96 protein-coding genes and 2 pseudogenes (1 of these 98 running past the window's edge) are annotated in these 115,343 nt (G+C 73.0%); 65 read left to right on the forward strand and 33 right to left on the reverse strand.

Annotated elements, in window-relative coordinates; genetic code table 11:
• Nucleotides 1–950, reverse strand: a 950-nt coding sequence (locus ACIF80_RS21515) for a maltotransferase domain-containing protein (protein WP_399806901.1), incomplete at its 3' end; no start/stop codon positions are given.
• A 74-nt stretch (nt 951–1,024) separates the two neighbouring features.
• A complete protein-coding gene (locus ACIF80_RS21520) occupies nt 1,025–1,324 on the reverse strand; it encodes a DUF5133 domain-containing protein (RefSeq protein WP_399806903.1) in 300 nt (99 codons plus the stop codon).
• A 365-nt stretch (nt 1,325–1,689) separates the two neighbouring features.
• Between ACIF80_RS21520 and ACIF80_RS21525 the strand changes: the two genes are divergently transcribed.
• Both ACIF80_RS21525 and glgX read left to right on the forward strand, forming a co-directional pair.
• Complete coding sequence (locus tag ACIF80_RS21525; RefSeq protein ID WP_399806906.1) at nt 1,690–2,202, forward strand: pep a2; 513 nt, start codon at nt 1,690–1,692, stop codon at nt 2,200–2,202.
• Nucleotides 2,199–4,343 (forward strand): glycogen debranching protein GlgX, encoded by a 2,145-nt coding sequence (gene glgX, locus ACIF80_RS21530; protein WP_399806909.1) that lies wholly within the window; start codon nt 2,199–2,201, stop codon nt 4,341–4,343. Before ACIF80_RS21525 ends, glgX begins: the two co-directional genes overlap by 4 nt.
• A 57-nt stretch (nt 4,344–4,400) precedes the next feature.
• On the opposite strand, the gene ACIF80_RS21535 is transcribed toward glgX, so the two are convergent.
• A complete protein-coding gene (locus ACIF80_RS21535) occupies nt 4,401–5,204 on the reverse strand; it encodes a VOC family protein (protein WP_399806910.1) in 804 nt (267 codons plus the stop codon).
• 248 nt (nt 5,205–5,452) lie between these two features.
• Between ACIF80_RS21535 and ACIF80_RS21540 the strand changes: the two genes are divergently transcribed.
• The gene (locus ACIF80_RS21540; protein ID WP_399806913.1) at nt 5,453–5,839 is read left to right on the forward strand and encodes an ANTAR domain-containing protein; all 387 of its coding nucleotides are present in this window, start codon (nt 5,453–5,455) and stop codon (nt 5,837–5,839) included.
• Nucleotides 5,840–5,859: 20 nt separating this feature from the next.
• Here ACIF80_RS21540 and ACIF80_RS21545 read toward each other — a convergent pair whose 3' ends face one another.
• Nucleotides 5,860–6,654, reverse strand: a complete 795-nt coding sequence (locus tag ACIF80_RS21545) for a SigB/SigF/SigG family RNA polymerase sigma factor (protein ID WP_399806915.1) — start codon at nt 6,652–6,654, stop codon at nt 5,860–5,862.
• 537 nt (nt 6,655–7,191) lie between these two features.
• On the opposite strand from ACIF80_RS21545, the gene ACIF80_RS21550 reads away from it, so the two are divergent.
• Nucleotides 7,192–7,713 carry a hypothetical protein gene (locus ACIF80_RS21550; protein WP_399806918.1) on the forward strand — a complete coding sequence of 174 codons (522 nt, stop codon included), beginning with the start codon at nt 7,192–7,194 and terminating at the stop codon, nt 7,711–7,713.
• Between the two features lie 7 nt (nt 7,714–7,720).
• Here the strand turns inward: ACIF80_RS21550 and hemC are convergent, their stop codons facing one another.
• Together hemC and ACIF80_RS21560 are read right to left on the reverse strand one after the other, a co-directional pair.
• A complete protein-coding gene (gene hemC / locus ACIF80_RS21555) occupies nt 7,721–8,656 on the reverse strand; it encodes a hydroxymethylbilane synthase (protein WP_399806920.1) in 936 nt (311 codons plus the stop codon).
• A 128-nt stretch (nt 8,657–8,784) separates the two neighbouring features.
• Complete coding sequence (locus ACIF80_RS21560; protein ID WP_399806922.1) at nt 8,785–9,561, reverse strand: NPP1 family protein; 777 nt, start codon at nt 9,559–9,561, stop codon at nt 8,785–8,787.
• Nucleotides 9,562–10,025: 464 nt separating this feature from the next.
• Here ACIF80_RS21560 and ACIF80_RS21565 point away from each other — a divergent pair, with 464 nt between their 5' ends.
• From ACIF80_RS21565 to ACIF80_RS21575, 3 genes are all read left to right on the forward strand, one after another.
• The gene (locus tag ACIF80_RS21565) at nt 10,026–10,547 is read left to right on the forward strand and encodes a MarR family winged helix-turn-helix transcriptional regulator (protein WP_399806925.1); all 522 of its coding nucleotides are present in this window, start codon (nt 10,026–10,028) and stop codon (nt 10,545–10,547) included.
• Between the two features lie 74 nt (nt 10,548–10,621).
• Nucleotides 10,622–11,002 carry a MauE/DoxX family redox-associated membrane protein gene (locus ACIF80_RS21570; RefSeq protein ID WP_399806927.1) on the forward strand — a complete coding sequence of 127 codons (381 nt, stop codon included), beginning with the start codon at nt 10,622–10,624 and terminating at the stop codon, nt 11,000–11,002.
• Complete coding sequence (locus tag ACIF80_RS21575; RefSeq protein WP_399806930.1) at nt 10,999–11,466, forward strand: peroxiredoxin; 468 nt, start codon at nt 10,999–11,001, stop codon at nt 11,464–11,466. The genes ACIF80_RS21570 and ACIF80_RS21575 overlap by 4 nt, the downstream gene beginning before the upstream one ends.
• A gap of 78 nt (nt 11,467–11,544) precedes the next feature.
• Here ACIF80_RS21575 and ACIF80_RS21580 read toward each other — a convergent pair whose 3' ends face one another.
• A complete protein-coding gene (locus ACIF80_RS21580) occupies nt 11,545–12,375 on the reverse strand; it encodes an aldo/keto reductase (RefSeq protein WP_399806933.1) in 831 nt (276 codons plus the stop codon).
• Between the two features lie 166 nt (nt 12,376–12,541).
• Here ACIF80_RS21580 and ACIF80_RS21585 point away from each other — a divergent pair, with 166 nt between their 5' ends.
• A complete protein-coding gene (locus ACIF80_RS21585; RefSeq protein ID WP_399807530.1) occupies nt 12,542–13,540 on the forward strand; it encodes a TauD/TfdA dioxygenase family protein in 999 nt (332 codons plus the stop codon).
• Nucleotides 13,541–13,612: 72 nt separating this feature from the next.
• Here the strand turns inward: ACIF80_RS21585 and ACIF80_RS21590 are convergent, their stop codons facing one another.
• The 3 genes from ACIF80_RS21590 to ACIF80_RS21600 all read right to left on the reverse strand — a co-directional run bounded on the left by ACIF80_RS21590 (nt 13,613) and on the right by ACIF80_RS21600 (nt 16,872).
• Nucleotides 13,613–15,118 carry a metallophosphoesterase family protein gene (locus ACIF80_RS21590; RefSeq protein ID WP_399806935.1) on the reverse strand — a complete coding sequence of 502 codons (1,506 nt, stop codon included), beginning with the start codon at nt 15,116–15,118 and terminating at the stop codon, nt 13,613–13,615.
• Nucleotides 15,119–15,269: 151 nt separating this feature from the next.
• Nucleotides 15,270–16,025, reverse strand: a complete 756-nt coding sequence (locus tag ACIF80_RS21595; protein ID WP_399806938.1) for a dienelactone hydrolase family protein — start codon at nt 16,023–16,025, stop codon at nt 15,270–15,272.
• Between the two features lie 226 nt (nt 16,026–16,251).
• The gene (locus ACIF80_RS21600; protein WP_399806941.1) at nt 16,252–16,872 is read right to left on the reverse strand and encodes an L-threonylcarbamoyladenylate synthase; all 621 of its coding nucleotides are present in this window, start codon (nt 16,870–16,872) and stop codon (nt 16,252–16,254) included.
• Nucleotides 16,873–17,117: 245 nt separating this feature from the next.
• On the opposite strand from ACIF80_RS21600, the gene ACIF80_RS21605 reads away from it, so the two are divergent.
• Entirely contained in the window at nt 17,118–18,626 is a 1,509-nt protein-coding gene (locus ACIF80_RS21605; protein WP_399806944.1) for a helix-turn-helix domain-containing protein, read from the forward strand.
• A gap of 204 nt (nt 18,627–18,830) precedes the next feature.
• Here the strand turns inward: ACIF80_RS21605 and ACIF80_RS21610 are convergent, their stop codons facing one another.
• Nucleotides 18,831–18,980 (reverse strand): hypothetical protein, encoded by a 150-nt coding sequence (locus ACIF80_RS21610; protein WP_399806946.1) that lies wholly within the window; start codon nt 18,978–18,980, stop codon nt 18,831–18,833.
• A 46-nt stretch (nt 18,981–19,026) separates the two neighbouring features.
• On the opposite strand from ACIF80_RS21610, the gene ACIF80_RS21615 reads away from it, so the two are divergent.
• The 3 genes from ACIF80_RS21615 (at nt 19,027) to ACIF80_RS21625 (ending at nt 21,930) form a co-directional block, all read left to right on the forward strand.
• Nucleotides 19,027–19,437 carry a hypothetical protein gene (locus ACIF80_RS21615; protein ID WP_399806948.1) on the forward strand — a complete coding sequence of 137 codons (411 nt, stop codon included), beginning with the start codon at nt 19,027–19,029 and terminating at the stop codon, nt 19,435–19,437.
• 156 nt (nt 19,438–19,593) lie between these two features.
• The gene (locus ACIF80_RS21620) at nt 19,594–21,252 is read left to right on the forward strand and encodes a catalase (RefSeq protein ID WP_399806950.1); all 1,659 of its coding nucleotides are present in this window, start codon (nt 19,594–19,596) and stop codon (nt 21,250–21,252) included.
• Nucleotides 21,253–21,606: 354 nt separating this feature from the next.
• On the forward strand, nt 21,607–21,930 hold the full coding sequence (locus ACIF80_RS21625; RefSeq protein WP_074995366.1) for a hypothetical protein: 324 nt from the start codon (nt 21,607–21,609) through the stop codon (nt 21,928–21,930).
• Between the two features lie 87 nt (nt 21,931–22,017).
• Here the strand turns inward: ACIF80_RS21625 and ACIF80_RS21630 are convergent, their stop codons facing one another.
• Nucleotides 22,018–23,391, reverse strand: a complete 1,374-nt coding sequence (locus tag ACIF80_RS21630) for an alpha-lytic protease prodomain-containing protein (protein WP_399806952.1) — start codon at nt 23,389–23,391, stop codon at nt 22,018–22,020.
• A gap of 462 nt (nt 23,392–23,853) precedes the next feature.
• On the opposite strand from ACIF80_RS21630, the gene ACIF80_RS21635 reads away from it, so the two are divergent.
• The 3 genes from ACIF80_RS21635 (at nt 23,854) to ACIF80_RS21645 (ending at nt 26,748) form a co-directional block, all read left to right on the forward strand.
• Nucleotides 23,854–24,924 (forward strand): alcohol dehydrogenase catalytic domain-containing protein, encoded by a 1,071-nt coding sequence (locus ACIF80_RS21635; protein ID WP_399806955.1) that lies wholly within the window; start codon nt 23,854–23,856, stop codon nt 24,922–24,924.
• A 146-nt stretch (nt 24,925–25,070) separates the two neighbouring features.
• The gene (locus ACIF80_RS21640) at nt 25,071–25,676 is read left to right on the forward strand and encodes a hypothetical protein (protein WP_399806958.1); all 606 of its coding nucleotides are present in this window, start codon (nt 25,071–25,073) and stop codon (nt 25,674–25,676) included.
• Between the two features lie 730 nt (nt 25,677–26,406).
• On the forward strand, nt 26,407–26,748 hold the full coding sequence (locus ACIF80_RS21645; RefSeq protein WP_399806961.1) for an ArsR/SmtB family transcription factor: 342 nt from the start codon (nt 26,407–26,409) through the stop codon (nt 26,746–26,748).
• Between the two features lie 31 nt (nt 26,749–26,779).
• Here ACIF80_RS21645 and ACIF80_RS21650 read toward each other — a convergent pair whose 3' ends face one another.
• Nucleotides 26,780–27,433 carry a class I SAM-dependent methyltransferase gene (locus tag ACIF80_RS21650; RefSeq protein WP_399806964.1) on the reverse strand — a complete coding sequence of 218 codons (654 nt, stop codon included), beginning with the start codon at nt 27,431–27,433 and terminating at the stop codon, nt 26,780–26,782.
• Between the two features lie 132 nt (nt 27,434–27,565).
• Here ACIF80_RS21650 and ACIF80_RS21655 point away from each other — a divergent pair, with 132 nt between their 5' ends.
• The 4 genes from ACIF80_RS21655 (at nt 27,566) to ACIF80_RS21670 (ending at nt 31,923) form a co-directional block, all read left to right on the forward strand.
• Nucleotides 27,566–28,018: a flavodoxin family protein gene (locus tag ACIF80_RS21655; RefSeq protein ID WP_399806966.1), complete on the forward strand. Its 453-nt coding sequence runs from the start codon at nt 27,566–27,568 to the stop codon at nt 28,016–28,018.
• A 95-nt stretch (nt 28,019–28,113) separates the two neighbouring features.
• Nucleotides 28,114–28,746 carry a GNAT family N-acetyltransferase gene (locus ACIF80_RS21660; protein ID WP_399806967.1) on the forward strand — a complete coding sequence of 211 codons (633 nt, stop codon included), beginning with the start codon at nt 28,114–28,116 and terminating at the stop codon, nt 28,744–28,746.
• Between the two features lie 266 nt (nt 28,747–29,012).
• Nucleotides 29,013–29,690 carry a lytic polysaccharide monooxygenase gene (locus tag ACIF80_RS21665; RefSeq protein ID WP_399806970.1) on the forward strand — a complete coding sequence of 226 codons (678 nt, stop codon included), beginning with the start codon at nt 29,013–29,015 and terminating at the stop codon, nt 29,688–29,690.
• Nucleotides 29,691–29,979: 289 nt separating this feature from the next.
• Nucleotides 29,980–31,923 (forward strand): DUF1996 domain-containing protein, encoded by a 1,944-nt coding sequence (locus tag ACIF80_RS21670; RefSeq protein WP_399807532.1) that lies wholly within the window; start codon nt 29,980–29,982, stop codon nt 31,921–31,923.
• 116 nt (nt 31,924–32,039) lie between these two features.
• Here ACIF80_RS21670 and ACIF80_RS21675 read toward each other — a convergent pair whose 3' ends face one another.
• Together ACIF80_RS21675 and ACIF80_RS21680 are read right to left on the reverse strand one after the other, a co-directional pair.
• A complete protein-coding gene (locus ACIF80_RS21675) occupies nt 32,040–34,316 on the reverse strand; it encodes an MMPL family transporter (protein ID WP_399806972.1) in 2,277 nt (758 codons plus the stop codon).
• 250 nt (nt 34,317–34,566) lie between these two features.
• Nucleotides 34,567–37,209 carry a SpoIIE family protein phosphatase gene (locus ACIF80_RS21680; RefSeq protein WP_399806975.1) on the reverse strand — a complete coding sequence of 881 codons (2,643 nt, stop codon included), beginning with the start codon at nt 37,207–37,209 and terminating at the stop codon, nt 34,567–34,569.
• 247 nt (nt 37,210–37,456) lie between these two features.
• Between ACIF80_RS21680 and ACIF80_RS21685 the strand changes: the two genes are divergently transcribed.
• From ACIF80_RS21685 to ACIF80_RS21700, 4 genes are all read left to right on the forward strand, one after another.
• Complete coding sequence (locus ACIF80_RS21685; RefSeq protein ID WP_399806977.1) at nt 37,457–38,065, forward strand: hypothetical protein; 609 nt, start codon at nt 37,457–37,459, stop codon at nt 38,063–38,065.
• Between the two features lie 99 nt (nt 38,066–38,164).
• Nucleotides 38,165–38,431 carry a hypothetical protein gene (locus tag ACIF80_RS21690; protein WP_399806979.1) on the forward strand — a complete coding sequence of 89 codons (267 nt, stop codon included), beginning with the start codon at nt 38,165–38,167 and terminating at the stop codon, nt 38,429–38,431.
• A gap of 150 nt (nt 38,432–38,581) precedes the next feature.
• Nucleotides 38,582–39,496, forward strand: a complete 915-nt coding sequence (locus ACIF80_RS21695; RefSeq protein ID WP_399806982.1) for an oxygenase MpaB family protein — start codon at nt 38,582–38,584, stop codon at nt 39,494–39,496.
• Between the two features lie 77 nt (nt 39,497–39,573).
• Nucleotides 39,574–40,080 (forward strand): SRPBCC family protein, encoded by a 507-nt coding sequence (locus ACIF80_RS21700; RefSeq protein WP_399806985.1) that lies wholly within the window; start codon nt 39,574–39,576, stop codon nt 40,078–40,080.
• Nucleotides 40,081–40,162: 82 nt separating this feature from the next.
• On the opposite strand, the gene ACIF80_RS21705 is transcribed toward ACIF80_RS21700, so the two are convergent.
• The 5 genes from ACIF80_RS21705 to ACIF80_RS21725 all read right to left on the reverse strand — a co-directional run bounded on the left by ACIF80_RS21705 (nt 40,163) and on the right by ACIF80_RS21725 (nt 43,301).
• A complete protein-coding gene (locus ACIF80_RS21705; protein WP_399806988.1) occupies nt 40,163–40,870 on the reverse strand; it encodes an adenosylcobinamide amidohydrolase in 708 nt (235 codons plus the stop codon).
• 73 nt (nt 40,871–40,943) lie between these two features.
• Nucleotides 40,944–41,381: an ATP-binding protein gene (locus tag ACIF80_RS21710; protein ID WP_399806990.1), complete on the reverse strand. Its 438-nt coding sequence runs from the start codon at nt 41,379–41,381 to the stop codon at nt 40,944–40,946.
• A gap of 85 nt (nt 41,382–41,466) precedes the next feature.
• Nucleotides 41,467–41,619, reverse strand: a complete 153-nt coding sequence (locus tag ACIF80_RS21715; protein WP_107097835.1) for a hypothetical protein — start codon at nt 41,617–41,619, stop codon at nt 41,467–41,469.
• A 145-nt stretch (nt 41,620–41,764) separates the two neighbouring features.
• Nucleotides 41,765–42,853, reverse strand: coding sequence for a DUF6745 domain-containing protein (locus tag ACIF80_RS21720; protein WP_399807534.1), 1,089 nt, complete (start codon nt 42,851–42,853; stop codon nt 41,765–41,767).
• 121 nt (nt 42,854–42,974) lie between these two features.
• The gene (locus tag ACIF80_RS21725) at nt 42,975–43,301 is read right to left on the reverse strand and encodes a hypothetical protein (RefSeq protein WP_399806993.1); all 327 of its coding nucleotides are present in this window, start codon (nt 43,299–43,301) and stop codon (nt 42,975–42,977) included.
• 221 nt (nt 43,302–43,522) lie between these two features.
• Between ACIF80_RS21725 and ACIF80_RS21730 the strand changes: the two genes are divergently transcribed.
• The 7 genes from ACIF80_RS21730 to pgm all read left to right on the forward strand — a co-directional run bounded on the left by ACIF80_RS21730 (nt 43,523) and on the right by pgm (nt 51,193).
• Nucleotides 43,523–44,488, forward strand: a complete 966-nt coding sequence (locus tag ACIF80_RS21730) for an STM4015 family protein (protein WP_399806996.1) — start codon at nt 43,523–43,525, stop codon at nt 44,486–44,488.
• A gap of 10 nt (nt 44,489–44,498) precedes the next feature.
• Nucleotides 44,499–45,746 (forward strand): STM4014 family protein, encoded by a 1,248-nt coding sequence (locus tag ACIF80_RS21735; protein ID WP_399807536.1) that lies wholly within the window; start codon nt 44,499–44,501, stop codon nt 45,744–45,746.
• A gap of 118 nt (nt 45,747–45,864) precedes the next feature.
• A complete protein-coding gene (locus tag ACIF80_RS21740) occupies nt 45,865–46,686 on the forward strand; it encodes an STM4013/SEN3800 family hydrolase (RefSeq protein ID WP_399807538.1) in 822 nt (273 codons plus the stop codon).
• Complete coding sequence (locus ACIF80_RS21745) at nt 46,683–48,056, forward strand: STM4012 family radical SAM protein (protein ID WP_399806999.1); 1,374 nt, start codon at nt 46,683–46,685, stop codon at nt 48,054–48,056. The genes ACIF80_RS21740 and ACIF80_RS21745 overlap by 4 nt, the downstream gene beginning before the upstream one ends.
• Nucleotides 48,057–48,114: 58 nt before the next feature.
• A complete protein-coding gene (locus tag ACIF80_RS21750) occupies nt 48,115–49,023 on the forward strand; it encodes an STM4011 family radical SAM protein (RefSeq protein ID WP_399807541.1) in 909 nt (302 codons plus the stop codon).
• Nucleotides 49,020–49,448, forward strand: coding sequence for a hypothetical protein (locus ACIF80_RS21755; protein ID WP_399807001.1), 429 nt, complete (start codon nt 49,020–49,022; stop codon nt 49,446–49,448). Before ACIF80_RS21750 ends, ACIF80_RS21755 begins: the two co-directional genes overlap by 4 nt.
• A 104-nt stretch (nt 49,449–49,552) precedes the next feature.
• Complete coding sequence (gene pgm / locus ACIF80_RS21760) at nt 49,553–51,193, forward strand: phosphoglucomutase (alpha-D-glucose-1,6-bisphosphate-dependent) (protein ID WP_399807004.1); 1,641 nt, start codon at nt 49,553–49,555, stop codon at nt 51,191–51,193.
• 108 nt (nt 51,194–51,301) lie between these two features.
• Here the strand turns inward: pgm and ACIF80_RS21765 are convergent, their stop codons facing one another.
• Entirely contained in the window at nt 51,302–51,823 is a 522-nt protein-coding gene (locus ACIF80_RS21765) for a hypothetical protein (protein ID WP_399807006.1), read from the reverse strand.
• Nucleotides 51,824–52,287: 464 nt separating this feature from the next.
• Here ACIF80_RS21765 and ACIF80_RS21770 point away from each other — a divergent pair.
• The 6 genes and pseudogenes from ACIF80_RS21770 to ACIF80_RS21795 form a co-directional block, all read left to right on the forward strand.
• Nucleotides 52,288–52,625 (forward strand): annotated as a pseudogene (locus tag ACIF80_RS21770) (SpoIIE family protein phosphatase); the annotation flags it as partial.
• Nucleotides 52,626–52,666: 41 nt separating this feature from the next.
• Nucleotides 52,667–53,242, forward strand: a complete 576-nt coding sequence (locus tag ACIF80_RS21775; RefSeq protein WP_399807008.1) for a MarR family winged helix-turn-helix transcriptional regulator — start codon at nt 52,667–52,669, stop codon at nt 53,240–53,242.
• 117 nt (nt 53,243–53,359) lie between these two features.
• Complete coding sequence (locus ACIF80_RS21780) at nt 53,360–54,349, forward strand: alpha/beta fold hydrolase (RefSeq protein ID WP_399807010.1); 990 nt, start codon at nt 53,360–53,362, stop codon at nt 54,347–54,349.
• A 119-nt stretch (nt 54,350–54,468) separates the two neighbouring features.
• Nucleotides 54,469–54,900 (forward strand): hypothetical protein, encoded by a 432-nt coding sequence (locus ACIF80_RS21785; protein WP_399807013.1) that lies wholly within the window; start codon nt 54,469–54,471, stop codon nt 54,898–54,900.
• Nucleotides 54,901–54,998: 98 nt separating this feature from the next.
• Entirely contained in the window at nt 54,999–56,264 is a 1,266-nt protein-coding gene (locus tag ACIF80_RS21790) for a glycosyltransferase family 4 protein (protein WP_399807016.1), read from the forward strand.
• The gene (locus ACIF80_RS21795; RefSeq protein ID WP_399807019.1) at nt 56,261–57,094 is read left to right on the forward strand and encodes a transferase; all 834 of its coding nucleotides are present in this window, start codon (nt 56,261–56,263) and stop codon (nt 57,092–57,094) included. Before ACIF80_RS21790 ends, ACIF80_RS21795 begins: the two co-directional genes overlap by 4 nt.
• Before the next feature lie 121 nt (nt 57,095–57,215).
• On the opposite strand, the gene ACIF80_RS21800 is transcribed toward ACIF80_RS21795, so the two are convergent.
• The gene (locus ACIF80_RS21800) at nt 57,216–57,710 is read right to left on the reverse strand and encodes a cupin domain-containing protein (protein WP_399807021.1); all 495 of its coding nucleotides are present in this window, start codon (nt 57,708–57,710) and stop codon (nt 57,216–57,218) included.
• A 138-nt stretch (nt 57,711–57,848) separates the two neighbouring features.
• On the opposite strand from ACIF80_RS21800, the gene ACIF80_RS21805 reads away from it, so the two are divergent.
• The 18 genes and pseudogenes from ACIF80_RS21805 to ACIF80_RS21890 all read left to right on the forward strand — a co-directional run bounded on the left by ACIF80_RS21805 (nt 57,849) and on the right by ACIF80_RS21890 (nt 80,055).
• Nucleotides 57,849–58,283, forward strand: a complete 435-nt coding sequence (locus ACIF80_RS21805) for an RrF2 family transcriptional regulator (protein WP_399807023.1) — start codon at nt 57,849–57,851, stop codon at nt 58,281–58,283.
• A 113-nt stretch (nt 58,284–58,396) separates the two neighbouring features.
• Entirely contained in the window at nt 58,397–59,260 is an 864-nt protein-coding gene (locus tag ACIF80_RS21810; RefSeq protein WP_399807544.1) for a DsbA family protein, read from the forward strand.
• Nucleotides 59,261–59,729: 469 nt separating this feature from the next.
• Entirely contained in the window at nt 59,730–61,304 is a 1,575-nt protein-coding gene (locus tag ACIF80_RS21815; RefSeq protein WP_399807026.1) for an ABC transporter substrate-binding protein, read from the forward strand.
• Nucleotides 61,305–61,350: 46 nt separating this feature from the next.
• Nucleotides 61,351–62,382, forward strand: a complete 1,032-nt coding sequence (locus tag ACIF80_RS21820; protein ID WP_399807028.1) for an ABC transporter permease — start codon at nt 61,351–61,353, stop codon at nt 62,380–62,382.
• A 3-nt stretch (nt 62,383–62,385) separates the two neighbouring features.
• Nucleotides 62,386–63,273: an ABC transporter permease gene (locus ACIF80_RS21825; RefSeq protein WP_399807030.1), complete on the forward strand. Its 888-nt coding sequence runs from the start codon at nt 62,386–62,388 to the stop codon at nt 63,271–63,273.
• Entirely contained in the window at nt 63,273–64,187 is a 915-nt protein-coding gene (locus ACIF80_RS21830) for an ABC transporter ATP-binding protein (RefSeq protein ID WP_399807032.1), read from the forward strand. The genes ACIF80_RS21825 and ACIF80_RS21830 overlap by 1 nt, the downstream gene beginning before the upstream one ends.
• Nucleotides 64,188–64,270: 83 nt before the next feature.
• Nucleotides 64,271–65,080 carry an ABC transporter ATP-binding protein gene (locus ACIF80_RS21835; RefSeq protein WP_399807546.1) on the forward strand — a complete coding sequence of 270 codons (810 nt, stop codon included), beginning with the start codon at nt 64,271–64,273 and terminating at the stop codon, nt 65,078–65,080.
• 35 nt (nt 65,081–65,115) lie between these two features.
• Nucleotides 65,116–66,507 (forward strand): LLM class flavin-dependent oxidoreductase, encoded by a 1,392-nt coding sequence (locus tag ACIF80_RS21840; RefSeq protein ID WP_399807034.1) that lies wholly within the window; start codon nt 65,116–65,118, stop codon nt 66,505–66,507.
• Nucleotides 66,504–67,544, forward strand: coding sequence for an LLM class flavin-dependent oxidoreductase (locus ACIF80_RS21845; protein ID WP_399807037.1), 1,041 nt, complete (start codon nt 66,504–66,506; stop codon nt 67,542–67,544). The genes ACIF80_RS21840 and ACIF80_RS21845 overlap by 4 nt, the downstream gene beginning before the upstream one ends.
• A gap of 1 nt (nt 67,545) precedes the next feature.
• Entirely contained in the window at nt 67,546–68,322 is a 777-nt protein-coding gene (locus ACIF80_RS21850) for an alpha/beta hydrolase (RefSeq protein ID WP_399807039.1), read from the forward strand.
• 255 nt (nt 68,323–68,577) lie between these two features.
• Entirely contained in the window at nt 68,578–69,150 is a 573-nt protein-coding gene (gene ssuE, locus ACIF80_RS21855; RefSeq protein ID WP_399807041.1) for an NADPH-dependent FMN reductase, read from the forward strand.
• A 166-nt stretch (nt 69,151–69,316) separates the two neighbouring features.
• Nucleotides 69,317–69,776 (forward strand): annotated as a pseudogene (locus tag ACIF80_RS21860) (zinc ribbon domain-containing protein); the annotation flags it as partial.
• Nucleotides 69,777–69,991: 215 nt separating this feature from the next.
• The gene (locus ACIF80_RS21865; RefSeq protein WP_399807548.1) at nt 69,992–71,023 is read left to right on the forward strand and encodes a hydroxyacid dehydrogenase; all 1,032 of its coding nucleotides are present in this window, start codon (nt 69,992–69,994) and stop codon (nt 71,021–71,023) included.
• Nucleotides 71,020–72,921, forward strand: coding sequence for a DUF2264 domain-containing protein (locus ACIF80_RS21870; protein ID WP_399807043.1), 1,902 nt, complete (start codon nt 71,020–71,022; stop codon nt 72,919–72,921). The genes ACIF80_RS21865 and ACIF80_RS21870 overlap by 4 nt, the downstream gene beginning before the upstream one ends.
• Nucleotides 72,922–73,285: 364 nt before the next feature.
• Nucleotides 73,286–76,669, forward strand: coding sequence for a CARDB domain-containing protein (locus ACIF80_RS21875; RefSeq protein ID WP_399807046.1), 3,384 nt, complete (start codon nt 73,286–73,288; stop codon nt 76,667–76,669).
• A gap of 244 nt (nt 76,670–76,913) precedes the next feature.
• The gene (gene ctaD / locus ACIF80_RS21880; protein WP_399807048.1) at nt 76,914–78,638 is read left to right on the forward strand and encodes a cytochrome c oxidase subunit I; all 1,725 of its coding nucleotides are present in this window, start codon (nt 76,914–76,916) and stop codon (nt 78,636–78,638) included.
• A 35-nt stretch (nt 78,639–78,673) separates the two neighbouring features.
• A complete protein-coding gene (locus ACIF80_RS21885) occupies nt 78,674–79,015 on the forward strand; it encodes a hypothetical protein (protein WP_399807050.1) in 342 nt (113 codons plus the stop codon).
• 221 nt (nt 79,016–79,236) lie between these two features.
• The gene (locus ACIF80_RS21890) at nt 79,237–80,055 is read left to right on the forward strand and encodes a hypothetical protein (protein WP_399807550.1); all 819 of its coding nucleotides are present in this window, start codon (nt 79,237–79,239) and stop codon (nt 80,053–80,055) included.
• A gap of 534 nt (nt 80,056–80,589) precedes the next feature.
• Here ACIF80_RS21890 and ACIF80_RS21895 read toward each other — a convergent pair.
• Nucleotides 80,590–81,690, reverse strand: a complete 1,101-nt coding sequence (locus ACIF80_RS21895) for an MASE1 domain-containing protein (protein ID WP_399807052.1) — start codon at nt 81,688–81,690, stop codon at nt 80,590–80,592.
• 87 nt (nt 81,691–81,777) lie between these two features.
• Nucleotides 81,778–82,608, reverse strand: a complete 831-nt coding sequence (locus ACIF80_RS21900; protein ID WP_399807054.1) for a PP2C family protein-serine/threonine phosphatase — start codon at nt 82,606–82,608, stop codon at nt 81,778–81,780.
• A gap of 140 nt (nt 82,609–82,748) precedes the next feature.
• Between ACIF80_RS21900 and ACIF80_RS21905 the strand changes: the two genes are divergently transcribed.
• The 4 genes from ACIF80_RS21905 to ACIF80_RS21920 all read left to right on the forward strand — a co-directional run bounded on the left by ACIF80_RS21905 (nt 82,749) and on the right by ACIF80_RS21920 (nt 89,049).
• Nucleotides 82,749–82,958, forward strand: coding sequence for a hypothetical protein (locus tag ACIF80_RS21905; protein ID WP_399807057.1), 210 nt, complete (start codon nt 82,749–82,751; stop codon nt 82,956–82,958).
• A 428-nt stretch (nt 82,959–83,386) separates the two neighbouring features.
• Nucleotides 83,387–83,737: a hypothetical protein gene (locus ACIF80_RS21910; protein WP_055592751.1), complete on the forward strand. Its 351-nt coding sequence runs from the start codon at nt 83,387–83,389 to the stop codon at nt 83,735–83,737.
• A 69-nt stretch (nt 83,738–83,806) separates the two neighbouring features.
• A complete protein-coding gene (locus ACIF80_RS21915) occupies nt 83,807–86,539 on the forward strand; it encodes a glycoside hydrolase family 97 catalytic domain-containing protein (RefSeq protein WP_399807060.1) in 2,733 nt (910 codons plus the stop codon).
• Between the two features lie 521 nt (nt 86,540–87,060).
• Nucleotides 87,061–89,049 (forward strand): discoidin domain-containing protein, encoded by a 1,989-nt coding sequence (locus tag ACIF80_RS21920; RefSeq protein WP_399807552.1) that lies wholly within the window; start codon nt 87,061–87,063, stop codon nt 89,047–89,049.
• 70 nt (nt 89,050–89,119) lie between these two features.
• Here ACIF80_RS21920 and ACIF80_RS21925 read toward each other — a convergent pair whose 3' ends face one another.
• On the reverse strand, nt 89,120–90,712 hold the full coding sequence (locus tag ACIF80_RS21925; protein ID WP_399807063.1) for a glycerol-3-phosphate dehydrogenase/oxidase: 1,593 nt from the start codon (nt 90,710–90,712) through the stop codon (nt 89,120–89,122).
• Entirely contained in the window at nt 90,709–91,308 is a 600-nt protein-coding gene (locus ACIF80_RS21930) for a TetR/AcrR family transcriptional regulator (protein WP_399807066.1), read from the reverse strand. The genes ACIF80_RS21925 and ACIF80_RS21930 overlap by 4 nt, the downstream gene beginning before the upstream one ends.
• 72 nt (nt 91,309–91,380) lie before the next feature.
• On the opposite strand from ACIF80_RS21930, the gene ACIF80_RS21935 reads away from it, so the two are divergent.
• On the forward strand, nt 91,381–93,012 hold the full coding sequence (locus ACIF80_RS21935) for an FAD-binding oxidoreductase (protein WP_399807555.1): 1,632 nt from the start codon (nt 91,381–91,383) through the stop codon (nt 93,010–93,012).
• 105 nt (nt 93,013–93,117) lie between these two features.
• Nucleotides 93,118–93,999, forward strand: a complete 882-nt coding sequence (locus ACIF80_RS21940; protein ID WP_399807069.1) for a YegS/Rv2252/BmrU family lipid kinase — start codon at nt 93,118–93,120, stop codon at nt 93,997–93,999.
• Nucleotides 94,000–94,041: 42 nt separating this feature from the next.
• Here ACIF80_RS21940 and ACIF80_RS21945 read toward each other — a convergent pair whose 3' ends face one another.
• From ACIF80_RS21945 to ACIF80_RS21960, 4 genes are all read right to left on the reverse strand, one after another.
• Complete coding sequence (locus ACIF80_RS21945; protein ID WP_399807071.1) at nt 94,042–94,884, reverse strand: alpha/beta fold hydrolase; 843 nt, start codon at nt 94,882–94,884, stop codon at nt 94,042–94,044.
• A 214-nt stretch (nt 94,885–95,098) separates the two neighbouring features.
• Nucleotides 95,099–96,442 carry a cytochrome P450 gene (locus ACIF80_RS21950; protein WP_399807073.1) on the reverse strand — a complete coding sequence of 448 codons (1,344 nt, stop codon included), beginning with the start codon at nt 96,440–96,442 and terminating at the stop codon, nt 95,099–95,101.
• Nucleotides 96,443–96,624: 182 nt separating this feature from the next.
• A complete protein-coding gene (locus ACIF80_RS21955) occupies nt 96,625–97,083 on the reverse strand; it encodes a hypothetical protein (protein WP_399807075.1) in 459 nt (152 codons plus the stop codon).
• A gap of 143 nt (nt 97,084–97,226) precedes the next feature.
• Nucleotides 97,227–100,508, reverse strand: coding sequence for a family 78 glycoside hydrolase catalytic domain (locus ACIF80_RS21960; protein ID WP_399807076.1), 3,282 nt, complete (start codon nt 100,506–100,508; stop codon nt 97,227–97,229).
• A 302-nt stretch (nt 100,509–100,810) separates the two neighbouring features.
• On the opposite strand from ACIF80_RS21960, the gene ACIF80_RS21965 reads away from it, so the two are divergent.
• Both ACIF80_RS21965 and ACIF80_RS21970 read left to right on the forward strand, forming a co-directional pair.
• Nucleotides 100,811–101,248, forward strand: a complete 438-nt coding sequence (locus ACIF80_RS21965; RefSeq protein ID WP_399807079.1) for a hypothetical protein — start codon at nt 100,811–100,813, stop codon at nt 101,246–101,248.
• Between the two features lie 98 nt (nt 101,249–101,346).
• A complete protein-coding gene (locus ACIF80_RS21970) occupies nt 101,347–101,970 on the forward strand; it encodes a hypothetical protein (protein WP_399807082.1) in 624 nt (207 codons plus the stop codon).
• Nucleotides 101,971–102,058: 88 nt separating this feature from the next.
• Here the strand turns inward: ACIF80_RS21970 and ACIF80_RS21975 are convergent, their stop codons facing one another.
• Nucleotides 102,059–102,481 carry a DUF350 domain-containing protein gene (locus ACIF80_RS21975; protein WP_381360736.1) on the reverse strand — a complete coding sequence of 141 codons (423 nt, stop codon included), beginning with the start codon at nt 102,479–102,481 and terminating at the stop codon, nt 102,059–102,061.
• Between the two features lie 124 nt (nt 102,482–102,605).
• A complete protein-coding gene (locus ACIF80_RS21980) occupies nt 102,606–102,824 on the reverse strand; it encodes a hypothetical protein (RefSeq protein WP_399807084.1) in 219 nt (72 codons plus the stop codon).
• Between the two features lie 494 nt (nt 102,825–103,318).
• Here ACIF80_RS21980 and ACIF80_RS21985 point away from each other — a divergent pair, with 494 nt between their 5' ends.
• The 3 genes from ACIF80_RS21985 (at nt 103,319) to ACIF80_RS21995 (ending at nt 106,115) form a co-directional block, all read left to right on the forward strand.
• Nucleotides 103,319–104,581, forward strand: coding sequence for a ricin-type beta-trefoil lectin domain protein (locus ACIF80_RS21985; RefSeq protein ID WP_399807087.1), 1,263 nt, complete (start codon nt 103,319–103,321; stop codon nt 104,579–104,581).
• 65 nt (nt 104,582–104,646) lie between these two features.
• Nucleotides 104,647–105,111 carry a hypothetical protein gene (locus tag ACIF80_RS21990; RefSeq protein ID WP_399807089.1) on the forward strand — a complete coding sequence of 155 codons (465 nt, stop codon included), beginning with the start codon at nt 104,647–104,649 and terminating at the stop codon, nt 105,109–105,111.
• Between the two features lie 425 nt (nt 105,112–105,536).
• A complete protein-coding gene (locus tag ACIF80_RS21995) occupies nt 105,537–106,115 on the forward strand; it encodes a tellurite resistance TerB family protein (protein WP_399807557.1) in 579 nt (192 codons plus the stop codon).
• A gap of 80 nt (nt 106,116–106,195) precedes the next feature.
• Here the strand turns inward: ACIF80_RS21995 and ACIF80_RS22000 are convergent, their stop codons facing one another.
• Nucleotides 106,196–115,343, reverse strand: the 3' portion of a protein-coding gene (locus tag ACIF80_RS22000) for an amino acid adenylation domain-containing protein (protein ID WP_399807092.1). Its footprint extends 3,470 nt past the window's final position; the window shows 9,148 of its 12,618 coding nt (coding positions 3,471–12,618); the start codon falls outside the window, past its right edge; the stop codon is at nt 106,196–106,198.

Consider the following 115,343-nt stretch of genomic DNA (forward strand, 5'->3'; position numbering starts at 1 on the left):
TCGGGGGAGCACTGCAGGGCGAAGTCCAGGGCGATCTCGAGTCCGTGGCGGGCGGCCCGGCGGACGAACCAGGTGAAGTCCTCCAGGGTGCCCAGTTGGGGGTGGACGGTGTCGTGGCCGCCCTCGGGGGAGCCGATGGCCCAGGGGACGCCGACGTCGTCGGGTGCGGGGGTGAGGGTGTTGTTCTTTCCCTTGCGGTGGGTGGTGCCGATGGGGTGGATGGGCGGGAGGTAGACGACGTCGAAGCCCATCGCGGCGATGGCGGGCAGGCGGCGGGCGGCGGTGCGCAGCGTGCCGTGCGGGGTGGTGGGGGTGCCCTCGGAGCGGGGGAAGAACTCGTACCAGGAGCCGTACAGGGCGCGTTCGCGTTCCACGAGCAGGGGCATCGGGTCGCCGGTGGTGACCAGGTCCCGCAGCGGGTGCCGGGCCAGTACCGCGTCCACCTCCGGCGTCAGCGCCCCCGCCAGCCGGGTGGCGGGGGACAGTGAGTCGTCCCGGAGCGTGCTCGCCGCGGCGAGCACGAGGGAGCGGCCGTCGCCCTTCGGCACCCCGGCCGCGGCCCGCGTGAACAGGTCGCCGCCCTCCTCCAGCACCAGACCCGTGTCCATGCCCGCCGGAATCTTGATCCGCGCGTGGCGCCGCCACGTGGTGACCGGATCGCTCCACGCCTCGACGCGGTAGGTCCACCGGCCCACGGCGTCCGGGGTGATCTCCGCGCCCCAGCGGTCGGTGCCCGGTGCCAGTTCCCGCATCGGCGTGAACGGCCCCCGCCGGCCCTCCGGATCCTTCAGGACGACATGGGCGGCCACCGCGTCGTGCCCCTCGCGGAACACGGTCGCCGTCACCTCGAACGTCTCCCCGACGACCGCCTTCGCCGGCCGTCTGCCGCATTCGACGGCCGGCCGGACATCCCGTACCGGGATGCGCCCGATGGCCCGGGTCGCCTTCATGGGTCTGTACCTCCGCCGTGCTCGACGCCGGGCCCGCGCCCGGTCGTGGGACGAAACTGAGGCGGGAAGGTCCTTCACCTTCCCGCCGGGGACCGCCGCTCGACCGCCGGCGGACCCCGCCTGGCCGCGGTGGCCGGACGGGGCCGGCCGTTCTGTTCCTGCAGGTAGGTGACGAGGCTGGTGCGCAGGTACCGTTCGGCCGCGTCGGCCGCCTCCCGCGCGCAGCGCTTGCCCATCAGCACGCAGAGGGTGTAGCCCGAGTCCTCGAACGTCGTCCGTACCGTGAGGTCGGTGGGGACGGCGAGCATCACACGTTCCCAGGCCCGGTAACGACGCAACTGCCGGGCGACTTCGGCTCTGGCGGGTAGCAGCATGGCGCCGTTCACCTTCCCGTGGCTCGTGGGGGGACGTTTCTTCCGACGGTCGGGCGGCGGCCGCGCACGCGAAGGACACGGTCCCGTGACGGCGGTCGAGGGTCTTCACACATGGTGCATGATCAGTAACCGTGCGTCCTGTTGAACCTTGGTCCGGTGTGGCGGGCCGGGGCGCCCGGGGCCGGCGCGAACTGCGTCCGTCCGGCGCAACGGTCACCCCGGCCGTGCGCTCGTGTTGCACGGATGGACCAACCCGGTCACGCTGATGGTGACTCAGAAGCGCCAACCGCTCACGTTTCGTGTTCGGGGCTCGTCCCGCAGGGGCGAGGGGAAATCGGGAGCTTCGCGGTGAGGAGCCAACGAAGATGAAGACCGCAGTGCCCTGCTACTACCACCTCGACGTGGAAGTCGGCCCGGAGCGCCTGGAACAGGTCGGCCGCATACTGGCCGCCCACCTCCGGCACTGGGACCTGGAGAACCTGGTGGAACCCGTCTGCCGCGGCACCGACATGCTGCTGCGCGCCATCGACGAGCACGCCACCGACAAGAACACGTCGATCGAGATGTGGTGGAACGGCCAGCACCTCATCACCGCCATCGGCGGCCACGACCGCGCCCTGCGTCCCGACCAGGAGCTGCGCGGCTGCCTGGAGCACATCGCCGCCAGCAGCGACGGCTGGGGCTGCTGCACCACCGCGACCGGCAGCAAGGTCGTCTGGTTCTCGCAGCGGGCCCGCGCCGACGAGCGCGTCCCGCTGGTGCCGACCGGGCCGGACCCGAGGGTGAGCGAAGGGCTGGACCTGCCCCGCGTGGTCACCGTCGCCCAGCTGGCCGGCCTGGTGCGTACCCCCGCCGGCCTTCTGGAGGCAGCCCGGTGACCCGGAGGAAAACCGGCCAAGGGGCGCCCGCGTGGAGCGGGCGCCCCTATCCGCTGGGTGCGGTCCATGACGGCGAGGGCACCAACTTCGCACTGTTCAGCGAGGTCGCCGACGGTGTCGAACTCGTCCTGGTGGACGACTCCGGCCGCCACACCACCGTCCCGCTGACCGAGGCCGACGGCTTCGTGTGGCACGGCTACCTCCCCGGCGTCGGACCCGGCCAGCGCTACGGCTACCGGGTGCACGGGCCGTGGGCCCCGGCCGCCGGGCATCGCTGCAACCCGGCGAAGCTGCTCCTCGACCCGTACGCCACGGCCGTCGACGGGCAGATCGACAACCACCCCTCGCTCTACGAACGCCGCCCCGACGGCCCGGACCCGGCGGACAGCGCCGGACACACCATGCTGGGTGTGGTGACCGACCCGGCGTTCGACTGGGGCGACGACACCCGGCCCGGCCGGCCGTACGCCGACACGGTGATCTACGAGGCCCACGTCAAGGGCATGACCCGCACCCACCCCGAGGTCCCCGCCGAACTGCGCGGCACCTACGCCGGACTGGCGCACCCGGCGGTGGTCGACCACCTGACCTCGCTGGGCGTCACCGCGGTGGAGCTGATGCCGGTGCACCAGTTCGTCCAGGACGGTGTGCTGCAGAGCCGCGGTCTGGCCAACTACTGGGGCTACAACACCATCGGCTACTTCGCCCCGCACAACGCCTACGCCGCCCACGGCACCCGCGGACAGCAGGTCTCCGAGTTCAAGACGATGGTCCGGACCCTGCACGCGGCGGGGCTCGAGGTGATCCTGGACGTCGTCTACAACCACACCGCCGAGGGCAACGAGAAGGGCCCCACCCTCTCCTTCCGCGGCATCGACAACTCCGCGTACTACCGGCTGGTGGACGGCGACTGGTCGCACTACTACGACACCACCGGCACCGGCAACAGCCTCCTGATGCGCCACCCCTACGTACTCCAGCTGATCATGGACTCGCTGCGGTACTGGGTCACCGAGATGCATGTCGACGGTTTCCGCTTCGACCTCGCGGCCACCCTGGCCCGGCAGTTCCACGAGGTGGACCGGCTCTCCGCGTTCTTCGACCTCATCCAGCAGGACCCCGTGATCAGCCGCGTCAAGCTCATCGCCGAACCGTGGGACGTCGGCGAGGGCGGTTACCAGGTGGGCAACTTCCCCCAGCTGTGGTCGGAGTGGAACGGCAAGTACCGGGACGCCGTACGGGACTTCTGGCGCACCGAGCCGCACACGCTCGGCGAGTTCGCCTCCCGCCTCACCGGCTCCTCCGACCTGTACGCGCACAGCAGGCGACGGCCCCGCGCCAGCGTCAACTTCGTCACCGCGCACGACGGCTTCACCCTGCGCGACCTCGTCTCGTACAACGACAAGCACAACACGGCCAACGGCGAGGGCAACCGGGACGGCGAGAGCCACAACCGGTCCTGGAACAGCGGCGCGGAGGGCGACGCCGACGACCCGTCCGTGCTCGAACTGCGGGCCCGCCGCCAGCGCAACTTCCTTGCCACGCTGCTTCTCTCGCAGGGCATCCCGATGCTCTCGCACGGCGACGAAGTGGGCCGCAGCCAGCGCGGCAACAACAACGCCTACTGCCAGGACAACGAGATCTCCTGGATAGACTGGAGGCTGACCGAGGAGCAGCGTTCCCTGCTGGACTTCACCCGGCGCGTCATCTCGCTGCGGATCAACCACCCCGTACTGCGGCGCCGCCGCTTCTTCCACGGCGGGCCGGCGTCCCGCACGGGCCGGGGCCTGCCCGACCTGGTGTGGCTGCTGCCGAACGCCGAGGAGATGTCCGACGTCGACTGGCGGCGCTCGGACGCGCACAGCGTCGGTGTCTTCCTCAACGGCGACGCCATCGCCGAACCGGACCCGCGCGGCCGGCGATTGGTCGACGACTCCTTCCTGCTGCTGCTCAACAGTCACTGGGAGCCGGTGGACTTCCGTCTTCCGGGCGCCGCCTACGGCGAGCGCTGGACGGCGCTGATCGACACCGCCGACCCGGACGGCGTCCCCGACGAGTCGGAGTACAAGGCGGGCACCGGGCTGACCGTGGGCTCACGCAGCCTGGTACTGCTGTCCCGGCCGTCGCACACCGCGGAGTGAGGGACCGCGGTCCTCCCGGGAGACGGGCCCGGGAGGACCGCGGCCGCCCGGCCGGGGTCAGCGGCCCCGGCGCGCGGTCACCGTGAACACGGCACCCTCGTTGTCGCGCAGCACGGCCTCGCCGTCACGCAGGGTCACCACGCTGCCGCCGTGCCGCTCGGTCGCGCGGACGCAGGCGTCCACGTCCGTCACGTTGAAGTGCACCTGCCAGTGTGGCCGGATCGTCGGATCGGGTGCCGATCCCAGCGCCCCCGACTCGATGCAGGCCAGTACCTGCCCGTCCCCGCGCAGCACCACCTCGTCACTCTCGTAGACGACCTCCGTGCGGCCCGTCCCCGTCGCGCCCCAGTCGAAGACCTCGCCGTAGAAGATGGCGGCGTCGAAGGCGTCCCGGGTGTGCAGCCTGATGAAGGAGGGCTGGGACCGCTGCCAGCTGAGCCAGTCGGTGGGCAGCTCGCCCTCCCACACCCCGAAGGTCGCACCGTCGCGGTCGGCCAGCAGCGCCGCGCGCCCCGGGGGCAGTGAGAGCGGGCCGACCGCCAGAGTGCCGCCGCGTTCCTGCACCCGCGCCGCCGCCTCGTCCGCGCTGCGCACCGCGAAGTACGGGGTCCAGGCCACGGCCATCCGCCACATGTCGGCGACCGCGGCGACGCCCGCCACCGGTGTGCCGTTCGCCAGGGCGACCCGGAACCGCTCGCCCAGCCGGACCTGGCGCCATCGCCAGCCCAGCACGGCCCCGTAGAACTCCTCGGTCGTCCCCAGATCGCGGCTGGTCAGACTCACCCAGCAGGGCGTCCCGTACACGGAGTGCGTCGAGAAGACGTCCGTCGTGCCGGAGGGGGAGGGCATCTCGTGGTTCATCACAGTCGCGTCCTGATCGCTGATCTCGTCGGCCTGGCAGTGACCCGTGGACTCCAGTGTCCGGCCTGTAGGGCTCCGGGCGCCTGCCGAGTACCCCGACGGCGGTACCCGGACCCGTGCGGCAGGGGCCGTGGACACGTCCGGTGGCACAGGACGGGACGAGTGACGACGATGGAGGAGCCGGACACCCGCTGAAGGCGCCCGAACGCGGGTGCGGGCGGCACGGAAGCGGCACACCGGACCCGGAGGTGACCATGCCCACGGACGGGGAAGCGGACCGCATCCTTCAGCTGGAGGAAGAGGTGCAGCAGCTGAAGGAGGCGGTCGTCTCGCACGCGGTGGTGGACCAGGCGATCGGCGTGGTCGTCGTCCTCGGGCGGGTCTCGCCCGATCAGGGGTGGACGGTGCTGAGGGAGGTCTCCCAGCACACCAACGTCAAGCTCCGCGACATCGCCGGGACGATCGTGGCCTCGGGACGCACCGGGGTGCTGCCGCCGAGGATCCGGACGGAGCTGAGGAAGGCCCTGGACCGGCTCGGTGCCCCGGCCGGCCCGGACACCACCGGTCCCGGTCCGGCCGCCCCGGCCCGTCCCGTCGGCCCGCCCTGCGTCCGGAGCGCGGTGGCCGGGCCGTGACGGGGCCGGGGCGGGCCGGTTCAGCCGGCCTCCGCCCGCAGCTCCTCGCGCACCTGTGCGAAGCAATTGCTGAGCAGGCGGGACACATGCATCTGCGAGATGCCGAGCAGCTCGGCAATGCTGCTCTGTGTCATGCCCCGGAAGAACCGCAGATAGAGGATGAGCCGCTCGCGCTCCGGAAGTGCCTCGAGGCAGGGCCGGACCGCCACCCGGTCGACGACCGCGTCGTACGCGGGATCCGGGCCACCGAGCGAGTCCCCGAGCGCGTAGCCGTCCGTGCCCGGCATCTCCGCCTCCAGCGACAGCGCGGAGAAGCACTCCAGGGCCTCCGTGCCGGTGCGCACCTCGTCCTCGGTCAGCTGCGCGTACGCGGCGATCTCGGCGGTCGTCGGAGCCCGGCCGGGAGTGGTCTGCGCCAGCTCCTTGGCGGCGTGCCGCACCCGGTTGCGCAGATCCTGGACCCGGCGGGGCACGTGCAGGGTCCACATGTGATCACGGAAGTGGCGTTTGATCTCCCCGGTGACGGTCGGTACGGCATACGCCTCGAAGGCGGTGCCGCGCGCCGGATCGTAGTGGTCGACGGCCTTGACCAGACCCAGGGCCGCCACCTGGTACAGGTCCTCCAGCGCCTCGCCACGCCCGCGGAAGCGCACGGCGATCCGCTCGGCCATGGGCAGCCAGGAACGGACGAGCCCGTCCCGCAGCGCCTTGCGCTCGGGGCCTTCCGGCAGCCGGGCGAGGCGGAGGAAGTCCTGGGCGGTGTCCGGGGCGTCGTGGTGAGGATGCGGCTTCGTGGTGCTGCCGGCGATACGCATGACGCGCACCTCCCTGAGCAGGTGCCGGGTGGACGGGCACCGTGGGAGCGCGGACTCGGACCACACGGAGGAGACCCGGGGGCGGCGAGCCGGTTCCCACGGTTGTGCCTCCGGTCCGAAGCACTGCACCACTCATTCCCCGTACCGCTGCGGTGAAACGGTTTCCCGAATTCGGTGCGGGTCATGCGCCGGGAATTGCGGAAATCACACGCTGCGGAATCAGGGGAATTCAGTGCGTGAAATTCCGGAGACCGGCGGGGCCCGTGGTGCCGGTCGCGGCACCCCGAGGACCGGCGGCGCGGAGCGCGCCCGGCCCGGCCCGGTGATCGCCCGCCCGGGACGCGGCGATCACCGGGGGCGACGTGATGTACGGCACGCCGCCGCGCGGGCCGGGCGGCGGGGCCGGCGGATCGTGCCAGCGCAGCGCTTGATCGGTGGCCGTCGGGGACGAAGCGCCCGACCACGGCGCATTCCGCTCATTTGACAGTGCGCCGAGCCCACAGATAGGAAACAGCGACAGAAGTCGAGAGGTGCACCGTGTACGAGCCGAACGTGGTCGGGGACTGGCAGGAGTACGACGAACATGCCGGTCTGCGGGTCCGCGTCCACCGTCTGGAATCGGGCGATCCGCCCCGGGGACGGGACGACGCCGCCCAAGGGCTGACGTACTTCAGAGTCCGCGTGACCGTCGAGAACCGCGGCGAGCGGAACGTCGGAATTCACCTCGAGGACGGTCAGGTCGACGTACGGATCGGCCCCGACGGGGAGAGCGCGTTCCTCGACTGGCGCAACTCGCAGTTCATCGAGGGATTCGACGTCTATCCGCTGCGCCGCGCCACCGCCGTGCTCTACGCGGCCGGTCCCGAGGCGTCCCTGAGCCATGTCGACGTCCAGGTGCAGTTGCGGGTCGACGAGGAGTGGACCGGCCGTCGCCTGTGGTCGGGCGGCATCGACGTGCACGAGGGGCCCGCCGTGACCCCGTCGGGCGGTGTCCGCGAAGGCCTCGCGCATCAGATCGGCGTGTTCCTCCAGGAGCAGGCCGAGGAGGGCACCGCCTGAACCGGCGTCAGTGCGGGATCCCGTCGATGATCTCGCGGGCACCCTGACGCAGCAGGGCGACCGCGACCGAGGTGCCGAGCGTCGCCGGATCCAGTCGGCCGGCCCACTCGTGGGCGTTCAGCCGCACCTTGCCGTCCGGGGTGAAGACGCAGGCCCGCAGGGACAGTTCGCCGCTCCGGTCGACCCGCGCGTATCCGGCGATCGGGCTGTTGCAGTGTCCCTGCAGCACATGCAGGAACATCCGCTCGGCGGTGGCCTCCCGATGCGTGTCCGGATGGCCGAGGGCGCTGACCGCGTCGATGAGATCCGTGTCGTCCTCACGGCACTGGAGCGCGAGGATGCCCGCGCCGATGGGCGGCATCATCGCCTCGGGGGAGAGGACCTCGCTGATCACGTCGCGGCGGCCGATGCGCTCCAGACCGGAGACCGCGAGCAGCAGCGCGTCGGCCTCGCCCGCCGCGAGCTTCGCCAGCCGCCGGTTGGCGTTGCCGCGGAACGGTACGCACTCGAAGTGGGGGTGGGAGGCGGCCAGCTGCGCGACACGGCGCACCGAGGAGGTGCCGATCCGGCTCCCGGCCGGCAACTCGTCCAGGGTGAGTCCGTCCAGGTGCACGAGGGCGTCACGGACGTCGTCCCGCTTCAGGAACGCGGCGAACACGGTACCCGCGGGGAGCGGGCGGTCGGCGGGCACGTCCTTGACGCAGTGCACCGCGAGATCCGCCTCGCCGGTCAGCAGCGCGGCGTCGACCTCCTTGGTGAACGCGCCCTTGCCCTCCACCTGCGCCAGGTCGCCCAGCCACTTGTCGCCGGTGGTGCGCACGGGGACGACCGCGGTGCGCACACCGGGCAGGAGGTCGGCCAAGTCGGCCCGGACACGCTCCACTTGGGCGAGCGCCATGGGCGAGTCGCGGGAGACGATACGGATCAGTTCGGGGACGGACATGGCGACACGATAGACCCTTCGGCTCGAGCTCCCGTGCAGAGCGGGCCGGTTCGGAAGTCCGGACGGCGGATTCGTCCGGACTCCCGGTGACGGACGGCCGGATGTTCGGACCCGGAGGGGCTACCGGGTCAGGCGTTCGGGTCGAACGGGATGCCCGACGGTTTCGCCGCGGCGAGATGGGAGGCGAAACTCCCGTCCTTGAGACCGAAGTTCGCACTGCCGAAGTTGTGCTGCACGAGCCTGTCGCGCAGTCCGGCCGGATATCCGTTCCAGCCGACCAGTGCCGGGTACTGCCAGGTGCCCTTGTGGTTCTCCGGCGGTTCGTCGCCGGCGCTCGCGAGCCGGAAGCAGTGCGTGCTGATGCCGTCCTTGTGGTACACGATCTTCGGGTGCGTCCCGTCGAAGCGGACCGCCGACCTCGCGTGGATCGAGAACGAGCCGTGGTTGGAGGTCGAGACGTACTGGGCCGTGTCGTTCTGCACCCACACCACGACGTGCTCCCAGTCGTGGCGGTGGCCGCCGAGGCTGACGCCCGGAAGCGCCTGGTCCTTCTCGAAGTACAGGGCGTAGACGATGGCGCACCAGCCGTTGTTGCACTTCGAACGGGAGTAGCCGTTGGTGCTGTCCAGGTCCGGGGCGTCACGGCAGTTGCCGTTGAGGGCGCCCGTCGGGTTGAGCCCGGGGTTGACCGCGCCGTCCGGGCCGATCGCGGGGGTGGGGTAGCACCCGTCGGTGTCGTAGTCGTAGGCGGGCTGGTACGTCCGGTCGAGAGCGTCGGCGTTGGCCGGCAGGGCCGGCGGCGGTGCGGCGAAGGCGGTGGCGGGGAAGGCGATGACGAAGGCGAAGGCGCCGGCGAGACCGGTCAGCCATCTCCTGCGGTGCGTTCGGAAGGTACTCGACGACACTGCGTCCTCCTCGGATCCGGGCGCAGCCCAACGGCTGTGGGGGGCAAGGACGTTCAGCATCGCGGTTGGACGCGTCCATGCCAAGGGCGGCGGGCGTACCAAGGGTGAAGCGCTGCCCAACACTCGTGGAGCCGCTGCCGGACCACTCCCCGTCGTCCGGAATGCCGGTGGCCGCCCCCTGTGAGAGGTCCGGCCGGAGCGGAGCCGGGACGGCCGGCGCGGCATGCCGTGCCGGGTACGGGCGTTGTGGTGCACTTCGCCGGCAGGCGGCGGCACCCGGTGCGTGTGCCCGCGCGACCGGCGGCGGGGGCACGGCGGGGGCGCGGCGGGGTGCCGGCGCCCGTGCGCCCCGTCGCGCCGCGGCCCGCGGTTTCGCCCGGACGGCGCCCGCGGGCGGGCGGAGCGGTACGTTCCGTACCCTCGCGGTTTGATTGAGTTACGCAATGAGATGGTAAAGTGGGCGCATGCGCGCATCCTCGGTCCCCGACCTCCCCGCCTCACCGGAAGTGACCGAGATCGAGCGTGCGCTCATGCGCATCACCTATCTGGGCTCCCGCGCCCGTCAGCACGAACGGCTGATGGCCATGGCGGGCGTCCCCCTGGACCGTGCGGCCGTCGCGCTGCTGCGGCAGGCGGCCGACACCGAACCGCTGCGGCCGGGTGAGCTGGCCGCCCGCCTGGGCGTCGAGGCGTCGCACGTCACCCGCACCGTGCAGCAACTGCAGAAGTCCGGCCACGTCACCCGGGTCCCGGACCCCGACGACCGCCGCGCCCACCGCGTCGAACTCACCGAGACGGGCCGGGAGGCCATCACCCGCATCCGTGAGGTCGGGGCGCGGGCCATACAGACGGCTCTCTCCGACTGGTCCCCGGCGGAACTGCGGCAGCTCGCCACGCTCTTCCACCGCATGGTCGACGACTTCCTCGCCCACGCCGCCGAAGGGGAAGCGGAACCGCGCAGCGCCACCCCGGCCGGAGCCGCCTGACACACTCCCGACCCGGTGACCCCCCGCACTTACCGTCCGGTAATGTCGCGGGGCAGGCCCCCGGAGGAGGAACCGTGTCACGGTCCGATCGCTCACCCCTGCTGCTCGCCGGCCTGCTGGCCGCCGCGGGCACCGCCCACTTCACCGCCCCGCGCCAGTTCGACCACATCGTGCCGCGCTCCCTGCCGGGCTCGCCCCGGGCCTGGACCTACGCCAGCGGCGCCGCCGAGCTCGCGCTGGCCGCCGGAGTGGCGCTGCCGCAGACCCGCAGGGTCGCCGCACTGGCCACGGCCGCCCTCTTCGTCGGGGTCTTCCCCGCCAACGTGAAGATGGCTGTGGACTGGCGCCACCGCCCCGCGCCGCAGCGGGCGGCAGCCTGGGGGCGGCTGCCCCTGCAACTGCCACTGGTGCTGTGGGCGCGGGGCGTTGCCAAGGACGCGGAGCGTGCGTCGTGAGCGGGGGCCCGGAGAAGGGCGACACGGTCGAGGACTTCGCGCTCCCGGACGAGACGGGCACCGTCCGCAGGCTGTCGGAGCTGCTCGCCGAGGGGCCCGTGGTGCTGTTCTTCTATCCGGCCGCGCTGACCGCCGGCTGCACCGCGCAGGCCTGCCACTTCCGTGACCTGGCCGCCGAGTACGCCGCGGTCGGCGCACGGCCGGTGGGCATCAGCGGTGACGCCGTCGAACGGCAGGCGGAGTTCGCCGGACGGCACTCCCTGGGCATGCCCCTGCTGTCCGACGCCGACGGCGCCGTCCGTGAGCGGTTCGGGGTGAAGCGGGGCATCTCCCTGGCGCCGACCAAGCGCGTCACCTTCGTCATCGGGCAGGACCGCACCGTTCTCGAGGTCGTGCGCAGCGAACTGCGGATGAACGCGCACGCCGACCGCGCGCTCGCCGCACTCCGCGCCCACCGGGCCTGACCCGCGCCTGACGGACGCACGGCCCACAGCGGCACACGTGGTCCGGCCGTGGGCCGTGCGCCCGGCAGGGGGCGGTGGTCAGAACTCCTCGTGCACCTCCGGGTCCCCGCCGATCCGCCGGTGGGCCCGGTCCGTGAGGGTGTGCATCTGGGCGTCGTCCAGCGTGAAGCCGAAGACGTCGAGGTTGGCGCGCTGCCGCTCGGGGTCGGCCGACTTGGGCACGGGCAGCGCCCCGAGCTGGATGTGCCAGCGCAGCACAGCCTGGGCCGGGGTGACCCCGTGGGCCTCGGCGACGGCGGCCACGGCAAGGTCGCCCAGGAGCTGCGAACCCCGGCCCAGCGGGCTCCAGCTCTCGACGAGCACGCCCTTGTCCGCGTGGTGGGAGCGCAGCTCCTCCTGGGGGAAGAACGGGTGCAGCTCGACCTGGTTGACCGAGGGCAGCACCCCGGTCTCCTTCTCCAGCCGCTCGATGTGGGCGGGCGTGAAGTTGGAGACGCCGATCGACCGTACGAGACCCTCCTCGCGCAGCTTGATCATGGCCTTCCAGGAGTCGACGTACTTGCCGACCCGGGGGAGCGGCCAGTGGATCAGATACAGGTCGACGTACTCCAGGCCGAGACGCGCGCGGGACTCCTCGAAGGAGGCGAGGGTCTCCTCGTAGCCGTGGTGGCGGCCGGGGAGCTTCGTCGTCACGACGACCTCCTCGCGCGGGACGCCGGCACGGGCCACGGCACGGCCCACCCCGGTCTCGTTGCGGTAGTTCGTCGCCGTGTCGACGAGGCGGTATCCCGCCTCCAGGGCCGCGGCCACGGACTGCTCGGCCTGCGCGTCGTCCATCGGCCAGGTACCGAGACCGAGGGCGGGGATTGTCGTGCCGTCGTTGAGCGTGTGGTTCGGGATGCTGATCACGAGGGGACCTTCCCGTTGACAGTGTCGTCTCTCTCCAGCCTCACCGACCGGGCGGCCAATGATCAACCTGACGGGCGGGCCGGACGGACGACACGGACGCATCCGAACCGGCACCGGCCGGGGACGGACCGATGGAGGAGCACGCATGACCACGGGCGGGAGCGGCATGGACGGCACGAGGAGCACCGGGCAGCACACGGGCGGGGAGCGGCACGCGGGCACGGGTACGGGCACGGGCGTCGAGGTACGTCCGGTCGCCGGACACATCGGCGCCGAGATCACCGGTGTCGACCTCGCCGACGAGCCGGACGACGCCGTGATCGCCGCCGTCCGGGCGGCGGTGCTGCGCTGGAAGGTGGTGTTCTTCCGCGGGCAGCGACTGGACCACGCCGGGCATGTGGCTTTGGCCCGGCGGTTCGGCGAGCCGGTCGTCCTGCCCCGGCGGGGCAGGGCGTCGCCGCCCGGCTTCCCGGAGATCGAGACGACCGCCGACCGGCTGGAGCTCGGCGGACGGTTCGGCATGGAGCACGACGAATGGCTGCGGCGGCGCCGCCACACCCTGTTGCGCGGCTGGCACTGCGACCACGGCGCCCGGATCGACCCGCCCGCCGCGACGATCCTGCGCGCCCAGACCGTCCCGCCCTACGGGGGTGACACCACCTGGTCGAATCTGGCCGCCGCCTACGCCGGACTGTCCGCCCCGGTACGGGAGTTCGCCGACCGGCTGCGCGCCGAGCACCGGCTGGGGGTCGGCTACCTGCCCCGGTCCGGCGACGACGCCTACGTGCGGCACCTGCTGGACCACCAGACCGCCTCCGAGCACCCCCTGGTGCGGGTCCATCCGGAGACGGGGGAGCGGGTGCTGTTCGTCAACGGCTACTACGTCGAGCAGATCACCGGGCTGTCCCGGCCGGAGAGCCGGGCGGTCCTGGAGATGCTGCTGGAGCAGGCGACCCGGCCCGAGTACACGGTGCGTTTCCGGTGGGAGCCGGGGAGCGTGGCGTTCTGGGACAACCGTGCCACCATCCACCTCGCCCCGGGCGACACCGCCCACCTCGACCACCCACGGATCATGCACCGGGTGATGCTCGCGGGGGAGGTACCGGTCGGCACCGACGGCCGCCCCTCGGAACCGATCACCGGGACCGCCCCCGGACGCTGGTGACCGACCGCCCGACCGCCCGCCCGACCGACCGCCTGCCCGGTCCCGCTCGGCGGCCTCGCGCCGGGGGAGCGGTCACGTCAGGGGGATGGTCACCTCGTCCTCGACCGGCGGAGCGGCCTCCTGCGCGAGGTTGCCGGTGGCTGCGTGGCAGCGCAGCCGGATCGCGTCCGGGCCCACGTCCAGCCGCAGGAAGCACTTGAAGAACGGCGGCGTGTAGGTGGCCGAACCGGGTGAGAACAACTGCGTGTGGACCTTGCGCACGGGCAGCCTGAACCGTTTGCCCCGGTCGGGCCGGCGGCCGGTCCCGAGCAGTCCGGCGACCAGCCGCACCCGCCGGGTGACCCGGGCCGGCGTGCTCGGCGCACGGGTGGGGCCGATGCCGAGGCGTTCGGCGATCACGGCCGACGCCTCGGCATCGGTGAGGGCGAAGAAGCGGCGCAGCCGCGTCCGGCGCGCGTAGAGCGCGCTGTAGAAGGCGAGGGAGTCGCCGCGCAGCGGATAGCAGCGGAAGTCCTGCTCGGTGACGCCGGCGACGTCGACCCGGGGGATGGTGTGGGTGGCGTGCGTGAAGGCGCCGCCACCGCCCGCCACCACGTACTGGAGGGTACGGCCGTCGCCCAGCCGGACCGGGTAGCGCTGGTAGTTGTGGATGTCACCGCCGATCGCCGCCACATAGTGGTGGTCCGGGTCACGGACGATGTCGTCGACGGTTCCCCCGCCTTCGACGGGACAGGGATGGTGCGCGCCGTCCACGTACAGCGGCGAGCCGGTCACGAGGATCTTCGGGCGCGGCCCCCGGGACACCTCCCGCAGCCAGGCGCCCTGCTCGGCGTCGACGGTTCCCAGCAGGCCGGTGTCGATGCCTATGATCCGTACCGGCCCCGCGTCGATCGCCCAGTACGGGCCCGGCTGCACCGCCTGCTGTTCCGGGCCGGACCGCAGCTTCCGGGCCTCGGCGAGGTGGCGGCCGTCGTCCGGGCGCGGCCGGTGCCACAGCAGGGAACGCAGCCACGCCCGGGTGAGGGGACGCGGGGCCGGCCCGGGCGGCAGGGGAGGGGCGTCGTCGCAGAAGACGCGCATGAACCCGCCGAGGTCCTCGTACCAGTCGTGGTTGCCGGGTATCGCGTAGATGGGCGCCCTGTAGTCCTGGTACGGGCGGAAGAACTTGTCGCCGTAGTCGTCGGCGCTGCCCACCGGGTAGATCACGTCGCTGGCCAGCACGGTGAAGGCGGTGTCCCGGCCCTCCTTCAACAGCCCCGGTACGACGGCGTACTGGGGCTCGCCGCCCTCGCCGGTGTCGCCGATGACGAGGAAGGAGAACCGGTCCGGGCCGTCGTGCCGGATCACCTTGTCGGCGGGCGCGCCGGCCGCCGCCCGCCGGGCCACCCACCGGCTGCGGGTGCGGCCCGTCGGGTCCCCGAGCCAGGAGGCCAGAACGCCGTTGCGGGCGGCCCACAGCATGCGGGGGTCGAACCAGGAGATCTTCTCGGGCCCGGGCGGCAGCAGCCGCCGGTACTCGCCCCGTCGCCCGGTGCCCCAGCCGGCGCCCTCGGCCGTGTCGCGTGAAGAGTCTGACATCGGAGCACCGTAACAACGCTGCCGCGGACGGCCGGAGATCGGGTACGGGCAGCGGCATGCCCGAACGGGGTTCTTCCGGTGAGGTGTTGCCCCCTTTGCTCTCCTAGAGCCCCTCGACGGGGCTCTAGGAGAGCGAGGTTCGGCAGGTTCGTCAGAAGGTCCGGTTCAACAGGTCCAGCAGCGCGGCCCAGTGGCGCTCGTCCGCCTCCTTGTCGTAGGCCGCGGTGTCCGCCTGCGTGTAGCCGTGGCGGGCCCCGGTGTACACCTCGCAGCGGTGCCGGACCCCGGCCGCGGTCAGCGCCTGCTCCAGCCGCTCGATCTGCTCCTCGGGCATCGACGGATCCTGGTCGGCGTGACCGAAGTACAGCTCTGCGGTGATCCTGTCGGCCAGCAGATGCGGGCTGTCCGGCGCGTCCGGCGCCAGCTGGGCCCCGTGGAATCCCGCGGCGGCCGCCACCCGGTCCGGGTAGGTGCCCGCCGTGTGGAGGGAGAGCACCGCGCCCATGCAGTAGCCGGTCACCGCCACCGGGCCGCCGGCCACCGCGGGATGACCGGCCAGCCACCGCAGATAGGCGCCGGCATCGCGCATGGCGAGTTCCGGTGTCAGCTCCTGCAGGATCGGCCCGATGCGCCGGAAGATCTCCGGCCGCGCCACCGGGTCGATGAACTCGGGCAGTTCGACCACCGGACTGCGCCCGTGGCGGTAGAACACGTTCGGCACCAGGACCGTGTACCCGGCCTCCGCCAGCCGGTCGGCCATCGCCCGCAGCCGCGGCCGCAGTCCGAAGGCGTCCATGTAGAACAGGACCGCCGGCCGGGGACCCCCGTCGGCGGGACACGTCAGATACGCGTCGGCGGTGCCGTCCTCGGTGGTGATGTCAACGGTGCTTCCCTGTACGGCGGTCATGGCCGACGGGCGCCTCTCTGCGGGATGTCGGACGGGGCCGTGCCCGCGGCGAGCGGGACGGATCATGCCCCATCGTGACATGTCCCGGGCCCGGCACTTCGGCCCTGTCCGGTTCAACACGGTGCAAGGGGCGCCCCTTTGGGACAACCTGCGCGCGCCCCGGTGCGTTCGTCACCGCCCCCGCGGACTCCGGCGGTCCGTATCGGGGCAGTTCACCGCGTCGCCGCTACTCGAACCGTGAGACGTCCCCCGCGCCCCGCCGTACGATTTCGGCCTCACCGCCCGAGAAGTCGATCACCGTGGTCGGCTCGGTGCCGCAGTCCCCGGAGTCGAGCACCGCGTCCACCACATGATCGAGCCGGTCCTTGATCTCCCAGCCCTGGGTCATCGGCTCGTCCTCGCCGGGCAGCAGCAGGGTGCTGGACAGCAGGGGCTCGCCCAGCTCCGCGAGCAGCGCCTGGGTGACGACGTGCTCGGGGATGCGCACGCCGACGGTCTTCTTCTTCGGATGCTGGAGCATGCGCGGCACCTCCTTCGTCGCGGGCAGGATGAACGTGTAGCTGCCCGGCGTGGAGGCCTTGACCGCACGGAACACGTCGTTGTCGATCCGTACGAACTGGCCGAGCTGAGCGAAGTCCCGGCACACCAGAGTGAAGTGGTGCCGGTCGTCCAGCTTGCGGATGGTGCGGATCCGGTCGATGCCCTCCCGGCTGCCGAGCCGGCAGCCGAGCGCGTAACAGGAGTCCGTGGGGTACGCGATCAGGGCGTCGTCGCGGATGCTCGCGGCGACCTGGGAGATGGTGCGCGGCTGGGGATTGTCGGGGTGCACGTCGAAGTACTTCGCCATTCACCGAGCTTATGCCGACCGCACGGCAGGACCACGCACCCCCGGCCGGGGCCGCCCGTGCCCAGGTCCCGTACCCGCCCGTGCTCCGGCCGCGGGCCGTCCATGTGCCGGTGGCGTGTCACTGGTGTGCCGACGTCGTGCAGGGCTCCCCCTTCACCCCCTCCGCCCGGCATGAGCGGACCGCATTCGTGGGGTAACGTCCGGTGCCGGGCCGAAGAGGCCCGGCATACGAGGGGAAGACCGAGGTGGCAGCCCGTAAGGACGGAACCCCGCAGCCGGCGGCGGCCGGTGAACAGCCCGGGTGGGCGCAGGAACTGCTGGAACACCTGCGGCCGGCAGGCCGCGACGTCCGCAGGGTCGTCGACTGGCTCGCCCGCACCGTGCACGGATCGGTGGCACTCCGGGACGACACCGGCACGCTCGTCGCCGGAACCGGGCTGGCGCTGGACGAGAACCTCGTCGCCGATGTCACTTCCGGCCGGATCGCCTCCGCGGCCTGGGAGGACGGGGAGCGGCACCTGCGCCTGGTGCAGGTCGGGCATCCCTCCCGGACCTGGGCGATGGCAGTCTCCCGGGACATCCCCTTCGACCGGCACAGCGCCGACGTCATCACGCACACCGCCCAGGTGATCGAACTGCTGCTGACCGCCGGTGAGACCACCGCGGCCGGGCAGCGGCTGCGTCGGGCCAGCGCCGACCTGCGGCTGGCGATCCTCCAGCTGCTCATGGTCGAGGACACCGTCGCGGCCCGCCGGGTGGCCGCGGGGCTCTGGCCGGGCCTGCTCGAGGCCGACACCGCGTGCGTCTACGTCGTCGAGTCCGAGCCCGCCCGCCGTGACCGCCTCGCCGAGGAGGCCCTGGACAGCACGGAGGAGGAGGCGCTGGTCGTGCGGTGCCCGGCGATGGACGGGCACGTGATCGTCGTCAGCCCCCGCGAGGCGACCGCCGGCGACCTGAAGTCCCTGGTCGAGCGGCATCCGGACACCTTCCTCGGCGGCAGCGTCCGGCAGAGCCTCGCCCGGACCGCCACCGCGTACGGGCAGGCCGTCAGCGCCCTCGCCGTGGCGCGCTTCCGTCCGGACAAGACGGCGGTGTACGCGGAACGCACCCATCCCGAGCGGCTGATGAACCCGGCGGCGCTGCGTGGCTGGACCGCCCGGCTGCTGCGCCCCCTGGACACCGTGCCGCACCACACCCGTGCCGAACTCCTCGCCACCACCCGTCTCGGCCTGGAGTTCACCGCCGTCAACACGGCCAAGATCCTCGGCGTGAGCCGCAACACGGTGCGTGCCCGCATGGAACGCGTCGAGAACATGCTGGGCGCCGACTTCGACGACCTCACCGCCCGTGCCGTCGTGCATTTGGCGCTGCACACGCAGTTCAACCTCCAGGACGGCCAGGCGGGCAGTGCCTTCGAGGTGCCCGTCCCCGGACTCGCCCACCTGGTGTCCGGGCCCGCCGTGCGCGCCTGGGCGGGGGAACTGCTGGAACGCCTGGACCGGGACGCCCGCCCCCTGCGCCGCACGCTGCGCACCTGGCTCGCGGCCGGCGGCAACGCCGAGCGGGCCGCTCAGCTCCTGGGCGTCCACGCGCAGACCGTGCGTGAGCACGTACGCAGCGCCGAGCCGGTCCTGGAGCGCCAGCTGCTGGCCGCCGGCACCGACCTGTACGAGGTCGTGCTCGCCCATCTGGCCCTGGGGGACCTGGAGACACCGGTGTTCACGGGCCCGCTGTCCACGTCCCCACCAGGCTGAACGACGGCCCGCCGGCCCCGTTCCGCCGCATCACGCGGAGTGAAACGGGTCGTAACGGACTCAGTTGTGCACGGCTGAGTCCCGCGGCCGTCGCAGCGGGCACCGGTGCGATACACAGGTGCGTCGCCGTTCACATAGGTTCGTCGTGCCGCGGGAGCACGACCGGAACGGGGGACCGGTCGCGCTCCCGCGCGCCGCGTACGCCTACGGTGTCCGCGGAGCGGCTCCGCCGTCCGCGGCGAAGCGGGTCCGCGACGACGCCACCGCGATGACGGCGTCCAGGAGCGTACGGGAGCGTCGCAGGTCCTCGATCATGCGATCGACACGGTCCCGCTCCACCGTCAGTTCGCTCACCAGGAGAGCGTCCGCCGTCTAGGACGGCCCTCCGTCGCCGTCCCGCATGCAGGGCAGCAGCTTGGCGATCTTCGAGCTGCACAGCCCCGCCGTGTACGGCTCCCGGACCCGCCGCGCCCGATCCGCCGCCGACCTTGTCGCTCCCGACAGGCCCTTCCTCACCGACCCCGGCCTCGTCGACCGCCTGCACGCCGGTGCTCCCGTCGACGCCGTCCGCAGGAAGGACGCGACGTCCACCGCCGGTCCACCGGACACACCGACCGTCCCGCCCGCCATCCCGGTTGCCCCCGGCCGCACGCCGGACGCAGGGGGCCGCCGCCGCTCCGAGTCGCCGGTCTCCGTGATGCACGGCAGCATGGCCCTCGTACGCAAGCCCCCGGCGGGACGTGCGCGAGGTGCGCGGGCCCGGCCGTCGGGCGGCGGACGTTCAGTGAGCGGGCCATCGACGCGTGAGTGACCACGTGGTTCCTGGGAAACCGGGGACACCGGGAAAGGGACACGGGGCTGCCGGGACACCGGAGCTCCCGCGCAGTCGAAGGCGGCCGGTCCGCGGCCGCTCGCCACCGTGCTCCGGCCCGCCACCAGTCATGAGCAGCCGAAGGAGTCCACAGACATGACGGACGTTTCGAGCCGGGGTCCTGCTCCGGGCGACGACCGCAAGGTACTCACCAACCGCCAGGGCCATCCGGTCTACGACAACCAGAACCAGCGCACGGTCGGCGACCGGGGGCCCGCCACGCTGGAGAACTACCAGTTCCTGGAGAAGATCAGCCACTTCGACCGGGAACGCATCCCCGAGCGCGTCGTCCACGCGCGCGGTGTCACCGCCTTCGGCTACTTCGAGGCGTACGGAAAGTGGGGGGACGAGCCGATCTCCCGCTACACCCGGGCCAAGCTCTTCCAGGAGCAGGGCAAGCGCACCGACCTGGCCATCCGCTTCTCCACCGTCATCGGTGGACGCGACTCCTCCGAGGCGGCCCGCGACCCGCGCGGCTTCGCGGTGAAGTTCTACACCGAGGACGGCAACTGGGACCTCGTCGGCAACAACCTGGGTGTCTTCTTCATCCGGGACGCGATCAAGTTCCCGGACGTCATCCACGCCCTCAAGCCCGACCCGGTCACCTTCGAGCAGCAGCCCCGGCGCATCTTCGACTTCATGTCGCAGACGCCCGAGTCCATGCACATGCTGGTCAACCTGTTCAGCCCGCGGGGCATCCCGGCGGACTACCGGCACATGCAGGGCTTCGGCGTGAACACCTACAAGTGGGTCGACGCCGCGGGCGACACCAAGCTCGTCAAGTACCACTGGATGCCCAAGCAGGGCGTGCGCTCCATGACCGAGGAGGACGCCGCCAACGTGCAGGCCGACTCCCTCGGCCACGCCACCAAGGACCTCTACGAGGCGGTGGAGCGCGGCGAGTACCCGGAGTGGGAGCTGCTCGTCCAGATGATGGACGACCACGACCACCCGGAGCTGGACTTCGACCCGCTGGACGACACGAAGACCTGGCCCGAGCAGGACTTCCCGCCGAAGCCGGTGGGCAAGATGGTGCTGAACCGGATGCCGGACAACTTCTTCGCCGAGAACGAGCAGATCTCCTTCGGCACCGGCGTCCTCGTCGACGGCCTGGACTTCTCCGACGACAAGATGCTCGTCGGCCGGACCTTCTCCTACAGCGACACCCAGCGCCACCGCGTCGGTCCGAACTATCTCCAGCTGCCGGTCAACCAGGCCAAGAACGCCGAGGTGCGCACCAACCAGCGCGACGGCCAGATGACGTACCACCAGGACGGCGCCGGCGAGAACCCGCACGTGAACTACGAGCCGTCGATCACCGGTGGCCTGCGGGAGGCCCAGTACCCGACGCACGACGACCAGGGCCCGGAGATCCGGGGCCGGCTCACCCGCAAGCGCATCCCCCGCACCAACGACTACCTCCAGGCGGGGCAGCGCTACTGCCTGATGGAGGAGTGGGAGCGCGACGACCTGGTCAAGAACTTCGTCAACCTGTTCTCCCAGTGCGACCGGGAGGTGCAGGAGCGCATGGTGTGGCACTGCCTCCTCGCCGAGAACGACCTCGGCCTCAGGGTCGGCGACGGCCTCGGCATCAGCCCGCAGGACGTCGCCCATCTGAAGCCCCTGGAGAGCCAGGACCTGATGGACGAGGACCGCAAGCGGCTGGCCAACCTCGGTGACAACCCGCCGCGCGACGTGGAGGGACTCACCATGACCCACTGCGTCCCCGACGAACGGCATGTGGTGAGCCGCTGAGCGGTTCTCCCGGCAAGCAGCACGGCGTGCACCAGCGGCGGAAGACGCTGGTGCACGCCGTGCTGCTTGCCGACGCCTTTCCGCCCGCCGTCACCGAGGACGTGACCTCTCGTGGGCCGTCGGCGAGTGACGATCACGCCGCTGGGGAGCCCCCTGCCCGAAGAAGCTCGGGGGAGCGCGTGCCGGCCCCCGCGCCGCCGGCACGATCCGCCGGCCCGGTCCGGTCCGGCGGGGGCGGCCGTCCCCGGTGCGCCCCCTCCACGCCCCGACATTCGCCACCGACCCGTCACGCGGGACGGTGAAAACGTCCTGCCGCCCGATCGAACGGGCCGGTACCGGGGGACGACTCGTGTCATGACCAGTGCATCGTTCTCCAGCACCCTCACCCTGCCCGCCTCCGTGTGCGACCAGGCCGCACAGCACTTGGAGCAGGCCGCCAAGCGGACCGTCGACGGGGCCGGGATCCCGTTGAAGGCGTTCCGCGCGGCGGCCGACAGCGACTACACCTTCCCCGTCGCCGTGGTGGAACAGGCCGCCGCCTGCCTGCTCGTCCTGGCCACCGAAACGGCCCAGACGGTACGGCCGTCGGCGCTGCGCGCCACCATCAGCGTCGCCCTGAGCCTGCGCGACGCCGCCCAGGCGGTGCGCAGGCCCGCGCTCACCACCCGGTTCTGGTGAGGCCCACCGGCCCGCGGAACCCGTCCGGCGCCGGCCGCGGCACGGGGCCGCCCGTCCGGTGCCGGACGGGCGACACGGAGCAGGGTGTCAGAGGCGCTGCCACAGGGCCGGTGTGCCGGCGGGTGCCCACGCGCTCTGGGCCTGGTGGGTCTGCAGGCACTGGTAGCGAACCCCGTCGCGGGTCACCGTGGCCCCGGCCGGGTAGACGCGGCCGGGGGCCCAGGCGTCCTCGGCGTCGTCCTGCGGGTCCGGTGCCGAGGTCTGCGCGAGCTCGGTCGTCAGGGTCAGGCCGAAGTCGGCGAGGATCGGGTTGACCGGCTGGTAGAACGTGGCCCCGCCGCCCGTGCAGTCACCGGAGCCGCCGGAGGTGACCCCCTGTGCCTGGGCGCCCGCGACGTAGGGTCCGCCGGAGTCGCCGGGCTCGGCGCAGACCGTCGTCCGGGTCACTCCGTCGACCGTGCCCTCGGCGTAGCTGACGCTGGTGTCGTGCTGCTGGATGGTCCCGCAGTGCCATCCGGTGGTCGAACCGGACCGGCACACCGACGCCCCGACGAGCGCCTCCACCGAGCCGGTGACCTGTACTTCCTGGCCGTCCTGCGCCCTGACGCCCGGCGTGGCCGTCCACGTGTCGTCGGTGCCGACCCACGCCATGTCCCTGCCGGGGAAGACGGAGTCCTGGAAGGCGCCCTGGGCGGTCCGGTCGAAACCGGTGGTCGTGTCACCCCGGTCGCCGCAGTGACCGGCGGTGACGAAGCCCTGCTGCGCGTCCTCGGTCACGGAGAAGCCGACCGAGCAGCGGGCGGTGTCATTGATGTAGTAGGCGTCACCGCCGGTGATGTCCTGCAGCAGCCGCGGCCGGACCGTGGACACGAGGATGGTCACATCCTGGTCGTCGACCCCGGCGGCCTTGACGAAGGCGGCACCGGCCGACACCGTCCGCGCCTGCACCACGAGCCGGTTCGCCGGCACGTCCACGTACCACAGCGGGGTGTCGGCGGTGTCGCGGGCGGCGGCCGCCGCGTCCAGCTTCTCCTTGGCGGCCCGTAGGCCGGCCAGCGAGCGGGTGACGACGACGGCCTTGGCGCCCTGGGCCTCGATGGCCGCCACGTCCTTGGAGTCGGTGGTCGCGACGTTGAGTTCCTCGGAGGTCGCCCCGCGCACCCAGGCGCCGGCGAACCGGTCGCCCAGGGCGTTGCGCAGGGTACCCGCGCGGGTGCCCGCATCCGCCTCGTTGGCCGGCCGCGCGGACGCCTGCGCCGGGGTCAGGCCCAGGTCGCGCCGGAGTGCTCCGAGCATCGCCGCCGACGGGTGGCCGGCGCCGAGGGTCCGGGCTGCGCCGGACGCGGTTCTTGCCGTCGGGTTCGGCTCCGCCGACACGGTGGAGGGGAGGGCTGCGAGGACGAGCGCGCCGAGCGCGGCCAGGGCCGCCCGCTGTGCGGGCCGGCCATGTCTGTGGGCCATGCGGTGATCTCCTTCGTCGTGGGGTGAAGCTGCCGCAGAGCCTCAGGTCTTGCCCGTGGCGCCGGTTGCGATGTCATCGGCGACCCGCTTTCGCGCTTTGGTGACGCGAACGGGCGCCAAGTGCAGTACTGCGTACGGCGACGCCGACGAGGGCCTGTTCCGCGCGCGTGCCGCTTGCGCGTGGCCGCCCCCGGCGTCCGCCGGGCGCGGCCACCCTCCTGCGGGGCCGCCGCCGCCCCCGCCCGCCCCACCCGGACCGGGCTACAGGGGACCGGATCGTGGGTCGCCGAGCCGCCGGGGCTGCCGGGGTGCCGCGGCGGCCCGCGCGGATCCTCCCCGGTGCGCTCAGACTGGAAGAGCAGGGCCGGACCGCGGATCACCCCCCGGGGCCCGGCCGCCGCAGGCGGGCGCGGGTTCGCCCGACGCCGAAGCCCGCCGGAACCGAGAAGGGTGAGGATCGGCATGAAGGGCTACGTCTTCCACGGCCCCGGGCAGTCCGCCTGGGAGGAGAGGCCCGACCCGGACATCAAGGAGCCCACCGACGCGATCGTGCGGGTCGACGCCGTGAGTGTCTGCGGCACGGACCTGCACATCCTCCAGGGCGACGTTCCGGAGGTGCCCCCCGGAACCGTCCTCGGGCACGAGGCGGTCGGCGAGATCGTCGAGACCGGCGGCGACGTCCGCACCGTGCGCCCCGGGGACCGCGTCCTGGTGTCCTGCGTCACCACGTGCGGGCGGTGCCGCTACTGCCGCGCCGGACGGTACGGCCAGTGCCGGGGCGGAGGCGGCTGGATCCTCGGTCACCTCATCGACGGCACCCAGGCCGAATACGTCCGGGTGCCGTACGCCGACCTCTCCGTGCACCCGCTGCCCGGCACGATCACCGACGAGGACGCCGTACTGCTGGCCGACGTCTTTCCCACCGCCTACGAAGTGGGTGTGCAGCTCGGCAACGTGTGCCCCGGGGACACCGTCGTCGTGGTCGGCGCCGGACCCGTCGGGCTCGCCGCGATCATCACCGCCCGGCTGTTCGCGCCCGAACGCGTCATCGCCGTCGATGTGTCCGCGGCCCGGCTCGAGTCCGCCAGGGCGCTGGGCGCGGACGCGGTGGCCGAGGCGGGCGAGGACCCCGGGCAACTGGTCGCGGACCTCACGGACGGGATCGGCGCGGACGTGGTCATCGAAGCGGTGGGCCGTCCCGAGACCTTCGAGTTGTGCACCCGCATGGTGGGGCCCGGCGGACACGTGGCCAACGTGGGTGTGCACGGCGGCCCCGCCACACTGCACCTCGAGGACCTGTGGAGCAAGAACGTCACCCTCACCACCGGGCTGGTCGACACCCGCTCCACCCCGACCCTGCTCCGGATGGCGGTGGCCGGCCGGCTGCCCGGTGGACAGCTGATCACCCACACCTTCCCGCTCGGCCGCATGCAGGAGGCGTACGACGTCTTCGGCAACGCCGCCGAGACCGGTGCGCTCAAGGTCGTCCTGGGCGGAGAGCGGCGTGAGGTCGTCCCGGCGTACGCGGCCTGACGGCCCGACGGCCCGGCCTCACGGTGCGGCCCGACGGCGGCCGCGGCCCCGGAGCTTTTCCGGCCCCGGACGGGACCGTTCGGCCCATGCGTCGGGCAGCCCGGCGGCGGACCCTGAAGAGGTGGCGCGCGAGGAGGTGACAACCCATGGGAAGGGCCCGTGGTGCGCGGCCCCGCAGGGTGTGGCTGTGGCGCTGGCGGAGCAGCCCGCTGCGCCGCCGCAGTGACGTGATCGAAGCCTGGCTGCTGCTCGCCACCCTGGTCCTCACGCTGTTCGCCGGGGCGGTCACCGGTCTGGCGGCGGCGGGGGCGGTGGACCGGTCCCTCGCGGAGCGCCGCGCAGAGTCCCGTACCGTCTCCGCCGTGCTGACCGAGGACGCGGCCGACGCGCTGCCCTCGCCGGTGACCGAGGACGGCAGCGGGGACGGCCGCGCATGGGTGAAGGTGCGGTGGACGGCGCCCGACGGCACCAGCCGCACGGGCCGGGCCGAGGCCGATCCCGGAGGCAAGGCGGGCAGCGTGGTCACCGTGTGGACGGATGACGCGGGACGCCTCGTCTCCGAGCCGCCCGCCGGAGCGGACGCACGCTTCCAGGCGGTCATGGCCGGCCTCACGGTCGCCGCCGCCACCGGGGGAATGGCCGTGATCGGCGGATGGCTCGTCCGGTCCCGGATACGGCAACGGCGCTCGGAGGAGTGGGAGGCCGAGTGGCGGCGGGTCGAACCGTCGTGGCGAAGGCGGATGCGGGGGTGACCGGCTGACGGACCGGCCACCGGCGCGCTGACGACCGGCCGGATCGTGCGGGCCGGCCGGGTGCTGCTTCCCCCGCCGCGCACTGCTTGCATGACCTGCGCAATTGCTAAATTTAGCAATTGCATACATGCTTGAATGCGTGTCCGTCGTCGTGGGCCACCGAGGCTCACGCGGCCCGCGGGCACCTGCGGCTCACCGGCGTCCTGCCCGCGGCCCGGCCCCCGCGGCCGGCGCCCCAGCCCGTCCGGGAGGCACCGTGACCCGCACGCAGCCGGCTCCCCCTCCGCGATACGGGCGGAGCCCATCGCGGGGCGACGACGCCGGCGTGCCGCCCCACCGTCACGTGCTCCCCCTCCCCACCGAGCCGTCCCGTCCCCCTCCCGCCCGCGAGACCGCCGAGCGGGTCCGGGTGGACACAGAAGCGGCGAACACCACCCCGCGGCCGGCCGCGCCACTCGTCGGGCGCCAGTCCACCGTCGTCGGACCGGTGGCACGGCGGTGGTCCGCGGCAACGGTGGCGGCCGTGGAAAGAGGACGGCCGGGGAAAGGGTGACGGCCGCGGAAAGAGCGTCCGGACCACCTTGTGATCCCTGAGGGCGCGACCACCGGACAGCAGGGATGTGCGAAGTTGCTAATGTCGGAAAGCGTCGAGGTCGGGTGCCGACGACGTACAGGTGAGGCGATGGACCGGGGCCCTGGACCGGGCCGGCGCCGGGAAGGGGACGGCACGATGACCACGCCGCTGCACCAGCTGAAGGCCGAGTTCTTCAAGACCCTGGGGCATCCCGCCCGTATCCGGGTCCTGGAACTCCTCAGCGAACGCGAGTACGCGGTCGCGGAGATGCTGCCCCAGGTGGGCATCGAACCGGCACATCTCTCCCAGCAGTTGGCGGTGCTGCGGCGGGCGAACCTCGTGGTCGGCCGCAAGGAGGGCTCGACCGTCCACTACTCGCTGACCAGCCCCCACGTGGCGGAACTGCTCCGCGTGGCACGCACCATCCTGTCCGGTGTCCTCGCCGGCCAGGCCGAACTGCTCGCCGACCTCAGGGACGAGACGAGCCCGCTGCCGTAGCGGGAGCCGCGTTCCGCGCGACCGTCCCGCGTCAGTCCGCGGGGGCCGTGTCCTCGCGCCGGCAGTGCAGGAAGAGCTGGGGTTCCGGCGTGGCGTCGGGATGGGCCGGGGTGAACATCACGCTTTTCTCGGACAGCACCGTCAGCCCCGCGTCCCGCACCAGGTCGACCACGTCCTGGGCGGCGAAGCTGGTGACCCGCACGTTCTGCCCCATGAAGACACCGTCGAAGCCCTCCACGTCCAGGGGCACGGTCGCCAGGGCGAACAAGCCCCCCGGCCGCAGTACCCGGGCCAGTCGGCGCAGCAGGCCGGACTGCTCCGCACGGGACATCTGGAGCAGCGCGAAGTACAGGCAGACGGCGTCGAACGAGCCGTCCCCGACCGGCATTTCACGGATGTCGCCGCAGCGGAACTCGGCGTCGGGCACCTGCCGGGACGCGATCTCCACCATCACCGGTGACACGTCGACCCCCAGCACCCGGTGACCCGCCGCGGCCAGCGTGGCGGCCGTGGGCCGGCCCGTCCCACTGCCCACGTCCAGTACCCGGGCGGCGGGCGGGAGCCGTTCCAGCAGCCAGCCCAGGGAGGCCCGGTGCGCCCCGGAGGCGGCGAACGCCTCCTCGTAGTCGCTGCCCAGCGCGTCGAACACCACTGCCGCCGGTGGCCTGCGATTCTCGTCGACCAAGACGCACCCCGTCTCCGTGTACCGATGCCGCGCATCGTGCCATTCCCGGCGGGCCCTCACAACCGTTCGCCGCTCCCCCCGGCGCGCCGGACCGGCTTGCGGGAGTGCCGGCCGACACGGCAGGGTCGGAGGGTGCCGACTCTGCTGATCGTTCATCACACGCCCTCGCCCAACTGCCAGACGATGTTCGAAGCGGTCCTCTCCGGTGCCACGGCTCCGGAGATCGAGGATGTCCGCGTGGTGCGGCGGGCGGCCCTGTCCGCCACCGCGGGCGACGTCCTGGAAGCCGACGGTTATCTCCTCGGCACCCCGGCGAACCTCGGCTACATGTCGGGGGCGCTCAAGCACTTCTTCGACCAGGTCTACTACCCGTGCCTGGACGCCACCCGGGGCCGGCCCTTCGGCTACTACGTGCACGGCGGCAGCGACGTCACCGGTGCGGTGCGGGGTATCGAGTCCGTCACGAAGGGCCTCGGCTGGCGGCGCGCCGCCGACGCCGTGACCGTCACGGGCGAACCCGACAAGGCCGCCGTCGAGCGGTGCTGGGAACTGGGCGCCACCCTCGCTGCCGGCCTGATGGACTGACGTCCGGTTCGCACCGGCCCGTCATCCCGGTACGGAGTGACAGAGGAGGGCAACAGGGTTGTGGGAGCGCTCCCACCTGATGCAGGATGCCGGGCATGACCCTGTCTCCCTCGATTCGCCCGTACCGCCGCGAGGACCGGCCGGCCCTCGACGACATCTGCATCCGCACCGCGCACAACGGGCAGGACAGCCGCCCCCTGTACCGCGATCCGAGCATCCTCCCGGCGATCTTCGCCGCCCCCTACGTGCATCTGGAGCCCGGACTGGCCTTCGTCCTGGACGACGGGCGGGGGCGTGCGGTCGGCTACATCCTCGGGGTCGCCGATACGGAGCGCTTCGCCCGGGACTTCCGGACCGCGTGGCTGCCCCTGGTTGCCGACCGCTACCCCGAGCCGTCCGGGCCGCCGGGCACGAGGGACGAGGAGATGGCCCGGCTCCTGCACCACCCCGAGCGGATGTCCGTCCCCGAGCTGGCCGCCTACCCGGCCCATCTGCACATCGACCTGCTGCCCGACTGGCAGGGGCTCGGTCACGGCCGGGAGCTGATGCGGACGCTCCTCGAGGCGCTGGGCGACCGCGGGGTGCCGGCGGTCCATCTCGTGATGGCGAAGGCCAACGAGCCCGCCCGGGCGTTCTACGACCGGATGGGCTTCCATGAGATCGAGGCGCACATCGACGATTCCGTCGTCTGCCTCGGCCGCTCCACCCGGGACCGCGAACGGCTGTGACGAGGGATCCCGGCCGGTTTCGGACGGCCGGGGCCGCCCCGCACGTCGAACGGCGTCGAACACGCCATGACCGGCGGGGAAGTGGCGCGAACGGGTGTTGCCCCTCCGTTTCATGAGGCGCAGCCTGTGTTTCTGGGAGCGCTCCCATGACTTCCTCGTACGCGCTCCGGCGTGCACCCCCGCAGGGGCGGGCCCCCACCTGTGCTCAGGCCTGCGCGCGCCGCGCACCGACGTCCGCACGTCCCCCCACCCGGAAGAAGGAGATCATGAATTGGCATGGTCATGACCTACGTGTTCATGTCGCATCGTGCCCCACGCTCGTCCTGAGCGTCCTCGTCGCCACGCTGCTGTGTCTGGTTCCCTGGAGCGGCACCGCGGTCGCGCACGGCTCGGTGGTCGACCCGGCGTCCCGCAACTACGGCTGCTGGCTGCGCTGGGGGAGTGACTTCCAGAATCCGGCCATGGCGGACGAGGACCCCATGTGCTGGCAGGCGTGGCAGGACAACCCCAACGCCATGTGGAACTGGAACGGCCTCTACCGCGACGGCTCCGCCGGTGATTTCGAGGCCGTGATCCCCGACGGCCGGTTGTGCAGCGGCGGACGGACCGAGGGCGGTCGCTACAACTCCATGGACACGGTGGGCGCCTGGCGGGCCACCGACGTGGACGGCGACTTCACCGTCCGGTTGTACGACCAGGCGAGCCATGGCGCGGACTACTTCCTCGTCTACGTCACCCGGCAGGGCTTCGACCCCACCACCCAGCCGCTGACCTGGGACGACCTCGAACTGGTGGCCACCACCGGCTCGTACGGCCCGAGCCAGGACTACTCGATCCCGGTGAGCACGTCCGGCTACAGCGGCCGCCATGTCGTCTACACGATCTGGCAGGCCTCGCACATGGACCAGACGTACTTCCTGTGCAGTGACGTGAACTTCGGCTGACCGGCCGTTCCCTGCACTGCCCGGCCCCCGAAGCCCCCTCCGCGCACGCCGAGTCGGGAGGAACCCGGGGGCTCGGGTGTGCCCGGGGGTTCCTGAGATTCTTCGAAGAAACCGTGAGGCACTTGAACACACCGCGGACCGCCTACGTATGAGGCGTGGGAATTTCATGCCCCCCCCGCGACAGAAGCGTAGGAGTACTGCCTTGGCACGCAACACACGCAGACGCCCCCGAGGGCCACAGCGCGCGACCTTCGCAGCGGTCGCGCTGATCCTGGGCGGAGGGGGGTTGATGGCGGCCAATGTCTATGCTTCCGCGACGGAGGACGACGCCGACGGGGCCGGCCGGGCGCGGGTTCTCGGTGGCGCCACCATCGACTGCCCCGACGTGGGGACCAACCTGACCACGGTCCCCGAGAAGGCGCGGCCGGCCGTCGACAAGGAACTCGCGGCGCTGGACGAGCAGATCGCCCAGGCCTACCAGCGCCTGGCGGAGTCCGCCCCGGCGATTCAGCAGGACCCCGGCGTCGCCGACGAGAAGGTCGTAAACCCACTCGAGGAGGAGCGCTCCGCGACTCTCGACCGCATCTCGGGCGCCATGGAGCAGGAGGGCGACCGCCCCGAGGGCCTCGGCGAACTCGCCGACTGCTCCGTGGTCGACTCCGGTAACGCGTCCGGCCGGCCCGGCGACGGCCAGGACGGGAACGGCCAGGAGGGCGGACAGGGAGAAGAGGGCGAACAGGGCGGCGACGAGGGCGCAGGCCAGGAGCAGGGCGGCGGAAACGGTGGCCAGGCGGGCAACGGGCCCGTCGCCGCGGACTTCGTGGACATCAAGAGCATCCAGCCCAACGTGGCCAAGCCCGCCGAGTCGGGCGACGCCTCGAAGGGCACCTTCGTCAGCAGCTGCGGCGTCAACGAGAACGGCCTGTTCAACTCGGACAACGTGATCGCCGCCCCGGGCGTCGCCAACGGCGCGCACCACTTCCACGACTACATCGGCAACCAGGCCACCAACGCCTTCTCCAGCGACGAGGAGCTGGCGGCGGCCGACACCACCTGTGAGGACCAGGGCGACAAGTCGTCGTACTACTGGCCCGTGCTGCGGCTGCAGAACGGCACCGAGGAGCAGGACGCCAATTCACCCGGCGGCGGCATCGAGGGCAACGCCGGTGAGATCGTGACGCCCAAGGAGGTCACCCTGACCTTCGTGGGCAACCCGCAGGGCGAGGTCACGGCCATGCCGAGGCTGCTGCGCATCATCACCGGTGACGCCAAGTCCTTCGTCAACGGCCCCGCCAACGCCAACGCGTCCTGGAGTTGCACCGGTTTCGAGGACCGGCAGCTGGCGGACAAGTACCCGCTGTGCCCGCAGGGCAGTGACGTGGTCCGTACCTTCGACTTCCAGAGCTGCTGGGACGGCCGCAACATCGACAGCGCCAACCACCGTACGCACATGGCGTTCGCGGACGCCCAGGGCAACTGCCCGTCCGGCTTCACGCCCGTGCCGCAGCTGGTCCAGCGCATCGTCTACGACGTCGACGCGCCCAGTCTCGACGACGGCGGCGCGACGACCCCGCTGTTCGCCGTGGACTCCTTCCCGGAGCAGCTGCACAAGCCGGGCACCGACCACGGCGACTTCATCAACGTCTTCGACGAGGACCTGATGCAGGAGATGGTCGACTGCATCAACAGCGGCCGCACCTGCGGTGTCGGTGCCGGCGGAGGCGAGCAGCCGGGTGAGGACCCGGGGGAGGAGCCCACCGAGGCGCCCGAAGTCCCCGACGAGGGCGGCAACGACAACGGCGGCAACGACAACGGCGGCAACGACAACGGCGGCAACGACAACGGCGGCAACGACAACGGCGGCAACGACAACGGCGGCAACGACAACGGCAACGGGGGCGACGACCAGCAGGAGAACCCCTCGGAGCCCCCGGCCGACGCCCCGGCCACCGAGGAGCCCGTGGGTGACGCCACCACCCCGCCCGGCGACGAGCAGCCCGAGGTCCGGGCCTCGGCCAAGGGCGACAACGTGGCCGGCGCCGGCCAGGTGACGCCGGGCGTGGGCACGGCGACCAACGACGGCGGACAGCAGGCCGCTGCCGCGGACTCCACCGAGCCGCAGGCGGTGAACGGCGGTCTGGCCGACACCGGAGCCCAGCTCTGGCCGGCGGCGGTGGGCGCCGTCCTGCTCGTCGCGGGAGTGGTGCTCCTGCGCCGCGTGCGACGCGCCTGAACCGAAACGTCCCGCCGGGTGAGGTGCGGGCGCGGTACGACGGCGGCAGGTCCCCCGGGACCTGCCGCCGTCGCATGCCCGGCACCCAAGACGTCCGTGCCACCCGGTCCTACGCGCTACCCGGGCGTCCGCGGCGGCGTGGGCGCGGCCTCGCCCTCCGTGTCGATGTGCGGCAGGACCCGGTCCAGCCACCGGGGTGTCCACCAGGCGTGCGGGCCGAGCAGTGTCATGACGGCCGGGACCAGCAGCAGCCGTACGACGGTGGCGTCGATGAGGACGCTGACGGCGAGCCCCAGACCGAGCATCTTGACCACGACGTTGTCGCTCACGACGAACGCCGCGAACACGCTCACCATGATCAGTGCGGCGCAGGTGATGACCCGCGCGGTGATCTCCAGGGCGTGGGCGACCGAGGCCTTGGCGTCGCCGGTGCGCAGCCAGGCCTCGTGGACGCGGGAGAGCAGGAAGATCTCGTAGTCCATGCTGAGGCCGAAGATGATCGCGAACATCATCATCGGCACATAGCTCTCGATCGGCACCGTCCCGGCCACGCCGAGCGCGGGCCCGCCCCACCCCCACTGGAAGACGGCGACGACGACGCCGTAGGACGCGGTGATGGACAGGACGTTGAGGACGGCGGCCTTGACGGCGACGAGCAGCCCGCGGAACACGGCCAGGATGATCAGGAAGGCCAGCGCGACCACCACGCCGATGATCAGTGGCAGCCGGTCGGTGACGATGTCACGGAAGTCGACCTGCGCCGCCGTCGTACCGGTGACGTACGTGTCGGCGGACGTGCCCCGTACGGCCTCCGGCAGGGTGTCGCGCACCAGGCGGTTGGTCAGGTCCGTGGTCGTGGCGCTCTGCGGGGAGGCGGCCGAGTACACCGTGCCGACCAGCACGTCGCCGTCCTGCGTGGCCGTCAGCGGCGTGACCGCCGCCGTGTCACCGGCACCGTCCAGGGTCTCCTGGGCCTGCGAGGCGAGGTCGGACCGGTCGGAGTCCGGTACCGAGGACTGGTCGATGACGACCGTGAGCGGACCGTTGGAGCCGGGCCCGAAGGCGTCGGTCATCAGGTCGTAGGCCCGGCGGTCGGTGAAGGAGGTGGGGTCGGCGCCGTCACCGATGTGGCCCAGCTGGATCGAGAACACCGGAACCGCGAGAACGGCGATCGTGGCGACGCCCGCGGCCAGGAACCACCAGGGGCGGCGTTCCACCCGCTGCGCGTACCGGTGCCAGACGCCCCGCGGTTCGGCACCCGGCCCGGCGCCGGTCTCGGCCACGGGGCGGCGTACCCGGTAGCGGTCGATCCGCCGGCCGGCCAGCCCCAGGAGCGCGGGCACCAGAGTCAGTGCGCCGACGACGGCGGAGACGACCGTGACGGCGGCGGCGAGCCCCAGCTTCGAGATGAAGGAGACGCCCGACGCGGACAGGCCGGCGAGCGCGATGATCACCGTGCAGCCGGAGACGACGACGGCCCGCCCGCTGGTGGCCGTGGCGTGACCGGCGGCCGACACCGGATCCCGGCCGTCCATGAGGTCCTGCCGGTACCGGGTGAGCAGGAAGAGCGCGTAGTCGATGCCGACGCCGAGGCCGATCATCGTGGCCAGCGTCGGCGAGACCGTCGCGAAGGTGAACGCCGCCGCCAGCAGGCCGAGCACGGCGAGACCGCCGACGACCGCGATCAGCGCCGTCAGCAGGGGAATGACCGCGGCGATCACGCTGCCGAACCCGATCAGCAGGACGACGACGGCCACGGCGAAGCCGATCAGTTCACTCACCCGGTCGTTGGGCGACGGCCTGGCCAGCTCGCCCAGTGGCCCGCCGTACTCGACCTGGACCCCGGCCGCCCGCAGCGGCTGCACGGCGTCGTCCACCCCGTCGAGGTAGCCGTCGCCGAGGGTGGAGGGCTGGACGTCGAAGCGGACCGTGATGTAGCCCGTCCTCCCGTCGGAGGACAGTGGGCCGACGTCCGGCTGCGAGGAACCGGAGCCCGTGGACGACGAGGACGCCCCGGCGGCGGACAGCGGGTTCTGCGCCGACAGCACATGCGGCAGCTTCTCCAGACCGGCCACCGCGGTGGACATCTGCGAGCCGAACGCGGTGAGCTGCTGCCGGTCGTCGTGCAGCACGATCTGGCTGCTGTACCCGCCGGCCTGCGGATCGTGCCGCTGGAGGACCTCGACGCCCTGCTGGGACTGGGAGTCCGGCAACGTGAAGTTGTCCGAGTACGTGCCACCGACGGAGCGGCTCGTCACCTGGAGTGCGACCAGGGCCACCAGCCAGGCCAGGACGACGATCACGAAGTGCCGGGCGCACCACTCGCCCAGCCGTCGCAGCACCCCCGGTCTCGGCCCGGCCGCCCCTTCGTCCCCGCTGCGCTTCGAAGGCATGGACGCGATCTCCTCTGCCCCGGTCGTCCACCGAGGCCGAGCCGGTCCCGGCCTCACCTCCATTACATGCGGGCCGGATCACCCCGGCATCCCGGAGCGGGGAACGGGCCCAGGGACGGGCGGGCAGGTCGGAGAAGGCGGGGAGCGCGGTGGGCGGCAGGCCGGAGGCCACCGTGTCGTCCGCCGGGCCCGCGCCCCCGGTGCCGCTCTCCCGGAGCCGCAGGCGGTGAGGGTTCCGGCACGGCGAAGGTCAGGCCCCCGTCGCCCCGCGGTACGCCGTGAGCAGCAGTGCCACGTCGTCGGGCCGGTCCTCCGCCCTGTGGGCCGTCCTGACCAACTGGTCGGCGAGCTCCTCCACCGAGTCCTTACCGCTGTGCGCGAGGGTGCGGCGAACCGCCCCGATCCCGGTCTCGATGTCGCTGCCGGGCTGCTCGACCAGCCCGTCGGTGTACAGCGCGAGGACACTGCCGGGCTCCAGGGTGAGCGCCGTGACCGGGTAGAGGGCGTTCGCCTCGACGCCCAGCATCACGCCGCCGACGAGATCCAGGGTCTCGGTACGGCCGTCGGGGTGGCGCAGCAGCGGCGGGGGATGGCCGGCCCGGACCGCGAAAGCACGGCCGGTGTCCGGATCGAGTTCGATGTAGCAGCAGGTGGCGAAGGTGTCCGCCTCCAGATCGGCCAGCAGCCGGTTGGTGTGCGTGATGACCTCCTGCGGCGGGTGCCCGCTGGCGGCGAAGGCGTGCACGGCACTGCGCAACTGCCCCATGACGGCCGCGGCTCCGACACTGTGCCCCTCCACGTCCCCGATCACCAGCGCCACCCCGCGCTCGGTCCTGATCACGTCGTACCAGTCACCGCCGATGGCCATGCCCTGGGTCCCCGGCAGATAGCGGCCGGTACTGACCAGCCCCTCGATCGCGGGCAGCCGGTGCGGCAGCAGCCCCTCCTGCAGACCGCGCGCGACGGCGGACTCCGCGTCGTACAACCGGGCCCGCTCCAGCGCCTGGGCGACCAGTCCGCTCAGCGCGATCAGCGCGGAACGCTCGTCGGGAGTGAACCGGCGGGAGACCTCCCAGCCGAGGATGCAGGAACCGACCGGACGGCCGGACGCGATCAGGGGCAGGAACGACCAGGCCCCCATCCGGTCCAGGGAGATCCCCGGATACGCGCCGCTCAGCGCCTCCGGCGACTCGAAGAACAGCGGGAACCTCGTGGTCAGGGCGTGCACACCGGGCAGCTCCGCGTCGAGGGGGACGCCCTCGAACGCGTCGAGGAAGTCCTTCGGGTAGCCGGACTCCCACAGCAGGTACATCCGCCCCTCGCGGACCGCGTACAGGGCCAGCTCGCGGGCCCCGAACGCGGGCAGCAACTGTTCGGAGACCGCGCGGCACACGTCCCTGACGGTGGCGGCCTCGGTGAGCGTGCTGGCCATCTGCACGACGTGGTACAGCGCCCCCGCGCGGGGTGAGGCGACCGCCTCCGGCGGCGGCACGGCGGAATCCGTGCCGGGCGGGGCGGCCCCCGCCGCGCCTCCGCCGGGGAGCGTTCCGGCTTCGGGCACCGGTCCGGCCGTGGCCCCGGCGGGCGGGCCGGTGCGGAAGACACGGCCGGTCAGACCGTGCACACCGGGGTAGAGCACGAAGCCCAGCCAGACGCCGTCCGGGTCCTGTACCGAATAGGACACCGGCTCCTGCGACAGCATCGCCGCGCGGTAGCGGTCCTCGTAGTGCGGATCGTGCAGCCACGCGATCACCTGCCAGGGAGAGTGGCCGAGCAACTCGTCCCGCTCGCAGCCCAGCAGTTCCACGCAGCGGTGATTGGCATAGGTGACCCGCCCGTCCTGGTCGAGCGAGAACAGACCGTCGGGCAGCCGCTCGGCGGCCTCCGCCGCGGTGACCCCGCCCGTCGCCTCGACGAGCGCCCCCACCAGGAGCCGGCCCGCGGAGCCCGCCCGTACGACATGCCCCCACAGCTCCACCGGCCGGTAGCGGAGCCGGCCGTCCTCCGCGCTCTCGTCCAGCACCCGGAAGTGCCGGGACCCGATCCGCATTCCCGCCCTCGCGTCGCTCCGGCACGCCCGCAGCTCGTGCGCGTCGTCCGGGGCCACCCGGGCCTCGACGCCCGCCATGGTGCCGTCGAAGTCCTCCCGGGCGAGCCCGAGCAGCGCCAGCGCCTCGTCGTCCGCCCACCACCGGCCGCTGTCCAGGTCCCACTCGACCATGCCGAGCCGGAGGGTGTGGGCCGACGGGGCGGGCAGCCGCACGCCGACCGGCCGGCCGTCGTACTCGGTCCGGTACGCCACGGCGTCCGCGGTCGCCTGCGTGCCGGTGTCCGTGACCGTGGGAGCGGAGGCCGGGGCACGCCGGACGAACCCGGTGAGGCGCTCCTCCACGCTCCGCCCCGTGTCGTGCAGCACGCGCGCCACCGCAGCCGCGCCCACCGGTTCCCGGGCCGCCGACCGCAGCACCACCAGGACTCCGACGGTCTCCCCGCCCACTGTCAACGGCTGATGGGCGGAGGCGAACGAGTACGGCAGCGCGGCAGCGAACTGGGGGAAGCGCAGCATCGTCGCCCGCTCGTCCGGCAGCCACAGCCGCCCGCCCGAGCGGTATGCCTCGGCCATCGGCAGCGCGCCGCCCACCGGCACCCGCCACCAGGGCCTCAGCAGCGATCGGGGCACCCCGGCCACCACACACAGCACCAGCGAACGCCGGTCGCGCGACCTCAGGTACACCAGGCCGCCGTACCCTCCGAGGGCCTCGACCGCCGCCACCAAGGGCTGCGCGAGCGCATCCTCGATCCGCCCCGCGTCCCCGGCCCCGCCCGCGGCCGGGCCGAGGCCGTGCCGGTCTCCCGGCCGCTCCCCGGCGGGCACGGCGGCAGCCTCTTCCATCTCGCGTCCTCCCGGTGCGGACGCACAGGACATCGTTCGTTCCCCACCAGGATGTGCCATGCCCGGTGCTCCGGCGCGGCGGGAAACGGCCCCGGGCCCGGTCAGGAGGCGCCCCGGGCATGAACCGGACATGCTGTGGACGTGCTCCGGGCGTGAAACGGGATCCGTCCAGAAGAACGCAACCTTTGGGTGAACCAGGTCGTCTCACCCGATATCAGCAGGATGCAACCCCTGGGGGCAGAAAATCATGCAAACCAGAACCATCTACGTGACCCTGGCACTCGTAGGTGCCGCGCTGAGTACGGCGGTGGCCCCCGCCCTCGCCGCCCCGTCCGCCGCTCCGGCGGCGACGGCCCCGTCGCCTGCCTGCCCCACCGGCTGGGGCAGCCAGGCCAAGAGCGACACGGCCGACACCGCCACGACCACACCGGTCCGCGACGTAAGGACCGGCCGCCACGACTGCTACGACCGGATGGTCGTCGATCTGCCGGGCGCGGGCGGCGGCGGCAGTTCCGGAGCGGTCGGGTACACGGTCCGGTACGTCGACCGGCTGTACCAGGACGGCTCCGGCACGCACGTCCCCGTCACCGGCGGCGCCGTCCTCGAAGTACGGGTGACCGCACCGTCCTACGCCCCCGAGACCGGCGAGCCCACCTACCCCGCCCGCGCCGGACAGCCGCTGCCGGGTGTGAACCCGGCCGGGTACCGCACCTTCAGGGACACCCGGTTCGCCGCCAGCTTCGAGGGCGACACCCAGATCGGGCTCGGCGTGCGCGCCCGGCTGCCGTTCCGGGTGCTGCAGCTCCAGGACCGCCTCGTCATCGACGTCGCCCACAGCTGGACGGGCGCCCGCTGACTTCCCGCACCGCCCGGCCGGAGCGGACGCGGGGGAGGCCCGAAGCCCCGGCTCCGCTCCGGAGCGGCGATTGTCAGTGGGGGATGCCACCCTGCCGGTATGGACGAGCTGGAGTTCATGCGCGGCCGGGTCTACGGGGCGGACCACGACGATCCGGGACCGCGCGACGGGCGGTCGTACGTGGAACTGGCCGGGGGGCCGCTGGACGGCCTGCTGCTGGACGTCACCGACCGTCGCGGGACGGAACTGCGGGACGGTGTCGGACTGCCCACCGAGATAGGGCGCTACGGCGCGGGCGGCCGCGCCGTGTACGTGCCCCGCGCCGGGGACGGGAGGGTGTTCGACTGGAGGGGGGATGTTCCGTGAGGCGTGCCGGGGAGTGAGCCGGGCGCAGTGACCTGGCGGATCGCGGGTACTGGACGGGGAGCGGGCAGGCGTGGGAGCAGGCACAGCTGCGGGGCGCCGGCCGGTCACGCGCCGACCGGTCCTCGCGGGCGCAAGGAGGCGGTGCGAACCATGGGACTCCTCTCGGACAACGGCCGGGTGCTGCGCGACCGGATCGGCGAGGCGATCTTCTCCCGGGTGGCGGGACCGGACGGCCCCGACAACCGCGCCCGCATCCACGGCGCGCCCGGCCCGCGCTGGTTCGGCCCCGAGCGCCCCGTCCGGCAGGTGCACGGGGACGCCTCGATGTTCATCGGCGGGCTGTCGGCGCTGCTGCTCCAGTCGCTCCATCCGCTGGCCATGGCCGCCGTCGCGGGGCACTCGGGGTTCCGTGGCGACCCCTGGGGGCGCCTCCAGCGGACCAGCACCTTCCTCGCCATGACCACCTACGGCCCGGCCGACAGCGCCCAGCGGGCGGTCGACCGGGTACGGGCCGTGCACGCGACGGTGCACGGCACCACCCCCGACGGTCAGGAGTACCGCGCCGCCGACCCCCATCTGCTGTGCTGGGTGCACATCGCGGAGGTCGACTGCTTCCTCCGGGCCCACCAGCGCTTCGGCGCCCGGCCGCTGGATGCCGCCGGCTGCGACGCGTACGTCGAGGACATGGCGCGCATCGCCACCGCGCTCGGCGTGCCCGACCCGCCGGTGAACCGTGCCGAGCTCACCGACCGGCTCGCCGCCTACCGGAGCGAACTGCGCTCCACGCCCGAGGCACGCAGCGTGGCGCGCTTCCTGCTGCTCAACCCGCCCGTGCCGGTTTTCGCCCGGCTGCCGTACGGCGCCCTCGCGGCCGGCGCGGTGTCGCTGCTGCCCCTCTGGGCCTCGCGTGCACTGCGGCTGCCCCGGGTGCCGCCCGCCGAGGGGGTGTTCGTCCGCCCGCTCGGCATCGCCGTCACCGCCGGCATCCGCTGGGCCCTGGCGCCGGGCAAGCCCGCACGGCACGGGCAGCGCGCGCCCGTACCCGGGCGGGGTGCCGACGGCTGACAGGTGTCGGCGCGCCCGCGGACGGGCACTCGGTGCCGGCTGGTGCGCTCGTGCGGCTCCGGTCACGGGAGGTCGTGGTGGCGGTTCGGCAGCATCTGATCAGAACGAGCCCGCAGACGGTCTGGGACGTCCTCGCGGACGGCAGCCGCTATGCGGACTGGGTGGTGGGGACCTCGTCGTCGGAGCCGGTGCGCGGGCAGTGGCCCCGGCTCGGAGCGGCGATCCGGTACGAAGCGCGGCTGGGGCCCGTTCGCCTGTCCAACGAGACCGTCGTCCGGCGCTGTGAGTGGGGCGAGACCCTGGAACTCGAGGCCTGGGCGGGTGCGTTCGGCACGGCGCGGATCGCCGTCGAGCTACGGCCCTGGGGCGGGGAGTGCCTGGTGATCGTGGACGAACACCCCCTGCGGGGCGTCGGCGGCCGAGTGCACAATCTGGTCGTGGAGGCGCTGCTCCAGGTCCGCCACCGTGCCATGCCCGCCAGGCTGGCGGAGCTTTGCGAGACCGAGGCCGCCGAGTGGGAACGCCGTCGCCCGCTCGGCCAGGTCGTCGCGCAGGAACCCGGTCCGAACGGCACCCGCGCCTGACTCCGGGACGCGCCTCGACGCTTCGACTCCCCGGTCGGCCGGGCCGAGCGGGCGGGGCCCGCGGCACCCTCGCCGTCACCGCTCAGAACGAGGGCGGTGACGGCGAGGGTGTCGCGTCGTGCACAGCGCGGTGGACGGCGCGTGCCAACCGTGCTCCCCAGGGGGAGCGGGGCCCGGCGAAGGCGTGCGGCGTCTCGCCGGGGGAGGGGGCGCGGGCGGCGACGCACACCGCGTCGGTGGGGGTGCCGGAACAGTCGTGACCGGCCTCCAAAAGGGCCTGTGTCTTCGCCTCCGTCGCGGTGGCCACCGCGTTGACCAGGGCGGCGTCGGTGAGCGGCACCGGCAGCGCCACCACGATGTTGATCGTGCCCGGCGCCTGCGCGCCGCCCCCCGCAGTCGCCTCCTCGGCCTCGGGGACCGCCGCCCAGCCACGCACGTCGATGCCCGAGGTGACGATCGCCTCCGCGCCGTTGTCGTGCGCGTGGGCGTACGCCGAGACGTCGGCGGCCGTCATCAGACCGACCCCCGGGCCGCGCGCGCCCGCCCCGGCGGCGAGTTCGGCGAGGTGCCGGTCCGGGTCGGTGCGCCCGTAGCCGTGGGAGACCTGGGCGTTGAGGACCCAGCACCGTTCGCCGATGCCGCCGCCCAGCACCGCGCTGCTGATCATCCGCATGCCCGGTCCGGGGGTCCACAGCAGGGCGTGCAGGAGCCCGCCGCCCTCGACACGGGTCAGGCGGCGCGGGCGCAGCAGCCCGGCGGAGGTGCGGGGCGGAGGGAGGACGGCGGTCACCGGACGGAACTCCTCGAGGATCGGGCTGGACCGATCGTATTCCGGTGGGGCCTTCCTGCGGGCAGCGGCCCGGTCAGCGCTCCGCTTCCGCCCCCGGCGCCTCCTCGGCCCGCGGCCCGTGGAAGCAGGCGGTGACCGACTTGCCATGGGGACAGGGACGGCTCTCCCACTCGTCGGCCAGTGCGTCCACGAGGAGCATGCCGCGCCCGCCGGTGCCCTCGAGCCCCGGGCTGCGGCGGGCCGGCAGCTCGGCCGACGTGTCGTGGACGGAGATGTGCAGGCAGTTGTCGTCGCGGGACAGGGTCAGCTGGGCGTTGCTGTGGGCGTGCTTGTGGGCGTTGGTGACCAGCTCCGACACGGTCAGCAGTACGGCGTCCGCCGTCTCGGGCGCCGTGGTGGTCCATCCCAGGGCGTCGAGGTGCTCCCGGGCCCAGTCCCGGGCAGCCTTCACCCCCCCGCCCATCGGCAGGGAACGCGCCCAGCCCACAGCGCGGACCGACGGCTCATCCATGAGGCTCCTTCCTGGTCTTCCTGGTCACCCCCGCGCGGCCCGGGACTTCACGGGCCCGGACCGCTTCGACGGGCGGCACGAGCGGTCAGCGGCGGCGGCCGCCGCGGAGCCTGCCCAGCATCCGCTGGGCCTGCGCCCGGCGCCGGGGATCGGCCGCGGCACGCCGCACCTGCTCCGTCGCGCGCCGTCCCTGAGGGCTGCCGGCGAACCGCTTGATGCGCTCCACGATTCCGGCCATGAGGGGCTCCTTTCCACGGGACCGTTCCCGGTGGCCCGGTCGACCCGGTGGTCACCGGTCGGTCACCGAATATCGTCCTTGCCGGTACGTCCTCCACTTACCCCCTGCGGACGGACTCAGCCCTGCGGCCGGCGGGACGGCCGCCTCACGTCTGCCGCAACGGCTCGTACACCCCCGGCTCGAGCCCGAACGTCCACGCCACTCCCTCCCGGGCCGTCCGCGTCGTCGGCGGTACCCGCAGCCAGTACGTGCGATGGGTACCGTCGGGCTCCGGCGTGGAGTTGACGACCTCCACCATCACCACCGGCTCGTCGCCGTCGAGTTCGACCCGCCAGAGGATGCCCGTCTCGTCCCGGTGCACGGGCTGAGCCCCGGAATCGGCCAGGTAACGGTCGTAGCCGTAGTACTCCAGCATCACCCGGCGCAGCTCGGCGTTCTCCTCAGCACGGATCCGCTCCGGCGTGAGGGTGCGCAGTTCCTCCAGGAAGGCACGCTCCACCGGCATGCCGCGCCAGGCGCACAGGGCGAACCCGTCGGGGAACTCCAGCGCCGGGCCGTCCCCGTGGTCCAGCCGGCCCGCCTCGTCACGGTGCAGGGCGACCGGGCGCTCGCACACCACCGCCACCTTCTCGAAGGGCCACCACCAGCCGGCGCTGCGGCACACCCGGGCCGGCCCGTCGAGCGGGGACGGTCCGTCGGCCTCCAGCGCGGCCAGCCACGGCGCGTCGTGCTGTCCGAGCAACGCGTCCAGCAGGATCAGCCGTATCCCGGTACGGGCGTGTGCGTCGTCGGCCGCGAGATCGTCGAGCACTCCGGTGCGGATCCGGTCCACCAGCGCCTGCGTGGAGTCCCAGAGCGCACCGCCGGTCGCCGACCAGTGCCGCGCCCAGCCCGCCGCACCCAACCGATCGTGCAGACGCGCGCGTTCGGCCGCCCAGGGCGCCGTGCGCACCGCCTCGCGCACGCTCGCCCCGAAGTCCGTGCCCTGCCCCACCAGCGTCACGCCCTCACGCGGCGAGCCGGCCCACACCACCCGCTCCGGCTCCGGCAGCCCGGCCCGCCGGTACGCCAGCCGGACGCCCTCCTCGGCCGCGTCCCGGTCGGCGGGCTCCGCGCTCGCGGCCCACGCCCGCCAGCGCCCCGGGTCCTGTGTGCTGTCCCCGCCCGCCTCCGATGCGAAGGCGCCGGTTCCGGCCGCCGTCCCGTTCGCCCGCTCCGTCGTCGCCGTCGTCATGGTCAACGTCCCCTGTCCGTGCCGCTCGTTCGGTCCGTGCTCTTCGTGCTGCTCGTGCTCCGGGTTCACTTCGTGTTCCTCACGCACTGGTGCCCGTCGTGGTGCTTCTCGCCCGCTCCGCTCAGTCGGCGACGATCCGTACGGAACCGGGGATGTACTCGCGCTGCCGGATCACGCGGTACCACCCCTTGGGCAGCGGGATCGTCGCGTGCTCCTCGTGCACCACCCGGCCGCCCTCGGGCAGATGCAGCAGCAGCGGACCGAAGGGGCCCGGCTCACTCACCAGTTCGCCCTTCCCGACGACCGCGTGCGCATGCCCGGTGACCTCTCCCAGGGCCAGCACCAGCCGGCCCCGGGCGTCACGAGGTTCCCTGGGCGCGTCCGGGACGTGCGCGGGCACCGCCTCCTCTGTGACGGGCACGATCAGCACGTCTCCCTGCCGGTACATGGATCTCCCCTCCACTCCGGCGCACGGTGCTCCGGAGTCCATGCGAGGACCGTACGAGCCACCACTGACAACAGCCCCTGGCCAGGCCCGCCGTCGGGCGGTGTCAGTGGCTGTTGGTAGAACTGCTGCACGCACCGTCGGACGGCTCGCCTCCCGGGTTCCGAGGCGGCGCCGGACCTCCACGCCCTCCGCTCGTTCATCCCCTGTCAGGAGCCGCCCGCATGTCCTACGTCGACCACATCGAGGAGCTGTACGGCCTGAGCGTCTTCCACTTCCCCGGACCGTCCGACACGGCGGTGGAGCTGCCCCGGCCCGACACCGTGGCCTGGCGGGTCGCCGCCACCGGCGCGTACGACGCCGAGGAGGCGTGGGAGGAGACCTTCGCCCGGTTCTGCGCCGAGGTCGACACGACAAAGGTGCGGGCCCTGGTCGTCGGGCCCTGGGAGGACGCGTACGACTCGGCCCCGTCCAAGGTCATGGAGGCGCTGCTGGCCGCGCGTGACCGCCTGCCCGCCCTGCGGGCGCTGTTCCTCGGGGACATCATGTCCGAGGAGTGCGAGATCTCCTGGATCACCCAGACCGACGTCTCCCCCCTGCTGGCCGGCTTTCCCGCCCTGGAGGAGTTCGGGGTGCGGGGCGGCAAGGGGCTGAAGTTCCCCGCCCTGCGTCATGAAGCGCTGCGCGCGCTGGCCCTGGAGTCCGGCGGCCTCCCGGTGGAGGTCGTCCGGGGCGTCGGGGCCAGCGAACTGCCCGCGCTGGAGCACCTCGACCTGTGGCTCGGCACCTCGTGGTACGGCGCCGACAGCGAGGCCGCAGACCTGGGACCGATCCTGTCCGGTGACCGCTTCCCGAGCCTGCGTCACCTCGCCCTGCGCAACAGCGAGATCCAGGACGAGGTCGCCGCCGCCGTGGCCTCCGCCCCGGTGGTCGCCCGCCTCGACGTGCTCGACCTGTCCATGGGCACCCTCAGCGACGAGGGCGCCGTCGCTCTCCTCGGCGGTCAGCCGCTGACCCACCTGAAGAAGCTCGACCTGCACCACAACTACCTCAGCGAACCCGTCCGGCAGCGCCTGACCGAGACCCTCGCGACGGCGGGCGTCGAAATCGACCTGGACCCGGACGGCGCCGAGGAGTACGAGGACGAGGACGAGGGCACCGTCGAGCGTTACGTGTCCGTCGGGGAGTGACGACCGCGTGATGCAGGCCCAGCCGCCAGTACCGGGGCCCGACCGGACCGGACCGACCGCCCCTACGGCCGGCCCGCCCGTGCGCTTCGCCGTCGTGGGCAACCCGGAGAACCGCAGGGTCACCCTCTTCGCCGACGGCGTACGCGCGGCCGGGCTGCCCGCACCGCGCATCGTGCCCTGGGCCGAGGTCCTGCGTGCGGGCGGAGCCGACTTCGCGCCCGGCGAGATCGTCCGGCTCGACTCGCCCGGCGAGAACCCGGAGGTCGACCGGCTGCTGCGGGACACCCGGGACCCCACGAGGGTCGAGGGCTCGGCACGCTGGTACGCGCGGTTCACCCGGGCGGTCCGGGAGCTGCGGGGCGGTGTCCGGCTCGACGACGCCGACGACCTGGCCGTCCTGTTCGACAAGAGGCTCTGCCACGCGACCCTCGCGGCGGCGGACGTCCCCGTGCCCCGGTCACCCACTTCGGGTGCCGGCGCGGTGCCGGTCCGGGGCTGGGACGACGTCCGCGCGGTCATGCGCGAGCACCGGATGCCGAGGCTCTTCGTCAAGCTCGCACACGGTTCCTCGGCCTCCGGTGTACTCGCCGTCGAGTCGTCGGCCGCCGGCCGCATCCGGGCCACCACCTCCGTCGAACTGACTCCGGACGGAGCCCTGTTCAACTCCCTCGAGCTGCGCCGTTACGAACGCGAGCGGGACATCGCCACGATCGTCGACACGCTGGCACCCGACGGCCTGCACCTGGAACGCTGGCTTCCCAAGGCCTCGCTGGGGGGCCGTGCCGCCGATCTGCGGATCGTGGTGGTGGACGGCCGCGCGACCCACGCCGTGGTGCGCACCAGCACCTCGCCGCTGACCAACCTCCACCTCGGCGGAAGCCGCGGCGACCTGGACGCGGTCCGGGACGCCGTACAGGCGGGGGGCGGACGGTGGTCCGACGTCCTCGCCGTGTGCGAGCGGGCGGCGGCCTGCTTCCCGCGCACCCTGTGCGTGGGCGTCGACCTGCTCCCGGCCATCGGATGGCGCCGGTTCGCGGTCGGCGAGGTCAACGCCTTCGGTGACCTGCTGCCCCGCCTCACGGGCCTGCCGGGCAGCGGAGCGGAGGGCCTCGACACCTACGCGGCCCAGATCGCCGCCGTCCTGCACCGCACCGGTACCGAAGACGGCCCGCAGCGGCCGGGCCACCGGCACCCGCACCACTCCCAGCAGCACTCGCACGACCCGCACAGAACAGGAACCACCGATGCCAGCGCCTGACCCGACGCCCCCCGCGTCCGCCCCGCGCGACCCGCAGGCCGCCGGCCCCGGCACACCCACCGCCTCCCCGGCGCCCCGGCAGCCGGACCGGTACGGGCCCGAGACGAGCAAGCCCGACATGAACGAGATCGTCGGCAGCCACGACATCCTGCTCGTCACGCTCGACACCCTCCGCCACGACGTCGCCGCCGAACTCGCCGCCACCGGCCGCACCCCGAACCTCGCCCGTCTGCTGCCCGGCGGCCGCTGGGAGGAGCGGCACGCCCCGGGCAGCTTCACCTACGCCTCGCACCAGGCGATCTTCGCCGGCTTCCTGCCGACGCCCGCCACCCCCGGCCCGCACCCCCGCCTGTTCGCGGCCCGCTTCGCCGGCAGCGAGACCACGGCCGACGGCACCTTCGTGTACGACACCCCGGACCTGGTGTCGGGCCTGGCGAAGGAGGGCTACCGCACGGTGTGCGTCGGCGGAGTCGGCTTCTTCAACCGGCAGGGCCCCCTCGGCTCGGTACTCCCCGGCATGTTCCAGGAGTCCCACTGGGAACCGGAGTTCGGCGTCGCCTCACCCACCTCCTTCGAGGCCCAGGTGACCCGCGCGGAGGAAGTCGTACGGGAACTGCCCGACGAGCAGCGCCTGTTCCTCTTCGTCAACGTGGCCGCACTGCACCAGCCCAACTGGTTCCACCTGCCCGGCGCCACCCCGGCCGACGGCGACAGCCGCGCGACGCACGCCGCCGCCCTGGAGTACGTCGACCGGCACATCGGCCGCCTCTTCGCCGCCGCGAGCAGCAGGCGCCGCTGCTTCGCCGTCGTCTGCTCCGACCACGGCACCGCGTACGGCGACGACGGCTACACCGGCCACCGCATCGGCCACCCGTCCGTGTGGACCGTGCCCTACGCCCACTTCTTCCTGGGCCACACCCCTGCCGAGGCCGCCCGATGACCACCGCCACCAGCCCCCACTCCCGCATCACCGGCACACACCCGGCGAGCCCCTACCAGAGCTACGTCTACGCCTACCCGCACAAGACCGCCTACCGGCAGCTCCCCGACCGTCCGCTCCTGCGCGACCTGTGGGCCGCCGAACCCAAGGACGCCCTCTCCCTCTACCTCCACATCCCGTTCTGCGAGGTCCGCTGCGGCTTCTGCAACCTCTTCACCCGCATCGGCGCCCCGGACGGCCTCACCGGCGCCTACCTGGACGCCCTGGACCGGCAGGCGGGTGCCGTGCGGGAGGCCCTGGGCGAGCAGGACGGCATCCGCTTCGCCACGGCGGCCTTCGGCGGCGGCACCCCCACCTTCCTCACCGCCGCCGAACTCGAGCGCCTCTGCGACATCGCCGAACACCGCATAGGCGCCGACCTGCGGGCCGTCCCCCTGTCCGTGGAGGCCTCGCCCGCCACGGCCACCGCCGACCGGCTGGAGGTCCTCGCCGCGCGCGGCACCACCCGGCTGAGCCTCGGCGTCCAGAGCTTCGACGACGCCGAGGCCCGCGCCGCCGTCCGGCCACAGCGCCGCGCCGACGTCGAGGCGGCCCTCGGCCGCGTCCGCGACGCCCGGATCCCCGTCCTCAACATCGACCTGATCTACGGCATCGACGGCCAGACCGAGCGGACCTGGCTGCGCTCCCTGGACGCCGCACTGGCCTGGCACCCCGAGGAGCTCTACCTCTACCCGCTCTACATACGCCCCCTGACCGGCCTCGGCCGCCGCGCGGCGGCCACCGACCCGGCCTGGGACGAGCAGCGGCTGCTCCTGTACCGGCTGGGCCGCGACCACCTCCTCGCCCGCGGCTACACCCAGCAGTCCATGCGCATGTTCCGCCGGACCGACGCCCCGCCGCAGGGCGCCGACGACTACGCCTGCCAGACCGACGGCATGATCGGCCTCGGCTGCGGCGCCCGCTCGTACACCGCCGGCCTGCACTACTCCTTCGACTACGCCGTCGGCATGCACGAGATCCGCGGCATCATCGACGACTACGTCTCCCGCCCGGCCGCCGACTTCGCCCACGCCGAGTACGGCCGGGTCATCGACACCGACGAGGCCCGCCGCCGGCACCTCATCCAGTCCCTGCTCCAGGCGGACGGCCTCGACACCGCCGACTACCGGACCCGGTTCGGCAGCACGCCCCGGGACGACTTCGGCACCGAACTGTCCCGGTTCGCCGAGCGCGGCTGGCTGGCGGACGACGGCCCGCACGCCCCGGCGCTGCGGCTGACCCCGGAAGGGCTCGCCCACTCCGACGCCATCGGTCCGGAGCTGTTCTCGCCGTCCGTCCGGGCCGCCATGGCCGCCTACGAGCGGAAGTGAGACCCGCCCCGTGAACCGCCCCGTGACCGGATCCATCACCGGCTCCCCGACCGGCCCCATGGACCTGACCGTGCTCTACCGAGGCCCGCTCGCCTCGTGCGACTACGACTGCCCGTACTGCCCCTTCGCCAAGCGCCGCGACAGCCGGGAGCAACTGCGCGCCGACCGAGCCGCCCTGGAGCGGTTCACCCACTGGGCCACCGCGCAGACCGGCGACCGCCTCTCCCTCCTCTTCACCCCCTGGGGCGAGGGTCTGGTCCGCTCCTGGTACCGGCGTGCCCTGACGGAACTCTCCCACCGGCCGCACATCCGGCGGGTCGCCATCCAGACCAACCTCAGCTGCCGCACCGACTGGCTCGCCGACGCCGACCTCGACACCCTCGCCCTGTGGTGCACCTACCATCCGGGGCAGACCCCGTACGACCGCTTCTCGGCCAAGTGCCGGGAACTGGCCCGCCTCGGTGTCCGGTTCAGCGTCGGCATCGTCGGCCTGCCCGAGCACCTGGAAGCGGCCCGGCGGCTGCGCGCGGGACTGCCGGACCAGGTGTACCTGTGGGTCAACGCCGCCGAGGGCCACACCTACGACGACGCGGAGGCCGAGGTGTGGACCGCGCTGGACCCGCTCTTCCCCTACAGCCGCCGTCCCCACGCCAGCGCGGGCGCGCCCTGCCGCACCGGGGAGTCCGTGATCTCCGTCGACGGCGAGGGCACGGTCCGCCGCTGCCACTTCGTCCCCGACGAGCTGGGCAACCTCTACGACGGCAGCTACCGGGCGGCCCTGGAGCCGCGGGCCTGCCCCCTCACCAGTTGCGACTGTCACATCGGCTATGTCCACCTGGAGACGCTGCCGCTGTACGACGTCTTCGCGGGCGGTGTCCTGGAACGCATCCCGGTGTCGCCCGCGGGGCGGGACTTCCGCGACCGGGCGGGTTTGCCGAGGAGTTCAGCGGCAAGTCGGTGTCCATGAGTGAACAGAACAAGAGCGCGAATCAGAAGACCACCTCCACCCGGACCGCCACGTCCAAGGCCCGGAACGCCACGGAGAAGGCGACCGCTCCCGCGGAGCGGGCGGCCGGTGGCGCCGCCACCAAGGCGGGTGACGCGGCGTCAGCGGCCAAGTCGGGTGCCGAGCGCGCGGCCGGAGTGGCGAACGGTGCCGTGCAGAGCGCGGCCAAGGGCGTCGAGGCGGGCCGCCGGGCGGTCGTCGCCACCTCGGGTCAGGTCGCCGCCACCGCCGTGACCGCCTGGACGGTCCTCACCAACCGCAAGCTCGTCGCCGCCGGCGTCGGCGCGGGCCTGACCGTGCTGAGCGCCGCGTCCTACGCGGTGGGGCGCCGCGCGGAACGCCACAGCCACGGTCCTCTCACACGGATGACCGGCGGACGCATCTGACCCGGGACGGCGCGGGGCCGGGCGGTTCCACTCGCGCGGTGCGGCCTCGAAGAGGAAGGATGTGTCCGCAAGCGCAGAATCAATCCCTGCCAAGGAGTGGGCACATGCAGCACGAGCGAGCGGGCGGCCCGGCCCGCCCCGAGGATCTCGTCGACGTCGCTCGGCTGGTCACGGCGTACTACGCGGTGCACCCGGACCCCCAGGACGCGGCACAGCGTGTCGCGTTCGGGACGTCGGGGCACCGGGGGTCGTCCCTGGCGGGCGCGTTCAACGAGGACCACATCGCCGCGACCAGCCAGGCCATCTGCGAGTACCGCGCCGGCCGGGGCACCGACGGCCCGCTCTTCCTGGGCGCCGACACCCACGCGCTGTCCGAGCCCGCGCGGGTCACCGCCCTGGAGGTGTTCGCGGCCAACGGAGTCACGGTGCTCATCGACAGCGCCGACGGCTACACGCCGACCCCCGCGGTCTCGCACGCGATCCTCACCCACAACCGCGGACGCACCACCGGCCTAGCGGACGGCGTCGTCGTCACCCCGTCCCACAACCCGCCCGCCGACGGCGGCTTCAAGTACAACCCGCCCAGCGGCGGCCCCGCGGGCTCGGAGGCGACCGGCTGGATCCAGGACCGCGCCAACGACATCATCCGGGGCGGCCTCAAGGACGTCCGGCGCATCCCCCACGCCCGCGCCCTCACCGCCCCCGGCACCGGCCGCTACGACTTCCTCGGCACCTACGTCGCCGACCTGCCGAGCGTGCTGGACCTGGAGGCGATCCGTACGGCAGGCGTCCGTATCGGGGCCGACCCGCTGGGCGGGGCCTCCGTCGCCTACTGGGGCCGGATCGCCGAACAGCACGGCATCGACCTCACGGTGGTCAACCCCCTCACCGATCCCACCTGGCGGTTCATGACCCTGGACTGGGACGGCAAGATCCGTATGGACTGCTCGTCTCCGCACGCCATGGCGTCCCTCATCGAGCGGCGCGACCGCTTCGACATCGCCACCGGCAACGACGCGGACGCCGACCGGCACGGCATCGTCACCCCGGACGCCGGCCTGATGAACCCGAACCACTACCTCGCCACGGCCATCCAGTACCTCTACGCGCACCGCGAGCAGTGGCCCGCCGGGGCCGGTGTCGGCAAGACGCTGGTGTCCTCCGCGATGATCGACCGGGTCGCCGCCGACCTGAAGCGCGAACTGGTCGAGGTGCCCGTCGGCTTCAAGTGGTTCGTCGACGGACTGGAGAGCGGCACCCTCGGCTTCGGCGGTGAGGAGTCCGCCGGCGCCTCCTTCCTGCGCCGCGACGGCTCGGTGTGGACCACCGACAAGGACGGCATCCTCCTCGCGCTGCTCGCCTCCGAGATCACCGCGGTCACCGGGAAGACGCCCTCCGAGCACTACGCCGGGCTCACCGCCCGCTTCGGCGAGCCCGCCTACGAGCGGATCGACGCCCCGGCGACCCGGGAGGAGAAGGCCCGCCTGGCGAAGCTCTCTCCCGCGCAGGTCACCGCCGACACCCTCGCCGGGGAGGCGGTCACCGCGGTGCTCACCGAGGCACCCGGCAACGGCGCGTCCATCGGCGGCATCAAGGTGACCACGGCCAACGCCTGGTTCGCGGCCCGCCCCTCGGGCACCGAGGACGTGTACAAGATCTACGCCGAGTCCTTCCAGGGCCCCGGCCACCTCCGCCGGGTGCAGGAGGAGGCCAGGACGGTGGTGCTGTCGGCACTGGGCGGCTGACCGGCTCCGTACCGCCCGGCTGCCGCTGGTCGCCCGGCGCGGGTCCGCCGCCGGCCGGGGGCGCGGCCGGGCCGCGTGTCCCGCCCGGCGTGCGGGGCCGGCGGTGCATCAGCCCGCCTGTACCGCCGGCGTGGCCGGGGACGGGGAGGTGAGACCGGACGGGACGGACGTCGCCGTGGGCAGATCGGCGGGGACGTCCTCCGACTGCTGCAGCACCGTGTCGGCGGGTCCCTGGTCCGGGCTGCCCGCGCCGGTGGACAGCTGGGACCAGGCGCCCAGGACCAGTGCGATCGCGGCGGCCGTGCCGATGACCCGGCAGACCCGGCGCGCCCTGGCCCGCCCGTCCAGGTTCCGCCACGACGGGCCCTCCCACGGGTCGTCGGGGTGCCACAGGTCACCGACGGCGCCGGTGGTGTCGGTGACCCGACCCTCCGTGCGGTCGCGTGCGTCCGTGGCGGCCGGCTGCGGCTGCCGTCCCGACGCCCGCTGCAGGGCGGAGGGTTCGACGGGGGCGGTGGCGCGGATGGCGCGCTCGTTGTCCGTGAGGAACCGGTGCCAGACCTCGTCCGGCACCGACGGCGTCCTGTCCCTGTCCTCCGGCGTCTCGCCGTCAGGTCGCTGCGCGGTCACGTCCGTTCGTTCCTCTCCGGTGAGGGAGCCCGTCGAACACACCTCAGCTCACTCGCACCAGGACCCCGGGCAGGATCATCCCACAGCACGAAAACGTCGGGCCAGGGGCCCGGAGCCCCGGATGTCGCCGTCCGGGCCGGGGGACTCGATTGCACAGAGGTCCGAGGTGGAGGCCGGAACGTGCCCACGACCCTTGCCCGGTCCAACGGTGGGGGAGGGGCGTCCGCGGAGGAACCGGGCGGCTCCCGAGTGCCTCGACACCGCTGGAGCAGGTCATGACCGACGAGAAACCGCCATCGAGCCGGACGGTGCTGCCCCGGACGCCGTTCGTGGTGATGGCAGTGATCGCGATCATGGACGTCCTGGCCGGACCAGGGGTGGGCCTGCTGCCCCTGGTGGCGGTCGGCCCCGCCTTCGCCGGACCCGTCGGCGGCCGGCGGCGTACCGCGGCGATCGGCGTACTGGCCCTGCCGCTGGGCCCGGCCGCGCACGGCACCGAAGGGCCGGAGCCCTTCACGGTGGCGTTCGGGCCCGGCGAGCACCTGCTGCTGTACACCGACGGAGTCACGGAGGCGCGTGACGAGGAGGGCCGCTTCTGTCCGCTGGGCGGGCGCACCCGTCTGCTGAAGGAGCCCGGCATGCACCGCGCCTTCGATGCCCTGCGCGAGGATCTGGTCCGGCACGCCGGTGGGCCGCCCCCGGTGACGACGCCGCGATGCTCCTGCTGCGTCACCACCGGCACGGCGACAGGCACCCCCCCGCACGGCGGCTGAGCCGCGGCTCCGGCGGCGCGCGGGCCTGACGAGGGCGAGGGCAGGAGTGAGGGCGAGGTACAAAGGATCCATGCCGGAGCGTGAGGTTCCCGCCGGGACGGGTGACGACGTCGACGCCGTCACCCGTGCGGTCCTGACCGCCTCACGGTTGCTCGCAGCGGTCTCCGCGCGGTCCCTGGGCGCGGTCGGGGGCCGGGTGACCCTGCCGCAGTTCCGGATGCTGGTGGTCCTGTCCACCCGCGGCGACACCAAGCTGGTCGCCCTCGCCGGGCTGCTCCACGTCACCCCGTCCACCGCGATGCGCATGGTGGACCGGCTGATCGCGGCCGGACTCGCCGTACGGCACACCAACCAGGCCAACCGCCGCGAGACCCTGCTGCGACTGACCGACGAGGGCCGGCGGACCGTCGAGAACGTCACCGCGCGGCGCCGCGCCGAGATCGCCGCCATCGTCGAACGGCTCACCCCCGGGGAACGCGTGGCGCTCGTCGAAGCACTCACCGCGTTCAACGAGGCAGGCGGCGAGCCACCGGCTCCGGACGCCCCGGAGGACCCGCAGCTCCCGAAGGGCCCCCACCTCCCGGACGGCCCGCAGCTCCGTCCGCCCGGCCCGTCTGCCGAGGACGGGGACGCCCCGCGGAAGTGATCCGGCCGCAGCGCCGATTTGCCGAAGCGGCAACAGCGCTCCACCTCTACCCGCTCCTGCCTCCATGCTCGGAGCACGGTCCCGGTACGGGACGGATCACGAGTCACGGGAGCACGTATGCCACCGCAGCAGCGCCGGCACGACACCACCCACCGGCTGGTCCCCTCGCCCGCGGGCCGCATCCACCTGGTGGAGCAGGGCACCGGCCCGCTGGTCCTGCTCGTACACGGATTCCCCGAGTTCTGGTACTCCTGGCGCCACCAACTGCCCGCCCTGGCGGCGGCCGGGTACCGCGCGGTGGCCGTCGACGTCCGCGGCTACGGCCGTTCCTCCCGCCCCACCGCCACGGACGCCTACCGCATGACGGAACTGGTGGCGGACAACGTCGCGGTCGTGCACGCCCTGGGGGAGCGGTCCGCCGTGATCGTCGGACATGACTGGGGATCGACGATCGCCGCCGGCTCCGCCCTGCTCAGGCCGGACGTCTTCCGCGCGGTGGGCATGCTCGGCGTGCCCTACGCCCCGCCCGGCGGCCCGAGGCCGAGCACCGTCTTCGCCTCGATGGGCGGCGACGAGGAGTTCTACGTCTCCCGCTTCCAGGAGCCCGGCCGCGCCGAGGCCGAGATCGAACCGGACGTACGCGGCTGGCTGGCCGGCTTCTACGCGGCGCTGTCCGCCGACACCATGTCCGCTCCGGACGCCCCGGGACCGTACTTCGTGAGTCCGGGCGGCACCCTGCGCGACCGGTTCCCCACCGGCCGCCGGCCCGCCTGGCTCGGTGAGACCGAACTCGACGTCTACGCCGCGGAGTTCGAACGCACCGGCATGAGTGGAGCCCTGGCCCGCTACCGGAACATGGACCGCGACTGGGAGGACCTCGCCGGCCACACCGGCGCGCCCCTCACCCAGCCGTCCCTGTTCATCGGCGGTGCCCTGGACGCGTCCACGGCCTGGATGGGCGACGCCATCAAGGCCTTTCCCAGCACGCTCCCCGGGCTGTGGTCCTCCCGCATCCTCGACGGCTGCGGCCACTGGGTCCAGCAGGAACGGCCCGAGGAGACCAACGCGATCCTCACGGACTGGCTCGCGGCACTGCCCGCCGCCTGAGAGCGGGGTGTGCCGCAGCGCACCGGAGCGAGCGGCCGGGCTTCAAATATGCATGCTAAATTCCTATTTCGGGGATCCTGCGCACAGGACGCACAGGACGCACAGGACGGTGACACCCGATGACGGCAGACGACGGCGACGCCACCACCGGGCACGGGGGCGAGGTCCCGCTGCCCCGGACGCTGTGCGACACGGCCGCGCTGGCGGCGCTCGAGGACGCGCCGGCCGGCGCCCTGTGGAGGCTCGCGGAGTCCGGCCGGCAACTCGACGCCAACGTCGTACGCATCCCGCCCGGCAGGCAGGTCGACACCCACCGCGAGCCCGACCTCGACGTCCTCCTCCTCGTTCTGGCCGGAGAGGGCTCGCTGACCGCGCCCGACGGAACGCAGCCCCTGCGCGCGGGCGTCCTGACCTGGCTTCCGCACGGCTCCACACGCGCTCTCGCCGCCGGCGGGCAGGGGCTGACCTACCTGACCGTGCACCGCCGTCGCCCCGGCATGCAGATCAAGCCGCCGGGTACGACGGCGCCTTCGGCCGACCGGCCCCAGTAGGGGTGACCAGGCGGAACTTTCGTCCAGAAGGTGTAACTCGAGTCAACAAAGTGATAACGGCAGACAACTTCTGAACGCTTTAAGCGGTCTAGTCCGCCATGAAGATCTCTTTCCTGATCCACAACGCCTATGGCATCGGAGGCACGATCACCACCACGTTCAACCTCGCCGCCGCGCTGGCCGAACGGCACGACGTGGAGATCGTCTCCGTGCTGAGGCACCGGGAGCACCCCAACCTCACCCCGCACCCCGACGTGCGGCTGCGGCCCCTGGTGGATCTCAGGAGGGAGAAGGACGACCCCCGGCACCGAAGACCGGCCAAGGTGTTCCCGGCGGCGGAGTACCGCTACCACCAGTACAGCGAGCTGACGGACCAGCGGATCGCCGAATGCCTGGAGTCCATCGACGCCGACGTGGTCGTCGGGACCCGGCCGGGACTCAACGTGCACCTCGCGCTCCAGGCCCCTGAGCACGTCGCACGTGTCGGCCAGGAGCACCTCACCCTGGACAACCACCCGCCCCGGCTGCGTACCGCGCTGCGCCGCGCCTACCGCCGCCTCGACGTGCTCACCACCGTCACGGAGGCGGACGCCGACTCCTACCGGCGCAAGATGAGGCTGCCCGGTGTGCGGGTGGAGGCCCTCCCGAACAGCGTCCCCGACCCCGTGCTGCCCGCCGCGGACGGCACCGCCAAGGTGGTCGTCGCGGCCGGCCGGCTGGTCCCGGTCAAGCGCTACGACCTGATCATCAAGGCGTTCGCCCGGGTGGCGGCGGCCCATCCGGACTGGCAGCTGCGCATTTACGGCAAAGGCGAGGAACAGCCCGCGCTGCGCCGCCTGATCGAGTCGCTCGGTCTGTGGAACAACGTCTTCCTCATGGGCGCGGCGACTCCCATGGAGGCCGAGTGGGTCAAGGGTTCCATCGGCGTGGCCGCGTCCAACTTCGAGCCGTTCGGCATGACCATCGTCGAGGCGATGCGCTGCGGACTGCCCGTCGTGAGCACCGACTGCCCCTACGGACCCGGCGAGATCATCAAGGACGGCGTCGACGGCCGGCTCGTGCCCGTCGATGACGCCGACGCCCTCGGCGAGGCCCTGCTGGACCTCGTCGGCGACGACGAACGGCGCCACCGCATGGGCAGGGCCGCCCTCGGCAACGCCCGCCGGTACGCCCCCGGACCCGTCGTGGCGCAGGCCGAACGCCTCGCCGGGGAGGCCGTGGCGGCCCGAAGCGCCGGCCGGCGCCCCGCACCGGACGGCGGCGGGGCCCACCGGACCCTGTCCGGCCAGGGCCACGCCGCCGCCGACCTCGCCCTCGCCGCCGCCTCCGAGGCGCTGCGCACCCTACGGAAGGGACGCCGATGAGCACCGCCGCACAGGACACGGGCGCACCGGACACGGGCGCACCGCGCGCCCACTGCACGGTCGACGCCGACGGCCGGACCACCTTCCGCGTCGCCCTCCGCCCGGCCGGACGCCCCCGGCTGGCCCTGGTGCCGAGACCGAAGAAGAACGCGCCGCAGCAGCCGACGCGCCTCCTCGACCTCGAACCCCACGGCGACGACGGCGACCTCCGCGCGGTGCTCGAACCGCTGCCGGCCCTCGCCGAGGGCCGCTGGGACGCGTACCTGATGAGGGAACCGGACGCCGTACGGGAACGGCTGCGCCCGGGGCTGCGGGACCTGCGCGCCCTCGTCGACGGAAGCCTGAGAGAGTGGCCGTCCCCGGTGGCCGTCCGGGTCCCCTACGCCACGAAGGACGGGTTCCTGGCGGTCCGGGCCTGGCTGCGCCCCGCTCACGCCGAGGCCGGCCGCCTCGACCTCGCGGACGGTGCGATGACGGTCCACGCACGCCTGCACGGCGCCGAACTGTCCGACGACGCCACCGCGTTGCTCCGGCTGCGCAGCGACAGGGGCACCACGCGCTCCTTCCCGCTGCGGACCGACGGCAGCGGCTTCTCCTTCACCGCGCCCTTCGGGGAGCTGACCGGCGGGGCGTCCGGCGACCAGCTCTGGGACGTCTTCCTCCGGCCCGCCGCCGGTGCCCCGCCGGTCCGGATCGGCCGGCTCCTCGACGACATGGCCGACCGCAAGACAGTGTGCGTGTACCCGGCACTCACCGTCGGCGAAGCCGCCGTGCGCCCGTACTACACCGTCGACAACGATCTCGCCGTCGAGGTGACCGCCGTGCACTGAACCGGCCGTGACCCACCCCGCCCGTCCCGACCGTACGACGAGCCGCAGGCGGGCAGTCGGGCACAGGGGAGGGGCCCGGGGGGAACCGGCCCCTGCCCCTCGCCCGCTTGCGGCGCTCGGGTCAGGTGTCCTCGGCCGGAAGGGCGTACAGCTTCGGCAGGTTGACCACGATCGCCTCCTGGGTGCTGCGGGCGATGACGACCACGGCCTCCTCGGAGGGGTCGGGGTTCTCCTCGCGGTGCGGCACGAACGGGGGCACGAAGACGTAGTCACCGGGCGAGGTGCGCAGCCGCACCTCCTCGGTTCCGTCCAGGAACACGAACTCGGGGTGCCCGCTCACCACATGGATCGCGGTCTCGGACTCTCCGTGGTGGTGGTCGGAGGAGGAGGTGGCGGGAGCCACATGGGTCTGCCCCATCCAGAGCTTCTCGGCGCCCACCGTCTTCCCGCTGACCGCGGCGAACCTTCGCATGCCGCCGGTCTGGGCCGTGTCACCGTCCAGGGCATCGGCACGGATGTGGTGCAGCCGTGTACGCAGCGGTGCCTCCGCAGGGCCCGGGGCTTCGTGGAGATGAGGGTGGAACCCCTCACCGGGGGTCGTCAACGGCTCGCTCATGGCCGGGACCGTACGGCGCCCCGGAAAAGGATGTCAAGAGGTGTCTTATGCCGTTCACCTGCGGCAACGTTCCCGCAATGAAAGGGGCGATGGCCGAAACGACGCTCCGCGGGAAGCCGCTCGTGCATCATGGGCGACATGCATATCTCCGCGAAGGCGGACTACGCCACGCGCGCCCTGCTGGAGCTCGCCTGCGAACCCGCCCGCCCGCTGACCTGTGAGGCCATCGCCTCCTCGCAGGAGATTCCCTTCCGGTTCCTGAAGTCCGTGGTGGGTGAACTGCGGAAGGCCGGCCTGGTCCGCAGCCAGCGGGGCTGCGAGGGCGGCTACTGGCTGGGCAGGCCCGCAGGTGACATCACGCTCCTGGACGTCCTGCGCGCCGTCGACGGCGCGCTGATCACCCTGCGCGGCACCGAGCTGGGAGGACTGGAGTACCCGGGCCCCGCGGCCGGGCTGCCGGATGTGTGGCGGCAGGTCGAGGCCGACGCGGCCGCGGTGCTCGGCGGGGTCACCCTCGCCTCGCTGCTGCCCGCCCGGGAGGCCCGGCAGCCCGCGGGGAACGGCGCCGCGTGAGCCGCCCCGCGGGCGCGCCGCCGGCCAAAGCCGCCCGGGCGGCGGAAGCCGTCGGGGGAGCCGAGGTCGTCGAAACCGTCGAGGACGTCGAAGTCGTCGAGTACACCGACCCGTTGTGCCCCTGGGCCTGGGGGTCGGAACCCGTCTTCCGGCGGCTGCGCGCGGCGCTGGCCGGCCGGGTCCGGCTGCGCCGGGTCCACTGCGTTCTCTTCGACCACGACGACGACCCCGCGCCCGACCCCGACGCGGAGACGGCCTGGTACGCGCGCTACGTCGAGGAGATCAGCGCCCACACCGGGGCGCCGCGGGCCGCACGGCTGCGCCGGGTCGCGGCGAGCTCGTGGCCGTCGTCGCTCGTCGCCAAGGCGGCCGAGGCGCAGGGCGACCAGGTCGCCGAACGAGTGCTGAGGCGCCTGCGGGAGACCGTGTTCGTCCTCGGTGATCCGGCCGACACCCTCGGCTCGGCGCTGGCCGCCGTCCGGGGCGTCCCGGGACTCGACCCGGAGCGCCTCGCCGCCGGCGCGGCGTCCGGCGCGGTGCTCCGGCAGGTGCGCGCCGACCGGGCCGAGGCGCGCCGCCCCGTGCCCGAAGTCCTGGCCGTGCGCGGCGGATCGCCGCATCCGGGCGCGGCGAAGGAGACCGCCGACGGCGGCCGGCGGTACGCCCTGCCGACCGTCCTGGTGCGCACACCCACGGGGCGTCGCGCGGTGCCCGGCCTGCGGCCCTTCGAGGAGTACGCCGCGGCCCTGGAGGATCTCTGCCCGGGACGGCTGCGCACCCCGGTGCCCCTGGAACCGGCCCTCGCCCTGGAACACCACCGGACCCTGACCGAGCCCGAACGGCGCGTGCTGACGGAGGGCCGGTGGCCCCCGCCGCACGCCGTCCGCGTCGACACCGGCAACGGCCCCCTGTGGCTGCACCCGGACGAGGCCGCGACCCATCCGGCCACTCGCCCCGCACCACCCGCCGGGCCCTGACCTGCCGTTGGGCGGGGGGAACGGGCGCCGTCCCGTCCAATGAGACACCCGCAGGTGTCCATTGACAGCCGTTGAGGACTGCCCCCAGGATGTGGGACATGCACACGACGCACCCCGGTGTGATGTGCCGCTACGTGGACCTGCGGCGCACCAGCAGCGCACTCTGTAGCTGAACGCCCGCCGCTCACGGCCCTCCCGGCCCGTGACCGCTTCCGCCGCCGCCGGCCTCCGGCCGTGCGGCCGAGCCACGCGTCGCGCCCTTCCCGCCGTGCCGCCGCGCCGCTTTCTCTCCGTACTCGGGCCAGCCCCGCGTCCTTGACGCGCCCTGCCCCGAGCGACGCATGCCGACCCGTGCCCCGAGCCCTCGTCGTCCTGCCCGCCCGGCGGCAGCCGGCGCGTGCCACGGGGCGGGCCGCCCCGTACCCCGATCCCGCCCGACGCGGGGAGGGGCCGTCAAAGAAAGATGGACATGTCCGGACGACTCACGCCCCGCCGCCCCAGACTGGACCTCCGCTCCGCCCGCCGCCCCGGCCGGCTGCGCGCCGCCGCCCTGGGCACCGCCTTCGTCGCCGTGCTCGTCCCCTCCCTCACCGCCTGCGCCGGCGACGCCTCCTCCGCGAGCGGCGACTCCGCCCTGAAGTGGACCTCCTCCTACTTCCCGGCCCACTGGGACCCGGTGGTCGCCGGAAGCGGTGCGCAATTCCGGCATCTGGCCCTGGTGTACGCGTCGTTGACCCGCGTGGACGAGAGCGGCAAGGCGGTTCCCGACCTCGCCGAGAGCTGGGAGTACAACGACAGGGGCGACGAGATCACCTTCCACCTGCGTCCCGGCCTGAAGTTCAGCGACGGGGCGCCGGTCGACGGCACCGCCGTCAAGGCCGCCATCGAGCGGGCCCAGAAGCAGAAGAACTCCGCGCTCTTCGGCGACCTCACCTCCATCGGGAAGGTACGGGCCGACGGACTCGACGCCGTCATCGAACTCACCCAGGTCGACTACCAGATACCCCAGTTGCTCGGCGAGCGGGTACTGCAGATCGCCAGCCCCACGGCGGCGAAGTCGCCCGCGAAGCTGGACCAGAACCCGGTGGGCGCGGGCCCGTTCGTCGTCAGTCAGCTCGTCCCGGGCACCAAGGCGGTCCTCAGGAAGAACCCGGACTACTGGGACGCCGAGAACATCCACATCGACAACGTCGAACTCACCTCGGCGCCCGACGCCTCCACCGTCGTCTCCGGCCTGCGCACCGGCGTCTACAACTTCGCCGACATCGAGCCCAGTCAGGCCGACGAGGCGAAGAAGGCGGGCCTCGACGTCTTCGTCCAGCCCGGCTTCAACGCCTCCAACATCAGCCTGAACGTCAACAAGGCGCCGTTCGACGACGACCGGGTCGTCGACGCGGTCCGCCACGCGATCAACCGTCAGGAATTCGTCGACAAACTGACCTTCGGCTACGGCGAGGTCACCGACCAGCCCTTCCCCAAGGGGTACGTGGCCTACGACCCGAAGTCGGAAGACGCCTACCCCTACGATCCCGAGAAGGCCAAGAAGCTGCTCGCCCGGGCGGGACACAAGGCCGGTGACCTCGAACTCGACCTGGTCATCCCCGCCGAGGACCCGCAGGCCGAGATCGTCCAGTCGCAGCTCGCCGAGGTCGGCATCACCGTCGACATCAAGATCGACAAGAACTGGGCGACCCCCTTCTTCGCCAAGGAACTGGCCTTCTCCCTGTACGGAACCACCGGCCGCGACTCCGCCCTGCAGACCCTCACCGCCCACTTCGGCCCCGACGGCCCGCTCAATCTCAGCTCGCCCTACCAGCCGAAGGCCTTCGAGGAGGCGGTCGCCGAGGTCCGCCGGACCCCGCTCGAGGCCGCCGGGTACCCGGAGGTGCTGAGGTCGGCGACCCGCGCCGGTCTGGAGAGCAAGGCCCTCGTCTTCACCCACTCCGCGCCGAACCTCATGGCGAAGAGCAAGTCGATCTCCGACCTGCCGAAGAACCCGGCGCACATCAACTGGACCGGCGTCACCATCGGCGGCGCCAAGTGACCCGCATCCACCGCCCCGTCGCCCGCCCGGAGAGGAGAGCAGCCCCATGACGACGACGATCGAGGCACCGGCAGCGCCCGCCCTCCGCCGCGGGGCCGCCCGGACCAGGACACGGCACGCGCTCGGCCGCGTCCTGGTCACCCTCGCCCGGACGGTCGCGCTCTTCGTCCCCGTCTTCCTGGTCGCCACGTTCGTGACCTTCGCGCTGCGGTCGCTCAGCGGACTCAGCCCCGCCCGGATCCAGCTGGGCGAGGAGGCGACGCCCGAGGCGATCGCCCGCGTCGAGGCCGAGTGGGGGCTGGACCGGCCCTTTCTGGTCCAGTACTGGGACTGGTTCACCGGCGTGCTCCAGGGGCAGCTCGGCACCAGCTGGAGCAACGGCGCCGACATCTCCACCCTCATCGGCCTCGGCCTGGGCGTGAGCCTGTCGATCGCGGCGTTCGCCCTGATCATCGGTGTGGTCGTGGGCTTCCTGCTCGGCACGGTGGCGGCACTGCGCCGCACCACCTGGATCGACCGGGCCGTCACCGGATTCGTCACCGTCATCTCGGTGATGCCCGCCTTCGTCGTCGGCATCGTGCTGGTGACCGTCCTGGCCGTCGGCCTGAACCTCTTCCCGTCCGCCGGATACGTGCCCGCCGAGCAGGGCATCGGCCCGTGGCTGGCCCACATCACCCTGCCGGCGATCGCACTCAGCCTCGACGTCGTCGCCGACGTCGCCCGCCAGCTGCGCGGCAGCCTCGTCGCCGCCTACCGGGAGAACTACGTCACCGGAGCCGTCGTACGCGGACTGAGCCCGCGGCGCATCTTCCTCGGCCATGTGCTGCGCAACGGCCTCGGCCCGGTGCTCGCCACCCTCGGACTGAAGTTCCCCGCCCTGGTCGGCGCCTCCGTCGTCACGGAATGGATCTTCGGCCTGCAGGGATTCGGCCGGTTCGCCAACGACGCGGCACAGGTCGGCGACGTACCCGCCGTGCAGGGCGTCCTCGTGGTGTCGATCGTCCTGGTCGTCACCTTCAACCTGATCGTCAACCTGGTGCTGGCGCGCGTGACGCCGGCCTCCCAGAGGGGGGTGTGAACCATGGTGCGCCGCGTACTGGCACTCACGTCCGGCAGGATCGCCGTCGTCATACTCGCCGTCGTCGCCCTGCTGGCGCTCCTCGGCCCGCTGCTCGCCCCCCAGGACCCGCTCGCCACCAGCGACAACACTCTCGCCGGCATCTCGGGCGCGCACTGGCTGGGCACCGACTACCTGGGCCGCGACGTACTGAGCCGCCTTCTCGACGGCTCCCGGGTCAGCGTCCTCGGGAGCCTCGAGGTCGCCCTCACCGCACTGGCCGTCGGGGCGGTCCCCGGCATCCTGTCCGTCCACCTGGGCCGGACCTTCGAATGGATCACCCTGCGCCTGGTGGACACCCTGGTGGCCCTGCCGTTCCTGCTGTTCGCCGTCGCCGTGATCGCCCTGCTGGGCAACGGCATCACCCAGGCCATGCTCGTCACCGGCGTGCTGGTGTCGCCGCTGTTCTACCGGGTGGCCCGCGCCGCCACGCTCGCTGTCGCCCGCTCCCCGTACGTGGAGGCCGCGGTCGTCTCCGGGGCCTCCGTCGGCTGGATCGTACGCCGTCACCTGTGGGTCAAGGTGCTCCCGCCGCTCGCCGTCGCGCTGGCCCAGACCATCGGCACCGGCTTCGTCATCGTCTCCAGCCTCACCTTCCTCGGCATCGGCGTGCAGCCGCCCGCACCCACCTGGGGCGGCCTGCTCGCCTCCGACCTGGGCTACCTCAGCCACCGGCCGTGGTCCCCGGTCGTCCCCGCGCTGCTGATCATGGCCACCGTCTGGGCGTGCAATCTGCTCGCCGACGCGATCCGCGACGTCTCCGGCGAAGCGGGCCGCGCCCTCCTCAACAACCGCAAGGCCCGAGCCGGCCGCCTCGGCCCGGCCGGCCCCGCCCCCGCCGGAGGTGCGTGATGAGCTTCCTGTCCCCGGACACCCTCCAGGACCGAGAGACACCGACACCGCGGGAGGAGGAGCACGAGGCGGCGACGCCCGCAGAAAGCTCCGCCCCGCCTCAGGTGCTGTCCCTGCACGGTGTGCGCATCGGCGACCGGGCCACCGGCCGCGAGATCGTCCACGGCGTGAGCTTCGAGCTCACGCCCGGCCGGACCGTCGGCATCGTCGGCGAGTCGGGCAGCGGCAAGACCCTCACCTGCCGCGCCGCCCTGGGCGTCCTGCCCGCGCACTTCGAGGTCACCGGCGGCACCGTCGAGATCGACGGTACCGACATCGCCACGCTGACGCCCCGCCGGTGGACACAGCTGCGGGGCTCCACGATCAGCGCCGTCTTCCAGGACCCCGCCTCGTACCTCAACCCGTCGATTCCGGTGGGGGCGCAGATCGCCGAGGTCGTCCGGGTCAAGAAGGGGCTGAAGCGGCGCGACGCGCGTCACCGGGCCGCCGAACTTCTCCGGGCGGTCCAACTGCGCGACCCGGAACTGGTCTACGGGCAGTACACCTACGAACTGTCCGGCGGCATGCTCCAGCGGGTCCTCATCGCGGCCGCGATCGCCGCCGGCCCCCGCGTCCTCATCGCCGACGAGGCCACCACGGCGCTCGACGTCACCGTCCAGGCCGAGATCCTCGACCTGCTCGCCGAACTGCGCGAACGCACCGGACTGGCCCTCGTCGTCGTCTCCCACGACCTCGCCGTCGTCGCCCAGCTGTGCGACGAGGTCCTCGTGATGCGGCAGGGCGAGGTGGTCGAACAGGGGCCGACCGCCTCGGTGCTGCACGACCCGCGGCACGAGTACACCCGACTGCTCATCGCCGAGCACGAACAGTACGGCCTGGAGAAGTTCCTCGAACCGCAGGAGGCGGACGCGTGAGCACCGAACTCCCCGATACGCACACGGGTGACGCGCGGAAGGACCCGGCAGGCACGAGCACCGGCAGGGCCCCCGCGCCCGTCCTGGACGTCACCGGCCTCGACGTCCACTACGGGTCCCGCCGCCGGCGCCGCAAGGCGCTGCACGGGGTCTCGCTGAGCGTCGCCCCCGGCGAGACGGTCGGCCTCATCGGCGAGACGGGATCGGGCAAGTCCACCCTCGCCCGTGCCGTGCTCGGCCTGGTACGCCCTTCGGCGGGTTCCGTCGTCATCGACGGAGAGGACGTCACCCGCCACGGCAGCCGGCAGTGGCGCGGGCTGCGCCGCCGGGGCGTCGTGCAGTACGTCTTCCAGGACCCGCTGCGCAGCCTCGACCCCGACCTGACCGTCGAGGAGTCCCTGAGCGAACCCCTGCTCATCCAGGGCACCGCCCGCAAGGAGGCGGCCGAACGGGTCCGCGGCGTCCTCGCCAGGGTCCGGCTCACCGAGGACCTGCTCGACCGGCTGCCCGGCGAGCTCTCCGGAGGCCAGCGCCAACGGGCCGCCGTGGCACGGGCGCTGGTCACCGAGCCGCGTGTGCTCCTCCTCGACGAACCGGTCAGCGCGCTGGACTCCGCCAACCGGGTCCAGATCCTCCAGATCCTCAAGGACCTCCGCGCCGACGGCGTCGCCCTGGTCTTCATCTCCCACGACCTCGGCTCCGTCGCCGGGACCGCCGACCGCATCGCCGTGCTGTACCGGGGCGAACTGGTCGAGACCGGCACCGCCCGCGACGTGATCGGCCGGCCGCGACACCCGTACACCCGCCTGCTCGTCAGCTCCGCCCCCACCCTGCGGGGCGCCAGGGCGGACCGGGCCGAGCGCGACGAGCTGCGCACCCTGCTGCACGCCTGAACACCGACCGTCGTAGAAAAGCAGAAGGAAGAGACATGTCCCGCAGAATTCACCTGGCCCTCCACCCCTACGGCGTCGGCGGCCCCGGCCATCACGGCCTCTGGAAGGACCCGCGCGTAGCGAAGAACGCCAGCATCGACGTCAACTACTACATCCAGCAGGCCCAGGCCGCCGAACACGCCCTGTTCGACGCCCTGTTCATCGTCGACAGCCAGTTCATCAACGCCACCTACCCCTCGCACTACCTCAACCGGCTGGAACCGCTCACCCTGTTGTCGGCGGTCGCCACCCACACCCGGCACATCGGCCTGGTGGGCACGGCCAGTTCGACGTACAACTCGCCGTTCAACCTCGCCCGCCGGTTCGCCTCGCTCGACCACATCAGCGGCGGCCGGGCCGGCTGGAACGTCGTCACCAGCTTCGACACCGGCACCTCCCGGAACTTCGGGCTCGACGAGCACCTCGACTACGCCACCCGCTACGGACGCGCCCTGGAGTTCGTCCGGGTGGCCCGCGGTCTGTGGGACTCCTACGAGGACGACGCCTTCCCCGCCGACGTCGAGCGCAACGTGTTCCTCGACCCCGGCAAGCTGCACGCGCTCAACCACGAGGGCGAGCACTTCAAGGTCGCCGGTCCGCTCAACATCTCCCGCTCGCCCCAGGGCCAGCCGGTGATCTTCCAGGCGGGCGTCTCCGAGGAGGGACGCGACCTCGCCGCCCGGGTCGCCGAGGGCATCTACGCGCCCGGCGGCTCCCTGGAGCAGGCGCAGGAGTACTTCGCCGACATCAAGCGGCGCACCGCCGCCCACGGACGCGACCCCGAGCACATCAAGATCTTCATCCACGGCTCCCCGGTCGTGGCCGCCACGGACGAGGCGGCGGCGCGCCGCGAGCGGGAGATCTTCGAGGAGGACAACGACCTCACGGCCAACCTCGCTCTGCTGGGCCGCTCCTTCGGTGCCTACGACTTCTCCCGGCACGACCTGGACGCCCCCTTCCCGGACGTCGCCCACCTCGCCGAGAAGGGCGGCCGGACCGCGGCGACGAACCTCATCGCCCGGGCGAAGGAACAGAACCTGACGTTGCGTCAAATTGCCGAATCTGCCAACGAGTTCCGACGCTCGCCGTTCGTCGGGGCACCGGAGACCGTGGCCGACGGCATCGAGCGGTGGTTCGAGGCCGGCACCTTCGACGGCATCAACCTCGCCTTCCGCACCGACGAGGAGCTCGCACTCTTCGTCGACGGTGTGGTGCCGCTGCTGCAGAAGCGCGGGCTGTACCGCACCGAGTACGAGGCCGACACCCTGCGCGGCAACCTCGGCCTGCCCGTCCCGGCCAACCGCCACACCGTGGCCCGCGACCTCACGGGCAAGAACGCCCAGGCCGCCGACGCCCCCGCCCCGGCCCGGGAAGCCGTGGCACGATGACCGCACAGCCACCGCGTCTCCGGCTCGGCTTCCTCACCCACGTCCAGGGCCACGATCCCGACCCGGTCCGCACCTTCCGCAACGCCCAGGAACTCTTCGTCGTCGCCGACGAACTGGGCTTCGACACCGGCTGGGTGGCCCAGCACCACGTACCCCTGGGCGGCGGCGGACTGTCGTCCCCGTGGACCTTCCTCGCCCACGCCGCCGCACGGACCACCCGCATCCGGCTCGGCACAGCCGTGACGATCCTGCCGCTCGAGGACCCGGTCCGGCTCGCCGAGGACGTCGCGACCGTCGACGCCCTCAGCGGCGGACGCGTCGAGATCGGCGTCGGCAGCGGCTACAACACCACGGAGTACGCCGCCTTCGGCAAGGACATCACCCGCAAGCGGGAACTGACCAGCGAGCACCTCGATCTGCTGCGCCGCGCCCTGGCCAACGAGGAGGTGCGGGTCCCCGGCTTCCATGTCCAGCCGGCGGCCGCCGACTTCACCGACCGCATCTGGCAGGGCGTGTTCAGCGACGGGGGCGCGGCCCACGCGGCGACCGGCGGCTCGAACCTGCTGCTCAACCGGGCGGCATACGGATACGACGCGCCCACCGACGAGGTGCAGCGCCCCTGGGCGGACGCCTACCTCGCGGCCTGGGACCGGCCGCGCCGGCCCCGCATCGGGCTGTCCCGGTTCGTGTTCCCGGCGCGGGACAAGCGCACGGCACTGCGGCAGATCGGCGACGACGTCCACCGGGCCGCGCTGCGCATGGCCGACAGCGGTTCCTTTCCCCGGGGCCTGGGGGCCGACGAGGCACTGCGCCGCTTCCACGCCTTCCACGGCTCGCCCGAGGAGATCGTCACCGAACTGCGGCAGGAGAAGGTCCTGCCCGTCGCCACGGACCTGATCACCCAGTTCAACCCCGCCGTCCCCGACCACGACGCCGCCGTCCGCGCCCTCGAACTGATCGCGACCGAGGTGGCACCCGCCCTGGGCTGGAAGCCGGCCGCGGCGCCGCAGCCGGCGCCCGAACCCGCAGGAGCCTGAGATGACCGACCCCGTCCCCCACACCGACCATCACGCCCCCGAGGGGCTGCGCACCCGCGGCACGCTCGTCGTGGTCCCCGGCCGGGGGGAGACCCGGACGACGTACACCCGCCTCGGCCGGCGGCTCGCCGCCGACGCGTACCGGGTCCGGGTGATCGACGCCCCCGACCTCGACCCCGCCGACCCGGCCGGTGCGCTGACCCGCTTCGGAGCCCTGCTCGCCGACGCCGTCGAGGGCGCCGCCGCCGAGGACGGCGTGGTGGGCCCGCTCGTCCTGATCGGCGCCGACACCGGTGCCGTCGCGGTCGCGGGGCTGCTCGGCCGCGCCGGGTTCCCGGGCGTCCGGCAGCCGGACGCCGTCGTCCTCGCCGGGCTGCCGGGCCGGGGCGCGGGTGCCGTCGGGGGGTGGGAGGAGGAGCTGGAGGTCCGCACCTCCTGCCCCACCCACCGGGGCACCCTCACCGAGGACGCCGAGGTGCGACGGGGCTCGCTCGCCGACGCCGTGCCGGACGCCCTGCTGACGGCTGCCTACGAGGGCGACATCGGCGTCCCGGCCCTCCTGCTGGTTGGCGACGACGATCCGCTCGCCGACCGCGACGCCCTGACCCGCTGGGCGAAGTCGCTCACCCGGGCCCGCCTGGCGGTGGTCCGCGGCGCCCACCACGACGTCCTGAACGACCTCCAGCACCGCTCGGTCGCGGCCGAGACCGTCACCTTCCTGGAGAACCTGCGCAACGACCTGGTGCCACTGATCGGGGTGGAGACGAGCGCCTGGTGAGCCGGTGGCGGGCGCCGGGCGAGCGGGGCCGACCGCCGGCCCCGCTCGCCCGGCACCGACCGCCGCCCTGCCGCCGGCCGACGGGCTCCGAATGACCCACCCGAGTGGCCTGCCCGAGTGGTCCGTCCCCTGCCCGCCGTCGCCCGCCCGCCGCTCCCTGTCCCGCTCCGGCGGGGCCTCCGCCTCCGCCCCGTCCTCCGTTTCCCGTCCCCCGCTCACCCGCCCCTGCCCGGGCTCCGCCCCGAAAGGTTCGCCATGGCCACCATCCTGTCCGTCTCCGGCAGCCCCTCCGCCACCTCCCGCACCGCACGGCTCCTGCGCCATCTGGACGACAGGCTCCGGCGGCAGGGCCACGAGGTGACCCCGCTGGACGTGCGGACGCTGCCCGCCGAGGCGCTGCTCGGCGCCGACTTCCGGCACCCGGCGATCACCGGGGCGACCGCCCTGTTCGAACAGGCGGACGCCGTGGTGATCGGCACGCCCGTCTACAAGGCCGCGTACTCGGGCCTGCTCAAGTCCCTGCTCGACCTGCTCCCGCAGTACGCCCTCGCGGGCAAGACCGTGCTGCCGCTCGCCACCGGCGGCTCCACCGCCCACGTCCTCGCCATCGACTACGCCCTGCGCCCGGTGCTCAGCTCCATGGGGGCCGCGCACATAGTCCAGGGCTGGTTCACCCTCGACAAGGACGTCACCGTCGCCGCCGACGGCACCACGGCCGTCGCACCGGCCGCCGCCGAGGCCCTCGCCCGCGTCACGGACGACTTCTCCGCCGCCCTCGACATCCGCGCCCGCGCGACCCGTACCCCCGCCCTGGCTCCCACCGGCTGACCGCGGGACACCGAGCCGCTGCCACCGAACCCGGCCGCCGTTTCCGCCTCTCTCCCCGCAACCCGGCCGAGTACGCCCCGCGCCCCGAGCGATCGTTTTTCGATGTACTGCTTGACGGTGGCCAGGGGTGCTCCACCGCAGGATCCGGCTTCAAGGACAGGTTCCGCACGAGACGACCACCGCCATCGCCCGCACCTACGGCACCGTCGTGGTCGAAGCACTCACCCTCACGAACATGGTCAAGTCCGCCAGGGGAACGGTCGAAGAGCCGGGGAAGAACGTCGCCCGGAAATCCGGGCTCAACCGTGCTGTCAGCGGAGAGGCATGGGGCCGCACGGTCACCCTGCTGACCTACAAGACCACCCGGCTCGGCGACACCTTGCACAAGGTCCCCGCCCCCCACCTCCAGGCGCTGCTCGGCGTGCGGCTTCATCACGCCCGGCAGCCGGGAGTCCCAGGCCGTGTTCGTCTGCAAGAGCTCGGACCGCGGCTGGTCGGGCAACGCCGACCACAACACGGCCCGGAACGTCCTGCATCTGTACCGGACGGGCCTCGCGCTCGTCCCGGCTGCCGGGAGGGCAGTCGTCAGGCGTGCCAAGCGCGTCGAGCCCGTTGCCGCAAGGTAAGCGGGAATCTCCCGGCCTCAGCCGGGAGAGCACTTCAAACGTGGAACAGTCCGGCGTCCGTCTCGCCCGAGTACTACTCCGTGGGCATCATGGGCTCGCTCCTGGCGGTCGTGCCCCTCATCCTCGCCTTCGCCCTGCTCCAGCGCTTCTGGCGCAGCGGTCTGACCGCCGGCGCCGTGAAGTGGCCCGCTCACAGAAGGAGTTCCGCCCCCACCATGACCGAGCACCCGCCCGGCCCCGCCTTCCGACCCCGTGCCGCACTGGCCATGTCCCCGGACGTCGCTTCGGCCGTCCTCGACGCCGAGTCGCACGCGGCCCTCGCCGCGCTGTGCGATCCGGCGCCCCTCCCGGTGCTGGACGACTTCACCACACCCCGGGCGCGCGCCGTGCTCGCCGACGTCGACCTGCTGGTCACCGGCTGGGGCTGCCCGCCCCTGGACGCCGAGGTCCTGCGGGCCGCGCCCCGCCTGCGCGCCGTCGTGCACGCCGCGGGCAGCGTACGCGGCCATGTCACCGACGCCTGCTGGGAACGCGGCATCGAGGTCTCCTCCGCCGCCGCGGCCAACGCCGTGCCGGTCGCCGAGTACACCCTCGCCATGATCCTTCTCACCGGAAAACGGGTCCTGGAGAGCGCGCGCGACTACCGCGGCGCCCGCGCCCGGCCCGACTGGCTGCGCCCCGACCGCTCCACCGGCAACCACCGCCGCACCGTGGGCATCCTGTCGGCCTCCCTCATCGGCCGCCGCGTCATCGACCTGCTGCGCCCGCACGACATCGACGTCCTGCTCCACGACCCGTACGTCGACGACAAGGGCGCGGCCGAACTCGGTGTGCGCCGAGTGGAGTTGGCGGAGCTGTTCCGGCAGTCCGACACGGTCAGCGTGCACACCCCGCTGCTGCCCGAGACCCGTGGCCTGGTCGGCCGCGAACTGATCGACTCCATGCGGCCCGACGCCGTGCTCGTCAACACCGCCCGCGGCGCCGTCGTCGACCAGGACGCGCTCACGGATGCGGCGCTGGCCGGCCGCATCCGTGCCGTGCTGGACGTCACCGAGCCCGAAGTCCTGCCGCCCGGCCACCCGTTGTGGAGCTGCGAGAACGTCCTGCTCACCCCCCACCTCGCCGGCTCCCAGGGCAACGAGCTGCGCCGCCTGGCCGATCTCGCGCTCGCCGAGATCCGGCGCTGGGCCGCCGGCGACGGTTTCCTCCACCCCGTACGACGCGAAAGGCTGGCCTTCCTCGCATGAGCATCCCCTTCGAACTGCCCCCGGAGAACCGCGACCTGAGCCCGTACACCGGCTGCACCCGCGCCCACTGGGAGGCCGCCGCGGACGGGCTCCTCACCGCGGCCTGGCGCTGGAGCACCCCCGGCCACGCCCTGCTGGACCTGCCGGGACGCCCCTCCCGCTCGGGTGTGCGCTCCGACGGCCTCGAGGGGTACGCGAGGACGTTCCTCGCCGCCGCCTTCCGGGTGGCCGGAGCGGACGGGGACGACCCGCACAACCTGCTGGAGCGTTACGCGGGCGGACTCGCCGCCGGCACCCGCACTCCGGGCCGCGACGACACCGAGTCCTGGCCGCTGATCCTGGACTTCATGGTGCAGGGCCAGCCCATGGTCGAGTCGGCGTCGATCGCCCTCGGCCTGCGCCTGACCGCCCCCTGGCTGTGGAAGAACCTCGACCCGGATGTGCAGGACCGCGCCGAGGAATGGCTGCGGGGCGCGCTGCGGCACACCCCCGCACCGAACAACTGGTACCTCTTCCCGTACACCGTCGCCGGGTTCCTCGAGTCCGTCGGCCGCGGCGACCGCGAGACGGCCGCGGCCCGGCAGCGCGCGGTGGAACATCTCGAGCACTGGTACCGGGGCGACGGCTGGTACACCGACGGGGAGATGCCGGCCTTCGACCACTACAACGGCTGGGCCCTGCACCTCTACCCGGTCCTCGACGCCCACCTCTCCGGTGACGCCGACGCACTGGCCCACTACGGCGCCCGGCTGCGCGCCCATCTGGAGGGCTTCGCCCTGATGTTCGGCGCGGACGGAGCGCCGATGCACTACGGGCGGTCCCTCACCTACCGCTTCGCCGCCGCGTCGGCCGTCGCGCTGGGCGCGGTGACCGGTCACAGCCCGCTGACCCCCGGGGCCTCGCGCCGCATCGCCGACGGCAGCCTGCGTTACTTCCTCGACCGGGGCGCGCTGACCGACGACGGACTGCTGAGCCTGGGCTGGCACGGCCCGCACGACGCCGTACTGCAGACCTACTCGGGCCCCGCGTCCCCCTACTGGGCGTCGAAGGCCTTCGTCGCCCTGCTCGCCCCCGCCGGTCACGCCCTCTGGACGGACCGGGAGGAGCCCGCGCCGGTGGAGGAGGCGGACCGGGTGCTCGCCCTGCCCGCACCCGGACTGCTCCTCCAGGCGACCCGGGCCGACGGAGTCGTCCGTCTGCACAACCACGGCAGCCACCATGTGAGCCCCTACCAGGCGGAGTCGGCCGCCGAGGACGACCCGCACTACGGACGCCAGGCCTACTCGACCCGCACCGGCCCGACCGCGACCGGGAACATCGCCGACAACCACCTGTCCGTGGTGGTCGGCGGCCGGCCCAGCGTCCGCCGCCGCGTCCACCCGCTGGGTGCCGGACACGGCGGCGGGTGGGGCTGGGCGGCCTCCTGGCACCGGCCGGTGTTCGCCGGCGGCCCGCCGATGGTGCCGGGCCTGCGGGTGGAGAGCGTCACGGTGGCCCACGGCCGTCACGAACTGCGGGTGCACCGGGTGGTGGGAGCGCCGGCGGACTCCCTCGTCACGCACACCGGCTGGGCCACCGGCCCCGACGAACCGCTGGTCTCGTCCCTGCACGGCCTGCACGGCTGGGACGCTCCCGCCGCGGACCCGATCCGCGCCCCCCAGGGCACGGCCTTCACCCGCTGGGCCCGGGTGCCCCGGCTCAGCGGCCGCTCCCACGGCACGACCGTGCACGTCAGCCTGGCGAGCCTGACCGCCGAACCCGACCCGCGGCCCCTGACGGACGCGGTCCAGGAGGTCCGGGTGAACGGGGAGAGCACGGTCGAGGTCGTGTGGGCCGGGAGCGGAGCCCGCACCCGGATCGCGTTCGACCCGGTGGAGGTCGGCCACACGGATCAGTGACCCGGGGCGGGCTTCGGGCCCGTGCCGAACCGGTGCAGAGCAGGGGCGCCGCCCGGAAGGGCGGCGCCCCTGGCGTGTCCGGACCTCGGGTCCGCCGAGGGCCGTTGTGTCCATGCCATTGACAACCGAGGCAGGGGACCGAAACTCTCACTCTAGGAGCCGCAAGAAATGAACTGACATCCGCAAAAGATGTACGGCTGGTCGGCATTCCGTGGCAGGCGCTCCCTGCCTGCCCGATGCCCCCCGCCCCGCGCCACCGTCCGCACCCAGCCGGCTCCGTCCTGCTCCTGTGCACGCCCCGCACCGCCGTACGTCCCGCACTCGCCCGACCACGCCCCAGCACCCGCCGTGGAACGAGGACTTCATGAGACGGAAGCGATTCGGCCCCCGGACGATCACCGGCCTGCTCCTGGCAGGCCTGGTCGCCGCCGGTCTCCACCCCGCACCGGCCATCGCCGCGGAACCGGCCGTCCGCGGGCCCAACCTGGCGCTCGGCAAAAGCGTCACAGCCGGTGGCTCCCACCCCGGCCACCCCACCACCCACGTGACCGACGGCAGCCAGCAGACCTACTGGGAGGGCCCCGCCGGGTCCTTCCCGCAGCCGGTACGCGTCGACCTCGGCGGCACCGTCGAGGCCGACCAGGTGGTGCTGAAACTGCCCACCGGCTGGGAGGCCCGCACCCAGACCCTCACCGTCGAGGGCAGCACCGACGGCACCTCCTTCACCACCCTGTCCGCCTCCGCCGCCCGCGGCTTCGACCCCGACGACGGCAACACGGTCATCGTGGATTTCGCCTCCCGCGACCTGCGCCACATCCAGGTACGGGTGACCGCCAACACCGGCTGGAACGCTGCCCAGTTGTCCGAGATCGAGGTCTACGACAGCGATGCCGGAAGCGACCCCGGGCAGCCACCGGTGGACGGGACCAACCTGGCGCTGAACAAGCCCGTCCAGGCCTCCTCCACCGTGCACCAGTTCGTGGCGAGGAACGCCAACGACGGGCGGACGGACACCTACTGGGAGTCGTCGGGTCATCCCGCCGCGCTCACGGTCCAGTTGGGTGCGAACGCCGATCTCGCAGGCGTCGTCGTGAAGCTCAACCCCGCCGCGGCCTGGGAGACCCGGACGCAGAGCATCGAAGTCCTCGGACGCGAGCAGGCGGCGAGCGGCTTCACCTCGATCAAGGCCCGCGCCGACTACACGTTCGACCCCGCCGCCAACGGCAACACGGTCACCATTCCGGTCACCGGCCGCCATGCCGACGTACAGCTGAGATTCACCCACAACTCCGCCGGATACGGCGCCCAGATCGCCGAACTGGAGGTCATGGGAACCGCCGCCCCCCACCCCGATCTCGTCGTCACCGACCTCACCTGGACGCCCGCGTCCCCCACCGAGGCCGACGCCGTGACCGTCCGCGCGACCGTACGCAACGCCGGCACCGCCGCGTCCCCCGCCTCCACGCTGGACGTCGGCCTCGAGGGCACCGTCGCCGGCAGTGCCCCGGTCGGCGCGCTCGCCGCCGGTACCTCCACGACCGTCTCCGTAAACGTGGGCAAGCGGGCCCAGGGCGCCTACACGGTGTCCGCCGTGGTCGACCCCACGGACACCGTTTTCGAGCTGGACGACACCAACAACAGCCGCACCGCGACGGACAGACTGACCGTGGCCCGGAGCCCCGGACCCGACCTGGAGGTCCGCGCGATCGCGAGCGACCCGGCGAGCCCTGTCACCGGCACCGCCGTCTCCTTCACGGTCACCGTGCACAACCGGGGCACCTCGGCCGTGCCCGCCGGCTCCGTCACCCGGCTGGAGGTGGGCGGCCGCGCCCTCGACGGCACGACCGGGGCGGTCGCCGCCGGCGCGAGCGTCCCGGTCACCGTCGACGGCACCTGGACCGCCACCAGCGGGTCGAGCATCCTCACCGGGACCGCGGACGCCACCGACAGGGTCGCCGAGACCAACGAGAACAACAACATCCTCACCCGCTCCCTCGTCGTCGGCCGCGGCGCCGCCGTGCCGTACACCGAGTACGAGGCGGAGGACGGCACCTACCGGGGAACGCTCCTGACAGCCGACCCCAAGCGGGCGTTCGGCCACACCAACTTCGCCACCGAGTCCTCCGGCCGCAAGTCCGTCCGCCTCGACTCCACCGGCCAGTACGTGCAGTTCACCTCCTCGGGCCCGACCAACTCGATCGTCGTACGCACCTCGGTCCCGGACGCCCCGGGCGGCGGCGGCACCGAGACCACCCTGAGCCTGTACGCGGACGGCGAGTTCGTGCAGAAGATCCGCCTCAGCTCCAAGCACAGCTGGCTGTACGGCAACACCGACCAGCCCGAAGGGCTCACCAACACCCCGCAGGCCGACGCCCGCAGGCTGTTCGACGAGTCCCACGCCCTGCTCGGCCGGAGCTTCCCGAAGGGCACCACCTTCAGGCTCCAGCGCGACACCGACGACACCGCCGCGTTCCACATCGTCGACCTGATCGACCTGGAGCAGGTCGCACCGCCCACCGACCGGCCCGCCGGCTGCGTCTCCATCACCGAGTACGGCGCGATCCCGGGTGACGGGATCGACGACACGGACGCCCTTCAGCGGGCCGTGACCGCCGACCAGAACGGGCAGATCGACTGTGTGTGGATCCCGCCGGGCCAGTGGCGGCAGGAACAGAAGATCCTCACCGACGACCCGCTCGACCGCGGGCAGCACAACCAGGTCGGGATCCGCGACGTCACCGTCCGGGGCGCCGGCATGTGGCACTCCCAGTTGCACACCCTCACCCCGCCGCACCAGTCGGGCGGTATCAACCACCCGCACGAGGGAAACTTCGGCTTCGACATCGACGACAACACCCGGATCTCGGACATCGCCATCTTCGGCTCGGGCACCATCCGCGGCGGAGACGGCGGAGCCGAGGGCGGCGTCGGCCTGAACGGCCGGTTCGGCGAGAACACGAAGATCAGCAACGTGTGGATCGAGCACGCCAACGTGGGGGCCTGGGTGGGCCGCGACTACAGCAACATCCCCGAGCTGTGGGGCCCCGCCGACGGGCTGGAGTTCACCGGCATGCGAATCCGCAACACCTACGCGGACGGTGTCAACTTCGCCAACGGGACCCGCAATTCACTGGTGGAGAACTCGTCGCTGCGCAACACCGGCGACGACGCGCTGGCCGTCTGGGCGAGCAAGTACGTCAAGGACCCGTCAGTCGACATCGGCCACGACAACCACTTCCGCAACAACACCGTCCAACTGCCCTGGCGCGCCAACGGCATCGCGGTCTACGGCGGCTACGGCAACACCATCGAGAACAACCTGATCCACGACACGATGAACTACCCGGGCATCATGCTGGCGACCGATCACGACCCGCTGCCCTTCTCCGGACGGACCCTCATCGCCAACAACGCGCTGCACCGCACCGGCGGAGCCTTCTGGAACGAGGACCAGGAGTTCGGCGCCATCACCCTGTTCGCCCAGGGGCCGGACATTCCGGGAGTGGTGATCCGCGACACCGACATCCATGACTCGACGTACGACGGCATCCAGTTCAAGACAGGTGGCGGCGCCATGCCGGACGTCCGGATCAGCAACGTCACGATCGACAGGTCCAACAACGGGTCCGGTGTCCTCGCCATGGGCGGCGCCCGGGGCAGCGCCACTCTGACGGACGTCACCATCACCGGTTCGGCCGAGGGTGACGTGCTGATCGAACCCGGCTCGCAGTTCGTGATCAACCGGTAGCCCCACCGCACCACCCTGCGCACACGCCGGGCGACGGGCCCGTACCCCACCCGGGTACGGGCCCCTGTGCGTCCGGACGGCCTCCCGGCAGGCGCGACCTCCCCGCCCCGTGCGTCACAATGTGCAAGCGAGCGAATGCGGGCGGTGACACGCCGGGGCGGGCCCGGGTCTCACACGAGCGGGCGCATGTGCGACATCCTTCCCGAGGGTAGAGATATCGGCCCCATAGAAAGAGAGCGCAACAGTGGCGGTGCACAGTGCGTCGGACTCGGCCGAGTCGGACTCCTACGAGGACGAGCTGCCGGTCCGGCGCAGGCGTCCCGGCAACGTGGTCGTCAAGTGGCTCACCACCACCGACCACAAGACCATCGGCACGCTGTATCTCACGACGTCGTTCACGTTCTTCATCCTCGGCGGTATCCTCGCGCTGGTCATCCGCGCCGAGCTGGCCCGGCCCGGCCTGCAGATCGTGTCGAACCAGCAGTACAACCAGTCGTTCACGATGCACGGCACGATCATGCTGCTGATGTTCGCGACCCCGCTGTTCGTCGGCTTCGCGAACTGGATCATGCCGCTGCAGATCGGCGCGCCCGACGTCGCCTTCCCGCGGCTGAACATGCTCTCCTACTGGCTGTTCCTGTTCGGCTCGCTGATCGCGCTCAGTGGTTTCCTCGTCCCGAACGGCCCGGCCGACTTCGGCTGGACCGCCTACTCCCCGTTGTCGGACGCGACCCGCACGCCTGGGCTCGGCGGCGATCTATGGGTCATGGGCCTGGCCTTCCAGGGGTTCGGCACCATTCTCGGTGCGGTCAACTTCATCACCACGATCATCTGCATGCGCGCTCCCGGCATGACGATGTTCCGCATGCCGATCTTCACCTGGAACGTGCTGCTCACCAGCGTGCTGGTCCTGCTCGCCTTCCCGGTCCTGGCCGCCGCGCTGCTGGCCCTGGAGGCCGACCGCAAGTTCGGTGCGAACATCTTCGTTGCGGCCAACGGCGGGCCGCTGCTGTGGCAGCACCTGTTCTGGTTCTTCGGCCACCCCGAGGTGTACATCATCGCGCTGCCGTTCTTCGGCATCGTCTCCGAGATCATCCCGGTCTTCTCCCGCAAGCCGATCTTCGGCTACCTGGGCCTGATCGGCGCGACCATCGCGATCGCGGGCCTGTCGGCGACGGTGTGGGCACACCACATGTTCGCCACCGGGGCTGTGCTGCTGCCGTTCTTCTCCTTCATGACCTTCCTGATCGCGATCCCCACCGGGGTGAAGTTCTTCAACTGGATCGGCACCATGTGGAAGGGCAGCCTGTCCTTCGAGACACCGATGCTCTGGTCCGCCGGCTTCCTGGTCACCTTCCTCTTCGGCGGCCTGACGGGCGTCATCCTGGCCTCGCCGCCGCTGGACTTCCACGTCACCGACTCGTACTTCGTGGTGGCGCACTTCCACTACGTGGTGTTCGGCACCGTGGTCTTCGCGATGTTCGCCGGCTTCCACTTCTGGTGGCCGAAGTTCACCGGCAAGATGCTCGACGAACGGCTCGGGAAGATCACCTTCTGGACGCTGTTCGTCGGCTTCCACGGCACCTTCCTGGTCCAGCACTGGCTGGGCGCCGAGGGCATGCCCCGCCGGTATGTGGACTACCTGGCGGCCGACGGCTTCACCGCGTTGAACACGGTCTCGACCATCGCCTCGTTCCTGCTCGGCATGTCGATGCTGCCGTTCTTCTACAACATCTGGAAGACGGCCAAGTACGGCAGGAAGATCGAGGTCGACGACCCGTGGGGCTACGGCCGTTCACTGGAATGGGCCACCTCCTGCCCACCGCCGCGGCACAACTTCCTCACCCTGCCGCGGGTCCGCTCCGAGTCCCCGGCGTTCGACCTGCACCACCCGGCGGTCGCGGCGTACGACCGGGAGGAGAACCGTCCCGAGCGCTCCGTGGTCCAGGCCCCCGGGGACCAGGCCTGACAGGAGTGATCCCGCAGCCCAGCGTGGAGGAGCATGTGAATCCGAGCCAGGACAGCGCCCGCGGCCTCAACCAGTTCGAGGGGTACCTGCTGTGGGCGGCCGAAGTCGAGGACGCCCGGCGTCGGGCCGAGCGGTTCACCGAGCAGTTGCCGTGGCTGACGACCGCACAGCGCGAGGACGTGGAACGTGTCTACACCGCCGACCGCATCGAGGCCTCCCGCGTGACACTGGTCCGGATCTGCGACCGGGCGACCGAGCTCCGCGACATGTACGCCCAGCGCTATCACCAGCTCCGGGTGCGGTGCGTGGCCGCCGCGGTCGTGGGCCTGGCGAGTGGTGCGGGCGCCGTCGTCCTCGCTTTCCTCGTCGGGGAATGACGGCCCGCCGCCCCGCCGGGGCCACCGGATACCGGCGCCCCGGCGGGCAGATGGGGGACGTTGCCCGGACTCGCGCGGGGAGCGCGGCGTTTTGGCCGAGCCGAAGTCAGGCTGGCCCCATGGCTTCATCGATCGAAGGCCCGCACCGCGGGCGTCCACGAGCTCCGTCCCCGGGCCACCGGCGGTCCGCCGCCCCGGCCCGGGGCCGCGACCGGCTGCCGATGCCGGTCCTCGCCCTCCTGGCGGCGGCGCTCCTCACCGGCTGCGCAGCGACCACCGGCAGCCCGGCGGGGGAGTCGTCCCCCACGGCTGCCACCCCCACGGCCGCCGCCCCACCGGCAGTCGGGGCACCGGGGAACGCGGCGACGGGAAACGGAGCACCTGGTACCGGAGCACCCGGCGTGGAGAGCACCACCCAGGGCCGGACCGATGCCGGAGCGCATCCCGGCACCCCCGCCCCGCTGGGCAATCTCGGTCCCCGCACGCTGGCCCTGATCCCCGGCAACGCCCGCCAGGCCGTCGTCGTCACCGGCAAGGGCCGGGACGCGAACCGCTCCGAGGCCGTGCTGTACCGGCGTACCGCATCGGGCTGGGAGGCGGGCACGGTCTGGCCCGCCCGCAACGCCCTCAACGGCTGGACCGACAACCACCTGGTGGGCGATCTCCGCTCGCCCATCGGTGTGTTCACCCTCAGCGACGCGGGGGGTCTGCTGCCGGACCCGGGCACCCTGCTGCCGTACGACGAGTCGCCCGGGTTCTCCATCAGCGGGACGGGCTTCATGGGGGAGCCGCTCGCCGGGTCCTTCGACTACGTCGTGGCGATCGACTACAACCGCGTCCCGGGCACCTCCCCGCTCGACTGGACCCGCCCGCTCGGCGCCTACCGGGGCGGCGGCATCTGGCTGCACGTGGACCACGACGGGCCCACCCAGGGCTGCGTGAGCCTTGAGGAACGGCACATGAGGCAACTCCTGCTGGCCCTCGACCCCGAGCAGCACCCGGTGATCGTCATGGGGGACGCCGGGTCACTGAGCAGGTGAACGGGACACCCGCGTCCGGTCCCGGGAGTTCGCGGCGGGGCGGGCGGGCGCCCGGACCGACGGCCGGGGCGCGATCCCGCACCCGTCCGCCCGGCTCCCGCACCCGTCCGCCCGGCTCCCGCACCCGTCCGCCCGGCTCCCGGTGCCGTACGCGCGGTCGAAGGAGGCACGGGACGCGGTCGCCCGCCGGACGGGCAAGGACATGACGCAGGCAGTCGCGTTCACACTGTTCGGTGCTGTGATCCGTAGCCCGTCCGGGTGGCGGTGGCGGACGCGCGCCGATGTGGCCGCGCCGTCACCGAAGTGGGGCCCACGCCCTCACCCGTTCACCCGCTCACCCGGATCCCCTTCGGAGGGCGTTCGTCGTGGTGACCGCCATCGGCCTGGACACCGGAACCGGCCGGGAACCGGCGCCCCGGCACTACCTGGTGATCACCCTGACCGCGGTGGCCATGGGGGTATGCAGCTTGACCACGTGGCGGCTCGGAGCAGGCCTGAACACCCTCCTGGTCACCGGCACCCTCACCACCCGGCTCAGGACGTCGGCCCCGGGCGGCGGCCGGAACCGGAATCCTCCGTACCGCGCCGGGTGCTCCACTCTCCCGTGCTCCGGGCGTCCCAGTCCGGGTCCTCCAGGGCCCACCGTGCTCCGCCCTCGTCCCGGGAGGGCAGGCCCGAGGCGGTCTCGCCCGCGGTGAGGTGCTCCAGCACCTCGACCAGTTCCTGGCAGGCGCGTTCCACGGAACGCCGCGTGCTGCGCTGCTCGGTGATCAATGCCGACAGCAGCAGGGCGGTCAGCGCCACCGCGCCGTTGAACGCCTGGAGGTTGATCATGACCTCCTCGCGGGAGAGGTTCTCGAAGGGCCCTACCCGATCGGTCGCGGCGATGGTGGCCATGGTGGAGGCGAACATCGCGCACACCATGCTGCCGGCGAGCTGGAGCCGCAGTGCGGCCCAGATCAACAGCGGATAGACGAGGAACAGCACGCTCATTCCGATGCGGGTGACCAGGGGCACCAGGGCGGCCGCGACGACCGCCAGCCCCAGGGCCTCCTTCCACCGCGACCAGCGCATGGGACCGCGCAGTTGGTGGAGCACGAGCAGGGCCGGGGCGACGATGAGCACTCCCATCGCGTCCCCCACCCACCAGGCCAGCCACACCTCCCAGAAGTCGGCCCCCGGCAGCTGCCCGGTGGCGACGAGCAGTCCGGTGGCGACGGACGAGCTGATCAGCATCGAGACGAAGGCGCCCAGGAACACCAGGGCGACCCCGTCCCGCAGGCGCGCGAGGTCGGTACGGAAGTCCACGGCGCGCAGCAGGAGATACCCGCACACGGGCGCGGCGGTGTTGCCCGCCAGGATGACGAGCGAGGGCCACGTCAGCGAGGTGAGCGACAGGATGACACCCAGGGCGCCGAGGGCGATTCCCGGCCAGTAGCGCAGCCCGAAGACCAGCAGAGCGGCGACGGCCACGCCGGTGGGCGGCCAGATGGGTGAGACGACCGTGCTCTCGACGACCAGTTTCCGCGTCAGCCCCAGTTGTCCCGCCGCGTAGTAGCAGGCGGCGATCGCCAGCGTCCGAAGCGTATGGACGACCGGTCTGCGCAGATCCTGGCTCACCACCACACAAGCCATCAGACACCGGGCGCGCACCGTCGGCGAGGCGAGAGGGTGCGGAGAACGGGTGGGGCGCGGTGCGGCGGGACGGGCGGGGCCGCGGACCTACGGCCGGGCGTCCGGGCCGTCGTGCGCGATCACCAGGACGGCCGCGTCGTCGTCGTGGCCCACCTGTGCCGCCCCCTTGATCACGGCGGCCGCCAGCGCGTCCGCGTCCAGCCGGGCGACCGCCGCGATGCCCGCGAGCCGCACCACGTGGTCCAGCCCTTCGTCGAGCTGCATCGACGGGCCCTCCACCACACCGTCCGTGAGCATCACGAACAGGCCGCCCGCGCCGAGCCGGTACCGGGTCACCGGGTAGGCCGACTCCGACTGGATGCCCAGCGGAGGGCCGCCCTCGTCCAGGGTCACGCCGGACCGGCCGTCGGCCGTGGCCCACACGCACGGCAGATGCCCGGCCCGAGCGCTCTCGATCACCCCGTCGGCCGGGTCGAGCCGCATGAACGTGCAGGTGGCGAAGAGGTCCGAGCCCAGGGACAGCAGCAGGTCGTTGGTCCTGGCGAGCAGTTCGCCCGGCTCACCGGTGACGGAGGCCAGCGCCCGCAGCCCCACCCGGACCTGCCCCATGAAGGCGGCCGCCTCGACGTTGTGCCCCTGGACGTCCCCGATGGACAGGCCGATGCGGCCGTCGGGCATCGTGAAGGCGTCGTACCAGTCGCCTCCCACGTTGAGCCCCTGATAGGCAGGCGCGTAGCGCACGGCCAGCCGCACACCGCGGGCGGCGGGAAGGCCGGGGGGCAGCATGCCGCGCTGCAGGGCGACGGCGAGTTCCACCCGGGAGCGCTGCAACTCGGCCTGCGCGCGCGCCTGAGCCGTCAGCGCCCCAAGCCTGGCCAGCAGCTCGTCGCCGTCGTCCGTGGAGGCGGTACGGGACATGGGTCACTCACTCGGGCGGGGGCGGCAACGCTCGGTGATCTCCCTGGGAGGTCAAGATCTTAGTGATGTCTATATCGGATGATAATCGGAAATCAAATGCGTGGGCCAGTTTCGCGGGAACGGGCGAGACCGTCCGTGCCGTGGTGGCACATCCCGTGCCGGATCTCGTCGCGGACCCGGGCGGGGCCGGCCAGGACCCGGGCGGCCTCGAGGGCCTCGGCCGGCGGGACGGCTCCCTGTTCGTCTCCGACGTGGATCCCGGCTGGGCGAACGGCGTGCCGCCGGCCACCGATGTCGCCGGAGGCGGCGCCCACGGCCGTACGGAAACTACGGGGAGCGGATCCGCATGACGACCAGGGCGCTGGAGGCCGAACCCCACGGCGCCCGGGAGGCGTTGGAGCGCTGCCCGCTTCGAGGCGCAGGGCCTGGCCGGCGGTGAGTTCCGCCTCGTCGTCGAGCACATCACCGGGATCCCCCAGGGCCGGGACATGTGCTCCCGGTTCGATGACCGCGCCGCCGGACAGTGGTCGCGGCGGCGCCGCGACCTGCGCGAAGGTGCTGTGCGACGGCGGCACGGCGGCATCCGTGAGAGAACTTGTTCCGGTGATGAAGCGGCAGGGAGGAAGGCGTCGGAGCTCGGCCCGTTCCGTGGGTTGGCGCTCATGTGGTGCTCCTCGGCATGGGGTACGGGAAACAGGTTCTACCGCCGTTCACCGGCCACGTCATGTCCTGTCCGCGGGCCGTCCCGGCTCCCGTCGAACCCGTCTAGGCTGTGCCCATGGAGCAGCGCGAGATCATGCAGCGGGGCGTCGGCATCCTCACCGAGGCCCTCGAGATGCGGCGGCAACTCCGGGAGAACCCGGACGCCGAGGTGACCAGAAGCGGAGCGGTCTCCGCGCTCCTCGAAGAGATGCTGCCGCACATCCAGTTGCCGGCCGACGCGAGCCCCCGCGAGGTGGCGGAGATCGTCACCGAGAAGCTGGGGCCCGCCATCGTGCACATCACCTCCGCCCTCACCTTCGCCTTCGTGCAGCTCGCCGAAGTGCACGACGCCGGCCGCACCGACGTGTCCTCCGCCGACGTCCTGCGCTCCATCTCGCTGCGTTACGAGCCCCGGCCGGAGCGGTAGGCGGCGCCCGCCCGACGGTTGAACGACCCCCGGAGGGGAAGGGATTCCACGGAGCCACGGTTGACAACGATGTCAGACCTCCCGGAGGTTTTGGTGTTCGGATCCCCGCTCAGACCGCGTCAGTCCGTCCCTCGCGCCCCCCGCAGCCCCCGCACCCTCCTCACCTTCCTGCTCGCCGCCCTGCTGGCCCTCGGCGCCCTCGCCGCGCCCGCCCACGCCGCGGAACCGGGCGGAGGAAGCTGGACCGTGCGGCAGCCCGGCGCGGCGCGCGACGGCGTGAGCGCCGAGGTGCGCGTCGACGCCGTGGACGGCACGGTGACCCTGGCCGCCCGCAGGGGTGGCGTCACCGTGCTCGAACCCGCACCCGTCGGCATCGTCACCGGCACCGCCGACCTCACCTCGAACCTGCGGCTGGAATCCCGCACTTCACGCCAGGTGAGCGAGCGGTACACGATGACCACCGGCAAGCAGCTGCGCCGCACCGTCCGGATGACCGAGACCCGGTTCTCCTTCAGCGGCACCGACGGCGCCCGCCTCGACCTGCTGGTCCGGGTCGCGGACGACGGCATCGCCTACCGCTACGTCCTGCCGGGCGACGGCGGCGACCAGAGCGGTGACATCACCGTGGAGCGCGAGGCATCCGCCTTCCAGCTCCCCGGCTCCGCACGCGCCTGGCTCGCTCCCTACACCCCCAACTACGAGCGCGTGTACGCCCCGGCCACCGCGGCGGGCGCCGCCGACGGCACGTACGGCTACCCGTCCCTCTTCCGAGTGGGCGACACCTACGCCCTGCTCACCGAGGCCGACGTCGACGGACGCTACGCGGCCGGCCGCCTGGTCCACGAACAGGGCAGCGGACGCTACACGGTGGAACTGGCCGACGACACCGTCACCTCCGCCGGCCCGCTCGCCACCCCCTGGCGCACGGCCGTCATCGGCAGCCTGGCCGGCGTCACCGAATCCACCCTGGTCGACGACCTCGCGCCGGCCTCCCGCATCGCCGACACCTCGTGGATCCGGCCCGGCCCGGTCGCGTGGTCGTGGCTGGACGGATTCGCCGCGGCGCAGCGCAGCCTCGCCACCCAGCAGCGCTACGTCGACTACAGCGCCGCGCACGGCTGGCCGTACATCCTGGTCGACGACGGCTGGAAGACCACCGGCTGGATGCCCGAGCTGATCGACTACGCCCGGAAGCGGGGCGTACGGGTCCTGCTGTGGGCGCACTACACCGACCTGGACACGGCCGCGGAACGCGCCGAGTTCCTGCCCCGGGTGAAGAAATGGGGCGCGGCCGGACTGAAGATCGACTTCATGGACTCCGACTCCCAGGAGCGCTTCCGCTGGTACGACGACGTCCTGCGCGACACCGCCCGGCACGAACTGCTCGTCAACTTCCACGGCGCGACCCTGCCCAAGGGGATCCAGCGGACCTGGCCCCATGTGATGACACTGGAGGCGGTCTACGGCGCCGAACAGGGCCATGTCCCCGCCGCCGGAATCACCACCCTGCCGTTCACCCGCAATGTCGTCGGGTCCATGGACTACACCCCGATGGCCTTCCAGTTCGGTACCCGTACCGTCTCCGACGCCGCCGAGCTCGCCCTGTCCGTGGTCTACGAGTCCGGCTTCCAGAACTACGCCGGGTCGGTCCGGGCCTACCGGGACCGCCCCGAACTCGAGCGGTTCCTGGAGCAGGTGCCCACCGTGTGGGACGAGACCCGGCTGCTGTCCGGGCAGCCGGGTCAGGGAGCGGCGTTCGCCCGGCGGCAGGGGGACCGATGGTTCCTCGGCAGCGTGAGTTCCGGCGCGGCCGGCACCCAGGGCGTTCCGCTGGACTTCCTCGGCGGCGGGCGCTGGCTGGTGGAGGTCGTCCGGGACGGCGACGACGGCCTGGTCCGGGAACGGCGGACCGTCACCGCCCGCGACACCCTGAGCGTGCCGACGGCCGAGCACGGCGGCTTCGCCGGGATCGTCTGCCGTGCGGTGCCCGGCCGGGACAGCTGCGACCGGCCGGTGTCGCGGCTGCCGCTGACCTCGCTGACCGTGGAGCCGGCCAGGACCGACGTGGACGCGGGCGCGTCGGTCGACGTCGTCGGCCGGTTCGCGGTGGAGGAGTTCGGCCCGGCCGAGGACGTCTCGCTGACCGTGCGGGCCCCCGAGGGCTGGGCGGTGACGGGTGACGATCCGCACGCCGGGCGGCTGCCCGCGGGGCGCGACCTGAGGGGCGACTGGACCGTGAGGGTGCCGCAGGACGCGGAGTACGGCGGCCGGGACCTGGTGGTGACCGCGAAGTACCGCTCCCCGGACGGGCGAAGCGCCCGCGATCTCCAAGTCGAGCGCACCGTCAGGGTGTTCGTCTCACCGCCCGGTGTCGACCATGTCAGCGACCTGCCGTTCGCCGCCGAGAGCAACGGCTGGGGGCCGGTGGAACGGGACCGGTCCAACGGCGAGCGCGACACGGCCGACGGCGGCGCCCTGAGCATCCGGGGCACCACGTACGACAAGGGACTCGGCGTCCATGCCGCGAGCGAGGTCGCCATCGAACTCGACGGCGCCTACCGGCGGTTCACCACAGAGGTGGGAATCGACGACGAGGTCGGCGGCAAGGGCGGCGTCACCTTCGAGGTGCTCGCGGACGGCAGGACCCTGGCCACCACCGGGGTGCTCACCGGCACCGACCCGGCCCGGCGGATCGACGTCGACGTCACCGGAGTGGAGCGGCTGACCCTGCGTGTCACCGACGGAGGCGACGGCCTCGACTCCGACCACGCCGACTGGGCCGGCGCCCGTCTGCTGACGTAGGCGTTCGCCGCACATCGGCGACCGACGGTACGCGCCGTGCCCGTCCCCCGGAGACGGGTACGGCGCGCTCGGACCGGGGCGCCGCGGGATTCGATCCCGTTCCCGCCGGACTCGCACCGCACGGACTCGCACCGCACGGCCTTGCGGCCGGAGGGGAACCGGCAGCCCGTTCCCGCCAGGTCTGCACGGCCGCGCCGACCTGGCGGGGGACACCTGCGAAGAGACCGAGGGCCGTGCGGTCGTGCCAGGAGCCTTCACGACGGACCCGGGGCCTCCTGGGCGCCGCGCGGCAGGTCGTTCCGGACCCTTGACTCCTTACGCGCCAGTAGTCATCCTCGGCCCATAGCTTGCTCCGGTCATGACAAGCGGCCGGGCGGGCCCGGGTCACCGGCCCGGACCGCCCCGAGGGCCGACCGTGCTGTTCCGCCGACGGAGGGACGTGGGCCGTGACCATCGCTCGACGCAGGTACGGCGGACGCCGTCATGTCGCCCTCGTCTCCCTGCTCCTGCTCGTGCTCGCCATGTCCCTCGGCCCGACGCCCAGTTCGGCGGCCGACGGCGACTGGTGGGAGCCGACCGCGCGGCCGGCCCCGGACTCCGGCATCGGCGTCACCGGCGAACCCTTCAGGGGTACCGACGCGCGCGGCGAGGTCCGCGGATTCGTCGACGCGCACAACCACCTCATGTCCAACGAGGCCTTCGGCGGCCGGCTCATCTGCGGTAGGCCCTTCTCCGAGAAGGGGATCGCCGACGCGCTCAAGGACTGCCCCGAGCACTACCCCGACGGCTCGCTCGCGATCTTCGACTTCATCACCAACGGCGGTGACGGCAGGCACGATCCGGACGGCTGGCCCACCTTCGTCGACTGGCCCGCCCACGACTCCCTGACCCACCAGCAGAACTACTACGCCTGGGTCGAACGGGCCTGGCGCGGCGGGCAGCGGGTCCTGGTGAACGACCTCGTGACCAACGGCGTGATCTGCTCCGTGTACTTCTTCAAGGACCGCGGCTGCGACGAGATGACGTCGATCCGGCTGCAGGCGAAGCTGACGTACGACATGCAGGCCTACATCGACCGGATGTACGGCGGGACGGGCAAGGGCTGGTTCCGCATCGTCACCGACAGCGCGCAGGCCCGGCGGGTCGTCGAACAGGGCAAGCTGGCGGTCGTCCTGGGCGTCGAGACCTCCGAACCCTTCGGCTGCAAGCAGGTCCTGGACGTCGCCCAGTGCGACAGGGCCGACATCGACGCCGGGCTGGACGAGCTGCACGACCTCGGCGTGCGCAGCATGTTCCTGTGCCACAAGTTCGACAACGCGCTGTGCGGAGTCCGCTTCGACGAGGGAGCGCTCGGCACCGCCATCAACGTCGGCCAGTTCCTGTCGACCGGCACCTTCTGGCGGACGGAACGGTGCACCGGTCCCCAGCACGACAACCCCATCGGCCTGGCCGCCGCGCCGGGCGCCGAGGCGGAACTGCCCGAGGGCGTCGACGTCCCCGCCTACGACGAGGACGCCCAGTGCAATGTGCGGGGGCTCACCGACCTCGGCGAGTACGCGGTGCGCGGCATGATGAAGCGCAACATGATGCTCGAGATCGACCACATGAGCGTCAAGGCCACGGGCAGGGCGCTCGACATCCTGGAGGCCGAGTCCTACCCCGGCGTCATCTCCTCGCACAGCTGGATGGACATCGACTGGACCGAGCGGGTCTACGGTCTCGGCGGCTTCGTCGCCCAGTACATGCACGGCTCGGAACACTTCGTCGAGGAGGCGAGGCGCACCGAGGCGGTGCGGGACGAGTACGGCGCGGGCTACGGCTACGGCACCGACATGAACGGCGTCGGCGGCTGGCCCGCCCCGCGCGGCGCAAACGCGCCCGACCCCGTCACGTATCCCTTCCGCAGCGCGGACGGCGGGTCCGTCATCGACCGGCAGACGACCGGCGAGCGCACCTGGGACCTGAACACCGACGGAGCCGCGCACCACGGACTCGTCCCCGACTGGATCGAGGACATCCGGCGCGTCGGCGGCCAGGACGTGGTGGACGACCTCTTCCGGGGCGCCGAGACCTACCTCGGCACCTGGGGCGCCTCCGAGCGGCACCGGCCCGCGGCCAATCTCGCCAAGGGCGCTTCGGCGACGGCGAGTTCGGCCGAGTGGAACCCGTTCACGAGCTACGCGCCCGGCCGGGCGGTGGACGGCGACCGGGGCACCCGCTGGGCCAGCGACTGGAGCGACGACCAGTGGCTGCGCATCGACCTCGGCGCCATGCGTGAGATCGGGCGCGTCACCCTCGACTGGGAGCGCGCGTACGGGACGTCGTACCGCGTCGAGCTGTCCGCCGACGGCACCGGCTGGCGGGCCGTCGGGTCCGTCACGGCCGGCGACGGCGGCCTCGACACGGTCCGCTTCACCCCGCAGCAGGCCCGCCACGTCCGCGTCGTGTTCCTGGACCGGGGGACGGAGTGGGGTTACTCCCTGCGCGAGGTCGGCGTGCACGGCAGGTGACGGACCGGCGCGGGCCGACCGCGCCGGTCCGGCCGGTTCGTCGCGACCGGACCGTTTCGGCCGGGCGGTGTCAGCTGTGCCGGGGCAGGGCGTCGTCCAGCAGGACCCGGACCGCGTCCAGGGCGGCGGCGCGGTCCGCGGGGACGAGGCCGATCCGGGTGCGGCGGTCGAGCAGGTCGCTCTCGTCGAGTGCTCCCTCGTGGCGCACCGCCCACAGCAGTTCGGCCCCGGTCACCGAATGGCCGGGCAGGACAGGATCGCCCAGCCGGGCGTCGCGCACACCGAGGGCGTGCACGGCGGGTGCCTCCGTCCCGTAGTGCCGCACGAGGCGGCGGGGCGCGTCCAGGGCGGCGAGGGAGTGCGGCGACGCGGCACCCACGAGGGGCAGGGACGTGGTGCGTGACGGGCCGGCCGGCAGCCGGCGGACGCGCACCGCGGTGTCGACGGCGTCCTCGGCCATGCGCCGGTACGTGGTGAGCTTGCCGCCGACGACGGTGACGACGCCCTCGGACGAGGTCAGCACCGCGTGCCGCCTCGAGACGTCGGCGGTCCTCGGCGCCGTACCGGGTCCGTCCGCCGAGGTGTCCAGCAAGGGGCGCAGGCCCGCGAAGGCTCCCACGACGTCGGTGCGGTGCAGCGGGACGTCCAGGACCGAGCACAGGACGTCCAGGAGGAAGCCGATGTCCGTCTCCGGCGCCTCGGCGACGTCGGGGACGGGGCCGTCCACGGGTTCGTCGGTGAGCCCGACGTAGACCCGGCCGTCGTCCTGGGGCAGGACGAGGACGAAGCGGTTGGTCTCCCCGGGGATAGGGATGTGCAGGCCGGCCGGAAGCGGGCCGAGGCTGTCCGGGCGCAGCACGAGGTGGGTTCCGCGTGAGGGGCGGATCCGGATGCCGTCGACGAGGCCGCCCGCCCAGACGCCGGACGCGTTGATCACCGCGCGGGCGCGTATCGTGCCCTCCTCGCCGGTGAGTTCGTCGCGGACCCGGGCACCGGAGGCGGTCAGGTCCAGGGCCCGGACCCGGGTGAGGATCCGCGCCCCGTGCGCGGCGGCGGTGCGGGCGAGGGCGGTCACCAGCCGGGCGTCGTCGGTGAGCCGGCCGTCCCAGGACAGCAGACCGCCGCGCAGCCCGTCGGCCCGTACGGCGGGGGCCAGATGGCGGGTCTCCGTCGCCGAGATCCGGCGCGGTGCGGGCAGGGTCGCACGCGCGGTGCGGGCCGCCAGCCGCAGGGCGTCGCCGGCCCGGAAACCGGCCCGCGCCAGGGCGGCCCGGCCGGGGGAGACCAGGGGGGTGAGGGGCAGCACGAACGGCTGCGCGCGTACCAGATGGGGGGCGGTGCGCTCCATCAGCACCCCGCGCTCGACCGCGCTCTCATGGGCGACGTCGAGCTGGCCGGAGGCGAGGTAGCGCAGCCCGCCGTGGACCAGCTTGCTGCTGAAACGGGAGGTGCCGAAGGCCAGGTCGTGGGCGTCGACGGCGACCACGCTCAGCCCGCGGGACGCCGCGTCCAGGGCGGCCCCGGCGCCGGTGGCACCGAGCCCGACGACGAGGACGTCGACGGCGTCGCCCCCCACGGCCGCGGTCAGGTCACGGGTGCGGCGGCAGGCAGACAGGGACGACGAGGAGGGGGCGGATGCGGCCGGTCCGGTGCGGGAGGTCATGGGGCGAGGGTCCTCTCCAGGATGTCGCGCAGTTCCGCGAGGAGGGCCTCGTGAGTGAGGTCCGGATCGTCCTCGTCGGTCATGGTCCGCAGGGACAGGGTGAAGGACTGGACGACCAGCAGGACGGCCCGCGCCTGCCGTTCGGGATGCCCGGTGCGCACCGAGCCGTCGGCGTGCCCCTCGCGCAGGGTGTCGGCCAGCAGTTTCAGCATGGCTTCCTGGCTCGCCCCGCGCCGGTCCAGCACATAGGGCAGCAGCAGTTCGGGATCCACGCCGACGATCTTCCGGAAGAGCGGATGCTCACCGAACGCGCGCGCCCCCGCCACCAGTCCGTCGACCATCCTCGCCCGAGTGGCCAGATTCGGCCGGGGCTCGGGGACGGCCGCCGTGGCCACGCCGATCCACTCCCGTGTCATGAGGTCGCCGACCAGGGTGCGCACATCGGGCCACCGCCGGTACAGCGTCATCCGGGAGACCCCGGCGCGGCGGGCCACGTCGGTCAGTGTGGTGCGGCGGACCCCGACGGCCAGGACGCAGTCGCGCACCGCGTCGAGCACGGCGTCGTTGTCCGCTTGGTTGTGACGAATAGGCGTCATGTGTCACAGTGTAACGCCACGTGAGGCCGTCGGCGACGGCATCGCTCCCCTCGACCGGTGAGGACGACAGTCATGGACATGCTGTGGAGCGGCTGGGGCGACCCCGCCAGGGCCAAGCCGCTGCCCGACACCGTGATCGGACTCCTGCGCGACATGCTCGGCGTCAAGCCGCGCCCGAACGCACCGGTCGCCCTCGGTGAAGTGGCCGTCCCCGAAAGCCGGTTGGAGCCCGCGGCGCGCCGTGCGCTGGCCGCCGCCCTGGACGGTTCGGGCAAGGGCACGGACGGTGGTGCGGACGACGGCGAGGACCACGTGCGCACCGACCCGGAGACCCGGATCCGGCACACCCGCGGCAAGTCCACCCCCGACCTGCTGCGCATCCGGGACGGCGACGTCACCGACATCCCCGAGGCCGTCCTGTACCCCGCGAGCCACGACCAGGTGCTCGCCGCCCTGCGGGCCTGCGCCGAACACGGCCTGGCCGTGGTGCCGTTCGGCGGCGGCACCTCCGTCGTCGGCGGACTCGCCCCCGGCCGGCCGCGCCCCTTCGTCGCCCTGGACCTGCGGCGCATGGACCGCCTGCTCGCCCTGGACCCGGTCTCCCGCACCGCCACCCTGCAGCCCGGCCTGCGCGCCCCGCAGGCCGAGGAACTGCTCGCCGGACACGGCTTCACCCTCGGACACTTCCCCCAGTCCTACGAGTGGGCCACCATCGGCGGCTTCGCCGCCACCCGCTCCAGCGGCCAGGCGTCCGCCGGCTACGGCCGCTTCGACGAGATGGTGCTCGCCCTCACCCTCGCCACTCCCGAAGGCACCCTCGACACCGGCCGAGCCCCGCGCTCGGCGGCCGGACCCGACCTGCGCCAGCTCGTCCTGGGATCCGAGGGCGCCTTCGGCGTCATCACCTCGGTGACCGTCCGGATCAGGCCCGTCCCCCGGACCCGTGTCCACGAGGGCTGGCGCTTCGGCTCCTTCGAGCAGGGGGCCGCCGCACTGCGCCGCCTCGCCCAGGACGGGCCGCGCCCCACCGTGCTGCGACTGTCCGACGAGACCGAGACGCTGATCGGCCTCGCCCAGCCCGAGGCGATCGGCTCCGGCACCGCGCAGCCCGCCGGATGCACGGCCGTCGCCGGCTACGAGGGCACGGAGGAGGACACCGCGTACCGCAGGCAGGGCGCCGCGGCCGTCCTGCGCGCGTGCGGCGGGACCCCGCTGGGCGAGGAGCCCGGCCGGAACTGGGCCCACGGCCGCTTCTCGGCCCCGTACCTGCGCGACTCCCTCCTCGACGCCGGGGCGCTGGCCGAGACGCTGGAGACCGCGACGTTCTGGTCCCGCGTGCCCGAGCTCTACACCGCCGTCCGCGACGCCCTCACGACCACACTCACGGAGGCCGGCACCCCGCCCCTGGTGATGTGCCACATCTCCCACATCTACGAGAACGGCGCCTCGCTGTACTTCACCGTGGTCTCGGCCCAGGGCGACGGCGACCCCGTGGCGCACTGGACGCGCGCCAAGCACGCCGCCAACGAGGCGATCCTCGCCGCCGGCGGCACGATCACCCACCACCACGCCGTCGGCACCGACCACCGGGACTGGTACGTCCGGGAGATCGGTCCGCTGGGCACCGACGCACTGCGCGCCGTGAAACAGCGCCTGGACCCGGCCGGAATCCTCAGCCCCGGCGTCCTCCTGCCCACGGACTGACGCGCGGCCCACCGGCAGCCGCCCCACCGGGCGACCGCCCGCCCTCCGGCCGCCCCGCCGGACCACGTCCCCTCCCCATCCCGTCGGCCCGCCCGGAGGCACCCGATGCGACAGTTCACCGCCGTCGTCAATCCCACCGCGGGCGGAGCCGCCGGAGCGGCCGCGCTGCTCGCCCTCGCACGCCTGCTGCGGGAGGCCGGCGCCGAACTGCACACGGAGTACAGCCGCAGCCTGGCCCACGCGCGGGAACTGGCCCGCGACGCGGGCCGGCGGGGCCGGGTGGTGCTGGCGGTCGGCGGGGACGGCATCGCCGGAGGCATCGGCGGCGCGCTCAGCGGAACCGGCGCGACCCTCGGTCTCGTACCGGCGGGCCGCGGCAACGACTTCGCCCGTGCCCTGGACCTGCCCGCCGACCCCGCGGCCCTGGCCCGGATACTGCTGCACAACGAACCGCGGCCGGTCGACACCATCGAGGTCGAGTCGGCCGTCCACGACCGCACCGTCGTCCTCGGCAGCGTCTACGCCGGCGTGGACGCGCTCGCCAACCGTCACGCCAACCGGTCCCGGCTGCTGCGGGGCTCCGCCTCCTACTACGCCGGCGGCCTGCGAGCGGTCACCGGCTGGCGGGCGGCACGCTACCGGGTCACGGTGGACGGCGAGGAACACGCCCACACCGGATACACCGTGGTCGCCGCCAACTCCGGCTACTACGGATCGGGCCGCGTCATCGCCCCCGACGCCCGCGTCGACGACGGCGTCCTGGAGATCGTGATGATCGCGGACGCCCCGCGGCGGCTGTTCTTCAGCCTGATGAACGACCTCAGGACCGGCGCCCACGTCCACCGGCCCCAGGTACGGATCCTGCGCGGCAAGGAGATCCGCATCCTCGCCGACCGGGACGTCCCCTACGGGGCGGACGGCGAGGTCGAGGCGGTTCTCCCGGTGACCCTCAGGGTCCTTCCCGGAGCGCTCCGCGTGCTCCGCTGACCGGCCCCGGCGGCCTCCGCAGCAGCACCTCGCGGCAGGCCGTCAGGCCGACTTGCCGAGGAAGGACAGCAGCGCCTGGTTGACCTCCTCGGCATGCGTCCACAGCAGGCCGTGCGGGGCGCCCTCGATCTCCACGTACTCGGCGCTCGGCAGTGCCTGGTGGAACGGGCGCCCGGTCGAGTCGATCGGCAGGATGTTGTCCGCCGTGCCGTGCAGGATCAGGGCGGGCACGTCGATGGCGGGGATGTCCCCCCGGAAGTCGGTGAACCACGTCATCGGCGCGGCCGCCGCGGCGAAGAACCCGCCCGAGGAAGCCGTGTGCCAGCTGTTGCGAACGGCTTCCGGGCTGATCCGGCTGCCGAGGTTCTCGTCGAGGTTGTAGAAGTCCTTGAAGAACGACGTGTAGTACGCGTACCGGTCCGCCTTCACCGCCGACGAGATGCCCTCGAAGAACTCGTGGGGCGCCGCGCCGGCCGGGTTGTCGTCGGTCTTCAGCAGAAAGGGTTCCAGCGAGGCCAGGAAGGCCACCTTGGCGACCCGGCCCGAGCCGAAACGGCTGACGTAGCGGGCGACTTCACCGGTGCCCATGGAGAACCCGACGAGGACGGCGTCCGAGACGTCGAGGGTTTCCAGGACCGTGTTCAGGTCGGCGGCGAAGGTGTCGTAGTCGTAGCCCGTCGTCGGCCTGCTCGACCGTCCGAACCCGCGCCGGTCGTAGGTGATCACGCGGTATCCGGCGTCGAGCAGCGCGGCGGACTGCTTCTCCCAGGAGTCGCCGTCGAGCGGGAATCCATGGATGAGGACCACGGGCTGTCCGGCCCCGTGGTCCTCGTAGTAGAGCTCGACGTCGGCGGAGTTCTCGCGTCCCACGGTGATGTGAGGCATGGGCTTCAGTCTCTCCTCGGCTCGGTGTCGGACGGCCCGGCCCCGCGGCCCCGCCGGGGCAGCGCAACCGGGCGACCCCTCCAGGTTCGCGCGACCTGCGCGAGCCCGCATCCGGTCACGTGCCGACGAAGGGGGCGTGACCGCCGGGTCACGCCCCCACGCCCCCTGGCGGGGCTGCCGCCGGCCCGCCGGTCCGGTGGCAGCCCCGACGAGGTCAGCCGGTGCGGGGCCGCACGGTCATGACCAGCCTGCGAGGGCGGACGGTGGCACGGGCCACCGGCTCGACGACCTGGCCGGGGGACAGGGTCAGCCGGACCCTGCGCAGGATCGTGGCGAGGGCGGTGACCAGTTCGGTGAGGGCGAAACGGTCGCCGATGCACTTGTGCTTGCCCGCGCCGAACGGCAGGAAGCCCGGTGGCGGACTGCTGTCCAGCCACCGGTCCGGGAGGAAGGCCGAGGGATCGGGGAACAGCTCGGGATCGCGGTGGAGGGCATGCTGGCAGTAGGCGAGTTCGGTGCCGGGAGGCAGGGTCCACCGGCCGAGGCGGGTCTCGGTGACCGTACGCCGGGTGACGAGCCAGCCGGTGTGGTGCAGCCGCAGCGTCTCGGTGACGACCCGGTTGAGGAAGGGCAGCCGGGGCAGATCCTCGAAGGTCACCGCTCTCCCGCCGAGAACCTCCTCGAGTTCGCCCAGCACCCGTTCCTCGACATCGGGGTGGCGGGCGAGTTCGTACAGCGCCCAGGAAAGCACCGACGCCGTCGTCTCCGTACCGGCCACGGCCAGCGTCAGGATCTCCGAAGAGATCTGATGGCTCGTCAAGGACTGTCCGGTCTCCTCGTCCCGGGCTCGCAGCAGCAGGGACAGCATGTCCCCGGTGTCGCGTCCGGAGGCCTGCAGTTCACCGACCGCCGTGTCGATGGTGGCGCGCACGGCGTCCCGTGCCCGGTCGAAGCGGCGGTTGACGGGCAGCGGCAGACGCTCGGCCCAGTCGGGCAGCATGACGCGGGACCCGACCCCGTTCATCACGACCGACAGATCACGGCGGAGCCGGCGGAAGGTCCGCTCGTCCAGGCTGCCGGAGAAGACGGTCTTGGCCAGCATGTCCAGCGACAGTTTGACCATCGCCTCGCGTACGTCGAGGGCTTGGCCGGGGCTCCAGCCGTCGGCGGCGCCGACCGCCTCCTCGCGCATGACGTCGACGTACCCGGCGATCTCGTGGTGGGTGAACGCCGGTTGCAGCTGGCGCCGTTTGCGGACATGGGTCTGTCCCGCCGCGGTGACCACGGAGTCACCCAGCAACTGGCCCATCTTCTCGAAGAATCTGCCCTTGTCGAGGCTCGGGCCGAGTGCGATGAGCATGGTGCGGATCAGGGCCGGGTCCTGGACGACGACCGTCCGTGTCCCGGGCTGCAGGGTGATCTCGACCAGCGGGCCGTAGGCGGCGCGGAGCGAGGCGATGAATCCCAGGTTGTCACGCATGAGGTGGACCGCGTGGCCGAGGACCGGAAGCGATCCGGAGGCCCTGGGTATGGGGGGAGGAGGGGCGGAGAGCGTCACGTGGGGGTGCTCCCTTCACGGTGATGTCCGGCGCGTTGATCACTTCCCCCTTACGGGGGGTGGCTAACCGGACACGGCACGTGTCGTGCACCATGTGCCCCGTGCGAACCGCCCGTTCGCCCGTCCGCCCGTCCGCCCGCCCCGGCGAGGCCGGCGACGGGCGGGCGCGGCGCTTTCGGAGCTCAGCCGGCGTACACCCTGCCCTCCTTCACCACGTAGTGGACCGGGTCGGAGCAGCCGATGGACGGAGTGACCAGCAGGCTGACCGTGAGGGGTGCGGGCTCCGTGCTCGCTGTCGAGAACTGGCAGACGGCGCCCGTACCGGTGAGCGGATACCAGAACCAGCCGTCCACGTCGCCGACGGTCACGCGGTCCGACTCCTTCCAGGCGCCGTCGGACCGCGTGTACACCTGCAGGCGCACGGACGCGGCGTACCCGTCCTCGGCCGAGCGGAGCGCGGTCAGCGTGATCCGGTGGTCGGTGCCGAGGACGGACGACGCGATCTGCCGCTGTTGCGGCGCGGCGGCGCCCGCGTTCGGCGCCCCGGCGCCGGCCGCGCCGAGGGCCGCCGCCGTCAGGACGGTGAGCGCCGCGGCGGTGCCGCGACGGGTGCGAGAACGCATCGGGCTCTTGTGGTTCATGGCTGTTCCCCCGTTGGAACGAGTGCGAGTCGGCAGGGCACGGAAGGCCCGACCGCCCGAATACCTCCCGTTCGGGGAGGTTCACCGAGGAAGACGTCCCGAACGGGCCCGGGGTTGTACGGCCGGGCGTAGCCGCCCTCAGGCTACGCCCGGCCGGTGAACTCCCACCTCCCGTGCGGCACCTGGAAGATCACGAACTCCGGCTCCGTACGGAGGTACCGGGCCCCCGTCGGCACCGTGACCCGGGAGCGTTCGTCCGCCGGTACGTGCACCTCGGCGGACGCCCCCACGGGGACCCGTACCGTCAGCCGCAGCCGGCCGTCGATCCGGGACCAGGACACCCCCGCCGGCCCGCGCACCGTCCGTATCGTGGTGCGCGCCCAGTCCACCCCCGTACGCGCGTCGGGCCGCACCACGAAGGTGGCGTAGCCCGCGTCGCCCGGCCGCAGACCCGCCACGTTCTCGTAGAGCCACTGGGCGACCGTGCCCTGGAAGTAGTGGTCGCGGGAGCGGGAGTCGGCCGGCCACATCTCCCACATGGTGTCGGCGCCCTGCGCGTGCCAGTATCCCCAGCTCGGGTACGTGCGCCGGGTGGCGACGGCATGGGCCACGTCCGGGCGGCCGTGCGCGGACAGCACGCGCAGCAGCACGCTGGTGCCGAGCGCCCCGGTGTTGAGGTGGTTGCCGCGCTCCTCGACGTCCCGCACCAGGCTGTCGACGACGCCGGCGCGGGCCCCGGCCGGCACCATCCCGAAGGCCAGGGGCACGGCGTTGGACGTCTGCCGGTATCCGGGGTCCTTCGCCGTGCGGTAGTGCCCCTCGGGCCCGAGGAAGGCGGCGTTGAAGGCGTCCCGCAGCTTCCCGGCGGCCTCGCGGTAGCGGCCTGCGGTGCCTCCCTCGCCCAGCGTCTCGCCCACTTCCGCGGTGTGCAGCAGGGCGCGGTACAGGTAGGCGGTCGCGGTGAGCCGGGTGTCCTCGGGCGGGTTCCCGCCGTAGCCGGGCGGCAGGTAGTCGCCCAGCGCGGTGACCGCCAGACCGTCCCGCAGCCGGGCCAGCTCCCAGTCCAGATAGCGCACCAGCGTGTCCCAGTGCTCGCGGGCGGCCCGTTCGTCGCCGTACACGCGGTACATCTCGCGCACCACGAACGGGTAGACGGTGGTCCACTCGGGGGAGGGCCCCAGATCGCCGTAGCCCCAGCCGCCGCTCGGCACGATCACCGGCAGCTGCCCCTCACCGGTCTGGCTGTCCGCCAGGTCGCCGAGCCACTTGGACAGGAACCGGTGCACCCCGAAGGCGTAGGCCATGACGGGCGCCCCGAGCTGTGCGTCGCCGGTCCAGCCGTTCTTCTCGTACATGGGCGTGTCGGTCGGGATGCCGTGCAGATTGTTGAGCACGGTCCGGCGCATCGCCCCGTCCAGCCACTCGTAGAACGGCTCGGAGCAGGCGAAGGAGCTCACCTCCTCGACGGGCGTGTGCACCAGCCGTCCGAGCACCTGGCCGGCCGAGGGCCGCGCGGGCAGTCCGGTGATCTGCACATAGCGGAAGCCCTTGTACGAGAACGAGGGCTCCCAGACCTCCTCGTCGTCACCCGCGCAGATGTACTCGTCCGTCTGGAACCGGCCCGGGACGTGGCCCGTCTCGGCGTGCACACCGCCGTCCTCCTTCAGTTTCTCGCCGTGCGTCAAACTCACCACGTCGCCCTCGGCGGCGCCCCGCACGGTCAGGCGGGTCCAGCCCGCCATGGTGCGGCCCATGTCGACCACGTACACCCCGGGCCGCAGTTCGCTGATTCCGGCGGGACGCACGGTCTCGACGATCTCGATCGGGTCGTGCGGCTGGGCGCGCAGCCGCCCGGCCGGTGCCTCCTGGATCCGGGCGGTGCGCCAGCCGCTGTCGTCGAAGTCCGGCCGGGTCCACCCGCCGGGGACCAGCCGGGCGTCGAAGGTCTCACCGGCGTAGAGGGAGTTGGAGCGCGTCGGTCCCTCGGCCAGCCGCCAGTCGTCACCGGAGACGACGGTCGTGCGGGAGCCGTCCGGATGGTCCACCTCCAGTTGCGCGAGGAGCCGGGGCTCGCCGTGCCAGGGTGGCCGGTGCCAGTTCCAGACATTGGGGGTCGTCATGCCGAAGAAGCCGCGCCCGAGGGCGACCCCCAGGGCGTTCTCGCCGCGTTCGAGCAGCTCGGTCACGTCGTGCACGGCGTACAGGACGGTCCGGTCGTAGTCGGTGAACCCCGGGTCGAGGACCTGGTGCCCGACCCTGCGGCCGTTGATCTCCGCCTCGTAGTAGGCGAGTCCGCTGATGTACAGCCGCGCCCGGGAGATCTTCTTGCGGACGGTGAAGGCACGGCGGAGCAGCGGTGCGGGCGATTCGGGCGCCGCCACGGCCGCTCCCGTGCCCCAGGGGCCCTGTCCGTAGGGCGCGAGGACGACCGCGGGTGTCCAGCCGCTGTCGTCGAAGGCCGGCTGTTCCCAGCCCTGTTGCACGGTCTCGGAGGTGCGCCAGCCGCCGTCGGTGGCCAGTTCGTGGTGCTGCCCGTCCACCGTGTCGACGAGCAGCCGGACCAGCAGCCCGCCCGGGTTGACGGAGGCCCCGCCGCGGTTGGTGGCGAGTGCGGCCAGGACGACGTCCCCGGCCCGGGTGCCCGCGCCCGGCGGGGCGGTCGCTGCCGCGCGGACGAGTCCGGTGACGTCCGCGGTTCTCCCGGTGCGCCAGCCGTCCGTCTGCCGGGGGGCGTGCAGGACCTGCTCACCGCCGAGGTACAGGGTGAAGTCGTCGTCGGCGGTGGCGACCACCGCGGCCCGTTCCACCTCCGTCCCCGCGGGCAGCGTCAGCCGGCCCCTGAACCACCGCGGGCCCTCGGGGGCGCCGGAGGGGGTGGCACCCGGCGACCAGATCCAGTCGGCGCCCTCGAACGAGGGCGGCTGCGGCGGTGCGCCGGCCCCGATCCAACGGGCTCGCCACTCGTCCGGCGACAACGTTGTCTCCCACCAGCGCGGTTCGCTCCAGCGTGCCGCGCGCCCCTTCGCGTCCCACACCCGTACCCGCCAGAAGTAGCGGGTACGGGGACGCAGTGCGGGGCCGTCGTAGGGAATCCCGACGCTGCGGTCCGAGACGACCCTGCCGGAGTCCCACACCATCCGGCCGTCCCAGCGGGCCCGGTCGCGGACCACCTGGATCCGGTAGGCGCTCTGGCGCGCGTGCCGTCCCGGGGCCGCCAGCTCCCACGACAGGCGCGGCCGTTCCACGTCGGTTCCGATGAGCGTCTCGGCGTACTCCACGGTGGTGCGCACGATGTGCAGCCCCCCGGAGTGCGGGGCGGCCCCCGGTGCCGCGGCCGCCGGTGCGGTGGTGCCGAACGCACCCAGACCCGCTCCCGCGGCCACCGTGCCCTGCAGGAACACCCTGCGCTTCCATCCCTCGGCCATGATGTGCGTCCTCTGCTCGCCGTGTCCGGTGATTGAAACGATTCACATCTGTTCTTCAGCGATCCTATGGACCCGGCGCGAGGCCCTACAAGGGGTGTGACGCCGTCAGGAGAGGTCCAGGAGAGGCGGAGTACGACCTTGAGGGGTGAAGAACAGCCAAGTATGAACAGGAAATTCGACGATTCGATCGTGGCTGACGGGTTAATGTCAGTGTCAAGGAGCAGAATGATCACTGAAAGAGATCAACACCGGCGCCGCGCTGGGTACACGGTCTCGAGACCCGGCTCCGGAAAGGCCCAGCGATGCTGTTCACCGTCAACCAGACACAGGACCGTCCGCGCGCAGGGCGGATGAACACCGGTCTCCGAGCGGCCCCCGCGCCGTCGAGAGCCCCGGTCGGCACCGTCGGCACCGACGTGCTGCGCGTCATCTCCGACCCGCGCACCCCCACCTTCGTCACGGTGTACGCGAACGGCCGGCGCCGGTACAGCTACTGGCGGCCGCTCGATTCCACCACGGGCCAGGGCGGCTGCTACGCGGCCCTGCCCACCGGCGATTGCGACGCGCTGCACGAAGCGGGGAAGATCGAGCTCGGGAACCCCGTCGTGGACGCGAACCGGACGACGTACCGGGTCAGTGCCTCCTCCACCCGGGCCGCCCCGCCCGCCCGCGCCCTCGCCGCACCGCTCCGCCCGGTGCGGGAGCGCGCCCGCCCGGTCCGGGCCGTCCGCGTCGCCTGAGCCGGGCACGGCACGCACCCCGCGTGCCCGCGGGGAGTGGAGAACGCGGCGCGGGGGAAGGGTGTCCGTCGAAGGCCGGGCACAGGGTGCGCGGAGTCGTGGGGACGCACGGGAGCACCATGGACGGCAGGGCGACGGCACACCGGGCAGGAACGGCGCGTGGGCGACGCGTGGTCGCGGGCCGGGTGGTCACGGTGTTCACCGCCGTCGCCCTGACCGGTTGCGGCGGCTTCGACGAAAGGGGCACGGGGACCCCGGACGACGCACGTCTGTCGGCATCGCGGTCCGGAGCGGACGCGCCCCCGGCACCCTGGTCGACTCCTTCGTCCGAGCCCGCCGGTGACACCGGCCCGGCGAAGCCGTCGGCGCCGGCCGCGGACGGCCGTGACCCGGCCGCCTGTGCGGACGGGGACTGCGAGATCACGGTGTCCGGACCGGTGACGATCCGGTTCGACGGTCCGGCCGGCAGCACGACCCTGTCCGTGTCCGAGGTCGGCCCGGACAGGATCGAGTACGAGGTGACGTCCGGCAACGGCCGGTCCGCGGGCGGCGCCGAAGGCCGTGGCCAGAGCTGCCGCACCGTGCTGCGCGCGGGCGGCTCCGGCACCTCGTGCGGTGGCATCGGCGACGACGGTCCACCCGGCGCCCGGCCGGGCACCGTGATCGTCCAGGTGGCGCCGGGGGCGGACGGCACGGCCCTCCTCCGCGTCGTGTCGGGCTGACGGACCGTCGGACCTCGCCGGCGCCCGGCGGGCTTTTGCCGCTGACACCCGCTCAGGGATCGGACGGGAAGCCGTCAGGTGCCCGGTGTCAGGCGATGGACGCCGAAACGACCGCGGACACCGCGAGGTTGCAGGAGGCCGTCACCCAGACCGCGGGGTGCGGCTCCGGGTCGACCAGGGTGCTGCCCAGACGGCCCGGCGTGATGAGGTCCACCACCAGGAACGCCACGGCCATCATGACCAGCCCCAGCAGCCCGAACGCGGCGGTCGACACCAGCCCCTTGCCGAAGTCCTCGTACGTCGTCCAGATGGACGTGAAGACGATTCCGCCGATGCCGAGCAGCGCGGAGCTGAGCACCAGGGCGGCGTTGCGGTTGCGCTCCTCCCAGATCTGCCGGCCGAGCTTTCCTGGCGTCAGCAGGTCGACCAGGACGATGCCGAGTACCAGCAGGACCAGACCGAGCGCGCCGTAGGCGGTGGCCCGGCCGAGTCCGTTGACGATGTCGCTCATGGGATTGCCGGCTCCGTAGCGTGAGGGATCGAGTGATCGCGGTCGAGGGCGAGCAAAATGTAGCGCACCCGTTCGATGCCCCGGCGGGGCGGGCGCGGGGCGCGGCCGACGGCGGCGGGGACCGTCAGGCCTCCCTGCCGAGGTCGTCCCAGCGGGCGACGAAGCGGGCGGTCCCGCCGGTGACGCGGTGGAGGAGCACGCCGGCGTCGTCGTTCTCGGCGGGAGCGCTCTCGTACGGGACGCGTTCACGGAAGCCGGTGCCGAAGAAGTCGGGCCGCACGGCGAGTTCGCGCAGGAAGACGACCGCCGCGCTCCGTGTTCCCGGCGCCCGGTCCTCCGCCACGGTGTACGCCTCGTCCGGCGGCGAGGCACTCGGGGAGGGCGACGGTGACCGGCTCGCGGCCGCCCCGCCGCCTTTGCCCGTCCGCTCCCCGGATGCCGTCGGGGAGGCGGAACCCCCACCCGTCCCCCCGGTACATGCGGCCGGCAGCAGCGCCCTCGCCACCGCGGCCACGACTGGTCTGTGCGCGGCCATGCCCCGCCCCCGCCCCTGCTTCGAACGGTCGGTTCCGCTGCTGTGGGCAGTGTGGCGCATGATGAACGCATCGGATAGCAACTAGTCCTGAAACATGGGCTCTTGATGTTAGTGGAGGCCGACGGCGGGCCTCCACGAGTGACGAGTGAACGACTGTGGATCCCTGGTCCGTACCAGGGTATTGACGCCCTCTTATCTCACGTCTTGAATCAAGGGGCGACGCGCTCACCCCCCACTTACCCCCCCCCACAACCTCGGTCGGCGCGCCCGTCCACACGGGCCGCCGTACGGAAGGGAGAGTCATGTCCTCTCCACGCACGCTGCGCAGATGGCTGACCGCCGCCCTGTCCGCGGCTCTGGTCGCCTCCGCCGCCGTCGGGACCGCCCGGGCGGAACCGGCGGACACCACCACGACAGCCGCCGCACCCGCGGACGGTGCCGCGGCCGCCGCCGTGACGTTCTCGGACACCTTCGACGGCCCCGCCGGGGCGGCGGTCGACTCCTCGAAGTGGCAGCTCGAGACCGGCGACAACGTCAACAACCATGAACGGCAGTACTACACGTCCGGCAACAGGAACGCCGCCCTGGACGGCCAGGGCCACCTGGTGATCACGGCCCGCAAGGAGAACCCGGCCAACTACCAGTGCTGGTACGGCACCTGCCAGTACACCTCGGCCCGGTTGAACACCGCGGGGAAGTTCACCGCGCAGTACGGGCACATCGAGGCACGCATGAAGGTCCCGCGCGGCCAGGGCATGTGGCCCGCCTTCTGGATGCTGGGCACACCGGTCAACTGGCCGGACTCGGGCGAGATCGACGTCATGGAGAACGTCGGCTTCGAGCCCTCCACCGTCCACGGCACCATCCACGGGCCCGGTTACTCCGGTTCGGGCGGCATCGGCGCCGGCTACACCCTGCCCGGAGGCCAGGCCTTCGCGGACGGCTTCCACACCTTCGCCGTCGACTGGGCGCCCGACTCGATCACCTGGTCCGTGGACGGCAACGTCTACCAGACACGCACCCCCGCCGACCTCGGCGGACGGTCCTGGGTGTTCAACAAGCCGTTCTTCCTCATCCTGAACCTGGCGGTGGGCGGCTACTGGCCCGGCGACCCCGACGGCTCCACCGTCCTCCCGCAGCAACTCGTCGTGGACCACGTCTCGGTGACCACCGGGAACTCGGCGCCGGGCGCCGCCATCAGGGGCCTGGCCGGAAAGTGCGCCGACGTCGCCGGGGCGAACCCCGCCAACGGGACCCCCGTCCAGCTCTACGACTGCAACGGCACCTCCGCCCAGCGATGGACCGTGGGCTCCGACGGCACGCTCCGCGCGCTCGGCAAGTGCCTGGACGCCACCGGCAACGGCACCGCGGACGGTACGCCCGTCCAACTGTGGGACTGCACCGGCGGACCCAACCAGAAGTGGACGGTCACCGGGGCACGCGACATCGTCAACCCCCAGGCCGACAAGTGTCTCGACGTGACCGGCAACAACGCGGCCAACGCCACCCGGCTCCAGATCTGGACCTGCACGGGCGCCGCGAACCAGAAGTGGACGGTGGGCTGATTCCCGACCGGCTCCGGCGGGACCGCGACCCTGGTGGCGGTCCCGCCGACCGCTACGCTCGCCGGATGCGTACTCCCCGTTCGGCCTCGGGCTGGACCATGGCCGTCTTCGGAGCACTCGCCGCGGCTCTGGGAGCGGTGGGTCTGATCGCGCCGGCCGCGCAGTTGTCCCTGCTCGGCCTCGCGGCCCCGGACGTGCGGGGGAGCGGCGACCTCACGCCGGCCTTCGTGACGGCGTCCTCGATGGCGGCGCTCAACATGGGCGTGTACTACGTCCTGGCGGCGCTCGCCGACTGGCGGGCCTTCTTCCGGTGGACCGTGCCGTTCAGGCTGCTGACGTGCACGGTGTTCACGATTGCCGTGATCAGCGGGCGGGCACCCGAAGCCTTCATCGGCGTCGCCGTGTGGGAAGGGCTCGGCGCGGTCGTGACCGGTGCGGCGCTCCGGTACGAACGGCGCGCCGCCACGGCGGCCGGTCCCGCCGGCGGTGCCCCGGGGGCACCGGGGACCCCGGACGGCGCCGGAGCCTGACGCCGGCCGGGACGCGACGCCGCGCCCGCCCCGCATCCCGGCCGCCCTTCACCGCGGTCGCCACCCTTCACCGCGCTTGCCCGGAGGCTGAGCCGTCCGGGTGAAACACCGTCGCTGCGCGCCGATCACACCATCGGCCTCTGCACCTCCCCCCGGCAGTGACGTGGAAGAGTCGTTCGTCGACCTCATGCGGTGGGCCGGCCTGGAAGTACCGCGCCACGGGGCCGGGATCACCCTGATCCGCGGCCTCCACCGCGCGTGACCCGTGTGAGCCGCCGCCATGACAACACGATGACAGTTTTTTTTGCCCTTCTTTTGCCCTCGGGGAACACGGCCGCGACGGCGTCCGTTGAGCAGGCGGACCGCACCATCCGGGACTGAAGACCGGGACCGGAAAGACAGCAACAGAAGCCGAGGTGGCACCAGTGGCGATGTGGGACCGGGTCAAGGACCAGGCCAAGGCGCTCCAGCAGTCCCAGGGCGCGAGGCCGGGAGGAGGACAGCACGGGAACCCCGGACCGGGACAGTCCGGCGGCCGTGCCCACCGCTCGTCCTCCGGCGGCTCCAAGGCCCAGCTGCTGGGGCTGCTGAAGTCGCAGCTGGCCTCCGCGAAGACGGAACTCAAGAGCGGCGCCTACCGGGACGCGAGCATGGCGATGTGCGCGCTGGTCGCGGCCGCCGACGGGTACGTCGAGCCGGCGGAGCGGCAGCGGGTGGAGGAGCTGATCGTCTCCAACGAGGTCCTGCAGAACTTCCCGCCGGACCAGCTCCGCAAGCGGTTCAACGAGCACGTGGACCAGCTCGGGGCGAACTTCGAGGCGGGCAAGGCGCGAGCGCTGCAGGAGATCGCCAAGGCGTCGAAGAAGCCGGTCGAGGCACGCGCGGTCGTCCAGACCGGCATGGTCGTCGCCGGGGCCGACGGCACCTTCGAGGCATCCGAGCAGCAGGCCATCCGCGAGGCCTGCGCGGCCCTGGGCATCTCGCCCACGGAGTTCGGAGTCTGAGGACCCCTCGGACCGCTCCTGCCGCCCGCCCCGGAGCGGGGCGGGCGGCAGGAGCGGTGCGGAGCCGTCTCGGCCGGCGGTCAGTCCCTCGCCGTCACCCCGCCCGTCGCAGCGGCGTCCACGATGTGACCGAGCAGGTGCAGCGGGGCGGCCGACACCCCGGCCCGTTCCACCGCGTCCCAGTGGGCCAGAGCCACCCCGGCGTCCACCAGGCCGTGCACCAGCGACAGTTCGTGACCGGAGGCGTGCAGCAGGGACTCGAACCGGCAGGAGGCCAGGGTGCCCTCGAGCCAGGGCTGGGCGAGATAGCCGGCCGCCGCCGCGTCCGGCAGGTCCCCGGCGACCTCCCGGACGGTGCGGCCGACGTGCAGCAGACCGCCGCCCAGCACCAGTACGTCCTTCTGCTCCCGCATGCGGGAGAGGGCCCGCCCGGTGTCGAAGCAGTGCGGGAAGGAGTCGTCGACCACGACGGCCCCGGGCCGGAGCCGGCCGACATCGAGCACCGCGGCGGCACCGCTCACCGCCGTCACCAGAAGATCCGCGCCGTGGACCGCGTCCGGCAGTACCCGCTCCGACTCCACGACCTCGAACCCGGCCGCACCGACCAGTCCCCGCTCCTGCAACCGCCGCCCCAGGGCGGCCAGCCGCGGCCCGCTGCCCCGCACGTCGCACAGGAGCAGCCGCCGGGGAGGCCGGGCGGCCAGGGACAGCAACAACTCCAGTGAGGAGGCACCGATCGAACCCAGACCGGCGAACGCCACGTCGAGATCCGAGAGGTCCCGGCCGGTGGCCTCCAGCGCCGCGTGCACCGTTTTCACCACGGACACGACCGTTGCCGCGTGCCCCGTCGTCACGGCCGCCGGATGGCGCCCGGACCGCAGCACGTCGAAGCCGTAGCCGGTCAGCGACGGAATCATCCCCGCCAGGGACACACATCGCGCACCCCGGGCGGCGGCGAGCGACACCGCACGGGCGGTGTGACCCACCAGCCCGGTGTCCGTCGCGAGTTCGTCGGCGAACAGCGGGACGGAGACGAAGCCGGACCGGCCCAGCGGCGTACTCACCGTCTCCACCAGGCGTGGGGCGCCGTCGGGGAACAGCATGGCGCGCACTTCTTCCCGGGGCAGCGCCGACGCGGGCAGACCCGCCAGGCGCGCCAGATGCTCCGGCGCGGGCAGGTAGCCGATCAGGGCCGCGTCCATCGTGTCCCGCGTCCCGGTTCCCCTCGTCCCGGACCGGTGGGCGGCGGGCCGGTGCGCCAGGGGACCGTCCGTTTCGGGACGGCCCGTCCCCGGCCGGCCCGGCATGCCGCTGTCACCCGCCGCGGCCCGTTCGAGACGTCGGCGCAGTGAGCCGGTGAAACGGTCGAGTGCGCCTGGTGCGAACGCCGGGCTCGCGCCCCGGACCGTCACCCGCAGCCCGTCCCCGTCGGGCCGCACCACCATGAACACGTCCGTCATGGACGACGGCGGCAGGAACGTACTGTCTCCCGCCTCCCACGACAACCGCGGAGTGCCGCCGTCCGCGGGCGCCAGCGCGGAGAAGTCGAGGAAGGTGAAGAAGAACTGGGAAGTCAGGGGCAGCCCGTCGGCACGCCGGGGGACCACGTCCTCGTGGGCGCGTGCCTCCTCGGCCTCGGCCGCCATGCGCCGCAGGGCGCAGGCGAAGTCCCGTGCGTCGGTCGGGTCGGCGCCGGTCGGACCGGAGGGGGCGGGCCGCACCGGGACGGCCGAGGCGAACGGGCCGAAGATCCGGTGCGCGTCGGGCAGTGCGTTGTCCCGGCCGCTCACCGCCAGGCCCACGATCAGGTCGGGCCGGCCGGTCAGTGCCGTGAGTTCCTGGTGGTAGGCGGTCAGCAGGGGCGCGTACAGAGTGGTTCGCGCGTGGGCCGCGAGCGCGCGCAATGCCGCTGTCGGGGAGGCCCCGAACGTGAACTCCGAGGAGTCGAACCGGACCCCGCCGGTGGCGGCCCCGGCACGGTCCGTCGCGCCGCTGTCACCGGCCACCGCCGCGGGGCGCAGCACCGGCGACCGGTACGGGGCGCACACCCGGGCCCGGCGTTCCGCCGCGGCCGCCCCGGCGACGCCACTGCCGTGGCCGGTCTCCGCCGACCACCGCACGTGGTCACGGAAGTCGCCGCGCAGGGGCATGAGAGGGGGTGCGGTGCTGCTGCCGCCCGCCAACCGGTCGTACACCTCGGTCAGTTCCCGCAGCAGCAGCGCCGCGCTGTAACCGTCGCCGATGACGTGATGGGCGTGCACCAGCAGGGCGTGCTCCTGTGGAGCGAGGCTGAGCACCCGAAGGCGCACCAGCGGCCAGGCCCAGGTCTCCAGGCGCCGTTGCGCCTCGGCCGTGGCCCGTTCGTCCACCTCCGCGGTGGACGCGACCGTCTCGAAGACGACCGGCAGACGCAGCGACGGGGGAAGTTCCTGCTGGACGGGTGGACGGGCACCGGCGGGAAAGACGGTGCGGAGCATGCCGTGCCGCTCCACCAGCAGGTCGACCGCCGCCTGGAACACCTCGGGGTCCAGCGGTCCGGACAGCCGGATCCGCGCCAGCCAGGTCCCGCCGCCCGGCGCGAGAGCCTCCGCGAGCAGGAACCCGCGCTGGCCGGGTGTGACGGGGAACGGGGACGTCCGGTCGTCACCGGCCGGAAGGGACCGTACGGCCGGAGGCGTAGTGAGGGAGGAGGCCGAGGCGGCGGTGAGGGAGGAGGCCGGGGCCGCGGTGACGGAGGAGGCCGGGGCCGTGGTGGCGGAGCGCGGCTCCGCTTCTGCCGCGGCGGCGTCGATGGCCGCGGACAGTGCCGCGAGCGTGCGATGACGGTAGACCACCGTCGGCCGGGGCAACGGCACCCCGTGCTCCGCGAGCCGGGCGAACACACGGAGGACGAGCAGCGAGTCCCCGCCCAGGTCGAAGAAGTCGTCCTCCCGGCGGACCGATTCCACCCGGAGCAGGTCCGACCAGACCGCTGCCACGCGTCGTTCGGTCGCCGTGGCCGGCGGAGAAGCCCCGTCGTTGTCCGGTGCCGCCGGAGCGGACCGGGAGGACGGGCCCACCAGTGCCAGGCGGTCGACCTTGCCGGTGCCCGTGAGGGGCAGCGCGTCGACGCACGTGATCCGGGCCGGGATCATGTACGACGGCAGAACGCCGGCCAGACGGCGGCGCATCTCCCGGGTGTCGGGCCGGCCGGCCGGGGGCCGGAGGGTGACGAAGGCGACCAACTGCCCCTCGTGCGCCGCCACCACCGCCCGCGCGATCCCGGGACACTCCTGGAGCGCCGCCTCGACCTCTCCCGGCTCCACCCGGTTCCCGCGGATCTTCACCTGGTCGTCGACCCGGCCGAGGAACTCCACGGTGCCGTCGGCCGACCGGCGGACCCGGTCTCCGCTGCGGTACCAGCGCCGGCCCGCCCGCACGGTGAACGCCCGTGCGGTCAGCTCCGGTTCGCTCAGGTAGCCGGGGGTCAGACCGACGCCGGCGATGAGCAGCTCCCCCGGCTCGTCCGGCTCGCAGGCGGTCCCGTCGGCGCGGACCACTTCCAGGTCCGTACCGGCCACGGGGCGTCCGATCGGCACCTGCCGCACCTCGTCGCCGGGACGGGCGTCGAGGATCTGGCAGGTGGCGTTGACGGTCGTCTCGGTGGGTCCGTACAGGTTGGCGATCCGCGCGCCGTTCCCGAACAGGCCGAACCAGCGGCGCACATGGTCCACGGGCAGTGCCTCCCCGCCGACGTGCACCCATCGCAGCGCCGCCAGACCGGGCAGACCCGCCCCGCTCCGTGCCCTTTCCTCGGCGGCCGACAGCAACTGCTCCCACAGTGTGGGCACCGAGCTCCACACGGTGATCCGCGCGCGTTCGACCCGCGTGAGGAGCAGCTCGGGATCCCGCAGCAGATCACGCGGCACGGTCACGACGGTGCCACCGGCCAGGAGCGGTGCGAGGACCTGGCGTACCGAGGCGTCGAAGCAGGGCGACGCGGTCTGCGCGAGGCGGTCGCCGGGGCCGTAGCCGAAGGTGGCGATCGCCCAGTCGAGATAGTTCTCCATCGCCCGGTGAGTGATCGGCACCGCCTTCGGGCGTCCCGTGGAACCGGAGGTGAAGATGACGTACGCGATCGCCTCGGCGTCGGACGACGCGGCAGGAGCGGCCGTGGTCGCGGGTGCGGTCGCGCCGGCCCCGGTGTCCGCGTCCGACAGGCCGTCGTCGGCGACGGGCACCGCCCGTACCGCCGTCAGAGCGGCGGCGGTGTGCCGGGTGGCGGCGTGGCACACCACGGTGGTCGCGCCGGTGCGGGCCAGTTGCCCGGCCAGCCGTGCGGTGGGGTGCTCCGGGTCGAGCGGGACCCAGCCGGCCCCGGCGCGCAGGATGCCCACGACACCGACGACGGTGTCGGCGCCCGGCTCGGTGAGCAGCCCGACCAGATCACCGGGGCGTACGCCGCAGGCGTGCAGACGTGCGGCGAGCCGAGCGGAGGCGTGGTCGAGCGCCCCGTACGTGAGCGACGCGTCCGCGGTGCCCACGGCGTCCGCGGCATCGACGGCGTCCACGGCGATCGCGCCGGGTGCCGCCCGGAACCGGTCGAGCAGTCGCGCGACCAGCGGGACGCTCCCGTCGCCCCGCACGGATGAGGACGGCATCACGGGGGCGGGCGCGGGGCCGGGGCCGGTCTCCGGTGACGGCTGTGACGGTCGCGGTGTGCACAGCGCGGCCAGTTCGGCGCGGAACTCCCGGTCCAGACGTGCCACGGTGGCCCGTCGGAACAGCGGCTCCGGATAGTTCCACGACAGCCGCAGCTGCGGACCGTCCGCCCAGCACAGCAGACTCAGCCGGGTCGCCGCCGATCCGGTGCCGGCCGCGGTCGCCCGTACCTCCACCGGACAGCCGGCGGCCGACTCCGCCGGGAAGCGGGCGAAGCTGAAGCCCGCCGGACTCACCGTGCGGTCGCCGAAACCGGTTCCGGTTCCGATGCCGGTACCGGAACCGGCACGTGCGGCGGTGTCGGCACCGGGACGGGCACCGGGCAGCAGCGCGGCCAGGTCCAGGCTGCTGAGCCCGGCGTGCCGCTCGCTCCGCAGCCATGTCCCGCGCAACCGCTCCGCCAGGGCGAGGACCGTCTCGTCGTCCACCGTCCCACAGAGCAGGGGAAGGGTGTCGGCGAGCGGACCGACCAGCCGTTCCACACCGTCGAAACGGTCCTCGCGACGCGCCCTGGCCACGTTCACGGCCACGTCCCGGCGCCCCGACCACCGTGCCAGACAGCGCACATACGCGGCGAGCAGCAGGTGGAACAGGGAGACACCCCGCGCGGCGGCCAGTTGCTCCAGGCCGGTGGTGAGATCCGCGCCGAGCTCGCCGTAGTACTGCACGATCGGGCCGGACGGGTCGGAGTCCGGCGCGTCGGGACTGCGGTCGTAGGGCAGCCGGAGGGGTTCGCCGCGGGTGGCGAGCCGCTCGGCCCAGTACTGCCGGTCGGCGTGCCGCTCGGCGGATCCGGAGGGCGGCAGGCTCGACGCGTAGCGTGCGAAGTCCGGTGCGGGGAGCGCCTGTCGCGGACGCCGTCCGTGGTGCAGATCGGTGTACGTGTGGCACAGCTCCTCGGCGAGCACGTTCAGGCTGTAGCCGTCCGCCGCCGCGTGGTGCACGACCAGCACCAGATGGGCGAGCCCCGGATCCTGGCGGAGCAGCACGGCCCGGACGGGCGGCAGCGCCGCCAGGTCGAACGGCCGGTTGCACACGGCCGTCTCGGCATCGGCCACCTCGTCGGCGGCGCAGTCGCGCACCTCGAACCAGTCCCGCAGTGGCACCGGCGGCGCCACACGCTGCACGGGCACCCCGTCCGGGGCGTCCACCCGCAGCCGGAGCATGCCGTGCCGTTCGGCCAGCGCCTCCAGCGCCCGGCCCAGCAGACCCGTGTCGAGCGGGCCCCGCACGGTCAGCCGCAGATGACCCCGGGCCGGGAGGTCCGGATGCAGCCGGCTGCTGGTGTACAGCGCCAGTTGCACGGGGGTCAGGGCGAACGCCCGCCCGTCGTCGCTCCCGTCCCCGGACCCCTCGCCCGGCCCGTCTCCGAGCCCGCTCCCCGCACCCGCCCCCCGGTCCGCCGCTGCGGCCCGGGACAGCACACCGGTACGGCCCTCCAGGTCCAGGTGGGCGGAGAGCTCGCGCACCGTCCGGTGTTCGAAGAAGAGCGTGGCGGGCAGCTGCCGCCCGAGCTTCCTCTCCAGCTTCTTGACGAGGTCGACGGCGCCCAGCGAGTCCAGCCCGAGCCGCAGGAACGGCGTGTCGTCGTCGACGCCCGATGCCGGGATGCCCAGCGACTGGGCCAGCAGTTCCCGCAGGACGACAGCGGTGCCGGAGGACACCGGGGACCGGTGCCGGTCGGTGCCGGTCGGCCCGGCGGCACCCTGGACGCTCTCGGCACTCCCGACGCCCGTGGGCCGCACCGGACGCGGTGGGGCGGCGGCCGGCGGTGCCCCGGGCGTCAGGTCGGCGACGACCAGCTGCGTCGCGCCGGTGGCGCACGCCGCCCGCAGCGCGGCCAGCGCGGGCGCGGTCGCCAGAGGACGGCCCCCGCCGCCCGCACCGGCGGCGAGCGCCCCGGCGCCCGCGGCGACCGCGAGGCCCGTCTCGGCGAACGGACCCAGGTTCACCGAGAGCCAGGGCCGGCCCGCCAGGCACTCGGCTCCGGCGAAGGAGTCGAGGAAGGCGTTCGCCGCGGCGTAGGCGCCCAGCGCACCCGCCAGGCCGCGCAGCACCGACGACACCGAGGAGAACGCGACGCACACCCCCGGCCGCTGCCCATGCCGGTGCAGCGCCCCGGACAGCAGCACCGTGCCGAGGGTCTTCGCACCCAGCGCCTCCACGGTCTCCGGCACGGCCGTCCCGCGCAGGCTGCCGGGCCGTACGACGCCGGCCGCGTGGAACACGGCGTCCAGCGGCGGCAGTTCGCCCACCAGCCGCTCCACGTCGCCGGGCACCGTGAGGTCGGCCGTGACATAGCGTGCCTCGGCACCGAGACCGGCGAGCTCCTTCAACAGGCCCGCGGGCGGGTGCGGGGAACGCCCCGCCAGCACCAGGACCGGCCGGCCCCGGCCCGCCAGGTCCCGGGCCAGCGCGGATCCGATGCCTCCGGCGCCGCCCGTGATGAGAAATGTACCGTCGGCCGGCAGCCGCTCCGGGCGGTCCGGCCCGCCCGGTTCTCCCACCGCGCCCGGCCCTTCCTCTGCTTCCGGCACGACGGAACGCACGAGGCGCTCTCCGGCCCGCCAGGCGATCGCTCCCGTCGCCTGCGGCGCCGTCAGCTCGGCGGCCAGGCAACGCAGCCACCCTTCGCCGTCGGGAGTGCCGAGGAGATCGTGGGACGAGAAGTCCACCCAGTTCGCGACCACGCCGTCCGACTCCTCCGGCACGGCCAGGGCCAGACCCCCCAGGACCGCCTGCGCCGGCACCGGCTGCTCCACGCCGTGCCCGGTGACGTGCGCGTCCTCGGTCACGACCAGCAGACGGCGGGCCCCGGTCCGGTCCAGCAGCACGAGGGCGTCCTGGAACGCCGCGACCGCCTGCCGCAGTTCCGCGTCGAGACCGCCCGCCGGGTTCGCGGGGCCGGGCGCGTCCCGCCGGACCCGCCGGCCGAGGAGGACCACGGTCTGCGGACGGACGTCACCGTGATCGGCCGTGACCGCCCGTACGCCGAGGGCCGCGAACCCGTCCGCCGTCCGGCGTACCGCCGAGGCGTCCGCCCCGGTCACCAGCACCGGGCCGGGAAGGCCGGCACCGGGAAGCCCCGCAGGGGGGAAACCGTCGCCGGACGGGGGAGCGGGCCGCCACCCGACGCGGTGCAGCAGTCCGCGCGCATCGGGCTCGGGCCAGTACCTGCGCCGCTGGTACGGGTACGGCGGCAGCGGCACCCTGCGGTTCTCCGCGTCGAGCGCCGTACGGTCGAGAGGCACCCCGCGCACCCACAAACGCGCCACCGTCTCCATCAACTCCCGCGCCCCGCCCGGAGCTTCTCCGCCGCCGACCGGTGCTGCGGGGGCGGACACCACGAAGGCACCGGGCGCTGCGCCGTCGGCCCGGCGCCCGGCGGCCACCGCACGGACCGGACCCGCGAGGTTCTCACCCGCCCCGAGTTCCACGAACGTGTCGTAGCCCTCGTCCAGCAGGCGCTCCACGGCCCGGCCGAACAGCACCGGCCGCAGGGCGTGTTCCCGCAGATGGTCCGGATCCATCCGGGGCTGCCACTCGGCGGTGAGCGTACTCATCACCGCGAGTTCGGGAGCCGACACCGTCAGCCTGCGCGCCGCACCGCTCAAGGCGTGCGCCACCGGCTCCATCAGGGGCGAGTGGAAGGCGCGCGGCACCCGCAGCGGACGGACCGTCGCGCCGTGCGCGGTGAGCCGCTCCGACGCCCGCCGGACCGCGTCCGGAGAGCCGGACAGCACCAGTCGGCCGGGACCGTTGTACGCCGCCACCGCGAGGTCGCCCGGGGACGCGGCCACCAGCGACTCCACCTCGCGTTCCTCGGCGCCCCGTACCGCCGCCATGGCACCCGGTGCGGTCGACCCGCCCATGAGCCGCCCCCGTTCCGCCGCGAACAGCACCGCGTCGGACAGCGACAGCATGCCGCCGACGCAGGCGGCCGCCAGTTCGCCGACGCTGTGCCCGACCAGGGCGTCGGGCCGTACTCCCCAGGCCGTCAACTGCCGGGCGAGCGCGACCCCGTGTGCCACCAGCAGCGGCTGCGCCACCTCGGTCGCGGCGAGCGCGTCGCCGTCGACGCCGCCGTCCACGCACCAGGCCGTCAACTCCCGCCCGTGCACGGCCCCCACCAGCCCCGACGCCTCGTCCAGCGTCGCGCGGTACACGGGTGCCGTGGCGTACAACTCCCGCCCCTGACCCGGCCGCAGACCGCCCTGTCCGGGGAACACGTAGACGGTCCGGGGCCGGTGCGTCACCGTCCCGGCGGCCGTGCCCGGCACGGGCGAGCCGTCGGCGGCGCGTACCGAGGCGAGCCGTTCCCGCAGGTCGCCGGCGGCCACGACGGCGAGACGGTGCGGCCGTTCGTCGCGTGCGGCGCCCGCCGTCAGGCAGACGTCACCCTCCTCGAACCCCGGGTGCTCGTCCAGATGGTCCGCGATGCGCGCCGTCCACGCTGCCAGTCCGGCCGCGGTGCCCGCCGAGAGGGTGAGCAGGCCCGGACCGCGACGGCCCCGGTCCTCTTCCCGA

Source organism: Streptomyces sp. NPDC085927 (assembly GCF_044540975.1).
Taxonomy (GTDB): domain Bacteria; phylum Actinomycetota; class Actinomycetes; order Streptomycetales; family Streptomycetaceae; genus Streptomyces; species Streptomyces hirsutus.

Bases quoted from the DNA above. Each gene is read 5' to 3' on its own strand.
- ACIF80_RS21520 (WP_399806903.1), bottom strand. From the start codon at position 1,324: ATGCTGCTACCCGCCAGAGCCGAAGTCGCCCGGCAGTTGCGTCGTTAC.
- ACIF80_RS21525 (WP_399806906.1), top strand. From the start codon at position 1,690: ATGAAGACCGCAGTGCCCTGCTACTACCACCTCGACGTGGAAGTCGGC.
- ACIF80_RS21535 (WP_399806910.1), bottom strand. From the start codon at position 5,204: ATGAACCACGAGATGCCCTCCCCCTCCGGCACGACGGACGTCTTCTCG.
- ACIF80_RS21545 (WP_399806915.1), bottom strand. From the start codon at position 6,654: ATGCGTATCGCCGGCAGCACCACGAAGCCGCATCCTCACCACGACGCC.
- hemC (WP_399806920.1), bottom strand. From the start codon at position 8,656: ATGTCCGTCCCCGAACTGATCCGTATCGTCTCCCGCGACTCGCCCATG.
- ACIF80_RS21565 (WP_399806925.1), top strand. From the start codon at position 10,026: ATGCGCGCATCCTCGGTCCCCGACCTCCCCGCCTCACCGGAAGTGACC.
- ACIF80_RS21585 (WP_399807530.1), top strand. From the start codon at position 12,542: ATGGACGGCACGAGGAGCACCGGGCAGCACACGGGCGGGGAGCGGCAC.
- ACIF80_RS21590 (WP_399806935.1), bottom strand. From the start codon at position 15,118: ATGTCAGACTCTTCACGCGACACGGCCGAGGGCGCCGGCTGGGGCACC.
- ACIF80_RS21595 (WP_399806938.1), bottom strand. From the start codon at position 16,025: ATGACCGCCGTACAGGGAAGCACCGTTGACATCACCACCGAGGACGGC.
- ACIF80_RS21600 (WP_399806941.1), bottom strand. From the start codon at position 16,872: ATGGCGAAGTACTTCGACGTGCACCCCGACAATCCCCAGCCGCGCACC.
- ACIF80_RS21615 (WP_399806948.1), top strand. From the start codon at position 19,027: ATGCAGGGCAGCAGCTTGGCGATCTTCGAGCTGCACAGCCCCGCCGTG.
- ACIF80_RS21620 (WP_399806950.1), top strand. From the start codon at position 19,594: ATGACGGACGTTTCGAGCCGGGGTCCTGCTCCGGGCGACGACCGCAAG.
- ACIF80_RS21625 (WP_074995366.1), top strand. From the start codon at position 21,607: ATGACCAGTGCATCGTTCTCCAGCACCCTCACCCTGCCCGCCTCCGTG.
- ACIF80_RS21630 (WP_399806952.1), bottom strand. From the start codon at position 23,391: ATGGCCCACAGACATGGCCGGCCCGCACAGCGGGCGGCCCTGGCCGCG.
- ACIF80_RS21635 (WP_399806955.1), top strand. From the start codon at position 23,854: ATGAAGGGCTACGTCTTCCACGGCCCCGGGCAGTCCGCCTGGGAGGAG.
- ACIF80_RS21640 (WP_399806958.1), top strand. From the start codon at position 25,071: ATGGGAAGGGCCCGTGGTGCGCGGCCCCGCAGGGTGTGGCTGTGGCGC.
- ACIF80_RS21645 (WP_399806961.1), top strand. From the start codon at position 26,407: ATGACCACGCCGCTGCACCAGCTGAAGGCCGAGTTCTTCAAGACCCTG.
- ACIF80_RS21660 (WP_399806967.1), top strand. From the start codon at position 28,114: ATGACCCTGTCTCCCTCGATTCGCCCGTACCGCCGCGAGGACCGGCCG.
- ACIF80_RS21665 (WP_399806970.1), top strand. From the start codon at position 29,013: ATGAATTGGCATGGTCATGACCTACGTGTTCATGTCGCATCGTGCCCC.
- ACIF80_RS21670 (WP_399807532.1), top strand. From the start codon at position 29,980: ATGGCGGCCAATGTCTATGCTTCCGCGACGGAGGACGACGCCGACGGG.
- ACIF80_RS21675 (WP_399806972.1), bottom strand. From the start codon at position 34,316: ATGCCTTCGAAGCGCAGCGGGGACGAAGGGGCGGCCGGGCCGAGACCG.
- ACIF80_RS21680 (WP_399806975.1), bottom strand. From the start codon at position 37,209: ATGGAAGAGGCTGCCGCCGTGCCCGCCGGGGAGCGGCCGGGAGACCGG.
- ACIF80_RS21685 (WP_399806977.1), top strand. From the start codon at position 37,457: ATGCAAACCAGAACCATCTACGTGACCCTGGCACTCGTAGGTGCCGCG.
- ACIF80_RS21690 (WP_399806979.1), top strand. From the start codon at position 38,165: ATGGACGAGCTGGAGTTCATGCGCGGCCGGGTCTACGGGGCGGACCAC.
- ACIF80_RS21695 (WP_399806982.1), top strand. From the start codon at position 38,582: ATGGGACTCCTCTCGGACAACGGCCGGGTGCTGCGCGACCGGATCGGC.
- ACIF80_RS21710 (WP_399806990.1), bottom strand. From the start codon at position 41,381: ATGGATGAGCCGTCGGTCCGCGCTGTGGGCTGGGCGCGTTCCCTGCCG.
- ACIF80_RS21715 (WP_107097835.1), bottom strand. From the start codon at position 41,619: ATGGCCGGAATCGTGGAGCGCATCAAGCGGTTCGCCGGCAGCCCTCAG.
- ACIF80_RS21720 (WP_399807534.1), bottom strand. From the start codon at position 42,853: ATGACGACGGCGACGACGGAGCGGGCGAACGGGACGGCGGCCGGAACC.
- ACIF80_RS21725 (WP_399806993.1), bottom strand. From the start codon at position 43,301: ATGTACCGGCAGGGAGACGTGCTGATCGTGCCCGTCACAGAGGAGGCG.
- ACIF80_RS21730 (WP_399806996.1), top strand. From the start codon at position 43,523: ATGTCCTACGTCGACCACATCGAGGAGCTGTACGGCCTGAGCGTCTTC.
- ACIF80_RS21735 (WP_399807536.1), top strand. From the start codon at position 44,499: ATGCAGGCCCAGCCGCCAGTACCGGGGCCCGACCGGACCGGACCGACC.
- ACIF80_RS21740 (WP_399807538.1), top strand. From the start codon at position 45,865: ATGAACGAGATCGTCGGCAGCCACGACATCCTGCTCGTCACGCTCGAC.
- ACIF80_RS21745 (WP_399806999.1), top strand. From the start codon at position 46,683: ATGACCACCGCCACCAGCCCCCACTCCCGCATCACCGGCACACACCCG.
- ACIF80_RS21750 (WP_399807541.1), top strand. From the start codon at position 48,115: ATGGACCTGACCGTGCTCTACCGAGGCCCGCTCGCCTCGTGCGACTAC.
- ACIF80_RS21755 (WP_399807001.1), top strand. From the start codon at position 49,020: ATGAGTGAACAGAACAAGAGCGCGAATCAGAAGACCACCTCCACCCGG.
- pgm (WP_399807004.1), top strand. From the start codon at position 49,553: ATGCAGCACGAGCGAGCGGGCGGCCCGGCCCGCCCCGAGGATCTCGTC.
- ACIF80_RS21775 (WP_399807008.1), top strand. From the start codon at position 52,667: ATGCCGGAGCGTGAGGTTCCCGCCGGGACGGGTGACGACGTCGACGCC.
- ACIF80_RS21780 (WP_399807010.1), top strand. From the start codon at position 53,360: ATGCCACCGCAGCAGCGCCGGCACGACACCACCCACCGGCTGGTCCCC.
- ACIF80_RS21785 (WP_399807013.1), top strand. From the start codon at position 54,469: ATGACGGCAGACGACGGCGACGCCACCACCGGGCACGGGGGCGAGGTC.
- ACIF80_RS21790 (WP_399807016.1), top strand. From the start codon at position 54,999: ATGAAGATCTCTTTCCTGATCCACAACGCCTATGGCATCGGAGGCACG.
- ACIF80_RS21795 (WP_399807019.1), top strand. From the start codon at position 56,261: ATGAGCACCGCCGCACAGGACACGGGCGCACCGGACACGGGCGCACCG.
- ACIF80_RS21800 (WP_399807021.1), bottom strand. From the start codon at position 57,710: ATGAGCGAGCCGTTGACGACCCCCGGTGAGGGGTTCCACCCTCATCTC.
- ACIF80_RS21805 (WP_399807023.1), top strand. From the start codon at position 57,849: ATGCATATCTCCGCGAAGGCGGACTACGCCACGCGCGCCCTGCTGGAG.
- ACIF80_RS21815 (WP_399807026.1), top strand. From the start codon at position 59,730: ATGTCCGGACGACTCACGCCCCGCCGCCCCAGACTGGACCTCCGCTCC.
- ACIF80_RS21820 (WP_399807028.1), top strand. From the start codon at position 61,351: ATGACGACGACGATCGAGGCACCGGCAGCGCCCGCCCTCCGCCGCGGG.
- ACIF80_RS21825 (WP_399807030.1), top strand. From the start codon at position 62,386: ATGGTGCGCCGCGTACTGGCACTCACGTCCGGCAGGATCGCCGTCGTC.
- ACIF80_RS21830 (WP_399807032.1), top strand. From the start codon at position 63,273: ATGAGCTTCCTGTCCCCGGACACCCTCCAGGACCGAGAGACACCGACA.
- ACIF80_RS21840 (WP_399807034.1), top strand. From the start codon at position 65,116: ATGTCCCGCAGAATTCACCTGGCCCTCCACCCCTACGGCGTCGGCGGC.
- ACIF80_RS21845 (WP_399807037.1), top strand. From the start codon at position 66,504: ATGACCGCACAGCCACCGCGTCTCCGGCTCGGCTTCCTCACCCACGTC.
- ACIF80_RS21850 (WP_399807039.1), top strand. From the start codon at position 67,546: ATGACCGACCCCGTCCCCCACACCGACCATCACGCCCCCGAGGGGCTG.
- ssuE (WP_399807041.1), top strand. From the start codon at position 68,578: ATGGCCACCATCCTGTCCGTCTCCGGCAGCCCCTCCGCCACCTCCCGC.
- ACIF80_RS21865 (WP_399807548.1), top strand. From the start codon at position 69,992: ATGACCGAGCACCCGCCCGGCCCCGCCTTCCGACCCCGTGCCGCACTG.
- ACIF80_RS21870 (WP_399807043.1), top strand. From the start codon at position 71,020: ATGAGCATCCCCTTCGAACTGCCCCCGGAGAACCGCGACCTGAGCCCG.
- ACIF80_RS21875 (WP_399807046.1), top strand. From the start codon at position 73,286: ATGAGACGGAAGCGATTCGGCCCCCGGACGATCACCGGCCTGCTCCTG.
- ACIF80_RS21890 (WP_399807550.1), top strand. From the start codon at position 79,237: ATGCCGGTCCTCGCCCTCCTGGCGGCGGCGCTCCTCACCGGCTGCGCA.
- ACIF80_RS21895 (WP_399807052.1), bottom strand. From the start codon at position 81,690: ATGGCTTGTGTGGTGGTGAGCCAGGATCTGCGCAGACCGGTCGTCCAT.
- ACIF80_RS21900 (WP_399807054.1), bottom strand. From the start codon at position 82,608: ATGTCCCGTACCGCCTCCACGGACGACGGCGACGAGCTGCTGGCCAGG.
- ACIF80_RS21910 (WP_055592751.1), top strand. From the start codon at position 83,387: ATGGAGCAGCGCGAGATCATGCAGCGGGGCGTCGGCATCCTCACCGAG.
- ACIF80_RS21915 (WP_399807060.1), top strand. From the start codon at position 83,807: ATGTCAGACCTCCCGGAGGTTTTGGTGTTCGGATCCCCGCTCAGACCG.
- ACIF80_RS21920 (WP_399807552.1), top strand. From the start codon at position 87,061: ATGTCCCTCGGCCCGACGCCCAGTTCGGCGGCCGACGGCGACTGGTGG.
- ACIF80_RS21925 (WP_399807063.1), bottom strand. From the start codon at position 90,712: ATGACCTCCCGCACCGGACCGGCCGCATCCGCCCCCTCCTCGTCGTCC.
- ACIF80_RS21930 (WP_399807066.1), bottom strand. From the start codon at position 91,308: ATGACGCCTATTCGTCACAACCAAGCGGACAACGACGCCGTGCTCGAC.
- ACIF80_RS21935 (WP_399807555.1), top strand. From the start codon at position 91,381: ATGGACATGCTGTGGAGCGGCTGGGGCGACCCCGCCAGGGCCAAGCCG.
- ACIF80_RS21940 (WP_399807069.1), top strand. From the start codon at position 93,118: ATGCGACAGTTCACCGCCGTCGTCAATCCCACCGCGGGCGGAGCCGCC.
- ACIF80_RS21945 (WP_399807071.1), bottom strand. From the start codon at position 94,884: ATGCCTCACATCACCGTGGGACGCGAGAACTCCGCCGACGTCGAGCTC.
- ACIF80_RS21955 (WP_399807075.1), bottom strand. From the start codon at position 97,083: ATGAACCACAAGAGCCCGATGCGTTCTCGCACCCGTCGCGGCACCGCC.
- ACIF80_RS21960 (WP_399807076.1), bottom strand. From the start codon at position 100,508: ATGGCCGAGGGATGGAAGCGCAGGGTGTTCCTGCAGGGCACGGTGGCC.
- ACIF80_RS21965 (WP_399807079.1), top strand. From the start codon at position 100,811: ATGCTGTTCACCGTCAACCAGACACAGGACCGTCCGCGCGCAGGGCGG.
- ACIF80_RS21975 (WP_381360736.1), bottom strand. From the start codon at position 102,481: ATGAGCGACATCGTCAACGGACTCGGCCGGGCCACCGCCTACGGCGCG.
- ACIF80_RS21985 (WP_399807087.1), top strand. From the start codon at position 103,319: ATGTCCTCTCCACGCACGCTGCGCAGATGGCTGACCGCCGCCCTGTCC.
- ACIF80_RS21990 (WP_399807089.1), top strand. From the start codon at position 104,647: ATGCGTACTCCCCGTTCGGCCTCGGGCTGGACCATGGCCGTCTTCGGA.